The organism is Citrobacter sp. Cu096 (assembly GCF_030332285.1).
GTDB lineage: Bacteria > Pseudomonadota > Gammaproteobacteria > Enterobacterales > Enterobacteriaceae > Citrobacter > Citrobacter meridianamericanus.
Window position 1 is genome coordinate 1 of sequence record NZ_JAOWID010000019.1, and the last position, 115,343, is coordinate 115,343.

104 protein-coding genes and 2 pseudogenes (1 of these 106 running past the window's edge) are annotated in these 115,343 nt (G+C 52.9%); 38 read left to right on the top strand and 68 right to left on the bottom strand.

The window, feature by feature from the left end; genetic code table 11:
• The 9 genes from tuf to fkpA all read right to left on the bottom strand — a co-directional run.
• Positions 1–1,169 (bottom strand): elongation factor Tu (gene tuf, locus OGX99_RS04080; RefSeq protein ID WP_049014834.1); only part of this gene is annotated, 1,169 nt, incomplete at its 3' end.
• A 69-nt stretch (positions 1,170–1,238) separates the two neighbouring features.
• The gene (gene fusA / locus OGX99_RS04085) at positions 1,239–3,353 is read right to left on the bottom strand and encodes an elongation factor G (RefSeq protein WP_151224114.1); all 2,115 of its coding nucleotides are present in this window, start codon (positions 3,351–3,353) and stop codon (positions 1,239–1,241) included.
• A gap of 96 nt (positions 3,354–3,449) precedes the next feature.
• On the bottom strand, positions 3,450–3,920 hold the full coding sequence (gene rpsG, locus OGX99_RS04090) for a 30S ribosomal protein S7 (protein WP_016154763.1): 471 nt from the start codon (positions 3,918–3,920) through the stop codon (positions 3,450–3,452).
• A 95-nt stretch (positions 3,921–4,015) separates the two neighbouring features.
• Entirely contained in the window at positions 4,016–4,390 is a 375-nt protein-coding gene (gene rpsL / locus OGX99_RS04095) for a 30S ribosomal protein S12 (RefSeq protein WP_003023654.1), read from the bottom strand.
• Positions 4,391–4,515: 125 nt separating this feature from the next.
• Positions 4,516–4,803 carry a sulfurtransferase complex subunit TusB gene (gene tusB, locus OGX99_RS04100; RefSeq protein ID WP_151216816.1) on the bottom strand — a complete coding sequence of 96 codons (288 nt, stop codon included), beginning with the start codon at positions 4,801–4,803 and terminating at the stop codon, positions 4,516–4,518.
• A 7-nt stretch (positions 4,804–4,810) separates the two neighbouring features.
• Positions 4,811–5,170, bottom strand: coding sequence for a sulfurtransferase complex subunit TusC (gene tusC, locus OGX99_RS04105; RefSeq protein WP_043018545.1), 360 nt, complete (start codon positions 5,168–5,170; stop codon positions 4,811–4,813).
• A complete protein-coding gene (gene tusD, locus OGX99_RS04110) occupies positions 5,170–5,556 on the bottom strand; it encodes a sulfurtransferase complex subunit TusD (protein WP_151216818.1) in 387 nt (128 codons plus the stop codon). The genes tusC and tusD overlap by 1 nt, the downstream gene beginning before the upstream one ends.
• Positions 5,556–6,278 (bottom strand): helix-turn-helix transcriptional regulator, encoded by a 723-nt coding sequence (locus tag OGX99_RS04115; RefSeq protein WP_000091462.1) that lies wholly within the window; start codon positions 6,276–6,278, stop codon positions 5,556–5,558. The genes tusD and OGX99_RS04115 overlap by 1 nt, the downstream gene beginning before the upstream one ends.
• 167 nt (positions 6,279–6,445) lie before the next feature.
• Complete coding sequence (fkpA, locus tag OGX99_RS04120; protein ID WP_252838518.1) at positions 6,446–7,288, bottom strand: FKBP-type peptidyl-prolyl cis-trans isomerase; 843 nt, start codon at positions 7,286–7,288, stop codon at positions 6,446–6,448.
• 231 nt (positions 7,289–7,519) lie between these two features.
• On the opposite strand from fkpA, the gene OGX99_RS04125 reads away from it, so the two are divergent.
• Complete coding sequence (locus OGX99_RS04125) at positions 7,520–7,738, top strand: protein SlyX (RefSeq protein ID WP_038634770.1); 219 nt, start codon at positions 7,520–7,522, stop codon at positions 7,736–7,738.
• Between the two features lie 128 nt (positions 7,739–7,866).
• Here the strand turns inward: OGX99_RS04125 and slyD are convergent, their stop codons facing one another.
• The 4 genes from slyD to kefG all read right to left on the bottom strand — a co-directional run bounded on the left by slyD (position 7,867) and on the right by kefG (position 11,132).
• Positions 7,867–8,472 (bottom strand): peptidylprolyl isomerase, encoded by a 606-nt coding sequence (gene slyD / locus OGX99_RS04130; protein WP_003023634.1) that lies wholly within the window; start codon positions 8,470–8,472, stop codon positions 7,867–7,869.
• 94 nt (positions 8,473–8,566) lie between these two features.
• Positions 8,567–8,767, bottom strand: coding sequence for a YheV family putative zinc ribbon protein (locus OGX99_RS04135; RefSeq protein WP_005121675.1), 201 nt, complete (start codon positions 8,765–8,767; stop codon positions 8,567–8,569).
• 8 nt (positions 8,768–8,775) lie between these two features.
• A complete protein-coding gene (gene kefB, locus OGX99_RS04140) occupies positions 8,776–10,581 on the bottom strand; it encodes a glutathione-regulated potassium-efflux system protein KefB (protein WP_151216820.1) in 1,806 nt (601 codons plus the stop codon).
• Positions 10,581–11,132, bottom strand: coding sequence for a glutathione-regulated potassium-efflux system ancillary protein KefG (kefG, locus tag OGX99_RS04145; protein ID WP_003023629.1), 552 nt, complete (start codon positions 11,130–11,132; stop codon positions 10,581–10,583). Before kefG ends, kefB begins: the two co-directional genes overlap by 1 nt.
• A gap of 132 nt (positions 11,133–11,264) precedes the next feature.
• Here kefG and OGX99_RS04150 point away from each other — a divergent pair, with 132 nt between their 5' ends.
• The 4 genes and pseudogenes from OGX99_RS04150 to OGX99_RS04165 all read left to right on the top strand — a co-directional run bounded on the left by OGX99_RS04150 (position 11,265) and on the right by OGX99_RS04165 (position 15,407).
• Positions 11,265–13,166 (top strand): ABC transporter ATP-binding protein, encoded by a 1,902-nt coding sequence (locus tag OGX99_RS04150; protein ID WP_286542770.1) that lies wholly within the window; start codon positions 11,265–11,267, stop codon positions 13,164–13,166.
• A 44-nt stretch (positions 13,167–13,210) separates the two neighbouring features.
• A pseudogene (locus OGX99_RS04155) lies at positions 13,211–14,270 on the top strand (hydrolase).
• A complete protein-coding gene (locus OGX99_RS04160) occupies positions 14,267–14,485 on the top strand; it encodes a YheU family protein (RefSeq protein ID WP_187253777.1) in 219 nt (72 codons plus the stop codon). Before OGX99_RS04155 ends, OGX99_RS04160 begins: the two are co-directional and overlap by 4 nt.
• Positions 14,486–14,537: 52 nt before the next feature.
• On the top strand, positions 14,538–15,407 hold the full coding sequence (locus tag OGX99_RS04165) for a phosphoribulokinase (protein WP_003827751.1): 870 nt from the start codon (positions 14,538–14,540) through the stop codon (positions 15,405–15,407).
• A 93-nt stretch (positions 15,408–15,500) separates the two neighbouring features.
• Here OGX99_RS04165 and OGX99_RS04170 read toward each other — a convergent pair whose 3' ends face one another.
• A complete protein-coding gene (locus OGX99_RS04170; protein WP_151216828.1) occupies positions 15,501–15,908 on the bottom strand; it encodes an OsmC family protein in 408 nt (135 codons plus the stop codon).
• Positions 15,909–16,214: 306 nt separating this feature from the next.
• Between OGX99_RS04170 and crp the strand changes: the two genes are divergently transcribed.
• Both crp and OGX99_RS04180 read left to right on the top strand, forming a co-directional pair.
• A complete protein-coding gene (crp, locus tag OGX99_RS04175; RefSeq protein ID WP_000242758.1) occupies positions 16,215–16,847 on the top strand; it encodes a cAMP-activated global transcriptional regulator CRP in 633 nt (210 codons plus the stop codon).
• Positions 16,848–16,898: 51 nt separating this feature from the next.
• Entirely contained in the window at positions 16,899–18,986 is a 2,088-nt protein-coding gene (locus OGX99_RS04180; RefSeq protein WP_151217209.1) for a YccS/YhfK family putative transporter, read from the top strand.
• A 42-nt stretch (positions 18,987–19,028) separates the two neighbouring features.
• Here OGX99_RS04180 and argD read toward each other — a convergent pair whose 3' ends face one another.
• The 5 genes from argD to ppiA all read right to left on the bottom strand — a co-directional run bounded on the left by argD (position 19,029) and on the right by ppiA (position 22,365).
• Positions 19,029–20,246: a bifunctional acetylornithine/succinyldiaminopimelate transaminase gene (gene argD / locus OGX99_RS04185; RefSeq protein WP_187253778.1), complete on the bottom strand. Its 1,218-nt coding sequence runs from the start codon at positions 20,244–20,246 to the stop codon at positions 19,029–19,031.
• 85 nt (positions 20,247–20,331) lie between these two features.
• Positions 20,332–20,895: an aminodeoxychorismate synthase component 2 gene (gene pabA, locus OGX99_RS04190; RefSeq protein ID WP_151216830.1), complete on the bottom strand. Its 564-nt coding sequence runs from the start codon at positions 20,893–20,895 to the stop codon at positions 20,332–20,334.
• Between the two features lie 31 nt (positions 20,896–20,926).
• Positions 20,927–21,529: a putative adenosine monophosphate-protein transferase Fic gene (locus OGX99_RS04195; protein ID WP_286542775.1), complete on the bottom strand. Its 603-nt coding sequence runs from the start codon at positions 21,527–21,529 to the stop codon at positions 20,927–20,929.
• On the bottom strand, positions 21,519–21,686 hold the full coding sequence (gene ficA, locus OGX99_RS04200; protein ID WP_151216832.1) for a FicA/YhfG family antitoxin: 168 nt from the start codon (positions 21,684–21,686) through the stop codon (positions 21,519–21,521). Before ficA ends, OGX99_RS04195 begins: the two co-directional genes overlap by 11 nt.
• A 106-nt stretch (positions 21,687–21,792) precedes the next feature.
• On the bottom strand, positions 21,793–22,365 hold the full coding sequence (gene ppiA / locus OGX99_RS04205) for a peptidylprolyl isomerase A (RefSeq protein ID WP_003023595.1): 573 nt from the start codon (positions 22,363–22,365) through the stop codon (positions 21,793–21,795).
• A gap of 263 nt (positions 22,366–22,628) precedes the next feature.
• Between ppiA and tsgA the strand changes: the two genes are divergently transcribed.
• The 6 genes from tsgA to OGX99_RS04235 all read left to right on the top strand — a co-directional run bounded on the left by tsgA (position 22,629) and on the right by OGX99_RS04235 (position 29,785).
• Positions 22,629–23,810 carry an MFS transporter TsgA gene (gene tsgA / locus OGX99_RS04210; RefSeq protein ID WP_151216833.1) on the top strand — a complete coding sequence of 394 codons (1,182 nt, stop codon included), beginning with the start codon at positions 22,629–22,631 and terminating at the stop codon, positions 23,808–23,810.
• Between the two features lie 271 nt (positions 23,811–24,081).
• Positions 24,082–26,625 (top strand): NADPH-nitrite reductase large subunit, encoded by a 2,544-nt coding sequence (gene nirB, locus OGX99_RS04215; RefSeq protein ID WP_252838524.1) that lies wholly within the window; start codon positions 24,082–24,084, stop codon positions 26,623–26,625.
• Positions 26,622–26,948 (top strand): nitrite reductase small subunit NirD, encoded by a 327-nt coding sequence (nirD, locus tag OGX99_RS04220; protein WP_151216835.1) that lies wholly within the window; start codon positions 26,622–26,624, stop codon positions 26,946–26,948. The genes nirB and nirD overlap by 4 nt, the downstream gene beginning before the upstream one ends.
• Before the next feature lie 195 nt (positions 26,949–27,143).
• Positions 27,144–27,953 (top strand): nitrite transporter NirC, encoded by an 810-nt coding sequence (nirC, locus tag OGX99_RS04225; RefSeq protein ID WP_187253782.1) that lies wholly within the window; start codon positions 27,144–27,146, stop codon positions 27,951–27,953.
• Positions 27,954–27,968: 15 nt separating this feature from the next.
• Positions 27,969–29,342 carry a siroheme synthase CysG gene (cysG, locus tag OGX99_RS04230; RefSeq protein WP_151216837.1) on the top strand — a complete coding sequence of 458 codons (1,374 nt, stop codon included), beginning with the start codon at positions 27,969–27,971 and terminating at the stop codon, positions 29,340–29,342.
• Positions 29,343–29,614: 272 nt separating this feature from the next.
• On the top strand, positions 29,615–29,785 hold the full coding sequence (locus OGX99_RS04235) for a YhfL family protein (RefSeq protein WP_187253783.1): 171 nt from the start codon (positions 29,615–29,617) through the stop codon (positions 29,783–29,785).
• Positions 29,786–29,852: 67 nt separating this feature from the next.
• Here the strand turns inward: OGX99_RS04235 and OGX99_RS04240 are convergent, their stop codons facing one another.
• The 20 genes from OGX99_RS04240 to OGX99_RS04335 all read right to left on the bottom strand — a co-directional run bounded on the left by OGX99_RS04240 (position 29,853) and on the right by OGX99_RS04335 (position 47,603).
• A complete protein-coding gene (locus tag OGX99_RS04240; protein WP_151224121.1) occupies positions 29,853–30,947 on the bottom strand; it encodes an aminotransferase class I/II-fold pyridoxal phosphate-dependent enzyme in 1,095 nt (364 codons plus the stop codon).
• A 13-nt stretch (positions 30,948–30,960) separates the two neighbouring features.
• On the bottom strand, positions 30,961–32,265 hold the full coding sequence (locus tag OGX99_RS04245; RefSeq protein ID WP_151216839.1) for a YhfT family protein: 1,305 nt from the start codon (positions 32,263–32,265) through the stop codon (positions 30,961–30,963).
• A gap of 11 nt (positions 32,266–32,276) precedes the next feature.
• A complete protein-coding gene (locus OGX99_RS04250) occupies positions 32,277–32,630 on the bottom strand; it encodes a DUF2620 domain-containing protein (protein WP_187253785.1) in 354 nt (117 codons plus the stop codon).
• 10 nt (positions 32,631–32,640) lie between these two features.
• Positions 32,641–33,519, bottom strand: coding sequence for a phosphotriesterase-related protein (locus tag OGX99_RS04255; RefSeq protein WP_151224122.1), 879 nt, complete (start codon positions 33,517–33,519; stop codon positions 32,641–32,643).
• The gene (locus tag OGX99_RS04260) at positions 33,516–34,742 is read right to left on the bottom strand and encodes a phosphopentomutase (protein WP_151216841.1); all 1,227 of its coding nucleotides are present in this window, start codon (positions 34,740–34,742) and stop codon (positions 33,516–33,518) included. Before OGX99_RS04260 ends, OGX99_RS04255 begins: the two co-directional genes overlap by 4 nt.
• Complete coding sequence (locus tag OGX99_RS04265; RefSeq protein ID WP_151216842.1) at positions 34,742–35,905, bottom strand: YhfX family PLP-dependent enzyme; 1,164 nt, start codon at positions 35,903–35,905, stop codon at positions 34,742–34,744. Before OGX99_RS04265 ends, OGX99_RS04260 begins: the two co-directional genes overlap by 1 nt.
• Before the next feature lie 83 nt (positions 35,906–35,988).
• On the bottom strand, positions 35,989–36,351 hold the full coding sequence (locus OGX99_RS04270; protein ID WP_151216843.1) for a PRD domain-containing protein: 363 nt from the start codon (positions 36,349–36,351) through the stop codon (positions 35,989–35,991).
• A 15-nt stretch (positions 36,352–36,366) separates the two neighbouring features.
• Positions 36,367–37,272: a GntR family transcriptional regulator YhfZ gene (yhfZ, locus tag OGX99_RS04275; RefSeq protein WP_151216844.1), complete on the bottom strand. Its 906-nt coding sequence runs from the start codon at positions 37,270–37,272 to the stop codon at positions 36,367–36,369.
• 165 nt (positions 37,273–37,437) lie between these two features.
• Positions 37,438–38,442 (bottom strand): tryptophan--tRNA ligase, encoded by a 1,005-nt coding sequence (trpS, locus tag OGX99_RS04280; RefSeq protein WP_151216845.1) that lies wholly within the window; start codon positions 38,440–38,442, stop codon positions 37,438–37,440.
• On the bottom strand, positions 38,435–39,193 hold the full coding sequence (gene gph / locus OGX99_RS04285) for a phosphoglycolate phosphatase (protein WP_286542779.1): 759 nt from the start codon (positions 39,191–39,193) through the stop codon (positions 38,435–38,437). Before gph ends, trpS begins: the two co-directional genes overlap by 8 nt.
• The gene (rpe, locus tag OGX99_RS04290; RefSeq protein ID WP_003023561.1) at positions 39,186–39,863 is read right to left on the bottom strand and encodes a ribulose-phosphate 3-epimerase; all 678 of its coding nucleotides are present in this window, start codon (positions 39,861–39,863) and stop codon (positions 39,186–39,188) included. Before rpe ends, gph begins: the two co-directional genes overlap by 8 nt.
• A gap of 17 nt (positions 39,864–39,880) precedes the next feature.
• Positions 39,881–40,717: an adenine-specific DNA-methyltransferase gene (gene dam, locus OGX99_RS04295; protein WP_151216847.1), complete on the bottom strand. Its 837-nt coding sequence runs from the start codon at positions 40,715–40,717 to the stop codon at positions 39,881–39,883.
• 117 nt (positions 40,718–40,834) lie between these two features.
• A complete protein-coding gene (gene damX, locus OGX99_RS04300; RefSeq protein WP_151216848.1) occupies positions 40,835–42,124 on the bottom strand; it encodes a cell division protein DamX in 1,290 nt (429 codons plus the stop codon).
• A gap of 96 nt (positions 42,125–42,220) precedes the next feature.
• Positions 42,221–43,309: a 3-dehydroquinate synthase gene (aroB, locus tag OGX99_RS04305; RefSeq protein WP_286542781.1), complete on the bottom strand. Its 1,089-nt coding sequence runs from the start codon at positions 43,307–43,309 to the stop codon at positions 42,221–42,223.
• A gap of 57 nt (positions 43,310–43,366) precedes the next feature.
• The gene (gene aroK, locus OGX99_RS04310; protein ID WP_003023552.1) at positions 43,367–43,888 is read right to left on the bottom strand and encodes a shikimate kinase AroK; all 522 of its coding nucleotides are present in this window, start codon (positions 43,886–43,888) and stop codon (positions 43,367–43,369) included.
• Positions 43,889–44,292: 404 nt separating this feature from the next.
• Positions 44,293–45,540, bottom strand: coding sequence for a DNA uptake porin HofQ (gene hofQ, locus OGX99_RS04315; protein ID WP_286542783.1), 1,248 nt, complete (start codon positions 45,538–45,540; stop codon positions 44,293–44,295).
• The gene (locus OGX99_RS04320; RefSeq protein WP_187253790.1) at positions 45,443–45,856 is read right to left on the bottom strand and encodes a HofP DNA utilization family protein; all 414 of its coding nucleotides are present in this window, start codon (positions 45,854–45,856) and stop codon (positions 45,443–45,445) included. The genes hofQ and OGX99_RS04320 overlap by 98 nt, the downstream gene beginning before the upstream one ends.
• Positions 45,846–46,301, bottom strand: coding sequence for a HofO family protein (locus tag OGX99_RS04325; protein ID WP_151216852.1), 456 nt, complete (start codon positions 46,299–46,301; stop codon positions 45,846–45,848). The genes OGX99_RS04320 and OGX99_RS04325 overlap by 11 nt, the downstream gene beginning before the upstream one ends.
• Positions 46,285–46,824 carry a PilN domain-containing protein gene (locus OGX99_RS04330; RefSeq protein WP_151216853.1) on the bottom strand — a complete coding sequence of 180 codons (540 nt, stop codon included), beginning with the start codon at positions 46,822–46,824 and terminating at the stop codon, positions 46,285–46,287. Before OGX99_RS04330 ends, OGX99_RS04325 begins: the two co-directional genes overlap by 17 nt.
• Positions 46,824–47,603: a type IV pilus biogenesis protein PilM gene (locus OGX99_RS04335; protein WP_286542786.1), complete on the bottom strand. Its 780-nt coding sequence runs from the start codon at positions 47,601–47,603 to the stop codon at positions 46,824–46,826. Before OGX99_RS04335 ends, OGX99_RS04330 begins: the two co-directional genes overlap by 1 nt.
• Before the next feature lie 120 nt (positions 47,604–47,723).
• Between OGX99_RS04335 and mrcA the strand changes: the two genes are divergently transcribed.
• Positions 47,724–50,276, top strand: a complete 2,553-nt coding sequence (mrcA, locus tag OGX99_RS04340; RefSeq protein WP_187253794.1) for a peptidoglycan glycosyltransferase/peptidoglycan DD-transpeptidase MrcA — start codon at positions 47,724–47,726, stop codon at positions 50,274–50,276.
• Between the two features lie 87 nt (positions 50,277–50,363).
• Here mrcA and nudE read toward each other — a convergent pair whose 3' ends face one another.
• The gene (gene nudE / locus OGX99_RS04345; protein ID WP_016154795.1) at positions 50,364–50,924 is read right to left on the bottom strand and encodes an ADP compounds hydrolase NudE; all 561 of its coding nucleotides are present in this window, start codon (positions 50,922–50,924) and stop codon (positions 50,364–50,366) included.
• 322 nt (positions 50,925–51,246) lie between these two features.
• On the opposite strand from nudE, the gene igaA reads away from it, so the two are divergent.
• From igaA to hslO, 4 genes are all read left to right on the top strand, one after another.
• On the top strand, positions 51,247–53,382 hold the full coding sequence (gene igaA / locus OGX99_RS04350) for an intracellular growth attenuator family protein (RefSeq protein WP_210904198.1): 2,136 nt from the start codon (positions 51,247–51,249) through the stop codon (positions 53,380–53,382).
• Between the two features lie 62 nt (positions 53,383–53,444).
• Entirely contained in the window at positions 53,445–54,113 is a 669-nt protein-coding gene (gene yrfG, locus OGX99_RS04355; RefSeq protein WP_286542788.1) for a GMP/IMP nucleotidase, read from the top strand.
• A 10-nt stretch (positions 54,114–54,123) separates the two neighbouring features.
• A complete protein-coding gene (gene hslR / locus OGX99_RS04360) occupies positions 54,124–54,525 on the top strand; it encodes a ribosome-associated heat shock protein Hsp15 (RefSeq protein WP_151216857.1) in 402 nt (133 codons plus the stop codon).
• Between the two features lie 24 nt (positions 54,526–54,549).
• Entirely contained in the window at positions 54,550–55,428 is an 879-nt protein-coding gene (gene hslO, locus OGX99_RS04365) for an Hsp33 family molecular chaperone HslO (RefSeq protein WP_151216858.1), read from the top strand.
• A gap of 88 nt (positions 55,429–55,516) precedes the next feature.
• Here the strand turns inward: hslO and OGX99_RS04370 are convergent, their stop codons facing one another.
• Entirely contained in the window at positions 55,517–57,235 is a 1,719-nt protein-coding gene (locus tag OGX99_RS04370) for a DUF4153 domain-containing protein (protein ID WP_286542791.1), read from the bottom strand.
• A gap of 378 nt (positions 57,236–57,613) precedes the next feature.
• Between OGX99_RS04370 and pckA the strand changes: the two genes are divergently transcribed.
• Entirely contained in the window at positions 57,614–59,236 is a 1,623-nt protein-coding gene (gene pckA / locus OGX99_RS04375; protein ID WP_151216860.1) for a phosphoenolpyruvate carboxykinase (ATP), read from the top strand.
• A gap of 74 nt (positions 59,237–59,310) precedes the next feature.
• Here the strand turns inward: pckA and envZ are convergent, their stop codons facing one another.
• Positions 59,311–60,663 (bottom strand): two-component system sensor histidine kinase EnvZ, encoded by a 1,353-nt coding sequence (envZ, locus tag OGX99_RS04380; RefSeq protein ID WP_151216861.1) that lies wholly within the window; start codon positions 60,661–60,663, stop codon positions 59,311–59,313.
• Positions 60,660–61,379, bottom strand: a complete 720-nt coding sequence (gene ompR, locus OGX99_RS04385) for an osmolarity response regulator transcription factor OmpR (protein ID WP_001157751.1) — start codon at positions 61,377–61,379, stop codon at positions 60,660–60,662. The genes envZ and ompR overlap by 4 nt, the downstream gene beginning before the upstream one ends.
• 225 nt (positions 61,380–61,604) lie before the next feature.
• On the opposite strand from ompR, the gene greB reads away from it, so the two are divergent.
• From greB to feoC, 5 genes are all read left to right on the top strand, one after another.
• Positions 61,605–62,078, top strand: a complete 474-nt coding sequence (gene greB, locus OGX99_RS04390) for a transcription elongation factor GreB (RefSeq protein ID WP_003023524.1) — start codon at positions 61,605–61,607, stop codon at positions 62,076–62,078.
• Positions 62,079–62,176: 98 nt separating this feature from the next.
• Positions 62,177–64,510: a Tex family protein gene (locus OGX99_RS04395; RefSeq protein ID WP_252838528.1), complete on the top strand. Its 2,334-nt coding sequence runs from the start codon at positions 62,177–62,179 to the stop codon at positions 64,508–64,510.
• A 373-nt stretch (positions 64,511–64,883) separates the two neighbouring features.
• Positions 64,884–65,111 carry a ferrous iron transporter A gene (feoA, locus tag OGX99_RS04400; protein ID WP_003023519.1) on the top strand — a complete coding sequence of 76 codons (228 nt, stop codon included), beginning with the start codon at positions 64,884–64,886 and terminating at the stop codon, positions 65,109–65,111.
• An 18-nt stretch (positions 65,112–65,129) separates the two neighbouring features.
• Positions 65,130–67,448 (top strand): Fe(2+) transporter permease subunit FeoB, encoded by a 2,319-nt coding sequence (feoB, locus tag OGX99_RS04405; RefSeq protein ID WP_151216862.1) that lies wholly within the window; start codon positions 65,130–65,132, stop codon positions 67,446–67,448.
• Positions 67,449–67,459: 11 nt separating this feature from the next.
• Positions 67,460–67,696 (top strand): [Fe-S]-dependent transcriptional repressor FeoC, encoded by a 237-nt coding sequence (gene feoC / locus OGX99_RS04410; protein WP_003023516.1) that lies wholly within the window; start codon positions 67,460–67,462, stop codon positions 67,694–67,696.
• 96 nt (positions 67,697–67,792) lie between these two features.
• Here the strand turns inward: feoC and bioH are convergent, their stop codons facing one another.
• Positions 67,793–68,572: a pimeloyl-ACP methyl ester esterase BioH gene (bioH, locus tag OGX99_RS04415; protein WP_187253799.1), complete on the bottom strand. Its 780-nt coding sequence runs from the start codon at positions 68,570–68,572 to the stop codon at positions 67,793–67,795.
• 37 nt (positions 68,573–68,609) lie between these two features.
• Between bioH and gntX the strand changes: the two genes are divergently transcribed.
• From gntX to gntT, 3 genes are all read left to right on the top strand, one after another.
• Complete coding sequence (gene gntX / locus OGX99_RS04420) at positions 68,610–69,293, top strand: DNA utilization protein GntX (RefSeq protein ID WP_151216864.1); 684 nt, start codon at positions 68,610–68,612, stop codon at positions 69,291–69,293.
• Between the two features lie 58 nt (positions 69,294–69,351).
• Positions 69,352–69,927 (top strand): Fe-S biogenesis protein NfuA, encoded by a 576-nt coding sequence (gene nfuA / locus OGX99_RS04425; RefSeq protein WP_003023509.1) that lies wholly within the window; start codon positions 69,352–69,354, stop codon positions 69,925–69,927.
• A 315-nt stretch (positions 69,928–70,242) separates the two neighbouring features.
• Positions 70,243–71,559, top strand: a complete 1,317-nt coding sequence (gntT, locus tag OGX99_RS04430) for a gluconate transporter (protein ID WP_003023507.1) — start codon at positions 70,243–70,245, stop codon at positions 71,557–71,559.
• A 45-nt stretch (positions 71,560–71,604) separates the two neighbouring features.
• Here the strand turns inward: gntT and malQ are convergent, their stop codons facing one another.
• Positions 71,605–73,692, bottom strand: a complete 2,088-nt coding sequence (malQ, locus tag OGX99_RS04435; RefSeq protein WP_252838530.1) for a 4-alpha-glucanotransferase — start codon at positions 73,690–73,692, stop codon at positions 71,605–71,607.
• Positions 73,693–73,701: 9 nt separating this feature from the next.
• Positions 73,702–76,095 (bottom strand): maltodextrin phosphorylase, encoded by a 2,394-nt coding sequence (malP, locus tag OGX99_RS04440; RefSeq protein WP_187259968.1) that lies wholly within the window; start codon positions 76,093–76,095, stop codon positions 73,702–73,704.
• A 596-nt stretch (positions 76,096–76,691) separates the two neighbouring features.
• Here malP and malT point away from each other — a divergent pair.
• Positions 76,692–79,397: an HTH-type transcriptional regulator MalT gene (gene malT / locus OGX99_RS04445; protein WP_151216867.1), complete on the top strand. Its 2,706-nt coding sequence runs from the start codon at positions 76,692–76,694 to the stop codon at positions 79,395–79,397.
• A gap of 41 nt (positions 79,398–79,438) precedes the next feature.
• Here the strand turns inward: malT and OGX99_RS04450 are convergent, their stop codons facing one another.
• The 3 genes from OGX99_RS04450 to glpE form a co-directional block, all read right to left on the bottom strand.
• A complete protein-coding gene (locus OGX99_RS04450) occupies positions 79,439–80,197 on the bottom strand; it encodes a DeoR/GlpR family transcriptional regulator (RefSeq protein WP_151216868.1) in 759 nt (252 codons plus the stop codon).
• Positions 80,198–80,358: 161 nt separating this feature from the next.
• Positions 80,359–81,189, bottom strand: a complete 831-nt coding sequence (gene glpG / locus OGX99_RS04455) for a rhomboid family intramembrane serine protease GlpG (protein ID WP_210904188.1) — start codon at positions 81,187–81,189, stop codon at positions 80,359–80,361.
• Positions 81,190–81,264: 75 nt separating this feature from the next.
• Complete coding sequence (glpE, locus tag OGX99_RS04460) at positions 81,265–81,591, bottom strand: thiosulfate sulfurtransferase GlpE (RefSeq protein WP_151216870.1); 327 nt, start codon at positions 81,589–81,591, stop codon at positions 81,265–81,267.
• A 198-nt stretch (positions 81,592–81,789) separates the two neighbouring features.
• Between glpE and glpD the strand changes: the two genes are divergently transcribed.
• Positions 81,790–83,298 (top strand): glycerol-3-phosphate dehydrogenase, encoded by a 1,509-nt coding sequence (glpD, locus tag OGX99_RS04465; RefSeq protein ID WP_151216871.1) that lies wholly within the window; start codon positions 81,790–81,792, stop codon positions 83,296–83,298.
• Positions 83,299–83,488: 190 nt separating this feature from the next.
• Here glpD and OGX99_RS04470 read toward each other — a convergent pair whose 3' ends face one another.
• The 7 genes from OGX99_RS04470 to asd form a co-directional block, all read right to left on the bottom strand.
• The gene (locus OGX99_RS04470) at positions 83,489–84,259 is read right to left on the bottom strand and encodes a YidX family protein (RefSeq protein ID WP_151216872.1); all 771 of its coding nucleotides are present in this window, start codon (positions 84,257–84,259) and stop codon (positions 83,489–83,491) included.
• Between the two features lie 42 nt (positions 84,260–84,301).
• On the bottom strand, positions 84,302–86,749 hold the full coding sequence (gene glgP / locus OGX99_RS04475; protein WP_151216873.1) for a glycogen phosphorylase: 2,448 nt from the start codon (positions 86,747–86,749) through the stop codon (positions 84,302–84,304).
• Between the two features lie 19 nt (positions 86,750–86,768).
• The gene (gene glgA, locus OGX99_RS04480; protein ID WP_151216874.1) at positions 86,769–88,202 is read right to left on the bottom strand and encodes a glycogen synthase GlgA; all 1,434 of its coding nucleotides are present in this window, start codon (positions 88,200–88,202) and stop codon (positions 86,769–86,771) included.
• Positions 88,202–89,497, bottom strand: a complete 1,296-nt coding sequence (glgC, locus tag OGX99_RS04485) for a glucose-1-phosphate adenylyltransferase (protein WP_151216875.1) — start codon at positions 89,495–89,497, stop codon at positions 88,202–88,204. Before glgC ends, glgA begins: the two co-directional genes overlap by 1 nt.
• Before the next feature lie 13 nt (positions 89,498–89,510).
• Positions 89,511–91,487, bottom strand: a complete 1,977-nt coding sequence (gene glgX / locus OGX99_RS04490; protein ID WP_286542797.1) for a glycogen debranching protein GlgX — start codon at positions 91,485–91,487, stop codon at positions 89,511–89,513.
• On the bottom strand, positions 91,487–93,670 hold the full coding sequence (gene glgB, locus OGX99_RS04495; protein ID WP_187259963.1) for a 1,4-alpha-glucan branching enzyme: 2,184 nt from the start codon (positions 93,668–93,670) through the stop codon (positions 91,487–91,489). Before glgB ends, glgX begins: the two co-directional genes overlap by 1 nt.
• Positions 93,671–93,942: 272 nt before the next feature.
• Positions 93,943–95,049: an aspartate-semialdehyde dehydrogenase gene (gene asd / locus OGX99_RS04500; protein ID WP_151216877.1), complete on the bottom strand. Its 1,107-nt coding sequence runs from the start codon at positions 95,047–95,049 to the stop codon at positions 93,943–93,945.
• Between the two features lie 191 nt (positions 95,050–95,240).
• On the opposite strand from asd, the gene yhgN reads away from it, so the two are divergent.
• The gene (yhgN, locus tag OGX99_RS04505) at positions 95,241–95,834 is read left to right on the top strand and encodes an NAAT family transporter YhgN (protein ID WP_151224134.1); all 594 of its coding nucleotides are present in this window, start codon (positions 95,241–95,243) and stop codon (positions 95,832–95,834) included.
• A 179-nt stretch (positions 95,835–96,013) separates the two neighbouring features.
• Here yhgN and OGX99_RS04510 read toward each other — a convergent pair whose 3' ends face one another.
• Positions 96,014–96,424: a hypothetical protein gene (locus OGX99_RS04510; RefSeq protein WP_210904240.1), complete on the bottom strand. Its 411-nt coding sequence runs from the start codon at positions 96,422–96,424 to the stop codon at positions 96,014–96,016.
• A 268-nt stretch (positions 96,425–96,692) separates the two neighbouring features.
• Between OGX99_RS04510 and OGX99_RS04515 the strand changes: the two are divergent.
• Positions 96,693–97,017, top strand: a pseudogene (locus OGX99_RS04515) (hypothetical protein).
• A gap of 94 nt (positions 97,018–97,111) precedes the next feature.
• On the opposite strand, the gene gntU reads toward OGX99_RS04515, so the two are convergent.
• The 5 genes from gntU to OGX99_RS04540 all read right to left on the bottom strand — a co-directional run bounded on the left by gntU (position 97,112) and on the right by OGX99_RS04540 (position 102,105).
• A complete protein-coding gene (gene gntU, locus OGX99_RS04520) occupies positions 97,112–98,452 on the bottom strand; it encodes a gluconate transporter (RefSeq protein WP_003023477.1) in 1,341 nt (446 codons plus the stop codon).
• Positions 98,452–98,982 (bottom strand): gluconokinase, encoded by a 531-nt coding sequence (gene gntK / locus OGX99_RS04525; RefSeq protein WP_003023475.1) that lies wholly within the window; start codon positions 98,980–98,982, stop codon positions 98,452–98,454. Before gntK ends, gntU begins: the two co-directional genes overlap by 1 nt.
• A gap of 141 nt (positions 98,983–99,123) precedes the next feature.
• Entirely contained in the window at positions 99,124–100,119 is a 996-nt protein-coding gene (gntR, locus tag OGX99_RS04530; protein ID WP_106107687.1) for a gluconate operon transcriptional repressor GntR, read from the bottom strand.
• Positions 100,120–100,248: 129 nt separating this feature from the next.
• Positions 100,249–100,944 carry a quercetin 2,3-dioxygenase gene (gene yhhW, locus OGX99_RS04535; RefSeq protein WP_003023472.1) on the bottom strand — a complete coding sequence of 232 codons (696 nt, stop codon included), beginning with the start codon at positions 100,942–100,944 and terminating at the stop codon, positions 100,249–100,251.
• Positions 100,945–101,067: 123 nt separating this feature from the next.
• Positions 101,068–102,105: an oxidoreductase gene (locus OGX99_RS04540; RefSeq protein WP_187253808.1), complete on the bottom strand. Its 1,038-nt coding sequence runs from the start codon at positions 102,103–102,105 to the stop codon at positions 101,068–101,070.
• Positions 102,106–102,562: 457 nt separating this feature from the next.
• Here OGX99_RS04540 and yhhY point away from each other — a divergent pair, with 457 nt between their 5' ends.
• The 6 genes from yhhY (at position 102,563) to OGX99_RS04570 (ending at position 108,350) form a co-directional block, all read left to right on the top strand.
• A complete protein-coding gene (yhhY, locus tag OGX99_RS04545) occupies positions 102,563–103,051 on the top strand; it encodes an N-acetyltransferase (RefSeq protein ID WP_151216880.1) in 489 nt (162 codons plus the stop codon).
• A gap of 47 nt (positions 103,052–103,098) precedes the next feature.
• Positions 103,099–103,983, top strand: coding sequence for a hypothetical protein (locus tag OGX99_RS04550; protein ID WP_210904186.1), 885 nt, complete (start codon positions 103,099–103,101; stop codon positions 103,981–103,983).
• A gap of 319 nt (positions 103,984–104,302) precedes the next feature.
• Positions 104,303–105,517: a PfkB family carbohydrate kinase gene (locus OGX99_RS04555; protein WP_286542801.1), complete on the top strand. Its 1,215-nt coding sequence runs from the start codon at positions 104,303–104,305 to the stop codon at positions 105,515–105,517.
• A 15-nt stretch (positions 105,518–105,532) separates the two neighbouring features.
• Positions 105,533–106,294, top strand: a complete 762-nt coding sequence (locus tag OGX99_RS04560) for a glutamine amidotransferase (protein WP_187253811.1) — start codon at positions 105,533–105,535, stop codon at positions 106,292–106,294.
• A 53-nt stretch (positions 106,295–106,347) separates the two neighbouring features.
• Positions 106,348–107,316: a DMT family transporter gene (locus OGX99_RS04565; RefSeq protein WP_187253812.1), complete on the top strand. Its 969-nt coding sequence runs from the start codon at positions 106,348–106,350 to the stop codon at positions 107,314–107,316.
• On the top strand, positions 107,316–108,350 hold the full coding sequence (locus OGX99_RS04570; protein WP_187253949.1) for a phosphotriesterase family protein: 1,035 nt from the start codon (positions 107,316–107,318) through the stop codon (positions 108,348–108,350). The genes OGX99_RS04565 and OGX99_RS04570 overlap by 1 nt, the downstream gene beginning before the upstream one ends.
• 43 nt (positions 108,351–108,393) lie before the next feature.
• On the opposite strand, the gene ggt is transcribed toward OGX99_RS04570, so the two are convergent.
• Complete coding sequence (gene ggt, locus OGX99_RS04575) at positions 108,394–110,139, bottom strand: gamma-glutamyltransferase (protein WP_016151116.1); 1,746 nt, start codon at positions 110,137–110,139, stop codon at positions 108,394–108,396.
• Between the two features lie 118 nt (positions 110,140–110,257).
• Here ggt and OGX99_RS04580 point away from each other — a divergent pair, with 118 nt between their 5' ends.
• Positions 110,258–110,698: a DUF2756 family protein gene (locus tag OGX99_RS04580; protein WP_151216885.1), complete on the top strand. Its 441-nt coding sequence runs from the start codon at positions 110,258–110,260 to the stop codon at positions 110,696–110,698.
• Here the strand turns inward: OGX99_RS04580 and ugpQ are convergent.
• The 5 genes from ugpQ to ugpB form a co-directional block, all read right to left on the bottom strand.
• Positions 110,695–111,438, bottom strand: a complete 744-nt coding sequence (gene ugpQ, locus OGX99_RS04585) for a glycerophosphodiester phosphodiesterase (RefSeq protein WP_151216886.1) — start codon at positions 111,436–111,438, stop codon at positions 110,695–110,697. The genes OGX99_RS04580 and ugpQ overlap by 4 nt on opposite strands.
• Positions 111,435–112,505: a sn-glycerol-3-phosphate import ATP-binding protein UgpC gene (locus OGX99_RS04590; RefSeq protein WP_151216887.1), complete on the bottom strand. Its 1,071-nt coding sequence runs from the start codon at positions 112,503–112,505 to the stop codon at positions 111,435–111,437. The genes ugpQ and OGX99_RS04590 overlap by 4 nt, the downstream gene beginning before the upstream one ends.
• 2 nt (positions 112,506–112,507) lie before the next feature.
• A complete protein-coding gene (gene ugpE, locus OGX99_RS04595; protein ID WP_252838535.1) occupies positions 112,508–113,353 on the bottom strand; it encodes a sn-glycerol-3-phosphate ABC transporter permease UgpE in 846 nt (281 codons plus the stop codon).
• Positions 113,350–114,237: a sn-glycerol-3-phosphate ABC transporter permease UgpA gene (gene ugpA / locus OGX99_RS04600; protein ID WP_151216889.1), complete on the bottom strand. Its 888-nt coding sequence runs from the start codon at positions 114,235–114,237 to the stop codon at positions 113,350–113,352. The genes ugpE and ugpA overlap by 4 nt, the downstream gene beginning before the upstream one ends.
• A gap of 63 nt (positions 114,238–114,300) precedes the next feature.
• A protein-coding gene (ugpB, locus tag OGX99_RS04605) for a sn-glycerol-3-phosphate ABC transporter substrate-binding protein UgpB (protein WP_151216890.1) crosses the window boundary here: on the bottom strand, positions 114,301–115,343 show its 3' portion. It continues 274 nt past the right edge of the window; the window shows 1,043 of its 1,317 coding nt (coding positions 275–1,317); its start codon lies beyond the right edge, outside the window; the stop codon is at positions 114,301–114,303.

A 115,343-nucleotide genomic window follows, 5' to 3' on the forward strand; every position in this document is an offset into this window, starting at 1 on the left:
GCAACAACGCCCGCACCAACAGTACGGCCGCCTTCACGGATTGCGAAACGCAGACCGTCGTCCATCGCGATTGGGTGGATCAGGGTAACAACCATTTTGATGTTGTCGCCCGGCATTACCATCTCAACGCCTTCCGGCAGTTCGATGGTACCAGTCACGTCAGTAGTACGGAAGTAGAACTGCGGACGGTAGCCTTTGAAGAACGGAGTATGACGGCCGCCTTCGTCTTTGGACAGAATGTACACTTCAGATTCGAACTTGGTGTGCGGCTTGATAGAGCCCGGCTTAGCCAGTACCTGACCACGTTCGATTTCTTCACGTTTGATACCACGCAGCAGAACACCAACGTTCTCACCAGCACGGCCTTCGTCCAGCAGTTTGCGGAACATTTCAACGCCAGTACAGGTAGACTTGGCAGTCTCTTTGATACCAACGATTTCAACTTCTTCACCAACTTTGATGATACCGCGCTCTACACGACCGGTAACAACGGTACCACGACCGGAGATGGAGAATACGTCTTCGATTGGCAGCAGGAACGGCTTATCGATAGCACGTTCTGGTTCTGGGATGTAAGAATCCAGGAAGCCAGCCAGTTCGATGATTTTCGCTTCCCACTCTGCTTCGCCTTCCAGCGCTTTCAGAGCAGAACCACGAACGATCGGCGTGTCGTCGCCCGGGAAATCGTACTGAGACAGAAGTTCACGAACTTCCATTTCTACCAGTTCCAGCAGCTCTTCGTCATCAACCATGTCGCATTTGTTCAGGAACACGATGATGTACGGAACGCCTACCTGACGACCCAGCAGGATGTGCTCACGAGTCTGCGGCATCGGGCCGTCAGTCGCAGCAACAACCAGGATCGCGCCGTCCATCTGCGCAGCACCGGTGATCATGTTTTTAACATAGTCGGCGTGGCCCGGGCAGTCTACGTGTGCGTAGTGGCGAGTCGGGGTGTCATATTCAACGTGAGAAGTGTTGATGGTGATACCACGAGCTTTTTCTTCCGGCGCGTTATCGATCTGGTCGAATGCACGAGCAGCACCGCCGTAGGTTTTAGCCAGTACGGTAGTGATTGCAGCGGTCAGGGTAGTTTTACCGTGGTCAACGTGGCCGATGGTGCCGACGTTAACGTGCGGTTTTGTACGTTCAAATTTTTCTTTAGACACGGCTATATTCCTTACTATAGTGCTCTCCCCTATGGAGAGAGCACGGGACTTAGGTTTTAATCCTGTGGCTTATTTACCACGGGCTTCAATAACGGCCTGAGCAACGTTGTTCGGCGCATCGTCGTACTTCAGGAACTCCATGGAGTAAGAAGCACGGCCTTTGGTCAGAGAACGCAGCTGGGTTGCATATCCGAACATTTCAGACAGCGGAACTTCAGCATGGATAACAACGCCAGTGACGTTGGATTCCTGACCACGAAGCATACCACGACGGCGGCTCAAGTCACCGATTACGTCACCGGTGTTCTCTTCCGGAGTCTCTACTTCAACCTTCATGATAGGTTCAAGCAGAACTGGTTTCGCTTTCTTAAAGCCATCTTTGAAGGCGATAGAAGCGGCCAGTTTAAACGCCAGCTCAGAGGAGTCAACGTCATGGTAAGAACCGAAGTGCAGACGCACGCCCAGATCAACAACCGGGTAACCAGCCAGCGGGCCAGATTTCAGCTGTTCCTGGATGCCTTTATCAACGGCCGGGATGTATTCGCCAGGAATTACACCACCTTTGATGTCGTTGATGAACTCGTAGCCTTTCGGGTTTGAACCCGGCTCCAGCGGGTACATGTCGATAACAACATGACCGTACTGACCGCGACCACCAGACTGCTTAGCGTGTTTACCTTCGATATCGGTAACTTTCGCGCGAATCGCTTCACGGTAAGCAACCTGAGGTTTACCGACGTTCGCTTCAACGTTGAATTCACGCTTCATGCGGTCAACGATGATATCGAGGTGCAGCTCACCCATACCAGCGATAATGGTCTGGTTAGATTCTTCGTCAGTCCAAACGCGGAATGACGGGTCTTCTTTAGCCAGACGGCCCAGAGCCAGACCCATTTTTTCCTGGTCAGCTTTGGTTTTCGGTTCTACCGCGATGGAAATTACCGGCTCAGGGAATTCCATACGTTCCAGAATGATCGGGTGATCCGGGTCACACAGAGTGTCACCAGTGGTCACGTCTTTCAGACCGATAGCAGCAGCGATATCGCCCGCGCGAACTTCTTTGATCTCTTCACGTTTGTTAGCGTGCATCTGTACGATACGGCCAAAACGTTCGCGTGCAGTTTTCACTGAGTTCAGGATGGTGTCACCGGAGTTAACCACACCAGAGTACACGCGGAAGAAGGTCAGGTTACCCACGAACGGGTCAGTAGCGATTTTGAATGCCAGTGCAGCAAACGGTTCGTCATCGCTAGCATGACGCTCAGCCGGAGTATCTTTACCGTCGTCCAGAATACCGTTGATCGCAGGTACGTCGATTGGGGATGGCAGGTAATCAATTACCGCATCCAGCATCGCCTGAACACCTTTGTTCTTGAACGCAGAACCACAGGTTACCAGGATGATTTCGTTGTTCAGAACGCGCTGACGCAGAGCTTTTTTGATCTCTTCTTCAGTCAGTTCTTCGCCACCCAGGTATTTCTCCATCAGCTCTTCTGAAGCTTCTGCAGCGGACTCGATCAGGTTCTGGTGCCATTCTTCAGCCAGTTCCTGCATGTCAGCCGGGATATCTTCATAAGTGAAGGTTACGCCTGCGTCTTCTTCGTTCCAGTTGATGGCTTTCATTTTCACCAGGTCAACAACACCGGTGAACGCTTCTTCAGCGCCAATTGCCAGCTGCAGCGGAACAGGGTTCGCGCCCAGACGGGTTTTGATCTGACCAACAACTTTCAGGAAGTTCGCACCCATACGGTCCATTTTGTTAACGAACGCAATGCGTGGAACTTTATATTTGTTTGCCTGACGCCATACGGTTTCAGACTGAGGCTGAACACCACCAACTGCGCAGTAAACCATTACTGCACCATCAAGCACACGCATGGAACGTTCTACTTCGATAGTGAAGTCAACGTGCCCCGGGGTGTCGATGATGTTTACGCGATGCGGTTCATACTGCTTAGCCATACCAGACCAGAATGCAGTAGTCGCTGCGGAGGTGATAGTAATACCACGCTCCTGCTCCTGTTCCATCCAGTCCATGGTGGCTGCGCCGTCATGAACTTCACCGATTTTATGGTTTACACCGGTGTAGAACAGAATACGTTCGGTAGTAGTGGTTTTACCGGCGTCGATGTGCGCACTGATACCGATGTTACGGTAGCGCGCGATGGGTGTTGTACGAGCCATTTGATTCCTCGTTTATCTTTTAGGCGTTCAATTTAAGTAGCCCAAAGCGGGCTGCTTACTAGAAGCGCCCGCCTGGTGACTAAAACTCCGAAGGGATTACCAACGGTAGTGTGCGAACGCCTTGTTGGCTTCTGCCATACGGTGAACGTCTTCACGTTTCTTAACTGCAGTACCTTTGTTTTCTGCAGCATCAGAAAGTTCGTTCGCCAGGCGCAGAGCCATGGATTTATCACCGCGTTTACGAGCAGCTTCAACGATCCAACGCATTGCCAGGGCATTACGACGAACCGGACGGACTTCAACTGGAACCTGATAAGTAGAACCACCAACGCGGCGAGACTTAACTTCGACAGTCGGACGCACGTTTTCAAGGGCTACTTCAAAAGCTTCCAGGCCATCTTTACCAGAACGCTGAGCCAGGGTCTCCAGCGCGCTGTATACGATGGTTTCTGCAGTAGATTTTTTACCATCTACCATCAGGATATTTACAAATTTAGCCAGCAGCTCTGATCCGAACTTAGGATCCGGCAGAATTTTACGCTGACCAATGACGCGACGACGTGGCATGGGAATACTCCGTTGTTAATTCAGGATTGTCCAAAACTCTACGAGTTTAGTTTGACATTAATATAAAACGTTTGGCCTTACTTAACGGAGAACCATTAAGCCTTAGGACGTTTCACGCCATACTTGGAGCGTGATTGCTTACGGTCTTTAACGCCGGAGCAGTCAAGCGCACCGCGAACGGTGTGGTAACGAACACCCGGGAGGTCTTTTACACGACCGCCACGGATCAGGATCACGGAGTGTTCCTGCAGGTTGTGACCTTCACCACCGATGTAGGAAGTCACTTCAAAACCGTTGGTCAAACGCACACGGCATACTTTACGCAGTGCGGAGTTTGGTTTTTTAGGAGTGGTAGTATATACACGAGTACATACGCCACGTTTCTGCGGGCATGCTTCCAGTGCAGGCACGTTGCTCTTTGCAACTTTGCGTGCGCGTGGTTTGCGTACCAGCTGGTTAACTGTTGCCATTAAATAGCTCCTGGTTGTAGCTTTCGCTTCGTAAACACGTAATAAAACGACCTCATACAATATGAGGACGCAGAATTTTAGGTCGGTGTCGAAAAGGTGTCAAGAAATATACAACGATCCCACAATTACCAGGACATCTGGCTGGGATGCTTCACCGTAAGTCTGACGAAGTCAGTATAGCTAACCCTGACGACACTGTCTGAAATTTGACCATCTAAGCCGCGAGCCTTAATGTCTTCTTCCAATACATAGACCTTAATGGTGGCATTTTGCAGACTTTCAAGGAAACGACTTCCTTCTATTGCCGCAGTCACGCCATCCTGAAGCAATAAAAGTTCATCGTCTTTATCAATCAAACGAAGAAGAGAGGAGAAATCGGTAAGCCACGCGGAGCGATGTAATGTGTGCAGCATGAGTATCTCAAAACCTTAAAATGACGTCATAGTTGCCTAGTTCACGGCGCAAATCTTCCGGTTCTAACGCTGTCGCATCGACCACAAAATTAACCCCCTGCTGTAGGCCCCGCTCGCGTAATGAGGCGGCACAAAGCCAACATTGCTCGATATCGTACAACCCTAACAACTTGAAGGTTGCGATATAGTCACGTGCCAGCACAACGTCCGGCTGCTGACCCTGTAGGATTTGAAAAACGCCATCGCCGATGAAAAATACGCCGAGGTCTTCCGTTAAGGCCGATGTCGCCAGTAAGGCATCTAACCCTTCGCGACCAGAGGCACTGCCGTGTGGCACGGTAGAAAAGACAAAAGCAACACGTTTCATTAAAACTGCACCACGCGATCGCAGGTCAGGGATGCCTCAGCCAGCGAACCCAGCCCGCTGAGGTTAAAACCTGATTGTAAATTAGACCCTGCCAGTCCCAGCCGCTTCGCTTCGGTTTCATCAACAACGCCGCGACGCAATGCTGCCGCCACGCAGATATTCAGCGTTACACCATGCTGCTGGTTTAGCTGTTGCCATGCTCGCACCAGATCATATTCATCACTGGCGGGCGATGTCAGGAAGTTGGCGTTATACACACCTTCACGATAGAAAAAGACACTGCATAGCTCATGCCCTTCTTCGAGTAGCGCATGAGCAAATTGCAATGCACTGCTCGCCTGCTGCGTGCCATAAGCCGGCCCCGTCACCATGATGGTAAAGCGCATTACTTGTCTTGCCCCTGGAAATCGCCGCTTTTGAACTGACGAATATAGAGGTAGACCGTGTGCTTGGAGATGTTCAGCCGATCGGCAACCTGGTTGATGGCATCTTTAATATCGAAGATACCTTTCTCATATAGATTCAGGACGATTTGGCGATTCTTGGCATTGTTGGAAACATTGCGATCGGCATTCACTTCTTCGATTGTGAATTCCAGTGTTTGGGTAACCAGGTCTTCTACCGAAGAAGCGAAGTTGACGGCAGAACCTACTTCCGGCGTTTCCGGTGGGATAAAGGTATTCATTATCTGCGAGAATGGAACATCAAGGTTCATGTTGATGCACAGCAGACCAATCACGCGATGCTCACGGTTGCGAATGGCAATCGTCAGCGATTTCATCAAGACACCGCTTTTCGCACGAGTGAAGTAACACTTCGACACGCTGCTATCCGCACCCGTCATATCATGCAGCATGCGCAACGCAAGATCGGTAATTGGCGAGCCAATTTTGCGGCCCGTGTGTTCACCGTTAGCAATGCGGATGGCCGAGCATTTCAAATCCTGCAAAGAGTGCAATACGATTTCACAATGGGAACCAATGAGCATCGCCAACCCGTCCACTACCGCTTCGTAGGATTTAAGGATATCGAAGTCGGTTTGATCGAAAGGACGTTGATCCAGTAAATCTAGCTCACTGGTTTCGTTGGTTAAAAGCGACCTGGACATGAAAAAAAGCACTCCTTTTCAGGAGCCTGTCGTTATGTTGTCAGGGCAGGCTCATCACTATTATAGGGGCATCTAAAGTAATACAGCGCACAAGGCGCTTTCCAGTATTAATTATATCCTGTCGATAATAAAAAACCGCCGCCCTGTGGGCGGCGGTTTCTGTTCTCTTATTTTTTGCTGCTATCTGCAGCTTTATCAGCCGGTGCAGCTTCTGGCTGCGCATCGGCTTTCGGTGCCGGTTTGATGTCTAACAGTTCAACATCAAAGACCAGCGTAGAGTTGGCCGGAATCCCCGGAACACCGGTTTTACCGTAAGCCAGATCCGGTGGGATAACCAACTGGATTTTACCGCCTTTCTTGATGTTTTTCAGGCCTTCGGTCCAGCCCGGGATAACGCCGTCAAGACGGAAAGAGAGCGGCTCACCGCGGGTATAAGAGTTATCAAACTCTTTACCATCAATCAGCGTACCTTTGTAGTTTACGACTACAGTATCGCTGTCTTTCGGGGCAGCACCGGTACCTTCTTTCTCTACTTTGTAGACCAGGCCAGTAGCAGAGGTTTTAACACCTTTCTCTTTAGCAAATTTCTCGCGGTAAACTTTACCTTTGGCTTCGTTGTCAGCCGCGTCTTTTTCCATTTTCGCCTGAGCGGAACTCTTCACGCGCGCTTCAAACGTCTGCAGAGTTTGTTCGATTTCCTGGTCAGACAGTTTGCTCTTGTCTGCAAATGCATCCTGAACGCCAGCGATCAGCTGGTCTTTGTCCAGTTTAATGCCCAGTTTTTCCTGCTCTTTCAGAGAGTTTTCCATATAACGACCCAGGGACGCACCCAGCGCGTAAGCGGCTTTTTGATCGTCATTCTTGAATGCGGCTTTGCTGTCAGCAGTAGCGGCTGGCTTGGCTGCATCAGTAGCAGCTGGTTTTGCTGTATCGGCAGCGAAAGTAAGCGGGGCATGCAGAGCAACAGCCATTGTGGTCGCCAGCAGCGTGACTTTAAACAGTGATTTCATCCATCTCTCCAGGGCCGGGGCATCTCACCCCAGGGTTAACTAACATAAAAATGTACTATAAAGCGTTGCTGAACAAATCAACATACAGGCACGCCCTATTATCACCACTTTTCAGACTCTTTTTGTTTAAATTAGTTTCGTGACCGAAGATTGTGTGCTGTGCAAACAGGCAAAGTTAAGTAGAATTCGCCGCAGTCCGCGATCTGCCGGCAATAACAAAAGAGGTGAATCATGCAGGATACAACGCTGGAAACCCGCCTGGCTGAGCTAGAGAGTCGCCTGGCATTTCAGGAGATAACCATTGAAGAGCTCAACGTCACGGTGACCGCGCATGAACTGGAGATGGCCAAACTGCGCGATCATCTGCGTCTATTGACGGAGAAGCTCAAAGCAACGCAGCCGTCCCACATAGCGTCACAGTCTGAAGAGACCCCGCCGCCACATTATTGAGACGTAAAAAAAGCGGGATATTCCCGCTTTTTTTGTGCCCGATGGCGCTAACGCTTATCGAGCCTCATATATACCCAAAGGATTTCAAATCACAGCCAACGTCTCTGTGGGTTGAAAAACGCTGGATATTAGTGGCAACCGCAGCCGCCGCCGTTACCTTTACCGCCACCGCCGCAGCAGCCTTCGCCGCCGTGCTCGTGACCATGGTCGTGACCGTGACCACCGCAGCAACCGTCATGACCGTGGTCATGATCGTGGTCGTGGCCGTGCGCACCGTGAACGTGACCATGGGCCAGTTCTTCTTCGGTCGCTTCGCGGATCGCGACAACTTCGACGTTGAATTTCAGGTTCTGGCCAGCCAGCATGTGGTTACCGTCAACCACAACGTGGTCGTCTTCCACTTCGGTAATTTCTACCGGTACCGGGCCCTGGTCAGTTTCAGCCAGGAAACGCATGCCAACCTGCAGTTCGTCAACGCCCATAAAGACGTCTTTAGGAACGCGCTGCACCAGGTTTTCGTCGTACTGACCGTATGCGTCGTTTGCGCCAACAGCAACATCGAATTTGTCGCCAACTTCGTGACCATCCAGCGCTGTTTCCAGGCCAGAGATCAGGGAACCGTGACCATGCAGGTAGTCCAGCGGTGCACTCACCGGAGACTCATCAACCAACACACCGTCTTCTGTACGTACCTGATAGGCCAGGCTGACCACCAGGTCCTTTGCTACTTTCATGATATCTCCTGAGCATGGAAAGAATAGTGGCGCAGATTGTAGCGGAATTCTGCACCCGTGTACCCTCTAGCTTAAAAAAAGCTGCGCCATATCGCTAGTCCGGATGAAAAATCCCGATCACTTGCTCTTCTTTGCGAACGTGCTCGCGCGCCTCTTTATCGGCTTCCCGCATCTGATGACCACACTTAACACACTCAACAATATCGATATTATTTTCACGCCACATCGCCAGTGAATCTTGTGCCTGGCAGGACGGACATTTTGCGCCTGCAATAAAACGTTTACGAATTGCCATGGTTACCTCTACTCAAATTCATCCCAGCCATCCAGCTGACGTCGCTCTTGCTGCATCTCGCGTTGAAAAATCTCCTCCAGCTCGCGCCGGGCTTCCCTGGCCCGAGAGATTTGTACCGTATCCGTGTGCATGGGGATCAGTTCCCGCAGCATGCGCATATCCAGCCGCCGAAAATGCAACTGGGCGCGCTGAGCCTGATGCGGATGCATCCCCAGAGTAACCAGCGTTTTACGCCCCAACTCCAGCGCGCTGGAGAACGTTTCGCGGGAAAACTGCGTCACACCTGCCTGTAATAACTCATGCGCTTCGACACGTCCGCGCGCGCGCGCAAGAATATGCAAATGCGGAAAGTACTGTTGGCACAATTCCACCAACTTCATCGTATCTTCCGGTTCGTTACAGGTAATGACAATCGATTGGGCTGCTTCTGCACCAGCTGAGCGTAAAAGCTCCACCTGCGTGGCATCACCGTAATAGACCTTATAGCCATATTTGCGCATCAGATTTACAGCGCTAATATCCCGTTCCAGAACGGTAATACGCATCTTATTGGCCATCAACAGGCGTCCAATGACCTGACCAAAGCGCCCAAACCCCACCACAATCACCTGCGGTTTATCGTCTTCTACCCAAGGTTTTTCATCTTCTTCATCCGGGCCGTTAAACTGGCGGGAGAGCCATTTATCAATCAGCTTCATCACCAAAGGCGTCGTCATCATCGACAGTGTGACGGTCACCAGCAACAATGCCATTTGGTCGCTCTGAAACAGCCGTTGCGAGGATGCCGTTGAAAACAGGACGAAGGCGAACTCCCCGCCCTGACTTAACACTCCGGCAAATTGCATCCGTTCTGAGCTTCTCACGCCATTAAGGCGCGCCAGCACATACAGCACCAGCATTTTTACGACCACCAGCACGATCACGCTCGCCGCCACCCACAAAATATGGGTATAGAGCACGCCAAGGTTAAGCGACATGCCTACGGAGATGAAAAACAGGCCGAGCAACAGTCCCTTGAACGGATCGATTGCCGTTTCCAGTTCATGTCGGTATTCGCTTTCTGCCAGCAGCACGCCAGCAATAAACGTTCCCAGCGCCATCGACAGCCCCAGCGCATCCATAAATAAAGCAGAACCCAGCACCAACAGCAGCGTGGCAGCGGTGAACACTTCCCGCACGCCGGAATCCGCAATAAAGCGAAAAACCGGACGCAACAAATAGCGCCCGCCAATCAGCATGCCGGCAAAGGCCAGCACCTTCATTCCCACTTTGATCCAGTCAAAATGTTCGTCAGCAGACCCCGCCAGCAGCGGGACCAGTGCCAACGCGGGGATTACCGCCAGATCCTGAAACAGCAGCACCGAAAAACCCAACTGCCCAGACTCACTGCGGTTCATGCCTTTCTCACGCATCAACTGTAGCGCCATCGCGGTCGATGACATCGCCAGACCAATGCCGCCAACCACTGCCGCCTGCCAGGAGAATGTGGTGAGCATCAGTAACCCCGCCAGCACCACCGCGCTCAGCATCACCTGCGCGGCGCCGACGCCAAAAATAGAGCGCCGCAGTTGCCAAAGCTTCGCCGGGTTCAGTTCCAGCCCAATGATGAACATCAGAAAAACCACGCCCAGTTCGGAAAAGTGCAGGATTTCATCCACATCGCTGATGAACCCTAATCCCCACGGGCCGATAGCAATACCCGCCAGCAAGTACCCTAACACTGGCCCGATACCTAACCTGGACGCCAACGGTACTGCCGCCACCGCCGCGAAAAGAAACAACACACCCGCTGTCAATAAATCAGAACCTTCCATCAGCGGCCTCCCACAGGTATCGGATTCGCCAGCCAGTCACCGTACGCTTTCGCATGGCTGTCCAGCTCCTGTTTCGTTTGCCGTCTGGCCCAGTAGACAATAATAGGGCTCATCCAGTGCATGCGGCACATACCGGCTGTTAGCTCAAAAGGGCGCAGCACATCGCTCATTGGATAACGGTTTAACGCGTCATAGCGGTAGGCGCTTTCCGGTTCCCCGGTAGTGATAACGCTCCGCCAGTACTTTCCCGCCAGTTGATTCCCTCCGGGACCGCTGGCAAATCCGCGGCTCAGTACGCGATCAAGCCATTCTTTTAACAGCGCTGGACAGCTATAGGTGTAAAGCGGATGCTGAAAAACAATGACATCATGCTCACGCAGCAGCGCCTGCTCATGCGGAATGTCGATAAAAAAGTCAGGATAGTGCGCGTAAAGGTCGTGCACGGTAACATTGCTGAGCTGCATGGCCGGTTTAAGCAGAACCCGGTTCGCGACCGAGTCCTGAGATTCCGGATGGGCATACAGCAGCAAGACTTTCGCTGGCTGGAACATCATCCCCCTCCCGGTTTTGTCTTTTGTCTATTTTCGACGTTTTGGGCTACCATTGCGCCTCGGTGCGGCAAATGCCCCGCACATTACATTATCATAATGATAAATTAACATAGTCTGAACATACGGCGCCTTATGATTGTTTTCTCATCGTTACAAATTCGTCGCGGCGTGCGCGTCTTGCTGGACAATGCCACGGCCACCATTAATCCAGGGCAGAAAGTTGGCCTGGTCGGTAAAAATGGCTGCGGTAAATCTACCTTACTGGCATTGCTGAAAAATGAACTCAGCGCCGACGCCGGAGGATTTACCTATCCGGGAAACTGGCAGCTCGCGTGGGTGAATCAGGAAACGCCTGCGTTGCCACAGCCCGCGCTGGAGTACGTAATCGACGGCGACCGCGAATATCGTCAACTGGAAGCGCAGTTGAACGATGCCAACGAACGTAACGATGGACACGCCATTGCCACCGTCCATGGAAAACTGGATGCCATTGACGCCTGGACCGTGCGTTCACGCGCCGCCAGTCTGCTGCATGGCCTCGGCTTCTCCAACGAACAGCTTGAACATCCAGTCAGCGACTTCTCCGGTGGCTGGCGTATGCGTCTCAATCTGGCACAGGCGCTGATTTGCCGTTCGGACCTGCTGCTGCTCGATGAACCGACCAACCACCTCGATCTCGACGCGGTCATTTGGCTGGAAAGATGGCTGAAAAGCTATCAGGGTACGCTGATTTTGATCTCCCACGACCGCGACTTCCTCGATCCGGTGGTGGATAAAATTATCCATATCGAACAACAAACCATGTTCGAGTACACCGGCAACTACAGCGCGTTTGAAATCCAGCGTGCGACCCGCCTCGCGCAGCAACAGGCGATGTACGAAAGCCAGCAGGAGCGTGTAGCGCATCTGCAAAGCTATATCGATCGTTTCCGAGCTAAAGCCACCAAAGCAAAGCAGGCGCAGAGCCGTATCAAAATGCTGGAACGCATGGAGCTGATTGCCCCTGCGCACGTGGACAATCCGTTCCACTTTAGCTTCCGTGAGCCGGAAAGCCTGCCAAACCCGCTGTTGAAGATGGAAAAAGTCAGCGCTGGCTACGGCGAACGCGTCATTCTCGATTCGATCAAACTGAATCTGGTGCCGGGATCCCGCATCGGCCTGCTCGGTCGTAACGGTGCGGGTAAATCTACGCTGATTAAGCTGCTGGCCGGCGAACTGGCCCCAATCAGCGGCGAGATTGGCCTGGCGAAAGGCATCAAGCTGGGCTACTTCGCGCAGCACCAGCTGGAGTTTTTACGCGCCGATGAATCGCCTATCCAGCACCTGGCTCGCATGGCACCACAGGAGCTGGAGCAGAAACTTCGAGACTACCTCGGCGGATTCGGCTTCCAGGGCGATAAGGTCAGCGAAGAGACCCGTCGTTTCTCCGGTGGTGAAAAAGCACGCCTGGTACTGGCGTTGATCGTCTGGCAGCGCCCGAATCTGCTGCTGCTCGATGAACCGACCAACCACCTGGATTTGGATATGCGCCAGGCGCTGACCGAAGCGCTGATCGATTTCGAAGGCGCGCTGGTCGTGGTCTCGCACGACCGTCACCTGATTCGCTCTACCACCGACGACCTGTATCTGGTGCATGACAAGAAAGTCGAGCCGTTTGACGGTGATCTGGAGGATTATCAGCAGTGGCTGAGCGATGTGCAAAAACAGGAAAGCCAGGGCGACGAACCGGCGAAAGAGAGCGTTAACAGCGCCCAGGCGCGTAAAGACCAGAAGCGTCGCGAGGCTGAACTACGCACTCTGACGCAGCCGTTGCGTAAAGAGATTACCCGTCTGGAAAAAGAGATGGAGAAGCTGCACGCACAGCTGGCGCAGGCAGAAGAGAAACTCGGCGACAGCGAACTGTACGACCAAAGCCGCAAGGCTGAACTCACGGCATGCTTGCAGCAACAAGCCAGCGCGAAATCCGGGCTCGAAGAGTGCGAAATGGCCTGGCTGGACGCGCAGGAACAGCTTGAGCAGATGCTGGCAGAATAAGCGCAAAATCACATATTGGCTAACCCGCATGCGCTGCGCGCGGTATAGTTATTCTTTCCGAATATTAATTGCTCTGGTGTTATGGTTGAAATCACGTCCACAGAAATGACTCCACCTACCGAAGATTCGCGAGATTTCCGTCCAATGCGCGGTATCAGTAACCGCCATCTGCAGACGATGCTGCCGCGTTTAATTCGCCGCAAGGTGAAGTTCGATGCCCACTGGCAGCGTCTGGAATTGCCAGACGGTGATTTTGTCGATCTGGCGTGGAGTGAAGATCCGCAGCAGGCGAAACACAAACCGCGCCTGGTGGTTTTTCACGGCCTGGAAGGCAGCCTGAACAGCCCCTACGCACATGGCCTGATTGAAGCAGCACAAAAGCGCGGCTGGCTGGGTGTGGTGATGCATTTTCGCGGCTGCAGCGGCGAACCAAATCGTCTGAACCGCATTTATCACTCCGGTGAAACAGAAGACGGCACCTGGTTTTTACACTGGCTGGAGCGTGAGTTCGGTCGTGTGCCGACCGCAGCGGTAGGCTATTCGCTTGGTGGAAACATGCTGGCCTGCCTGCTGGCAAAAGAAGGCACCGAGATTCCAATTGATGCTGCGGTTATCGTCTCTGCCCCTTTCGTGCTGGAAGCCTGTAGTTACCACATGGACAAGGGATTCTCCCGGGTCTATCAGCGCTACCTGCTTAATCTGTTGAAAGCCAATGCCTCGCGTAAGCTTGAGGCTTATCCTGGCTCACTGCCGGTGAGTCTGGCCCAGTTGAAATCTCTACGTCGCATTCGCGATTTTGACGATCTGATCACCGCCAAAATTCACGGTTTCGCCGATGCGATAGACTATTACCGTCAGTGTAGCGCCATGCCATTGCTTAATCAGATCGCCAAACCGACGCTGATTATCCATGCCAAGGATGATCCGTTTATGGATCATCATGTGATCCCTGAACCGGAAAACCTGCCCTCGCAGGTGGAGTATCAGCTTACTGAACACGGCGGCCATGTCGGATTCATTGGCGGTACGATACGCCATCCGGAGATGTGGCTGGAATCCAGAATCCCGGACTGGCTGACAACGTATCTGGAGACTTCATCATGATTATTCCCTGGCAAGACATCTCCCCGGACGCGCTGGACAATCTGCTTGAAAGCTTTGTCTTGCGCGAAGGCACCGATTATGGTGAACATGAACGCTCGCTCGAACAAAAAGTCGCCGACGTCAAACGCCAACTACAATCAGGTGAAGCCGTGCTGGTGTGGTCCGAATTGCATGAAACGGTCAACATTATGCCGAGGAAGCAGATTCGCGAGTAATCCGTAGCCGCCGGCGACTTTACTATAATTACAACCATTTCATGGAGTTGTTATGTCTGCCAAACATCCGGTGATTGCGGTAACAGGATCCAGCGGCGCGGGGACCACCACCACCAGCCTCGCGTTTCGTAAAATATTCGCGCAGTTAAATCTGCGCGCCGCCGAGGTGGAAGGCGACAGTTTTCATCGCTATACCCGCCCGGAAATGGACATGGCGATTCGCAAAGCGCGCGATGCCGGGCGGCATATCAGCTATTTCGGCCCCGAAGCTAACGACTTCGGTCTGCTGGAGCAAACCTTCATTGAATACGGTCAGACGGGCAAAGGTCAGTCGCGTAAATATCTACACACCTACGATGAGGCCGTACCGTGGAATCAGGTTCCGGGGACATTTACGCCCTGGCAGCCGCTGCCTGAACCGACGGATGTCCTGTTCTATGAGGGACTTCACGGCGGCGTTGTCACCCCGCAGCAAAATGTGGCCCGGCATGTCGATCTGTTGGTTGGTGTGGTGCCGATCGTGAACCTGGAGTGGATCCAGAAGCTGACCCGCGATACCAGTGAGCGTGGACACTCGCGTGAAGCGGTGATGGACTCGGTGGTGCGTTCAATGGACGATTATATCAATTACATCACGCCACAGTTTTCTCGTACGCATATCAACTTTCAGCGCGTACCGACTGTAGATACCTCTAACCCCTTTGCCGCCAAGAGTATTCCGTCACTCGATGAAAGCTTTGTCGTGATTCATTTTCGTAATTTGGAAGGGATCGATTTCCCATGGCTACTGGCCATGCTGCAGGGCTCATTCATTTCTCATATCAATACATTGGTTGTTCCGGGCGGGAAAATGGGTCTGGCGATGGAATTGATTATGCTGCCGCTGGTCCAGCGACTGATGGAAGGTAAAAAGATAGAGTAAGGTGTTTTTTTGCCGGATGGCGGCTAATGCCTTATCCGGCCTACGCGTTTAAATCCTGTAGGCCTGATAAGTGTATCGCCATCAGGCATAACATCACGAAGCGGCAACCACTTCATAGGAGTGGGTAATGTTCACCGCCTTTTCCAGCATCAGCGCCACGGAGCAATATTTTTCCGCCGAAAGATCGACCGCGCGAGCGACGGACGCATCTTTCAGATCGTTACCCGTTACAACGAAATGCAGGTTGATGTGGGTAAACAGGCGTGGCGCTTCATCACGACGCTCGGAGGTCAGCTTCACTTCGCAGTTGGTCACATCCTGACGACCCTTTTGCAGGATCGACACCACATCAATTGCGCTGCAACCGCCCGCAGCCATTAAGACCATTTCCATCGGGCTCGGCGCTTTATCACCGGAGTTACCGTCCATCAAAATCTGGTGGCCAGAGGCGGACTCACCGAGGAAGGTTAACCCTTCAACCCACTTAACACGTGCTTGCATATTTTATTACTCCGATGCATCAATTTTCCTGACAGATTACGCGCACACAACAAATCTCGCAACGGAAGGCGACCTGCGTCATGCTGAAGCGAGACACCAGGAGACACACGGCGAAAGCTATGCTAAAACAGTCAGGATGCTACAGTAATACATTGACGTACTGCATGTATGCAGAGGACATCACATTACAGGCCGTCGCACGTATTGACAGCCCCCTTCCCAGGTAGCGGGAAGCACATTTTTGCAAACCCAGAGGCAGGTAGTATTTTGGCTCTGGAGACAGCTTATAACAGAGGATAACCGCGCATGGTGCTTGGCAAACCGCAAACAGACCCGACTCTCGAATGGTTCTTGTCTCATTGCCATATTCATAAGTACCCATCGAAGAGCACGCTGATTCACCAGGGTGAAAAAGCGGAAACGTTGTACTACATCGTTAAAGGCTCAGTGGCAGTGCTGATCAAAGATGAAGAAGGGAAAGAAATGATCCTTTCTTATCTGAATCAGGGCGATTTTATTGGTGAATTAGGCCTCTTCGAAGAAGGTCAGGAACGCAGCGCCTGGGTCCGTGCTAAAACTGCATGTGAAGTCGCTGAAATTTCGTACAAAAAATTTCGCCAATTAATCCAGGTCAATCCAGATATTCTGATGCGCCTGTCCTCTCAGATGGCTCGCCGTCTGCAGGTCACGTCTGAAAAAGTTGGCAACCTTGCCTTCCTCGACGTTACCGGTCGTATCGCGCAGACTCTGCTGAATCTGGCGAAACAGCCTGACGCGATGACCCACCCGGACGGCATGCAGATTAAAATCACCCGCCAGGAAATCGGCCAGATCGTTGGCTGTTCCCGTGAGACCGTTGGTCGTATTCTGAAGATGCTCGAAGATCAGAATCTGATCTCCGCACACGGTAAGACCATCGTCGTCTACGGCACACGTTAACCCCATCGAAGTGGCGCGTTACCCCGTAATGCGCCACTTTTGTTTGCACCGATGTGGCGAAGACTGATATATCACCCTGAGATCAACTACGCACTACGACAGACGCTGGTGCTATGTTTACCTGTGGCCGTCGGTCTGATCATCGGGCAGCTTCATCTGGGGCTCCTCTTCTCCCTCGTCCCTGCCTGCTGCAATATTGCCGGTCTTGATACCCCGCATAAGCGCTTTTTCAAACGCTTAGTGATTGGTGCGTCTTTGTTTGCCGGATGCAGTCTGATCATGCAGATACTGCTGGCACAGACTATACCGCTGCCGCTGATCCTCACTGGCCTGACGCTGATTCTTGGTGTAACCGCTGAATTAGGCCCTCTGCATGCACGACTACTACCTGCCTCGCTTATCGCGGCAATTTTCACGCTCAGCCTGGCCGGGAACATGCCCGTCTGGGAGCCACTGCTGATCTACGCGTTGGGTACATTGTGGTACGGCCTGTTCAACTGGTTCTGGTTCTGGATGTGGCGTGAGCAGCCGCTGCGTGAGTCGCTCAGCTTGTTGTATCGTGAATTAGCCGATTACTGTGAGGCCAAATACAGCCTCCTGACTCAGCATGCCGATCCGGAAAAAGCGCTACCCCCCCTGCTTGTGCGCCAACAAAAAGCGGTAGATTTGATTACCCAGTGCTATCAGCAAATGCATATGCTGTCGGCACATCGCAACAACGATTATAAGCGCCTGCTACGTGCCTTTCAGGAGGCGCTCGATTTACAGGAACATATTTCCGTCAGCCTCCACCAGCCGGAAGAGGTGCAAAAGCTGGTAGAACGTAGCCACGCCGAACAGGTGATCCGCTGGAACGCGCGCACCGTCGCCGAACGCCTTCGCGTTCTGGCCGATGACATTTTGTATCACCGCTTGCCAACACGTTTTTCAATGGATAAACAAATTGGCACGCTGGAGAAAATTGCCAACCAACATCCGGACAATCCGGTAGGACAATTTTGTTACTGGCACTTTAGCCGTATTGCCCGCGTGCTACGCACCCAGCGCCCACTGTATGCCCGGGATTTAATGGCTGACAAGCAGCGTCGGTTGCCGCTTATCCCCGCACTGAAAAGCTATATGTCGTTGAAATCCCCAGCGCTGCGTAATGCCGGACGCATCAGCGTCATGTTGAGCATTGCCAGCCTGATGGGCAGTGCTTTACATCTGCCAAAACCCTACTGGATTTTGATGACAATCCTGTTCGTCACGCAAAATGGCTACGGGGCGACCCGGGTACGTATTTTACACCGTTCAGTAGGGACGCTCGTTGGCCTGGTGATCGCTGGCGTCACACTGCACTTTCATATTCAGGAGAGTTACACGCTGGCAGGCATGCTGCTGATAACCCTGGTGAGTTATCTGACCATCCGTAAAAACTACGGCTGGGCTACCGTCGGCTTTACGGTCACCGCGGTATACACCCTGCAGTTGCTGACACTGAACGGGGAACAGTTTATCGTGCCGCGGTTTATCGATACGGTCACTGGTTGCCTAATCGCCTTTGGCGGGATGCTCTGGCTATGGCCGCAGTGGCAGAGCGGCCTGCTGCGTAAAAACGCCCACGATGCGTTAGAAGCCGATCAGGAAGCCATCCGCCTGATCCTTAGCAACGATCCGCAGGCCACACCGCTGGCGTATCAACGCATGCGGGTCAACCAGGCGCATAACACGTTGTTCAACTCACTTAACCAGGCGATGCAGGAGCCAGGATTCAACTCGCACTATCTGGCGGACATGAAACTGTGGGTTACGCATAGCCAGTTCATCGTCGAACACATCAACGCGATGACCACGCTGGCAAGGGAACATACGATGCTGACGCCGGATTTGGCGCAGCGGTATCTGGAGTCCTGTGAAATTGCGATCCAGCGCTGTCAGCAACGGCTGGAATATGACGGCCCTGGAAGCTCCGGCGATGTAAATATTCTCGAGGCGCCAGAGATGCTGTCCCACGGGCCTTTAAGTACCCTTGAGCAGCATCTACAGCGGATATTAGGGCATCTGAACACCATGCATACCATTTCGTCGGTAGCATGGCGTCAGCGACCGCATCACGGGATCTGGCTGAGCCGCCGGTTGCGAGATATGAAGGGTTAAGCTCTACTGCCAGATGCGCTACGCTTATCCGGCCTAAGATCGTCAAGCCACCACTTTCGCAACGGCCTGCGCGAAGCGCTGCATCCCTTCATCAATATCGGCCTGCTCCACCACCAGCGACGGCGCGAAACGCATCACGTCTGGTCCGGCGTTCAGTACCATCACGCCTTCATTCGCCGCGGCGTACAAGAAATCACGCGCCCGGCCTTTAAACTGCGGCTTCAGTTCGGCGCCGATCAGCAATCCCATCCCGCGAATGTCGCTAAAAATGTCGAACTGTTGGTCAATCTTCTGCAAATGTTGAACAAATGCCTGGCGTTTGGCCTGAATACCTTCCAGCACTTCCGGCGTGTTGATGATATCAAACGCAGCTCCCGCAACCGCACAGGCCAGCGGATTACCGCCATAAGTGGAACCATGCGAGCCCACGTGGAACGCCGAGGCAATCTCCTGGGTAGTCAGTACCGCACTCACCGGGAAGCCGCCGCCGAGCGCCTTGGCACTGGTCAGGATATCCGGCGTCACGCCGTAGTGCATATAGGCAAACAGTGACCCGGTACGCCCCATCCCGCTCTGTACTTCATCAAATACCAACAGCGCCTGATGCTGATCACAGAGTTCACGCAAGCCTTGCAGGAATGCCGGCGTTGCCGCAGTCACGCCCCCCTCACCCTGAATAGGCTCGATCACCACCGCGCAGGTGTGATCATCCATTACCGCTTTGACTGCATGGAGATCGTTAAACGGTACATGGATAATATCCGCCGGTTTGGGTCCAAAGCCGTCGGAATATTTCGGTTGCCCGCCGACGGATACGGTAAACAGCGAACGACCGTGAAACGCGTTGTGGAAGGCAATAATCTTGGTTTTGAACGGGCTATGGCGCACGCAGGCATAGTGGCGCGCCAGCTTAAAGGCGGTTTCGTTAGCTTCGGTACCGGAGTTCATGAACAGTACGCGCTCGGCGAAGGTCGCATCAATGAGTTTACGACCTAAGCGTAACGCCGGTTCGTTGGTGAAAACATTGCTGGTATGCCACAGGGTTTCGCCCTGGGTGGTTAACGCCTCAACCAGCGCCGGATGGCAATGCCCTAACGCGGTAACTGCAATACCGCCTGCGAAATCAACATACTCTTTACCCTGTTGATCCCACACTCGACTCCCTTTCCCTTTTACCGGGATAAACTCAGCCGGTGCATAAATCGGCAGAATCACTTCATCGAATGTCGCGCGTGTAATTGCAGTTTGTTCAGTTGCCATGTCATTACCACCCTGTTAAGCAGAAATGCTAGTGAGATTATAATCACAAAATATGAATAAAAAATCACTGAATAGCAACCACAAATCACCGATTGAGAAAATTAGCCAGCAGCTGATGCCCCTGTTCGCTGAGAATGCTCTCCGGGTGAAACTGCACCCCCTCCATATCCCACTCCCGGTGACGAATACCCATGATCTCCTGCGTTTCACTCCAGGCGGTCACCTCAAAGCAGTCAGGAAGGGTTTCGGGAGCGACCACCAGAGAATGGTAGCGCGTTACCGTTAATGGATTGGCGAGTCCCTGAAAAACCCCCTGCTCGTTATGCGAAATAGGCGACGTTTTACCGTGCATCACTTTAGCCGCCCGCACCACGGTCGCGCCAAAGGCCTGCGCCATCGCCTGGTGCCCCAGACAAACCCCCAGCAGAGGGATCTTCCCCGCGAAATAGCGAATAACATCCAGCGAAATACCGGCGTCATCCGGCGTGCAAGGTCCCGGGGAAATGACAATTTTTTGCGGATTCAGCACATCGATTTGCGACAGCGTCAGCTCGTCGTTGCGCCTGACAAGGACATCAGCCCCCAGTTCACAGAAGTATTGATACAGGTTCCAGGTAAATGAATCATAGTTATCGATAAGCAGAATCATGGCGGCTCCGGTACATAAGAACCGCGCTATTCTACTCAGTTTCCGGAACTACGCTTACCACTTTACGAAATATCACCCGCAGCGCAGACAGGTCGCCCATCGCCCCGTTCTGATTAGCCCGGTTCCATTCTTCAACCTGGATGCCATCCCAGCTCAACATATACCCGGCATGAATCGCTAACTGTTCGAAGAAAATACGCTGCGCCAGACCGCTGCCAATACGAAACGGATGCAGTACGTTGATTTCACAATAATAGTGCGCAAGTCGGTCGACAAATTTATCCTCCGATAACCCCACCAGCCAGGACTCGTCTTCCAGGTCCTGCATCAGCGCATTGCCCTCTTTCTCGATATAAGCGAAATGGCAAAAGCGGGTATCACCCTGGTAAATATCGACTTCTCGCAGATGTCCCGCCCAGTCAAAAATATCCTGATAGAGTTGGCGATGAATAGCGCACAGATGCGGCAAACCCCGTTTAAGCGGGCCCAATTCGATAGTGGCTGCGCGCAGCGCCGTCAACTCATAAGCGGCCTGCGCCAGACGCTGCGCCTGGTGAATACCCAGGCGGTTACGCATGACATTCAGGCCCGGATACAAGTAGGGGTCACGTCCATCACCGAATTTATCGCTCATAGTGCCTCCTCAACGCTTCAAGACGCGCCAGCGCGTCTTCAGCGCTCAGGGTAACCTGTGGAATATCCACGCCTTCCAGCCGCCGACTGGCCTGGAAATTGGCGTTTCGCCGTTGTTCCCAGACCCTGGACTTTTGTTTATCGGTGAGTTTTTTCACGTGACCTCCCTGAATGAGCCGACACTTGCCACAAGTATAAGCAGCAATTTCGGGTTACGCAGAGAAGCGAGAGAACGCGGGCAAGCATTGCCCGCGCAAAATACGATTACGGCAGGACTTTGGCAGACAGGATAACAATCGGTTTTGACGGAACATTCTGGTAAGGACCCACATCATGGGTCTGAACCTGAGAGATCTTATCCGCGACATCCATCCCTTTCACAACTTTACCGAAAACAGCGTAGCCAAAGTCGCGCTGGCCGTGATCGAGGAAAGCGTTGTCTGCAATGTTGATAAAGAACTGGCTGGTCGCGCTGTCTTTATCCGCAGTACGCGCCATGGCAATCGTGCCACGGGTGTTACGCAGTCCGTTATCGGCTTCATTCTTGATTGGCGGGTTAGGTTTCTTCTGCTGCATCTGCTCGGTAAAACCACCGCCCTGCACCATAAAACCAGGGATCACACGGTGGAACGTGGTGTTGTTATAGAAACCACTGTTGACATAATCGACAAAGTTTTGCACTGAAACCGGGGCTTTCTGACTGTTCAGCTCCAGCTCAATGTTACCGGCAGAAGTTGTCAGCAGGACATGCGGGTCCCCTTTTGCTGCCAGTGCTGCGGGAGAGAGAGCAGAAAGGGCGAGAACAGCTGCAACAGCCGCCAGAGTCGATTTGAGCATGAGAATTCCTTAACAAGAGCAGAAATGAAGCAAGTGAATTGATTCTAAAGAGCCTTCAAGGACAAGGCCATCCCTTTACCTAATTTTACGTACCTGAAACAAATGTAACCTTACTGCTGCATCACTCAATGTGATTTAGATCACATACAAAATGTAATAAATAAAGTCATTACCAATAAATATTTAAATACGTCACAAAAGCGCCTAAAATCTGCCCGCTCACGGCGCAGTCAATGCGCCTTACACTTCTATACAGGCCAGTCATGACTAACAGCAATCGCATCAAGCTCACATGGATTAGCTTTCTCTCCTACGCCCTGACAGGTGCGTTGGTAATTGTCACCGGGATGGTGATGGGAAACATCGCAGACTATTTCCATTTGCCCGTTTCCAGTATGAGTAATACCTTCACCTTCCTGAATGCAGGCATTCTGATCTCTATCTTTCTGAATGCATGGTTGATGGAAATTGTGCCACTGAAAACTCAGTTGCGCTTTGGTTTTATCCTGATGGTCCTGGCTGTCGCCGGACTGATGCTCAGCCATAGCCTGGCTTTGTTCTCTGCTGCCATGTTTGTACTGGGTGTGGTGAGTGGTATCACCATGTCGATTGGTACATTCCTGGTGACCCAGATGTACGAAGGTCGCCAGCGCGGTTCCCGCCTGCTGTTTACTGACTCATTCTTCAGCATGGCGGGGATGATTTTCCCGATGGTAGCAGCGTATCTGTTAGCACGCAGTATTGAATGGTATTGGGTCTATGCCTGCATCGGCCTGGTCTACGTCGCCATTTTCCTGCTGACCTTTGGCTGCGAATTCCCGGCGCTGGGTAAACACGCGCAACAACCGGACGCCCCGGTAGTGAAAGAAAAATGGGGTATTGGCGTGCTGTTCCTGGCGATCGCCGCGCTATGTTACATCCTCGGTCAGTTGGGCTTTATCTCCTGGGTACCGGAATACGCCAAAAGTCTGGGAATGAGCCTGAACGATGCGGGTAAACTGGTCAGCGATTTCTGGATGTCTTACATGGTTGGTATGTGGGCATTTAGCTTTATCCTGCGATTCTTCGATCTGCAGCGCATCCTGACTGTACTGGCAGGTCTGGCCACCGTTCTGATGTATCTGTTCATCACCGGTACGCCGGAACATATGCCGTGGTTCATCCTGACGCTGGGCTTCTTCTCCAGCGCGATTTATACCACCATTATTACCCTCGGCTCACAGCAGACGAAGGTCGCCTCACCAAAACTGGTTAACTTCGTTCTGACCTGTGGCACCATCGGTACAATGCTCACCTTCGTGGTCACCGGTCCTATTGTGGCGCACAGCGGCCCGCTGGCGGCATTGCAGACGGCTAACGGTTTGTATGCTGTTGTATTCGTGATGTGCTTTATTCTTGGGTTCGTCACGCGTCATCGCCAGCATAACGCGCCAGTCACGCATTAATCTCACCGCCGGATAGTATCTGCGCTGTCCGGCACATTCTCGCCCCCTCTTCCTTTCGCTGGTCATGTAGGCCAACTCTTACAAAAGCCCTTTAATTTGTATGCTTTTTATACAAACACGAAAAGCCAGTTAATTCCGTAACTTATAAAAATGCAGTTAAATCAGCCATATACCTCTTAAGGAGTATATAAAGGTGAATTTGATTTGCATCAATAAGCGGGGTTGCTGAATCGTTAAGGTAGGCGGTAATAGAAAAGAAATCGAGGCAAAAATGAGCAAAGTCAGACTCGCTATTATCGGTAATGGTATGGTCGGCCATCGCTTTATTGAGGATCTTCTTGATAAATCCGACGCTGCCAATTTTGATATTACCGTCTTCTGTGAAGAACCCCGCAAAGCGTACGACCGTGTACACCTGTCTTCCTACTTCTCCCACCACACCGCCGAAGAGCTTTCTCTGGTGCGTGAAGGATTCTACGAGAAGCACGGCGTTAAGGTGTTAGTGGGCGAGCGCGCAATTACTATCAACCGCCAGGAGAAGGTGATCCACTCCAGCGCAGGTCGTACGGTCTATTACGATAAACTGATCATGGCAACGGGCTCTTACCCGTGGATCCCACCGATTAAAGGTTCGGAAACCCAGGACTGTTTCGTTTACCGGACCATTGAAGACCTCAACGCTATTGAGTCTTGCGCGCGTCGTAGTAAGCGCGGCGCCGTCGTCGGTGGTGGCCTGCTGGGTCTGGAAGCCGCTGGCGCTCTGAAAAACCTCGGCGTTGAAACTCACGTCATTGAATTCGCACCGATGCTGATGGCTGAACAGCTGGATCATATGGGTGGCGAGCAGTTACGTCGCAAAATTGAAAGCATGGGCGTGCGTGTGCACACCAGCAAAAATACCAAAGAGATCGTTCAGGAAGGCACCGAAGCACGCAAAACCATGCGTTTTGCCGACGGTAGCGAACTGGAAGTTGATTTCATCGTCTTCTCCACCGGTATTCGCCCACGCGACAAACTGGCGACTCAGTGCGGCCTGGACGTCGCGCCGCGCGGCGGGATCGTGATTAACGATTCTTGCCAGACCTCTGACCCGGATATCTACGCCATCGGCGAATGCGCCAGCTGGAACAACCGCGTGTATGGTCTGGTGGCCCCAGGCTACAAAATGGCGCAGGTTGCCGTTGACCATATTCTCGAAACCGAAAACGCCTTTGAAGGCGCGGATCTGAGCGCCAAACTGAAGCTCCTCGGCGTAGATGTTGGCGGGATTGGCGATGCGCATGCGCGCACGCCGGGCGCCCGTAGCTACGTCTATCTCGACGAAAGCAAAGAAGTCTACAAACGCCTCATCGTTAGCGAAGATAACAAAACCCTGCTCGGCGCGGTTCTGGTGGGCGACACCAGCGATTACGGCAATTTGCTGCAACTGGTGCTGAACGCCATCGAACTGCCAGAAAATCCGGATTCACTGATTCTGCCAGCACACGCAGGCAGTGGTAAGCCGTCTATCGGCGTGGATAAACTGCCGGACAGCGCGCAGATTTGCTCCTGCTTTGATGTCACTAAAGGCATGCTGGTTGCCGCTATCAACAAAGGCTGCCACACCGTGGCGGCGCTTAAAGCAGAAACCAAAGCCGGTACCGGCTGCGGCGGGTGTATCCCGCTGGTAACGCAGGTTCTGAACGCCGAACTGGCGAAACAGGGGATCGAAGTTAACAACAATCTGTGTGAGCATTTCCCGTACTCACGTCAGGAACTGTTCCATCTGATCCGTGTAGAAGGTATTAAAACCTTCGAAGAACTGCTGGCAAAACACGGGAAAGGCTACGGCTGTGAAGTGTGCAAACCGACCGTAGGTTCCCTGCTGGCGTCCTGCTGGAATGAGTACATCCTCAAACCACAGCACACACCGCTGCAGGACACCAACGACAACTTCCTGGCAAACATCCAGAAAGACGGTACCTACTCCGTGATCCCGCGCTCTGCGGGCGGTGAAATTACGCCGGAAGGCCTGGTTGCCGTGGGTCGTATCGCGCGTAAATTTAACCTGTACACCAAAATCACCGGTTCTCAGCGTATCGGCCTGTTCGGCGCGCAGAAAGATGACCTGCCGGAAATCTGGCGCCAGCTGATTGAAGCGGGCTTTGAAACCGGCCATGCGTACGCCAAAGCACTGCGTATGGCGAAAACCTGCGTCGGTAGCACCTGGTGTCGTTATGGCGTCGGCGATAGCGTCGGCTTCGGCGTGGAACTGGAAAATCGCTACAAAGGTATTCGTACCCCGCACAAAATGAAATTCGGCGTCTCCGGCTGTACCCGCGAATGTGCGGAAGCTCAGGGCAAAGACGTGGGTATTATCGCCACTGAGAAAGGCTGGAATCTGTACGTTTGCGGTAACGGTGGGATGAAACCTCGCCATGCGGATCTGCTGGCAGCGGATATCGATCGCGAAACGCTGCTCAAGTACCTTGACCGTTTCATGATGTTCTATATCCGTACCGCCGATAAACTGACCCGTACCGCGCCATGGTTAGACAATCTGGAAGGCGGTATCGAGTATCTGAAATCAGTCATCATCGACGACAAACTGGGTCTGAACCAGCACCTGGAAGAAGAGATGGCCCGTCTGCGTGAGGCGGTGGTCTGCGAGTGGACGGAGACTGTTAACACCCCATCCGCACAGGTTCGCTTCAAACACTTTATCAACAGCGATCAACGCGATCCGAATGTCCAGGTTGTGCCTGAACGTGAACAACATCGTCCGGCCACGCCATACGAGCGTATCCCGGTCACTCTGGTGGAGGAAAACGCATGAGCCAGTGGAAAAACATCTGCAAAATCGATGACATTCTGCCTGCAACAGGCGTCTGCGCCCTGTTAGGTAGCGAGCAGGTTGCGATTTTCCGCCCATATCACAGCGACCAGGTGTATGCGATCAGCAACATTGACCCGTTTTTTGAGTCGAGCGTGTTGTCTCGTGGGCTGATTGCGGAGCATCAGGGCGAATTGTGGGTCGCCAGCCCGCTGAAAAAACAGCGCTTTCGTTTAAGCGACGGACTGTGCATGGAAGACGAACAGTTCTCCGTGAAACATTACGAAGCCCGCGTGAAAGACGGCACGGTACAACTGCGCGGTTAATTAATTTTTGGGAGGCGCAACGCCTCCCCTTTTTTGTATTTTTTTCATTGTAATTGTTATCACCAAATCATTTGTGCTGCATCGCGGCGGCAACTGAGCAATCCCCCAGGAGCATAGTTCACTATGTGACTGGGGTGAGCGAGGGCAGCCAACAAAGAGGCAGTGCAAAGGATGAAGTGAGAAAAGGATAATCAAATGTTTACTGACACTATCAATAAGTGTGCGGCCAATGCTGCGCGCATCGCACGCCTGTCGGCTAATAACCCACTCGGATTCTGGGTCAGCTCCGCCATGGCAGGAGCCTATGTTGGCCTTGGCATCATCCTTATTTTTACGCTCGGTAATCTGCTTGACCCGTCTGTGCGTCCGCTGGTGATGGGTGCAACCTTTGGTATTGCATTGACGTTGGTGATTATTGCCGGTTCCGAACTGTTCACAGGCCATACAATGTTCCTGACACTTGGCGTAAAAGCGGGCACCATCAGCCACGGTCAGATGTGGGCCATTTTGCCGCAAACCTGGCTGGGAAATCTGGTGGGTTCCGTGTTTGTCGCCCTGCTGTACAGTTGGGGTGGCGGTAGCCTGCTGCCGGTCGATACCAGCATTGTACATACGGTTGCACTGGCAAAAGCCACCGCGCCTGCAACGGTACTTTTCTTTAAAGGCGCACTGTGTAACTGGTTGGTTTGTCTGGCTATCTGGATGGCAATCCGTACCGAAGGTACAGCAAAGTTCCTCGCAATCTGGTGGTGTTTGCTGGCATTTATCGCTTCCGGCTATGAGCACTCGGTTGCCAACATGACACTGTTTGCCCTCTCCTGGTTCGGTCATCACAGCGAGGCGTATACCTTGTCAGGAATTGGTCATAACTTGCTGTGGGTGACACTCGGTAATACTTTGTCCGGTGTCGTATTCATGGGATTGGGTTATTGGTATGCTACGCCAAAATCGGAGCGTCCGGCTCCGGCAAAAATCAACCAGCCAGAGGCGGCTGCTAATAATTAATTAAGGGGTAATGTCGTGGACCATTTGCCTATATTTTGTCAACTACGTGACCGCGACTGCCTGATCGTCGGCGGTGGTGATGTCGCAGAACGCAAAGCGCGGTTACTGCTGGAAGCGGGCGCCCGTTTAACGGTTAATGCGCTGGCGTTTATTCCGCAGTTTACCGTATGGGCAGATGAAGGCATGCTGACGCTGGTTGAGGGACCGTTCGATGAGTCCCTGCTCGACACCTGCTGGCTGGCTATTGCCGCCACCGATGACGACGCCGTCAACCAAAGCGTCAGTACTGCTGCGGAGTCACGCCGCATCTTCTGTAACGTGGTCGATGCGCCAAAAGCAGCCAGTTTTATCATGCCCTCCATTATCGATCGCTCGCCGCTGATGGTGGCGGTTTCCTCCGGCGGTACATCGCCGGTGCTTGCCCGTCTGCTGCGTGAAAGACTCGAATCCTTACTGCCTCAACATCTGGGTCAGGTCGCGCAGTATGCAGGCAAGTTGCGTTCCCGGGTGAAAAAACAATTTGCCAGTATGGGTGAACGTCGCCGCTTCTGGGAAAAATTGTTCGTTAATGACCGACTGGCACAGTCGCTGGCGAACAGCGATCAGAAGGCCGTCGAGGAAACCACCGAGCAGTTGCTCAGCGAACCGCTGGACCATCGTGGTGAAGTGGTGCTGGTTGGCGCCGGTCCTGGCGATGCCGGGCTATTGACACTGAAAGGGTTACAGCAGATCCAGCAAGCGGATGTCGTGGTTTATGACCGTCTGGTTTCCGACGACATCATGAATCTCGTACGCCGCGATGCTGACCGGGTGTTTGTCGGTAAACGCGCGGGCTACCACTGCGTCCCGCAGGACGAGATTAACCAGATCCTGCTGCGTGAGGCGCAACAGGGCAAACGCGTCGTGCGACTGAAAGGTGGCGACCCGTTCATCTTTGGCCGCGGCGGTGAAGAGCTGGAAACCTTGTGCCACGCCGGTATTCCATTCTCCGTTGTGCCAGGGATTACCGCAGCATCCGGTTGTTCTGCCTATTCCGGCATTCCGCTGACCCATCGTGATTACGCCCAGAGTGTACGTCTGGTCACCGGACACCTGAAAACCGGCGGAGAGCTGGACTGGGAAAACCTTGCAGCCGAAAAACAGACGCTGGTGTTCTATATGGGACTGAACCAGGCCGCAACCATCCAGGAAAAATTGATCGAGTTTGGCATGCAGCCTGATATGACCGTCGCGCTGGTAGAAAACGGGACTTCCGTGAAGCAACGCGTCGTCAACGGGGTACTGACGCAGCTCGGTGAGCTGGCACAACAGGTTGAAAGTCCGGCGCTGATTATTGTCGGTCGCGTGGTTGGACTGCGTGATAAACTCAACTGGTTCTCAAACCATTAATTGAACGTTAAATAGATGCCCTTAATATCAGGGCATCTATTTATGATTCATAAGAATCAATATTTAATCTACACAATATATCATTCATAGCATTCATCATTTCATTAATTACAGATACATTTCATAGTATTTTAATCCATTAAAAATATATTCCACACAAACATTACTATGTCCTTATTCGGACTATTTAAAATTTTCCTTAGTTGATATCTTAATCGACGAGAAATGGATTTCATCCATTTAAAAAACAGATATCTTACAAGGATTTTATCATGTTTAAATTTGCAAAAATCACCATCGTGGCAGGTGTACTGGCTACGCTGACTGCATGTACTGGTCATATCGAAAACAAAAAAAATAACTGTAGCTACGATTACTTACTGCATCCGGCTATTTCAATTTCTAAAATTATTGGTGGTTGCGGCCCGGCTGCAGATCAGTAATAGAAGCGATTGCGCAGATACAAAAAAACCGGGAACTCCCCGGTTTTTCCATTTATAGATTAGATACTCATTCACACATCATCGCATTCACGCTCTCGCGCAAAATACGTAGTACGGTCTCTTCTCCACTGCGATTTGGATTAATGCGAATCGCATAATCACCCAACGACGGATTTGCTTCACGAAATGTCCCGGAAAGGCGATAGAACAGCGGCGGGATCTCATACTTCGACTCCGCTCCCACCGGGTACGGTAGCGCGCCTCTTTCTTGCGCCACCTTCAGCACGCGGGCGGCAATCGGCTGGTGAAACTCCACGATCAGTACCTTCGACTGGGCATTGGCAATAACAGCCTGTTTCACCTCGGGTAGCACTCCGCTATTGAGCATCGTTAGCAGCCGTTCAGTTACCCCAGCCTGTACCGCATGCATTACAGGGGCGAAAACCAGGCCACGCAGCACTTCCAGTGCTTGCCCCCCCTGGATCTGGCTGCCACCGGAATAGAGGCTGGTACGGATTTTAGCGATAACCTCCGCCTTGCCGACAACCGCCCCTACGCCTTCCGGACCGAAGAGCTTAAAGCAGGAAAAGGTGGACAGCGTCGCCCCTCGTTCACAACCAATTCCGTCTACTTTCATCACCGCGTAGTTATCATCGGTTAACGTCGGTACGCCGCATTGCGTTATTTCCGCCAACACATCCGCTAAAACGTAACGGTCCTGCGGTTGCTGCCGCGTATGCTGTACCAGCGCGGCGTCAGGGCGATACTGCGTAATAGCCCGCATGATTGCCGAGGGGCAGTTGAAATCAGCCCTGACCAGGGTGATGCCCATCTGCTCGATGATCACCTGTGTTGTCGGATACACAGGCGCGTCGTGAACCAGCAGTCGCTGCCCAGGTTTGAGGAGTGCAGCCAGCCCGGCGCGAATAGCCCCGGTGCCTGCGCCCTGGACCAGGGCAGCGGCCTCAGCATGAAAAGCCTCGGCCAACACCTTTTCCACACGCTGCGTGACCCGGGGCTGATTCAGCCCCGGAGCCAGTCCCAAATCTCCGCCGGACAGAAAATCAGCACCCGGAAAGTGACGGCAGATCACATCCACCAACGCAAACTGCTTCTGCTGTGCCTGCGCAATCGTCAGGCTTTGCAGAGGGAACGTCTTCATGTTTTACACCTCCTCAGGCCGGAACAAACAGACCAAACCAGTAGAGAATATTCAGCACAATACCGGTGATCATTACTGCCACGACCGGGGCTGCCATCTTCTGAACCGGACGCCCTATCGATTCGTTGAGGAAGTAGATCGCCACCGCAATCGAGAAACCGGTGTAGCCAGCCATCTTGATGGCGGCAAAAATCGAGCCTACCAACAGCGCCATTTCCATCAGCATATTCATCGCATTACGAATATTGTCCGACGCGTTACGCACTGATGGATAACGCCCCAGCCATTTGCCAATTGAGCGTAGCAGCAGCACTTCTGCGGAAATCACGATAGCGCCAAGGATTGCCGCTATCCACGGGTTCGGAGCCAGATAGCCAACGGAATAAACAAAGGTGAAGCCCGCTACCGCGTATACACCGGTTGCCAGCGCGGTGGTGGCAATCAACGGCACAAAACCCAACCCACGCATAAATTCTGCCAGCGCCGCCTGGTTAACCAGCGTCTGCGATTGCTCCGGCGTAATCCCCGCCGAATAGGCTTTTTCCAGCGTAAAAATTGAAACTTCGCTACCAGCGAAAATCTTCATACTGGCGACGGCGGCAATCAGTGCACCGACAATCGCGATGTACGGCAGGTTTTTAATAATCCGCGAGGTTCGTTCTTCAAAGACCGATAGCCCGCTGCCATCCATCTCTTCATCGCCACGGTGGCGAATATCATGCGTAATGGCAATCACCAGCAGCATCATCATCCCCACAAAAATCTCAATCGATTCCGGGTTCAGATGCGGGAAGTAACGCACCACCACGACGCGGGTCATCAGCACCACCACCGCCGCGATAATGCTGTGTTTCCAGCCAAACTGGTAGAAAATCGCGACCAGCGGGAAAAGTGCGAATGCGGAAACGACCGGAGAACTCAGCTCGCCAAGGCTACCCAGTACATCAACCGGCAACGCTGTGAGCAGATGGTTCACCGGCAGCAGGCAGGTCAGAATCAGTACGCCCCAGATAGCCCCCAGACCGAACGCCAACAGGCTGTTCATTGCCAGCACACCGAGAATATCCGTCGGCAGGAACAGCAGCCAGGCGTTAAGTAAGCCGGTTTTCAGAGTAAAGGAGATCCCAACCGACGCGACAAAGCCAATACTCAGACCAAACGCGATACTTCCCGCCTCGCGGCGATTCATGTACCCCTCGATCAGCTGCGGCAGAATCGGACGGATGCCGTCATGAAAGACAGCCGCCGAACGATGCGCCAGAAGTGACGTCATGCCGGTCAGGCAGGCCACCACCACAATCTGAATATACAGATCCATAGTCATGCCTTTTATTTCAGATGGTTAACCAGCATCGGAATCGCATGTTCAACATGTTCGACGGAGAGACCAAATGCCACTTTCCCTTCCGCGACCATTTTTGCGATCTGTTCGTCTTTCGCCTTAATACCTGGCTTGGCGATAGTGCAGCTTTTGTTGTAGCCAATCACCGCGATGGCAATCGACAGCGCAGCCCCCGCGCCGGTGTTACACGCACCGATGTAGTAATCCAACTGTCCGGATTTCACCTTCATTGCCGCCTCCATATCGTTATGAATGGAGACTTCAAAACAGCCCGGAGCGGCAGTTTCGATAGTTTTTTTAATCTGCTCACGCTGTAAGCCAGCAACGCCAATCTTTTTCATGATTCTGTCCTTATTGGAAAAATTTTGAAGGGTTATCATGTAACATCGTGTCCACATCGGCCTGACTGAATCCTGACTGGCGCAGCTGTGGGATAAAGGTGGTTAACAGGTAGTCGTAGCCATTACCGCCATTGGCTTTTAAATGCGAGCGGCGGGTAATGTCCATAGAGAGCATGACGTGGCTAAGCAGTCCGCGATCGCGTATCGCATGCAGCATGGCGATGCGTTTCTCATCCGGGTAATAGTTGTTTTTACCGATGGTATCGAACTGCACATACGCGCCGAGATCAATCATGCGATAGATGTTGTCGAGGTTATCTTTCAAATCACAATGACCCACGGTCACACGGGAAAGGTCAACGCCGTGCGCCTTCAGCAGAGCCAGCTGTTCCAACCCCATCGTGCTAAAAGAGGTATGGGTCGAGATAGGGCGTCCGGTTTCGCGATGTGCCCGCGCTGCAGCGATAAACACCTTCTCTTCAAGCGGCGTAATTACCCCTTCGCTGGAGCCGATTTCCGCGATAATTCCGGCTTTCAATTCAGTGCCATCAATACCGACGACAATCTCATCGACCATCTCCTGCGCGAGCTGCTCTACGCTGCAGGTTGCGACATGTTCAGGGAAAAACGCATCCTGGTAATAGCCTGTACAGGCCATAACGTTAATTCCGGTATCACGCATCAGTGAGAGCATGAATTGCGGATTACGTCCCATATAGCGGTTGGTCATCTCAATAATGTTGCTGACGCCTGACGTCCGGAGATCCTTCATCTCCTGACAGATGAGATCGTACTGATCTAACCGGCAGTCGAGGTTATTCTTGAACCCGGAGAGATCGATATGCAGATGCTCGTGGACCCAGGTGTAGCCCGTCGGATCAAAATTCATAAGGTGTCTCCTGAAAGCCGTAAAGCCGAAAGAAAAGAGCTGCCGTTTTGCGGTCGCTGCGCGCCAAAAAACTCGCACACCGTCGCGCCAACATCGGATAACGTCGCCCGGATGCCTAATTGCGCAGGCTCCAGGCCCTGTTGATACACCAGAACTGGCACAACTTCCCGGGTATGATGGCTGTGCCCAATGGTCGGATCGTTGCCGTGATCGGCCATGACCACCAGACAGTCATTGGGATCCATGGCAGCCAGAAGGCGCGAAAGATTAAGATCGACAAGCTGTAATCGTTCGGCATACCGCGCGACGTCTTCAGCGTGCCCGGCAAGATCGGTTTCCTGAATGTTGGTACAGATAAATACCGTCGACTCAGCGTTAAATTCGTTAAGGGTGATATCCATGATCTGCTGGCTATCCACCAAGTTTTGCCAGTTGCGCCCGTGCGGATTGCCAACGATATCCGCCACTTTACCGACCAGCACGGTAGGGATCCCGGCGTCATGCAGTTTTTGCGGTACCTGTACCTGCTCATCTACGCCAAAGCCCATATGCCTGACCTGAAAGCCGTTTTCATACGCGCCAGAACGTGGGGCATTAATGCCAACAAAGCGCCCTTCCATCGTTTCGGCGGCATCCAGAATGCGCTGGCTGTTCGCAAGCTGGCCGCCAAAGGTTATGACGCGCCCGACCTGAACCTGTTCACGCACTATGCGGCCAATCTTTAGCACCTCATCAAACGCAATGGCGGACAGGTTGGCAGTGACGTTGTAGACCTGACCTAAATCAGCCTCGAGGTTATCGCCCACCGCAACCGCATTGTTGACCCACAGAAACGCCAGCTCGCTACCACGGCGTTCCACCTGCCAGCCCGCCAATTTCAGCGCTTGCTCAACGCCATCGATGACGTCGTTAAATGGCATCCGCAGAGGCGCCTGAGGCCGTGTGCCTAAAATTTCCTGATGCCCCATAAAGGTATCGCCACCTTCATGCTGCAACTGTGCAACGCCCCAGACTGCCGATTCCGAAGGATTCATCACGCCTGGCGTATAACCCAACGCGTTAATCAATCCCAACTTTTCCAGCGTAGGTAGCCGTAACTGCGGGAATTCACTCAGGATATGTCCACAGGTATTCGCCCCGGCATCCTGAGGTCTAACCCGCGCAACGTCTTTCATTGCGCCGACGCCAAAACTGTCGATTACCAACACCACGAATCGGGCCATTAGTCCTCCAGAATATTGCCGAGACTGTCATAACGCGCGACGATTTCAGCCACGCCACGCTGGATACCCGACACCAACACCACGTCGCTGCGCGTCACGAAGATCTGGGTGCGAAAACAGAAGATCACTGCGCTGCTCACCGGAAACTCACCGGCTACGGGCAGGTAGTAATCGATACTGCTGTCGTCAACGGGTTTTAGCTTCGCGGCTATGGGGGCGTCATTTTCCGGCGTAAAGACCAGTGCGTTTTGCGCATGACCGCGACGGTAATAGCCCCCGCCGTAGCAATAACTGTCCCCGCGAAACGTGTGCGAGACCTCGCTCAGCCACAGCATCGCAATACGTTCAGGCTGGTCGCCCTTTTGATTGGCAGGGATGGTGCCTGTCAGCGCATGACCCGGCTCGGCGTGGGTGACGCCATATTCCGCCAGTAGGGGTAATGATGTGCAGCTACTGGCTGACGGCGCATTAAGCTGATCAATAGTAATTCCGGCTTGGGCCAACTGACGCCGGGCACTCACCAGCGTGTGCAGATTAGGCGTCGGCATCGTCTGCGCGGAGTTTTCATCCCATAACAGGCACGGGAAATGGGTGAGGCCGCTCAGGCGCAGGCCCGGCAGTCTGCGGATTTCATTGACCACATCCGTCAGATATATCAGCGGAAAGCCGCTTTCTTGCCCCGGATAGAGAAAATCATCCTTGTCATACACCTTCAGCATCACGTTTTGCTGGCAACCGGCCTTCACCGCCGCCGCCGAAACTTCGCGCGCTTTCTCCAGCGAAAACAACGTAATGACCTCGGTTCCTTGTGCGACAGCCTGATTGACCTGTCGCGAAGGGATCTGCACCAGATGTCCCTGATGCGCCACCGGCAACCCGGCACGGCGCATGACGCGACTCTCCTTGTAATCGACAACCACGATGCCTTCATAGCCAAGCTGCAATAGTTTCTCCGCCAGCCATGGATTGCGTCCAACCTGTTTGGTCATCAGGTACAGCGAGATGCCATACTGCCTGGCGACGTCCAGCAGGCGTTTGCCATTATCAATAACCTGGTCAACATCAATAACCCAACTGTCAGGCGCGATCTTTCCCTGCTGCCACAGCGCGACAGCGGCGGAGATTAGCGCGGGGTTCTGGCGTTTCAATGCGTCTATAAACATTTCTCTGCCTCGTTTCTAATCCTTCAGCTAAATATTCATTTTTTTGAATATTTAGGATGCAATACGCTATTTCCCCATTGATTTCAGACGTCTTCGTGTGCCGCCATCCACAATCCATACAAGTTCGCCAGCATGTAGCCTTCTTCATTCACATGTAGCGTCACCGTGAATTCTTTCAGCAATGCCTGATGGACCAGTAAAATAGTCGGCCAGAGATGAGATTGCGCCAGTTCCTCCAGCAGCTCACCATCCAGCGCTTCAATCACCTCGCCCTGGCGACTGCGCATGAGCGCACTCGCCATATGCGTCATCGCCATGGTTCCTTGCTCGCTGTGAATCGGCAAACGCCATTCTTCGTCCAGCCGCCTGACGACCTGCAGCATGCCGCTGCAAATATCCTTGTCGATAACACCTGCTTCACACAGCAGGTTCAACCTGTTTTCCATGTCGTTCGCCTTCACTTAATAACTGGGTTCCTGTTCACCGTTCGCCACACGTTGTTGGTGGGCGAGCAGTGCCTCTTTATTAACAACCGCCCGCAGTAACTGTTGCATCGGATAATCCTCTGCCCGGGTCAGCACCACCGCCTCCGTGGCCTGTAGAAATCGCGGATCGTTGGTGAGCGGCGTGGCTTCTAATCCCAGTACCGCCAATTCGGCCTCTGCTACCACGTTCCAGATCACCGCATCGACATCTCCTTTCGCGATGCGCTGCAAACTCTCGTGGTAAGGCATATCGATCAGTTCAACGTCACGATCGCCAAAACAGGCCTCGGTCATGATTTTCTGATCCGCCGAGCGATTATCGAGCCCGACCCGTTTTACCGCGGCACATTCGCCTTTGCGACAAATCAGTTGATGTTCGCCGACGTAGGTATGCGGCCCCAGCGCCAACGTGATGCGCAGCCCGTCCTGGGCAAGATAACTTTCCGCAGCCAGGCGAGAAACCACCGCCATGTCGTAAACGCCGTTTAGCAGGCATTCCACGCGAATATCGGCCCCACGCATGTGTGCGTAATAAAACGGGATCCCATCAAACTGTGCCTTAAGCCCACTCGCCAGCCCTTCATATAAACGGGTGTAGGGTAGCGGCATCGCACAGACCACAGTATTGATATCCACATGCGTCAACAGCGTGCGGTTATCCATCTCTACCAGGTAACTACCATTACGCCCACGACGCTCAATACGGATCGCGCCTGACGATTCCAGTGTTTTTAGCGCGGCCTGCGTTAATCCCACCGACGAGCGGCATTCGCTCGCCAGTTCATCAATGGTTTTCAAACGGTTACCACACTTTTCACCGAGCAGGTAACGGGCCAGGGTTGTCAGTACAACCCCTTCCTTCTTAATAAATGTCCGACTCATTATATATTTTCAGTAAATTGAATATTTATATCTTCATTAAAATGAAAATATAGCGCAACAAGGAAATATGCAAACGGCGAGGTGCTTCACAGTTTTTGCTATTCACAAACAAACAGGCGAAAAAAAACCGGGTATACCCCGGTTTCTTCAGAACTGCAGCGCGTATTACGGCTTGGCGACAAAACCAATGGCTTCATAAACGGCTTTCAGCGTAACAGACGCACGGGCGCTGGCTTTTTCAGCACCGTCTTTCATCACTTTCTGCAGGAAAGCTTCATCGTTACGGAAACGGTGATAACGCTCCTGAAGCTCAGTTAGCATGCCGGAAACAGCCTCAGCAACTTCGCCTTTCAGATGGCCATACATTTTGCCTTCGAAGTGTTTTTCCAGCTCCGGAATGCTCTGGCCAGTGACGGCAGAGAGGATATCCAGCAGGTTGGAAACGCCCGCTTTTTCTTTCACATCGTAACGAACAACTGGCGGCTCTTCCGAGTCGGTCATCGCACGTTTGATTTTTTTGACGACAGATTTCGGGTCTTCCAGCAGGCCGATAACGTTGTTGCGGTTGTCATCAGATTTTGACATCTTCTTCGTCGGCTCCAGCAGCGACATCACACGCGCGCCGGATTTAGGAATGAACGGCTCCGGCACTTTGAAGATGTCGCCATACAGGGCGTTGAAGCGCTGGGCGATGTCGCGGCTCAGCTCCAGATGCTGTTTCTGATCTTCGCCAACCGGGACCTGGTTGGTCTGATACAGCAGGATGTCTGCCGCCATCAGTACCGGATAATCAAACAGCCCGGCGTTAATGTTCTCCGCATAACGTGCGGATTTATCTTTGAACTGGGTCATACGGCTCAGCTCACCGAAATAGGTGTAGCAGTTCAGCGCCCAACCTAACTGTGCGTGTTCCGGCACATGAGACTGGACGAAAATAGTGCTTTTTTCAGGATCGATACCGCATGCCAGGTATAGCGCCAGCGTATCCAGCGTTGCTTTACGCAACTGCTGAGCGTCCTGACGAACGGTGATAGCATGTTGGTCAACGATGCAGTAGATGCAATGGTAGTCATCCTGCATGCTCACCCACTGACGCAGCGCACCCATATAGTTGCCAATGGTCAATTCACCTGAGGGCTGTGCGCCACTAAAAACGATGGGCTTAGTCATTTTTTGATTCCTGATTTTCGCTATGCGGAAGCCCGAGAGCGGGCAGTAGTTCATTAATACGGTCGTAAATAACGTCGGGCAGGCTCAGCGCGATCGACTCGCCGTAGTTGTAGCCATAGGTCAGGCCAACGGACGGACAACCAGCAGCTTTTGCCGCCTGAATATCATTGCGTGAATCCCCTACGAAGAGCATTTGCTCAGGCTTGATGCCAAGCTTACTTGCCACCAGCAGCAGCGGATCCGGATGGGGTTTTTTATTCTGCACGTCGTCGCCACCGATGACCACGCTAAAGTATTTGGCGATATCTAACGCCTCAAGCAATGGCGCGACAAACGGGGTCGGTTTGTTAGTCACCAGACCCAGCGGCAATCCTTTCGCATGCAGCGCGCCCAACGTATCGGCTACATCAGGGAACAGGAATGTCCCCTCTTCTGCGACATCGCCGTAGTATCTGTCGAACAGCTTGCGCAAAATCCGCACCTGTTCCTCGGCGGGAATATCATCATCAACGGGTGGTTTACCCATTGTTTTACGTAATGTCGCGCGCTCCTGACGAGACCACGCCAGCGCGCGCTCCATTAGTACATCTGCACCGTTACCAATCCAGGTGATAACGCGTTCTTCACCGGCCACCGGCAGTTCCAGCGCATACAGCGCCATATCCACCGCTGCGGCTAATCCCGGCGCGCTGTCGACCAGCGTGCCGTCGAGGTCAAATGCAGCGCCCCGAATATCCTGAAACTTATCCATGACTTACCTTCGCCAGTTCATTGCGCATTTCATCAATGACTTTTTTGTAGTCTGGTTGGTCGAAAATAGCAGAGCCTGCGACAAACATATCTGCACCCGCCGCCGCGATCTCACCGATGTTGTTCACCTTGACGCCGCCGTCCACTTCCAGACGGATATCGTAGCCAGACTCATCAATACGGCGACGTACTTCACGCAGCTTATCCAGCGTTTGTGGGATGAAAGACTGCCCGCCAAAACCTGGGTTAACGGACATCAGCAGGATCACGTCGAGCTTATCCATGACGTAGTCCAGATAGCTCAGCGGCGTTGCCGGGTTGAATACCAGGCCCGCTTTACAGCCATGTTCTTTGATCAGCTGTAAAGTGCGATCGACATGCTCGGAGGCTTCCGGGTGAAAAGTAATGATGCTGGCGCCGGCTGCGGCGAAGTCCGGGACAATACGATCGACCGGTTTCACCATCAGGTGAACATCAATCGGGGCGGTAATGCCATATTTACGCAACGATTTCAGCACCATCGGGCCGATGGTCAGGTTCGGTACGTAATGATTGTCCATGACATCGAAGTGCACGACGTCGGCTCCGGCAGTCAGCGCTCTCGCGGTGTCCTCACCCAGGCGGGCAAAATCAGCCGACAGAATTGAGGGGGCGATCAAATACTGTTTCATCCGCTTCTCCTTGAGAATTATTTCTTCGCAGGCGTTACAACTCCTGGTTTATACAGTGCCAGCAGTTCATTCACCTTTTTACGCGTGCCGCCATTGCTGCTAATGCTGCGCCGCACTTTGACCTGAAAATGTTTCGCCGCGCTGTACCATTCACGGGTATCGGGCGTGTCATGATTCGAAATTAACACCGGGATCTGCTTACTGACCAGCTTTTCTGCCATCTGGGCCAGATGCGCCTGCTCTTTCGGGCTAAAGCTATTGGTATGATACGCGGTGAAATTTGCCGTCGCCGAAAGTGGTGCATAAGGCGGGTCACAATAGACCACAGAGTTACTGTCTGCTCGATCCATACACTCTTCATAAGAGAGGCAATGGAACTCCGCATTCTGCGCTTTTTCAGCAAAATGGTACAACTCGGCTTCCGGGAAGTAAGGTTTTTTATAACGACCAAACGGTACGTTAAACTCGCCGCGCAGGTTGTAACGGCATAATCCGTTGTAACCAAAGCGGTTCAGATACAAGAACAGCACTGCACGGCGGAACGGATCCTGGCTGGCATTAAATTCTTCTCTGAACCGATAGTACACCTCAGCCTGATTGGTTTCAGGCATAAACAGCTCGCGTGAAGCCTGCACATACTCATCGGTACGCGTCTTCACGATGTTATAGAGACTGATGAGGTCGCTGTTGATATCGGCAAGAATATAACGAGAAAAGTCGGTGTTGAGAAACACCGACCCGGCACCCACGAAGGGTTCAATCAGGCACTCACCCTGAGGTAAATGCCGTTTGATATCATCAAGCAGGGGATATTTCCCCCCTGCCCATTTCAAAAAAGCGCGATTTTTTTTCATGCTGACTAACTAATTACACCTTCTCCGGCTGTGGAGAAAGCTCCGACAGCATCCTGCGCTTTAGTCTTTGTCCCGCAATTGGGCGAAACAGCAAACCATTGCAGAACATATCCTATCTTACTTCAAATCGGCCTGAACCTGGTGCAGCGGTTTTGCCCACGGGTTTTTCGCCTGAATATCGGCGGGTAACGTAGACACTGCACGTTTCGCATCTTCTTTAGAGGCATAAACGCCCGTCACCAGAACATACCACGGTTGACCGTTACGCGTCGTCTGGTACACCACGTAGTTCTTCAGGTTTTCTTTCTTCGCCCAACCGTTCAGGTTGTCGTAGTTAGAAGAACTGCTGAGCTGCAGCGTGTAATGGCTGGACGGCGCAGCTTTTAACGCGCCGACATTTCCAGCACTTTTCGCTCCGCCAGCAACAGGTGTTGACGTTGTTGCCGTCGCGGTTGGCGCAGGCGTTGCAGTCTGGGCTGGCGTCGTCGCCGCGGTTGCTTTCGGCGTAGCGGTTACCACTGGCGCTTTAGTTGTGGTCGTCGGTGCAGTTGCGGTTGGTTTTGCCTGAACAACAGGTTTCGGCTCTGCCGGCGTTGTTTTCACCGTGGTTTGCGGCTTGCTCTTCGGCTCAATAACAGCCTGTTTACGTTCCTGGCGCGTAGCAGCAGGACGTTCAGTCGTTTCCGTTTTCGCAGTCTGGCGCGCAGCATTACCATTACGAACGGGAGCTACGGTCGCAGGTTCGGTCGGCAGCGTAGAGTTAACTACAACATTATTAACCTGCTCCTGACCCTGCGGTTGCGTCAAAGCGTTGTTCAGATCGCCCTGCACTTCAACACGCTGTTGGCCTTCGGTTGCCGCAGGTGTCTGACCTTGAGTCGGCGTGGAGGAAATCGGTGGCAGGGAAACATCCTGCTGGGTATTGCCCGCAGTTTGCTCAGCGCCCGCTGCAGGCGTAGTCGTACTCGCCTGATCCGTTGCATTGCTGCCAGAAAGGTCGATGCTCTTCTCACCAGATGCTGCCTGCTCATTGGAAGAAGATGATGAGGGGGCTTTCAGCGCAGAACCGATACCGATAATCAGCAGCAGGAGCACCAGAACACCGACCCCCATCATCATATACTGACGTGAGGCAGGCTTACTGGCGGCTTTCTTACGCTTGCGCGGACGGCGTTCTACACGCTCTTCATCCACGTTATCGTCTTCAGATTCATACTCTTCTTCAATGTCCCGCTCTTCTTCACGCTCTTTACGTGCGCGCGCAGGACGGCGATCGTCAGCATCCAGATCAACATCATCAAAATTGATTTGCGGCTCATTATCGCGTTCAGACGATTGACGAGAACGACCAGTACGACGATCGCTGGGATCGGGTTTCAGCTCGTCTTCTGGTTTGAATTCATCCATTTAACACCCCACTCAAAGGTTAATGCTTACGACTTTGCACATAACCTGAAGCTAAAAGACCTACGTTTCGCAACGTAAGCCAGACCTTTCTTGTTGTTACGCCAGCTGGCAATCAGCAATAGCGTTAAGAACCACCTCGTGCGACACTCCGCCGCGCACTTCACTCTTCCCTATAGCCTGCGGAAGCACTAAACGAATCTCTCCCGCTAACACTTTTTTATCTCGTAGCATGTGCGGCAGATAAGCCTCAGTGGACATTTCACGCGGCCCATTCACCGGTAAGCCTGCTCGCTGTAACAGCGTAATGATGCGCTGCGTATCAGCGGAGGTGAACTGACCCAAACGTTCAGACGTACGGACAGCCATTACCATACCTGCTGCAACTGCTTCACCATGTAACCAATTGCCATAACCCATTTCAGCTTCGATCGCATGGCCAAACGTGTGCCCCAGATTCAGTAAAGCACGTAAGCCCATTTCGCGCTCGTCTGCTGCGACAACTTCTGCTTTCAGCTCACAACAACGACGAATACAGTACGCCATCGCCGGACCGTCCAGACGCAACAACGCATCCAGATTGTCTTCCAGCCAGCTGAAAAACTTACCGTCAAGAATTATGCCGTATTTGATCACTTCCGCCAGGCCCGATGCCAGCTCACGCGCAGGAAGCGTTTTCAGACAATCGAGATCCACCACCACGGAGGCCGGTTGGTAAAACGCGCCAATCATGTTTTTACCGAGGGGATGGTTTACGGCGGTTTTGCCGCCAACGGAAGAGTCGACCTGCGACAACAGGGTTGTTGGGACTTGAATAAAACGAACACCGCGCTGATAGCTGGCTGCCGCAAAACCGGTCAGATCGCCAATCACGCCGCCGCCAAGTGCGACTAACGTGGTATCACGACCATGTGGTTTTTGCAGTAACGCAGTGAAAACCGTATCCAGAACCGTCAGGCTTTTATACTGCTCGCCATCGGGGAGGATAACGCTATCAACGTTAACACCCGCCTGTTCAAGTACGCCGCGAACCTTATCGAGATAAAGGGGAGCCAGGGTTTCGTTGGTCACCAACATAACCTGATCGCCCGATTTCAGCGGTAAGAATGAAGCTGGCTCATTAAACAAACCAGCCGCGATGGTGATAGGGTAACTACGTTCCCCGAGAGTGACTGTGATCCTCTCCATTACGCGACATCCACCTTAGTTACTTGTACCCGCAGACGAGTGTGTATTCAGCCAGAATTAGTTGCTTTCCAACATATGAATAATCTGGTTTGCTACGACTTTTGCGCTCTGATCGTCGGTGCGAATGGTCACGTCAGCAATCTCTTCATACAAAGGATTACGTTCGTCAGCCAACGCTTCCAGAACTTCACGAGGCGGTGATTCTACCTGCAGCAGCGGGCGTTTCTTGTCACGTTGAGTACGCGCAAGTTGTTTTTCAATTGTCGTTTCAAGATAGACCACGACGCCACGCGCGGAGAGACGGTTACGTGTTTCACGTGATTTTACAGAGCCACCGCCAGTTGCCAGCACAATACCCTGTTTTTCCGTCAACTCGTTGATGACTTTTTCTTCGCGATCACGGAAGCCGTCTTCACCTTCTACATCGAAGACCCAGCCCACATCAGCTCCGGTTCGTTTCTCAATCTCTTGATCAGAATCGTAAAATTCCATATTGAGTTGTTGAGCTAACTGGCGCCCAATAGTGCTTTTTCCGGCACCCATAGGCCCAACCAGAAAGATATTGCGTTTCTCTGCCATTTTTTCGGTACTACTAAGACTATTCGTTAATGGTAAACCCGCTTCGCAGACACCCAGCGCAGCAGGACATGAACTGAAACCTCATAAGATATTGCGAGAGTCAGACTGAAAATTATCTCAATACTCAAGCGGGTTTGGCAACTGAATAAATCACCAAACCTTACGCATTTCTGGTCGTGGCATGCATGCTACCCTGCAAACATCAGACCTGGCGACGTATCGCGCAGCCAAATGACACGAAATAAGCCTATGACACACCACCGGAAAGGCAAAGCGTATTCATTGCCGCATAAGTAAAGAAAAGTACCGACGCTCAAATCGGTACTCCTTGTATGCTAAATACTCCCGCACGTCAAATCCCTGAAACGTGTTCAGTGCAAAAACAACGGCTTTTCATGCATAAGTTATTCCGTTAAAACCAGTCTGGGCGTAATAAACACCACTAATTCGCGCCGTTCGTCTTCTTTTCCATCATGGCGAAAGAGAGAGCCAAGCCAGGGAATATCGCCTAACAGCGGCACGCTGTCGGCAGCGGATTTATTTTTGTGTGAAAAAATCCCGCCCAGGGCAATCGTTTCGCCGCTTTTCACCTCGACCTGCGTTTCAATCTCCTGCTTATCAATAGCCAGAACTTCGCCATCCGCCTGTTGTAACACCTGCCCGGGAACATTCTGGCTGATATGCAGTTTCAGCCTGATTCGTCCTTTCTGCAACACGGTAGGCGTTACCTCCATCCCCAATACAGCTTCTTTAAACTCGACGGATGTCGCGCCGCTTTCACCGCTGGAGACCTGATATGGGATTTCGCTACCCTGCTTAATACTGGCAGGTTGCAGGTGAGAAGCCAGTAAACGTGGACTGGCGATGATATCCAACTGCTGTTTTTGCTCCAGCGCAGACAGCTCCAGTTCGAGTAAACGACCGTTAATGCGGCCAATGTTAAATCCTACACGGGTTGTAGCGGTGGCGACAGAAAGATCGCTGGCAAGCGTTGTAACATTACCCACCGTACCGGGTTGCTGTGCGTCAGCCAGCGACCACTTAACCCCCAGCTCACGCAAACTTTTTTCATTAATTGTGACGATATGCGCCGCCAGCTCAACCTGTGCAACCGGCAGATCCATTTGCGCCACCCACTTTTCCAGTGCGTTAAGCGCAACGCGATTATCACGCAGCAGTAAACGGTTGGTTCGTTTATCCACCGTCATGCTGCCTTTGGCGCTAAGCAGCTTTTCTCCGGCCTTGGCCAGCTCGGATGCATCGGCATAGTGCAAAATGATGCTGCGATGTTCCAGTGGTAAACTGGCCTGAGTCCGTGCCTGCTCATTTTCCTGGCGGGCCGCATTTTCACTCTGCCATTGAACAGAATGCACATGCAGAATATTGCCCTCCTGGCGTAATACCAGCCCGGCGCTTTTCACTACCGTTTGCAATGCCTGCTTCCAGGGCACATTCGTCAGATGCAGTGACAGCACACCGCTAACATCCGGTGAAACCACCAGGTTTTTCTGTTCTTGTTCAGCTAATGCCTGCAATACCTGCACAACCGGCACTTCATCGACCACCAGCGTCACGTTTTGTGATTTCCCCGCCAGCACGCTGGGAATCACGCCCATTACCATTATCACTATCCACGCCATCCTTCGCTTCATTTACCGCTCCTTGTCGTTGCCACTGCCACTGTGGTGGCTCGCAGTTTTTCCCTATGTCGAGGGTTATGCTCTGAGCTGTTATCTGTGCCACTTTCCAACCGTTTTTCAGGACCTCATTTCGCTCCACTCGCCGCCATTTGTGTTGGTTATCCTGCACGATGCCGATGGGTCGTGTGTCCTGGCTCACCATTCCCTGAAAACGCCATGCTGACAGTTCAGCAATTTGGCAGTGGTCTTCCGGCGGCAGGAAGGGATTACGCATACCGGTGAGCACCAGTACGCTTACGCATGCCAACAACCAGCGTTTAACCGTCATTCAGGCGCTCCAGTTGTAGCGTTAGCAGCAATTCAGCTCCTTCCTGGCTGAGAGAAAATTGGCTAACGTTCATTCCCTGCTCCGCCAGTTGGACAAACATCAGCGGGATGGCATCCCAGGCTGGCTTGAGCGTCATCTCTCCACCCTGAGCGGAGGGCTGCCAGTGGAGAAGACGTGTGTGCAGAGTCTGAAACAGCAGCGGAGAGAACGGAATCAGCGGCTCTTCAGGAGCTTCTGATGATGTCGCCAGCAAATATAGATTTCGCCATTGTGTCTGAATGGCCGCACGTTGCTGGTTGAGCGCCTCTTGATGCATCACCCGTTTCTGCGCGACGGGATGAAGACAGAGCAAGACGGCGATAAGCAGTCCCAGCAGCCAGCCACACCAGCAAATGAGCCGAAAGCGCGGCGACTGTGCTAACCAGCTATCACAGAGCGTTATCATGCGCACCGCTCCGCGTTAGTCGATAGTGGAATTGCCAGCGTCCCTGCGCATCCTGCTGCGTTTCCCCTGGGCTGTTCAACTGAAACCGCGACGGCTGGCGTAATTGCGCTTCCAGCGTCTTTAGCGCCGCAAAATTCAGCGTGTTTCCCGTCAGCTCCAGCGTCTCCTGCTGCCAGGTGATTTTTGTAAACCACGCCTGCTCTGGCAGTAATTCCGCTAGCCCTTGCAAAACCAGCTGCCAGCTTCGGGTCTGCTCACGCTGCCTGTTTCGTTCTTTTACCTGCAGCCATCGTTGCTGGCGATGCTTCATGCGCGGCTTTAGCGCCATTAAGGCCTCGCCTCGCGTCTTTTCGGCATCAGCCAGCAACAATTCAATCCGGGTTTCTATGTAAAAAACGCTGCAATAGCGCAACAACACGCCAATGCTAAGCACTAGCGAAGCGCTAAATAAAACGCCCCAGAAACGCAGGCAGGCGCGTCGTCGCGTCTGGCGCCAGGGGAGGAGGTTGATGGTCGCTATCATTAGCACACGCCTCCCATAGCGAGTCCCAAAGCAATGGCGAAACGATGGCTTTGCGTGGGAATGGGCGGCTGGCGCACGGACACCACGCTTAACGGATCGAAGCCGTCGGGGTCACATAGCGCAATGGCTGTCGTGGGAAGAGACAATGTCGTGGCAAGCTCGTCGATACTGCCAATATCACCCGTTGATTTACGTCCCCATGCCGAATGGGTAGCCCACAGCCACTGGGCGTCATCACGCCATACCAAACACTGTTGATGTTCTGGCAAATAGGGAATAAATCGCTGTAACGCACTGGCATCCGGGGTAATCGCCGTAACCTGCACTTTCAGCGTTTGAATAAGCGTCAGCAGTGTTGAAATCTCTTTGCTTTGCGCGGCAGTGACGTTAAACACCGGGCTCAATGCGTCTTCGCTATAATCGAAATGCAGCGCATCTGGTGCCATATCCAATTCACGCGCCATCGAACCGGATAACCATGCGGTTTGCTCCGGCTCGCGTAATGTCATATCCGGACGAGGGTACTTTTTTTGTAAAGTCCTGTTGGCGGGAAAGGAAAGATGAATATGGTGTCGGCGAGGAAGCTCACGGCTCCACGGCAGTAGCGCAGCGACAAGCTGTTCAGGCTCGCGAATGTGGCCATCGACGATAACCTGAGGCGTCAGCGGTATGCGCCACCAGCGTTGTAGAAACCAACCGGATGCGTCGCGAACAGCGGCGACTGCCAGCGCTTCATGTTGCTGAATATGCAGACCAATTTTCCAGATATTGAAAGCCATTGCTGATGATCTCCGTATCACCCGTTGCTTTAACGGGTATATCAATGCGTCTGGCTTGCCTTTATACTACCGCGCGTTTGTTTATAAACTGCCCAAATGCCACTAAATGGGAAATCTCCAGTGAAGTTCGTAAAGTATTTATTAATCCTTGCAGTATGTTGCATCCTGCTGGGAGCAGGCTCGATTTATGGCCTTTATCGCTATATTGAGCCGCAATTACCTGACGTCGCGACGCTCAAAGACGTGCGTTTACAGATCCCGATGCAGGTTTACAGCGCTGACGGCGAGCTGATCGCGCAATATGGCGAGAAACGTCGAATCCCGGTCACGCTGGATCAGATGCCGCCAGTAATGGTTAAAGCCTTTATCGCCACAGAAGACAGCCGTTTTTATGATCACCATGGGGTAGACCCGGTGGGGATCTTCCGTGCGGCCAGTGTCGCGTTGTTCTCTGGGCACGCGTCGCAAGGGGCGAGCACCATTACCCAACAGTTGGCGAGAAACTTCTTCCTCAGCCCAGAACGTACGCTGATGCGTAAGATCAAAGAGGTGTTCCTGGCGATCCGCATTGAACAACTGCTGAGTAAAGATGAGATCCTCGAGCTGTATCTGAACAAGATTTACCTGGGGTATCGCGCCTATGGCGTGGGTGCTGCCGCGCAGGTCTATTTCGGTAAGACCGTTGATCAGCTTAGCTTAAGTGAAATTGCAGTGATTGCCGGTCTGCCAAAAGCGCCGTCAACCTTCAACCCACTCTATTCGATGGACCGGGCAACCGCGCGACGTAACGTCGTGCTGTCGCGCATGTTGAGCGAAAACTACATCACGCAGGCCCAGTACGACCAGGCGCGTAATGAAGCGATTGACGCCAACTATCACGCGCCGGAAATCGCTTTCTCTGCACCGTATTTGTCTGAGATGGTGCGCCAGGAGATGTATAACCGTTATGGCGAGAAAGCCTATGAAGACGGGTATCGCATTACCACCACCATTACGCGTAAAGTACAGCAGGCAGCTCAGCAGGCAGTACGTAACAACGTGATGGATTATGACATGCGTCACGGCTACCGCGGCCCGTCGAACGTGCTGTGGAAAGTGGGCGAAAGCAGTTGGGACAGTAAAAAAATCACCGATACGCTGAAAGCGCTGCCGACTTATGGACCGCTATTACCGGCGGTTGTTACCAGCGCCAATCCGCAGGAAGCCATTGCCGCGCTAGCGGATGGTACGTCAGTGTCATTACGGATGGATGGCATGCGTTGGGCGCGTCCTTACCGCTCGGATACCCAGCAAGGCCCAACGCCGCGTAAAGTGACCGATGTGGTACAAACCGGGCAGCAAATCTGGGTACGCCAGGTTGGCAATGCCTGGTGGCTGGCGCAAGTGCCGGATGTCAACTCCGCACTGGTCTCCATCAATCCGCAAAACGGCGCGGTGCTGGCACTGGTTGGTGGTTTTGACTTCAACCAAAGCAAGTTTAACCGTGCCACCCAGGCGTTACGCCAGGTAGGTTCTAACATCAAACCTTTCCTGTATACCGCCGCGATGGATAAAGGTCTGACGCTGGCGAGCATGCTCAATGACGTGCCGATCTCCCGCTGGGATGCTGGTGCCGGTTCTGACTGGCAGCCGAAGAACTCACCGCCGCAGTATGCTGGTCCTATCCGCTTACGTCAGGGTCTGGGCCAGTCGAAAAACGTGGTGATGGTACGCGCCATGCGCGCAATGGGCGTGGATTACGCGGCAGAGTATCTGCAACGTTTCGGCTTCCCGGCGCAGAACATTGTGCACACTGAGTCGCTCGCGCTGGGTTCTGCCTCGTTCACGCCATTACAGGTGGCGCGCGGTTACGCGGTGATGTCTAACGGCGGCTTCCTGGTCGATCCGTATTTCATCAGCAAGATCGAAAGCGATATGGGCGGCGTGATCTTCGAGGCGAAGCCAAAAATTGCCTGCCCGGAATGTGATATTCCAGTGATTTATGGTGACACCCAGAAATCTAACGTTTTGGAAAACAATAACGTAGAAGATGTCGCCGTCTCGCAGGAACAGCAGAATGCCGCTGTACCAATGCCGCAGCTTGAGCAAGCTAACCAGGCGCTGGTTGCGCAAAGCGGAACGCAGGAGTACGCGCCTCACGTGATCAACACGCCGCTGGCCTTCCTGATTAAAAGCGCGCTGAACACCAATATCTTTGGTGAGCCAGGCTGGATGGGAACCGGTTGGCGTGCAGGTCGCGATCTACAGCGCCATGATATCGGCGGGAAAACCGGGACCACCAACAGCTCTAAAGATGCGTGGTTCTCCGGCTACGGGCCGGGGGTGGTGACATCGGTCTGGATCGGATTTGACGACCATCGCCGCAACCTTGGTCACACAACGGCCTCCGGGGCGATCAAAGACCAAATCTCCGGTTACGAAGGCGGCGCGAAGAGTGCGCAGCCTGCATGGGATGCCTACATGAAGTCCGTGCTGGAAGGTGTGCCTGAGCAGCCGCTGACGCCGCCTCCGGGCATCGTGACGGTCAATATCGATCGCAGCACCGGTCAACTGGCAAGCGGTGGTAACAGCCGCGCAGAGTATTTCATTGAAGGCACTCAGCCGACGCAGCAGGCAGTGCATGAGGTGGGGACGACCATTATCGATAATGGTGAGACGCACGAACTGTTCTGATCAAAAAAGGCGCTTAGGCGCCTTTTTTATTATTCACTTACTCGCTGTAGGCCGGAGCAGGCGTTAGCCGAGTTCCGGCAATCGCAATTAAAGCCGCCCCTGCCCTTTCAGCCATTCGCGCACGAGGAACAGCGCACTCACATTACGCGCTTCGTGAAAATCAGGATCTTCCAGCAGATCCATCAAATGCGCCAGCGGCCAGCGCACTTGCGGTAATGGCTCAGGCTCATCGCCCTCCAGTGATTCAGGATATAAGTCCTCTGCCACCACAATGTTCATCTTGCTGGAGAAATAGGACGGCGCCATGCTGAGTTTCTTCAAAAACGTCAGATCTTTTGCGCCAAACCCTACTTCTTCTTTTAGTTCCCGATTTGCCGCTTCATAGACGCTTTCGCCAGGGTCAATTAACCCCTTAGAAAAACCCAGTTCATAAGATTCGGTGCCAACCGCGTATTCACGGATGAGGATCAGGTGATCGTCCACAATCGGCACAATCATTACCGCTTCACGCGTGGAAGGGCGCATACGTTCATAAACGCGGCGGACGCCATTGCTGAACTCAAGGTCCACGCTTTCGACTTTAAACAGCCGGGATTGGGCGACGGTTTCCACTTTTAAAATCGTGGGTTTCTGTAATGATTTGCTCATTGTGAGGATCTTTGCTGTGAAATCTGGGGTTATTGTGCGACATGCCGCAAGGTTTCGGCAATGTGAATTGCCGTTTATTTACATTTATGTAACGTACTAAAAGTTAATCCTTATTTCAAATTAAAAGTCAATAGGTTGAAATAACTCCAGGAATTTGCTGATATTCCATTTTTAGTGATTTTGCTATGATTCGCATTTACTGGGCTGTACTTAAAGATGCTCAAGTTCGACTCCACACTTGCCGATAGCCAACCACAGAATCACGAATATTGAACAGGGTGCGACTGACCACGCCTGACAGACTAAGTAAGATGGGGAAAGCATGAGCACCATTCTGATTTTTTTAGCTGCTTTGCTGGCCTGCTCATTGCTTGCAGGATGGCTACTCAGAACAAAAACCAGGCGGAAAAATTTTCCTTTGAGCAACGTCTTCTCAGACGCCTCAGAACGTAAACTTACGCCAGAAGAGCGCAGTGCAGTCGAAAATTATCTCGAAAGCCTTAGTCAAATTCAGCAGGTACCCGGCCCAACGGGTGCCAGCTCCGCGCCAGTATCGCTAACGCTGAATGCCCAAAGTAATAGCGTCATCGTGCTTACGCACGCGATTACACGTTACGGCATTACCACCGACGATCCTAACAAATGGCGTTACTATCTTGATTCCGTTGAGGTACATCTTCCCCCCTTCTGGGAACAATACATCAATGACGAAAACAGCGTTGAGCTAATCCACACCAATACGATACCGCTGGTTATCTCTCTGAACGGCCATACGCTGCAGGAATATATGCAGGAAGCGCGTGGCTATGCGCTACAGCACACCGCCTCTACCCAAGCGTCCATTCGTGGTGAAGAAAGCGAGCAGATTGAACTGCTGAATATTCGCCAGGAAACTCATGAAGAATATGCGCTCAGTCGTCCGTCTGGACTGCGCGAAGCGTTGTTAATTGCCGCATCATTCCTGTTGTTCTTCTTCTGTTTGATAATCCCGGATACGTTTGTTCCGTGGACGGTCGGTGGCGCCGTGCTGCTGCTGGCTGCGGGTCTGTGGGGGCTTTTCGCCCCGCCGTCGAAAACCGCCCTGCGGGAAATTCATTGTCTGCGCGGGACTCCGCGTCGCTGGGGGCTGTTTGGCGAAAACGATCAGGAGCAAATTAATAATATCTCGTTGGGCATTATTGATCTGATTTATCCACGTCACTGGCAGCCTTACATTGCGCAGGATCTCGGCCAGCAAACAGATATCGATATTTATCTCGATCGCCACGTTGTCCGCCAGGGACGCTTTTTATCCCTGCATGACGAAGTCAAAAACTTCCCGTTACAGCACTGGTTACGCAATGCCGTCATCGCAGGCGGCTCGTTGCTGGTACTGCTGATGCTGCTTGTTTGGATCCCGCTGGATATGCCGATAAAGCTTACGCTTTCCTGGATGAAGGGGGCGCAAACTATCGAAGCCACCAGCGTTAAACAACTTGAAAACGCAGGCGTTCGTGTGGGTGACACGCTGCAACTGAGCGGGACGGGTATGTGTAACATTCATACCCAGGGGAGCTGGAATGCTCAGCCTTCCACACCGTTTATGCCTTTCGATTGCACGCAAATTATCTGGAATGACGCGCGCGCATTGCCGCTGCCCGAATCCGAGCTGGTGAATAAAGCCATCGCGCTGACACAGGCCGTGAACCGACAACTGCATCCCAAAGCGGATGATGACTCTCGTGTTAGCGCATCGTTACGCTCTGCAATCCAAAAATCCGGCATGGTGTTACTGGACGACTTTGGCGAGATAGTCCTGAAAACGGCCGATCTTTGCGCGGCCAAAGATGAATGTGTACGATTAAAAAATGCGCTGGTGAACCTGGGTAACAGTAAAGACTGGGCGGCGCTGGTGAAACGGGCGAACGCAGGTAAACTGGATGGCGTGAACGTGCTGCTGCGTCCGGTAAGCGCGGAGTCGTTGGATAATCTGGTGAATACCTCTACGGCACCGTTTATTTCTCGCGAGACAGCGCGAGCGGCCCAGGCGCTGAATAGCCCTGCGCCCGGCGGTTTCCTGATTATCAGCGACGAAGGCAGCGATCTGGTCGATCAACCGTGGCCGACGACTTCGCTATATGACTATCCCCCACAGGAACAGTGGAACGCCTTCCAGCGACTGGCGCAGATGCTGATGCAGACGCCGTTTCGTGCGGAGGGGATCGTCACCAATATTTCGACCGACGCCAATGGAACCCAGCACATTGGCCTTCACCGTATCCCGGACCGTTCAGGATTATGGCGCTACCTTGGCACAACGCTGCTGATGTTCTCGATGCTCGGATGCGCTATCTACAACAGCATACAGGCATTCAGACGCTACCAGCGTCATCGCACCCGCATCGCGGAAATTCAGAGCTACTACGAAAGCTGCCTGAATCCTACGCTGATTGACGACACGGAAAGCCTGATTCGATAACACGCTCGCGCGACAGGATATGCTACTCTGTCGCGCATCATGTTTTCTTCTGGGGAGTTTCCATGCAGATCAATATTGCCTGGCAGGATGTCGACACCGTGTTGTTAGATATGGACGGCACGTTGCTCGACCTGGCATTCGATAACTATTTCTGGCAAAAACTGGTGCCTGAAACCTATGGCGCGAAGCAGGGTATCTCTCCCCAGGAAGCCCAGGCCTATATTCGTCAGCAGTATCACGCCGTGCAGCATACGCTGAACTGGTATTGCCTGGATTACTGGAGCGAATGCCTGGATCTGGATATTTGCGCGATGACAACGGAACAGGGACCACGCGCCGTTTTACGTGAAGATACCGTACCGTTTCTTGATGCCTTAAAAGCCAGCGGCAAGCGTCGTATTTTGCTCACCAACGCGCATCCGCATAACCTGGCGGTGAAGCTGGAGCACACCAGTCTGGCCTCACACCTTGATTTATTACTTTCCACCCACACATTTGGTTATCCCAAAGAGGATCAGCGGTTATGGCACGCTGTGGCTGAAGAAACGGGAATGAGTGCAGAGAAGACGCTGTTTATTGACGACAGCGAACCCATTCTCGATGCCGCTGCTCTGTACGGTATTCGTTACTGCCTCGGCGTAACCAATCCCGATTCTGGCATTGCGGAAAAACAGTATGCACGCCACCCGTCACTGAATGACTACCGCCGACTGATCCCCTCACTGATGTGAAGGAGACGCCATGAAAGAAAAGCCCCCTGTTGAAGTCAGGCTGGATAAATGGCTGTGGGCTGCTCGCTTTTACAAAACGCGTGCGCTAGCCCGCGAAATGGTTGAAGGCGGTAAGGTGCATTACAACGGCCAACGCAGCAAGCCGAGCAAGATTGTCGAGCTGAACGCCACCCTCACCCTGCGCCAGGGAAATGACGAACGAACGGTCATTATCAAGGCTATTACCGAGCAGCGTCGCCCGGCCACGGAAGCCGTTACGCTGTATGAAGAAACCGCGGAAAGCGTGGAAAAACGCGAAAAAGTGGCACTGGCGCGTAAACTTAACGCGTTAACCATGCCGCACCCGGACAGGCGACCGGACAAGAAAGAGCGCCGCGACCTGTTACGATTTAAACATGGCGACAGCGAGTGACTGTCACCTGCAAGAGAGATGATTATGCCGCAACATGACCAATTACATCGTTATCTGTTTGAAAACTTTGCCGTGCGCGGCGAGCTGGTGACCGTTTCGGAAACCCTGCAACAGATCCTCGAAAACCATACTTATCCGCAGCCAGTCAAAAACGTGCTGGCCGAGCTGCTGGTCGCCACCAGCCTGCTTACCGCCACGCTGAAGTTTGCTGGTGATATCACTGTACAGCTGCAGGGCGACGGTCCGCTGAGCCTGGCCGTCATTAACGGCAACAACAACCAACAAATGCGCGGCGTGGCCCGCATGCAGGGCGATATCCCTGAAGACGCAGATCTGAAAACGCTGGTGGGTAATGGCTACCTGGTGATCACCATAACCCCGGAAGAAGGCGAGCGCTATCAGGGCGTGGTCGGTCTGGAAGGTGACACGCTGGCTGCCTGCCTGGAAGACTACTTCATGCGTTCTGAACAGCTGCCAACGCGTCTGTTTATCCGCACTGGCGACGTCGATGGCAAACCCGCGGCTGGCGGAATGCTGCTGCAGGTCATGCCGGCGCAAAACGCACAGACCGATGATTTCGATCACCTGACCGCCCTGACCGAAACCATCAAAACTGAAGAGCTGTTGACACTGCCGGCCAACGAAGTGCTGTGGCGCTTGTACCACGAAGAAGAGGTTACCCTCTACGATCCGCAGGACGTTGAGTTCAAATGCACCTGCTCACGCGAACGCTGCGCTGGCGCACTGAAAACGCTACCGGACGAAGAAGTAGACAGCATTCTGGCGGAAGAAGGCGAGATTGATATGCACTGCGATTACTGCGGTAGCCACTATCTGTTTAACGCCATGGACATTGCTGAGATCCGCAGCAACGCCTCCCCGGCAGACCCGCAGGTACATTAATCTTCTTATCCGGCCTACAGGTAAACGGTTGTAGGCCGGATAAGACGTACGCCTCGCCACCCGGCAAAAAAACCTATCCGCAACAAGCTCACTCGTTGTAATAATTCATCGGTAACCGGGTGCCATCAATAGTGATATCCCGCCAGACTCTGGGAGCTGAATCCAGTTGATGATTCGCCACCGCCTTGAGCAATTTATCTTTATTGAACCCTTCTGGTAGCTGAGCGGACGCGATGAGAACCCATTTATCCTCCTTCCTGCCGAAGACCAGTGTTTCGCCATCGCCAAAGGCATACAGCACCTGCTCAGGTTGACCATCCGCATTGAGGTCCTGATCGACCAGCACGCATGCGTCCTGTTCAACGCAGGAAGTAATACGATAGCGTTGTCCTTTGATAAACGTCCAGAAGGTATCATCGGGTTTCTTGCTCCCCGGTGCGATCATGACTTTCGGCGCTAACTGAGTGGTAGTCAGGTTCTGAATAGGATCGCGATCCTCCTGAAGAATGGCGTTTAAGTCACGTTTACGCTTGCTATCCTTATTGAATGCCTCATCTTTTTGTAACGCTTCCAGCGCCGCACGCCCCGGCTTCCCGCTGCGATTCAACATATACAGGCTAACCTGATCTGCTTTGATTTTCCCGCTGTAGTAGCGCTCCATATGGCTGTTGACGCTAATGCGCCAGGCATCAATCACTGGCGACGTGAGCAGAACCAGTAACCCTAATGCCAGTAACGAAACGCCGAGAATGACCTTTCCCTGAATCTCAAGTGGGTTGCGTCCCCGGCGTAAAATGCTCACCAGATAGCCAAACGACCAGACCAACAGTACGCAGACCACCAATACGCCATGCAGACGCTCAGGGGTCCAACCGTACTGCTGAATTCGCACCCACAGTGACCAGCCGGCAATCAGCGTATAGATAGGTGCGACAGCCAGAGCACATTTGATGAGATAGCGTAACGCGCCAGGATAAGGTAGAGCTTCCTTTTGTGGCTCGCGCACCATGGCCATGAGCAGCAGCAGGCTAAACGTCAGCGTTGACATCAGCCCCGCCGCTGAAACCCGCTGCGAAATAGCCTCCAGCCCGGTGAAAGGCAAAGTCAGCATAAACATCAGCGCGAGTAGCGCTATCAGAGGTAGCAAACCCGTGGCGATTAACGTCAGCAGCTTTTGTACCGCCGCAACCAGACGCGACTGCGTACGCGCCAGTACGACCGCCAACGCGGTAATCAGGCCTAATACGATGTAGGCAAACCAGTCGGTATCAAAAAAAAGCGTTTCAAAAAAGGTAATGCCGACGAGTTTAAACATCTCGCTCCACAGCAGGAGCACCATCCAGAACAACCCGTTGGAAATGAACACAATCAGCAGCGTCAACGCGTTAAGCCACAATTGCGTATAAAATTGCGCATAGCGCGTCTGCTGGCGGGACGCGCGAAGCGAGTACTGAATCCACGGCAACGCCAGCATTGCCATCAACAACAAGCGCCAGCCGTAGAGAAAAAAGGTTTCCTGCTGCCGCCACTTATCTCCACCCTCAACTTGCCACTTCAGCCAGACGCTCATCGCCAGCACCGCCACAAAAATCAACGCCATCCAGTACCACAGCGCACGTTGTTTGAACGAGACAACGGTGAGTAAAAGCGCCGAGGAGAAAGCAATCGTCGCGGGCATGCCACAAAACAACCAGCCGTCGTTATGCGGCGCCAGATAGGTTATCAGCAGGTAGCACAACATTCCCTGTAACAGGCCAATTGATATCATGCCCCAGCGAGTGGTACGTGAAAGTTCAACACTATCCATGTCGTCATCCAGAATGAAGAGAAAAGGTAATTATCGCATCAACTTCACAATTTTGAGCATTGGCAGGCTAATTTCAGACTAAAACGACGGGAAGTGAATCGATATTGTTTATGTATGAGTTACGTTATTTTCTTACGTGAATGCGATTACACTCACAAGATTCCCGCCAAAAACACTCTTCATTAACGTTTTAAGAACATTTTCCACAACAAAAAAGGGTTTCCTGCCATAATATCCGCCTCTTTGTGACAGGAGTCGCAGCGTATTCGGTTACCCGTGATTTTCCCGGATGCGTAAATCTATGAGCCTTGTCGCGGTTAGCAATCCCTAAAAAACCTTACTATTCCAGGTAATACATATTGGCTAAGGAGCAGTGAAATGCGTGTGAACAACAGTTTAACCCCGCAAGATCTCAAGGCTTATGGTATCAATGACGTTCAGGATATCGTTTACAATCCAGACTACGACACGCTTTTCCAGGAGGAACTCGATCCTTCCCTGCAAGGTTATGAGCGTGGCGTGTTAACGAACCTGGGCGCCGTTGCCGTTGATACCGGTATCTTTACCGGACGTTCGCCAAAGGATAAGTACATTGTCCGTGACGACACTACGCGCGACACGCTCTGGTGGTCCGACAAAGGTAAAGGTAAGAACGACAACAAACCGCTCTCCCCGGAAACCTGGCAGCATCTGAAAGGATTAGTCACCCAGCAACTTTCCGGCAAGCGCCTGTTTATCATTGATGCATTCTGCGGCGCTAACGCCGATACCCGTCTTTCCGTACGCTTCATTACCGAAGTGGCCTGGCAGGCGCATTTTGTCAAAAACATGTTCATCCGCCCAAGCGACGAAGAGCTGGTTGATTTCAAACCGGATTTCATCGTGATGAACGGCGCTAAGTGCACCAACCCACAATGGAAAGAGCAGGGTCTGAACTCTGAAAACTTCGTGGCTTTCAACCTGACTGAGCGTATTCAGCTGATTGGCGGCACCTGGTACGGCGGCGAAATGAAGAAAGGGATGTTCTCCGTAATGAACTACCTGCTGCCGCTGCAAGGCATTGCCTCCATGCACTGCTCGGCAAACGTCGGGGAAAAAGGTGATGTGGCGGTCTTCTTTGGCCTGTCCGGCACCGGTAAAACCACACTGTCCACCGACCCGAAACGCCGCCTGATTGGCGATGACGAACACGGCTGGGATGACGACGGCGTGTTTAACTTTGAAGGCGGTTGCTACGCGAAGACCATCAAGCTGTCTAAAGACGCCGAGCCGGAAATTTACAACGCGATCCGTCGTGACGCACTACTGGAAAACGTCACCGTGCGAGAAGATGGTTCCATCGACTTCGACGACGGTTCCAAGACCGAAAACACCCGTGTGTCCTACCCGATTTATCACATCGATAATATCGTTAAGCCGGTCTCAAAAGCGGGTCATGCCACTAAAGTAATCTTTCTGACCGCCGATGCGTTTGGCGTACTGCCACCGGTTTCTCGCCTGACGGCGGACCAAACCCAGTACCACTTCCTGTCTGGCTTCACCGCCAAACTGGCCGGTACCGAACGTGGCGTCACCGAACCCACCCCAACCTTCTCCGCCTGCTTTGGCGCAGCTTTCCTGTCGCTGCACCCAACACAGTACGCAGAAGTACTGGTAAAACGCATGCAAGCGGCAGGTGCGCAGGCATATCTGGTTAACACTGGCTGGAACGGTACTGGTAAGCGTATCTCTATCAAAGATACTCGCGCGATTATCGATGCCATTCTGAACGGCTCGCTGGATGATGCGGAAACGTTCCGTCTGCCGATGTTTGACCTCGCTATCCCGACCGAGCTGCCTGGCGTGGATACGCGCATTCTCGATCCGCGTAATACCTACGCGTCTCCGGAACAATGGCAAGAAAAAGCCAACGCGCTGGCGAAACTTTTTATCGAAAACTTCGAGAAATACACCGACACCCCTGCGGGTGAAGCACTGGTTAGCGCCGGACCGAAGCTGTAACAAAAAGTGCCGGATGGCGGTTGCCACATATCCGGCCTACCGCAACAAAAAGGGAGGCATTTCGCCTCCCTTTCTTATACGTCTTTCGAGATACCCTGCGCGCGAGTGAAAGGAACCGGAAGCCAGGCGCGAATTGACAACCCGCCCCGTTCACTGGTGCCAATCTCCAGCATGCCATTATGGTTATCGACAATACGTTGCACAATCGCCAGACCCAGCCCCGTGCCGCTGGTACTACGCGCACTGTCACCACGGACAAATGGCTGGAACAGATGTTTACGCTGCTCCGGCTTGATGCCCGGGCCATCATCTTCCACCTGGAACCAGGCGCGATGCGTCTCCGTACCGCTACTGACCTTAATCCAGCCGTTGCCGTAGCGGGCGGCGTTAACCACCATATTGGCAACCGCACGCTTGATCGACAGCGGGTGCATTTTCACCTGAATGCTGCCCGGCTGCAGCGCCGTTTCGATTTCACGTTCATAACCGCTTTCCGCCGCGACCACTTCGCCTAACACCGAGTTCAGATCCGCCATCTCCATCGGCATCTCCTGACCGGTGCGCAGGTAATCGATAAACTGCTCGATAATGGCGTTACACTCTTCAATGTCCTTATTGATGGACTCCGCGAGATAACCGTCCTCTTCGCCCATCATCTCCGTCGCCAGACGAATACGCGTCAGCGGAGTACGTAAATCGTGGCTCACACCCGCCATTAACAGCGTACGGTCATCGGCCAGTTGCTTCACACCTGCGGCCATATGGTTAAAGGCTCGGGTTACGGAGCGCACCTCTGAGGCGCCATACTCGCGCAACGGCGGTGGAATGATACCTTTTCCCACCTGCAGCGCAGCATGTTCAAGATCCACCAACGGTCGGTTCTGAATACGAATGAACAGCCACGCCCCGCCAATAGCCAGCAGCATAATCGCCAGCGTATAGCGGAATAGTGGTGAGAAATCACCCTGATGGATTTCCGTAAGCGGTACGCGAACCCAGATATTGGGCGACAGCCAGGTTTTCAGCCACACGACAGGCGAGCTTTTGTTTACTTCAACGCGCACTTCCGTCGGGCCACCCAATTGCTGCGCCATCTGATGGCTTAAGAATTCATAGTGTTGCGCCCAACGCAGCCCGGCTTCTTCAGCGGCCTCGTTGGAATAGAGGGAAATACCCAGCTCACGATAAATTTCCCGGCGGAATGCGGGCGGCACCACCAGTTGCGTACCGTCCTCCAGCTGTAGTTTATCGGTCATCAGCATACGAACTTCGTAGGCCAGGACCTTATTAAACTGCTGAAGGCTCGGCAGAATCGCGAAGTTCAGCACTACCAGGTAGGTCGTCACCAGGCTGGCAAACAGCAAGGTGACGATAAGCAATAACGTGCGGGCAAATGAACTTCGTGGCGAGAAGCGCATTCGCCTCATGCTTTAGAACCGTCCGGAACAAAGACGTAGCCCAGACCCCATACGGTCTGAATATAGCGCGGATGCGCCGGATCTTCTTCCACCATTCGACGCAGACGAGAAATCTGGACGTCGATGGAACGCTCCATCGCCGAGTATTCACGACCTCGGGCCAGGTTCATTAACTTGTCGCGGGACAGCGGCTCACGCGGATGGCTGACCAGTGCTTTCAGCACCGCAAACTCACCGCTGGTGAGCGGCATAGGCTCATCTTCACGGAACATTTCACGCGTACCGAGGTTCAGTTTGAACTTACCAAACGCAATAACCGCTTCTTCCTGGGAAGGCGCTCCCGGCAGTTCGTTCGCCTGACGACGCAGTACAGCGCGAATACGCGCCAGCAGTTCACGCGGGTTAAACGGTTTCGGAATGTAATCGTCAGCGCCGATTTCCAGTCCTACAATACGGTCCACTTCTTCGCCCTTCGCCGTAACCATAATGATCGGCATCGGGTTGCTTTGGCTGCGCAGGCGACGGCAAATAGACAGGCCATCTTCTCCCGGCAGCATTAAATCCAGCACCATCAGGTGGAAAGACTCACGGGTCAGCAGACGATCCATCTGCTCAGCGTTTGCGACGCTTCGAACCTGGAAGCCCTGCTCGGTCAGATAACGCTCCAGAAGCGCACGTAAGCGCATGTCGTCATCGACCACCAGAATCTTATAGTTCTCTTGCATTGTTATTACTCCCAAAGGTTCGCAACAATTAAGTGTATATTCTTAAGAAAGCTCACGTGAGTCACCAGCGAATTCTGGTATTAATTCCAGGCTAAATTGTTACAAAGCATATTAAACAGCAGCTTAAGTATACAATGTTTCTCGCAATACATTATTTATTCTGTTGATATGCTCACGTAATACTAATTGTGCGCATCATCACAGAGTCGAAGGTAAAACAATAAGATGAAAACGCCCCTGATAACCCGTGAAGGGTATGAAAAACTCAAACAAGAGCTGAATTATCTCTGGCGTGAAGAGCGCCCGGAAGTCACCAAAAAGGTTACCTGGGCTGCAAGTCTGGGTGACCGCAGCGAAAATGCCGACTACCAGTATAATAAAAAGCGCCTGCGTGAGATCGATCGCCGCGTCCGATATTTGACGAAGTGCATGGAGAATCTGAAAATCGTCGATTACTCCCCACAGCAGGAGGGTAAAGTCTTCTTTGGCGCATGGGTTGAGATTGAAAATGACGATGGCGACATCCGCAAATTCCGCATTGTCGGTTACGACGAGATCTTCGGCCGGAAAGATTACATCTCTATCGACTCGCCAATGGCGCGGGCGCTGCTGAAAAAAGAGGTCGGCGATCTTGCTGTGGTAAACACTCCAGGCGGAGAAGCCAGCTGGTACGTGAACGAGATTGAATACGTTAAGTGAGACCGGAACAATCCGAAGCCCCGGTAGATGACTGGCATTTTTGCCAGTCAATCCGTATAACTATCCCCTGATTTTTTATCCTATAGACGAAGCTATCCATGATGAATGATTCTTTCTGCCGCATTATCGCAGGTGAAATTCAGGCTCGTGCTGAACAGGTAGAAGCTGCCGTTCGCCTGCTTGACGAAGGGAACACCGTGCCGTTTATCGCACGTTATCGTAAGGAAATCACCGGCGGTCTGGATGATACGCAACTGCGTAATCTGGAAACCCGTCTGGGATATCTGCGTGAACTGGAAGACCGCCGTCAGGCAATCCTGAAATCTATCGGCGAGCAAGGCAAACTGACCGACGATCTGGCGAAAGCGATCAACGGCACGTTAAGTAAGACCGAACTCGAAGATCTCTATCTGCCGTACAAACCTAAGCGTCGCACCCGTGGGCAAATCGCCATTGAAGCAGGCCTTGAGCCGCTGGCTGACCTGCTGTGGAACGAACCGTCCCACGACCCGGAAACCGAAGCCGCAAAGTATCTCAACGCCGAAAACGGCGTGGCGGATACCAAAGCCGCCCTCGACGGCGCACGCTATATTCTGATGGAACGCTTCGCTGAAGACGCTGCACTGCTGGCGAAAGTACGTGATTACTTGTGGAAAAACGCCCATCTGGTCTCCACTGTGGTAAGCGGCAAAGAAGAGGAAGGCGCGAAGTTCCGCGACTACTTCGATCATCACGAACCGATCTCTACCGTGCCATCCCACCGTGCGCTGGCCATGTTCCGTGGCCGTAACGAAGGTGTGCTACAGCTTTCGCTGAATGCCGATCCGCAATTCGATGAGCCGCCAAAAGAAAGCCACGGCGAACAGATTATCCAGGACCACCTGGGATTACGCCTGAACAACGCACCTGCCGACAGCTGGCGTAAAGGCGTGGTCAGTTGGACCTGGCGTATTAAGGTGCTGATGCACCTCGAAACCGAGCTGATGGGCACCGTGCGTGAGCGCGCCGAAGACGAAGCTATTAACGTCTTCGCCCGTAACCTGCACGATCTGCTGATGGCCGCGCCTGCGGGTCTGCGTGCCACCATGGGACTCGATCCCGGCCTGCGTACCGGCGTGAAGGTGGCAGTTGTTGACGGCACCGGCAAGCTGGTCGCGACCGACACCATTTATCCACACACCGGTCAGGCCGCCAAAGCTGCCGTTGCGGTGGCGACGCTGTGCGAAAAATACCACGTTGAGCTGGTAGCGATTGGTAACGGCACGGCGTCACGCGAAACCGAGCGTTTCTTCCTCGACGTGCAGAAACAGTTCCCGAAAGTCACCGCGCAGAAAGTGATCGTCAGCGAAGCCGGGGCATCGGTTTACTCAGCTTCCGAGCTGGCGGCGCAGGAGTTCCCGGATCTCGACGTTTCATTGCGTGGCGCGGTGTCCATCGCCCGTCGTCTGCAGGATCCACTTGCAGAGTTGGTGAAAATCGATCCTAAATCGATCGGCGTGGGCCAATATCAGCACGACGTTAGCCAGACGCAGCTGGCACGTAAGCTGGATGCGGTGGTGGAAGACTGCGTGAACGCCGTCGGCGTCGATCTCAATACCGCCTCCGTACCGTTGTTAACCCGCGTTGCCGGTCTGACGCGCATGATGGCGCAAAACATCGTCGCCTGGCGCGATGAGAACGGTCAGTTCCAGAACCGTCAGCAGTTGCTGAAAGTCAGCCGTCTGGGGCCTAAAGCCTTTGAACAATGCGCGGGCTTCCTGCGTATCAATCATGGCGATAACCCACTGGATGCCTCCACCGTTCACCCGGAAGCCTACCCGATTGTGGAACGAATTCTGGCCGCCACCGAGCAATCGTTGCGTGACCTGATGGGCAATAGCAACGAACTGCGCAATCTGAAAGCTGCCGATTTTACCGATGAACGTTTCGGGGTGCCGACCGTCACCGACATCATTAAAGAGTTGGAAAAACCGGGCCGCGACCCGCGTCCTGAATTTAAAACCGCACAGTTTGCTGATGGCGTAGAAACCATGAATGACCTGCTGCCGGGGATGATTCTGGAAGGGGCAGTCACCAACGTCACCAACTTCGGCGCGTTTGTTGATATTGGTGTTCATCAGGACGGTCTGGTGCATATCTCTTCATTGTCGAATAAGTTCGTCGACGATCCGCACACCGTGGTGAAAGCGGGCGATATTGTGAAGGTGAAAGTGCTGGAAGTTGACCTGCAACGCAAGCGTATCGCGCTGACCATGCGTTTGGACGAGCAACCGGGTGAAACCAATGCGCGTCGCGGCGGTGGGAACAACGATCGCGCTCAGGCTAATCGCTCGGCCCCCAAAGCCGCGAAACCTCGCGGTCGTGACGCACAGCCTGCGGGCAACAGCGCCATGATGGATGCGCTGGCGGCGGCAATGGGTAAAAAACGCTAAGTTTGGATCGTGTGCCGGATGGCGGTGTAAACCTCTGTCCGGCATATTTAATATATTATTTTCTCTTCCCTCCTTATATTTATCATTTCGTTAACAAATAAAACCTTAATTACACATTAAGAAAGTCAATAATGACACTGCAGAAACATTCATTCCAAAGCGGAATAAATGTTGAGAAATATCAAAATTGGCTCAAATTATTGTTCAATTCTACATTCCGTCACATTTATTCTATTGATGATAGAAACCATTCTCATTATCATTGTTCTGTTGATTATTTACTCTTTCCTTACGTTGGCTAATCATCTGGTCTCATGCCGCCCTGTCGCCCCATGAGGTAATCATCCAGTTAGCGAGATATAAGTAGGTCCCTATGCAATTCACTCCTGACAGTGCGTGGAAAATTACCGGTTTTGCCCGTGAAATCAGCCCGGCTTATCGTCAGAAACTGTTGTCACTTGGCATGCTGCCCGGCTCCTCCTTCAACGTGGTACGCGTCGCCCCGCTCGGCGATCCTATCCATATCGAAACGCGTCGTGTAAGTCTGGTATTGCGTAAGAAAGATCTGGCGTTATTAGAAGTGGAAGCGGTTTCCTGTTAATACAGTGAGTCTATAAAAATGAAAAAACTAACCATTGGTTTAATTGGTAATCCTAATTCCGGCAAGACAACCTTATTCAACCAGCTCACCGGCGCGCGCCAGCGTGTAGGTAACTGGGCTGGCGTTACCGTTGAGCGTAAAGAAGGTCATTTCGCCACAACGGACCATCAGGTCACGCTGGTGGATTTACCCGGCACCTATTCTCTGACGACAATCTCATCTCAGACTTCTCTCGATGAGCAGATTGCCTGTCACTATATTTTGAGCGGCGACGCAGATCTGTTGATCAACGTGGTCGATGCGTCAAACCTTGAACGCAATCTCTACCTGACGTTGCAACTGCTTGAGCTGGGCATCCCCTGCATCGTCGCGTTGAATATGCTGGATATCGCTGAAAAGCAGCAAATCCGTATCGATATAGACGCCCTCTCAGCGCGTCTTGGCTGCCCGGTGGTTCCGCTGGTTTCCACCCGCGCCCGCGGCATAGAAGCGCTGAAGCTGGCGATCGACCGCTACAAAGAAAACGACACCGTCGAGCTGGTCCATTATGCCCAGCCGCTGCTGCAGGAAGCGGACTCTCTCGCCGACGCGATGGCCAAAGATATGCCGCTACAACAGCGCCGCTGGCTGGGCCTGCAGATGCTGGAAGGCGATATCTACAGCCGCGCCTACGCGGGTGATGCCGCGCAAAATCTCGATGCCTCCATCGCACGCCTGAGCGAAACAATGGACGATCCGGCGCTGCATATCGCCGATGCGCGCTATCAGTGCATTGCCGCTATCTGCGATACCGTCAGCAATACCTTGACGGCAGAGCCAAGCCGATTCACCACCGCGGTAGATAAAATCGTTCTCAACCGCTTCCTCGGGCTGCCGATTTTCCTGTTCGTGATGTACCTGATGTTCCTGCTCGCCATTAACATTGGCGGCGCGCTGCAACCGTTGTTTGACGTCGGCTCCGTAGCGCTCTTTATCCATGGTATTCAGTGGATTGGCTACACGCTGCACTTCCCGGACTGGCTCACTATCTTCCTGGCCCAGGGGCTTGGCGGCGGGATTAACACCGTGCTGCCGCTGGTACCGCAAATCGGCATGATGTACCTGTTCCTCTCCTTCCTTGAAGACTCCGGTTACATGGCGCGCGCCGCGTTTGTGATGGACCGTCTGATGCAGGCGCTGGGACTGCCGGGCAAGTCGTTCGTCCCGCTGATCGTCGGCTTTGGCTGTAACGTACCGTCAGTGATGGGCGCACGTACGCTGGACGCCCCGCGTGAGCGTCTGATGACCATCATGATGGCGCCGTTTATGTCCTGCGGCGCACGTCTGGCGATTTTCGCCGTCTTTGCCGCGGCGTTCTTTGGTCAGAACGGCGCACTGGCGGTCTTCTCGCTGTACGTACTGGGTATCGTGATGGCGGTGTTGACGGGCCTGATGCTCAAACACACTATTATGCGTGGTGAAGCAACGCCGTTCGTGATGGAGCTGCCGGTATACCACGTGCCGCACATCAAGAGTCTGATCATTCAGACATGGCAACGCCTGAAAGGCTTTGTTCTGCGTGCGGGTAAAGTCATCATCATCGTCAGCATTTTCCTCAGCGCGTTTAACAGTTTCTCACTGAGCGGGAAAATCGTCGATAACATCAACGACTCTGCTCTGGCCTCCGTTAGCCGTGTTATTACTCCCGTGTTTAAACCGATTGGCGTTCACGAAGATAACTGGCAGGCAACCGTAGGTTTGTTCACCGGCGCGATGGCAAAAGAAGTGGTCGTTGGTACGCTGAACACGCTCTATACCGCAGAAAACATTCAGGAAGAAGAGTTCAATCCGGCAGATTTCCACCTCGGTGACGAGCTGCTCGGCGCAGTGGATGAAACCTGGCAAAGCCTGAAAGACACCTTCAGCCTGAGCGTACTGGCTAACCCTATCGAAGCCAGCAAGGGCGACGGTGAAATGGCTACCGGCGCAATGGGCGTGATGGGCGAGAAATTTGGCAGCGCCGCCGCCGCGTACAGCTACCTGATCTTTGTTTTGCTGTATGTGCCGTGCATTTCAGTGATGGGCGCTATCGCACGTGAATCCAGCCGTGGCTGGATGGGCTTCTCGATTCTGTGGGGCCTGAATATCGCCTACTCTCTGTCGACGCTGTTTTATCAGACGGTCAGCTACAAAGAGCACCCAACCTACAGTCTGGTGTGCATTTTAGCGGTCATCCTGTTTAACATCGTGTTACTGGGCCTGCTGCGTCGAGCTCGTAGCCGCGTGGACCTCGCCCTGCTGGCAACCAACAGAACGGCGAGTTCCTGCTGTTCCAGCACAACTGGCGATTGCCACTAAGGTTATCGACAATGGCATCACTAATTCAGGTTCGTGATTTATTGGCTTTGCGGGGGCGCATGGAGGCAACACAAATTAGCCACACGCTACATACCCCACAGCCTATGATTGACGCCATGCTGAATCAGTTAGAAAAAATGGGCAAAGCGGTGCGGATTCAGGAGGATGCCGACGGGTGTCTTTCCGGAAGCTGCAAAAGTTGCCCGGAAGGTAAAGCCTGCCTGCGCGAATGGTGGGCCTTGCGTTAATTTGCCGCTCCTGCCGGATGGCGCTACGCTAATCCGGCCTACAAAAAACTGCAAATGTTCAGGCCGGATAACTCGTTTATGCAGATATCCGTTACTTTAGAAACAATTCAGTTTCTGTTTTAGCGCCACCAGCGCTGCGCAAAACTCGGCAGGATGCGAGATAAACGGCGCATGCGCCGCTTTGGCAAACACCAACGACTCGCTCTGTGGCCACAGGGCATCGAGCATCGGGACGACTTTGCGCGGAACCAGTCCATCGAGATAGCCGTACAACCGCAGGAAAGGCATTTCCACCGAGCACAATGGCTCACGCAAATCGACCGTTTTCAGGATCTCCAGCCCGCCATTAAGTACCTCAACATCCGGCATGGGTAAAGCCAGTACCGTTTTCTTCAGCGCTCGCGCATCCTGACGGGCGGTTTCCGTGCCCATCGTTTGCAACGCCAAAAAACGCTCCACCGTACGCTGGAAATCTTCACTCAGTTGCTGCTGGAAACCGGCCAGCACTTCTGGCTTGATGCCCGGCCACTCCTCACGCGCGCTAAAGCAAGGGGATGACGCCACGGTCACCAACGCCTGAACACGCTCAGAATGAGTTAACGCCACCTGGCTTGCAACCAACCCCCCCAGACTCCAGCCGAGCCAGATAGCGTTCTCCGGCGCCTGTTTTAATACCCGCCCAGCCATCTCTTCCAGCGACATCGCGCCGAAACCCTGGCTGCGGCCAAATCCCGGTAAGTCGACAAGATGCAGCGTGAAATGCGAGCTCAGTTCCTCGCTTATGCAATGCCACACTTGCGCATTCAGTCCCCATCCGTGCAGCAGCACAAGATGGCAATTTCCCGAACCCTGGGTCTGCCACCAGATGTCATTCATCAGTTATTGTTCTCTTTTAGCCTAACAGGATGTTTCTATGCTAACAGTACCGGGATTGTGCTGGCTATGCCGAATGCCCCTGACGTTAGGGCATTGGGGGATCTGTTCAGTCTGCGCACGGGCAACGCGTCAGCACGTCAGCCTTTGCCCTCAATGCGGACTCCCTGCCGCCCACGCCGTCGTTCCCTGCGGACGTTGCTTGCAAAAACCCCCACCGTGGCAGCGCCTGGTCACCATCAGCGACTATCTTCCGCCGTTGAGTGGACTTATCCACCAGTTCAAGTTTTCGCGACGCAGTGAAATGGCCTCCGCCCTTTCACGTTTGCTGTTGCTGGAGGTATTACAGGCCCGGCGCGTCAGCGGTCTTCCCCTGCCAGACAGGCTCGTCAGCGTCCCGCTCTGGCAACGACGGCACTGGCGCAGGGGGTTTAATCAGAGCGAATTGCTGTGTCGCCCACTGGCGCACTGGCTGGGTTGCGACTGGGACAGCCGGACCATCTCGCGGGTTCGGGCAACCGCCACGCAGCACCATCTCAGCGCCCGATTGCGTAAACGTAACCTGAAAAACGCCTTTCGCCTTGAATTGCCGGTGCAGGGGCTCCATATGGTTATTGTGGATGATGTCGTCACTACCGGAAGTACCGTCGCGGAAATCGCGCAGCTGCTTTTACGCAACGGCGCCGCGACTGTCCAGGTATGGTGCCTGTGTCGAACCTTGTAGAGCCTCGATGATGGGCGTATTATAACCAAGTAAAATAGTCAACTATTAGGCCATTACTATGATCCATATTTCCGATGCTGCACAAGCGCACTTTGCCAAACTGCTGGCAAATCAGGAAGAAGGGACACAAATCCGCGTATTTGTGATTAATCCCGGCACGCCTAACGCTGAATGCGGCGTTTCTTATTGTCCGCCGGACGCCGTGGAAGCAACCGACACCGCGATTAAATTTGACCTGCTGACCGCATATGTTGATGAACTGAGCGCACCGTATCTGGAAGATGCAGAAATCGATTTCGTTACCGACCAGTTAGGCTCCCAGCTGACGCTGAAGGCACCAAACGCCAAAATGCGTAAAGTGGCCGATGATGCACCGCTGATGGAACGCGTGGAGTACATGCTGCAATCACAGATCAATCCACAGCTGGCAGGCCATGGCGGTCGCGTCTCACTGATGGAAATCACCGATGAAGGCTACGCCATTCTGCAGTTTGGCGGCGGCTGTAACGGCTGTTCAATGGTCGATGTGACGCTGAAAGAAGGTATAGAGAAGCAGCTGCTGGCTGAATTCCCTGAACTGAAAGGCGTTCGCGATTTAACCGAACACCAGCGTGGCGAACACTCTTACTACTAAGCCCGTCTGTATTTGCCCGGTAGCCTAATCCCTGCCGGGTCGAAAATTCTTCGCATATCTCCTGCAACAATCTCCCTCATAATTTGACCAGCCTCTCATAATTTAAATTTTGCCTGCCCAGGTGATTTTCAAGCGCCATATGTTACCCGTATCATTCGTATCAGCACCTAACACACACATAATAGTCCGCTAAACTGATTAGTTTTGCAGGCAACCAGCATTGGTGCTGAGAATACTCTGTTCCCGGTCGGGACAATCGGAATTTGTCATCTAAACACTGACGTTACCCATAACAAAGTTAAGGCCAGGTAAATCATGCCATTAGTCATCGTTGCTATCGGTGTAATCTTGTTACTCCTCCTGATGATCCGTTTCAAAATGAACGGTTTCATCGCTCTCGTCCTGGTGGCGCTTGCTGTCGGATTGATGCAAGGGATGCCACTGGATAAAGTCATCGGTTCGATTAAAGCCGGCGTCGGCGGAACCCTTGGCAGCCTCGCCCTGATTATGGGTTTTGGCGCCATGCTGGGCAAAATGCTGGCGGACTGCGGCGGCGCACAGCGCATCGCAACCACCCTGATTGCTAAATTCGGCAAAAAACATATTCAGTGGGCGGTGGTATTAACCGGCTTCACCGTTGGTTTTGCCTTGTTCTACGAAGTTGGTTTCGTACTGATGCTGCCGCTGGTGTTCACCATTGCCGCAGCTGCCAACATCCCGCTGTTGTACGTTGGCGTGCCGATGGCTGCGGCGCTGTCCGTAACGCACGGCTTCCTGCCACCGCACCCGGGTCCGACTGCTATCGCCACTATTTTCCATGCAGATATGGGCAAAACCCTGCTGTTTGGTACGATTCTGGCAATCCCGACCGTTATTCTCGCCGGTCCGGTATACGCACGTTTCCTGAAAGGTATCGACAAGCCGATCCCGGAAGGTCTGTACAGCGCAAAAACCTTCACTGAAGAAGAGATGCCTGGCTTTGGCGTCAGCGTCTGGACCTCTCTGGTACCGGTGATCCTGATGGCGATGCGTGCCGTGGCGGAGATGATTCTGCCGAAAGGTCATGCTTTCCTGACGGTTGCAGAATTCCTCGGTGACCCGGTTATGGCAACGCTTATCGCGGTGCTGATTGCGATGTTCACGTTTGGTCTGAACCGTGGACGTTCGATGGATCAGATTAACGACACGCTGGTGTCCTCAATCAAAATCATTGCGATGATGCTGTTGATCATCGGCGGCGGCGGTGCCTTCAAACAGGTCCTGGTTGATAGCGGCGTGGACAAATACATTGCATCAATGATGCACGGCTCTAACGTGTCTCCACTGCTGATGGCATGGTCTATCGCGGCGGTCCTGCGTATCGCACTGGGTTCTGCAACTGTTGCAGCAATCACCGCAGGTGGGATTGTGGCACCACTGATTGCAACGACCGGCGTAAGCCCTGAGCTAATGGTTATTGCGGTGGGTTCCGGTTCGGTCATCTTCTCCCACGTGAACGATCCAGGCTTCTGGCTGTTCAAGGAGTACTTCAACCTGACTATCGGTGAAACCATCAAGTCATGGTCAATGCTGGAAACCATTATCTCCGTCTGCGGCCTGGTAGGGTGTCTGCTGCTGGGTATGGTAGTTTAACAACACACGTTTCAGACAAAAAAAGCCGGGGAATCCCCGGCTTTTTTACTTCTTCTTCGCGGCCGCTTTTCGCCGCTTATCCAAATCCTTAATCAGCTTGTTCACTCTCTCATCGGCAAACATCTGCTCCAGCGTGGCGGTGAGCTTACGCCGCCAGTTTTTGTACTGGTCGCTGGTCCCCGGAATGTTGACCGGTTCAGCCATATCCAACCAGTCTTCCGGTTGTAGGCCCAGCAGCGCACTGTTGCTGTCAGCGATGTAGCGTTGCATGCCGCGATTAAGAATCGGCGTCATCGACATCAGTGACGCCTTGTGACCAGCACGTTTTGGCAAACAGCCGTACTTGTGCAACGCGTCCAGCAGCCCCTGCTTCGCCAGTTCTCGGTCCTGATACAACCCACGCAGCACAACCTCATCCGGGTACAGGCCCAGCGCCTTACCCAGCGTCAGATCGCCGCTATCCCAATAACCTTTAAGCGTAGGAAGGTCATGCGTCGCCGCGACTGCCATTGATTGTTCCGGGTACGCTTTCGGCGCACGGAAGTTTTTCTCATGGTCATTCTCAAAATAAAGCACTTTATAGGAGTACACGCCGCTGTCGCGCAGCTTGCTGACGATTTCTACCGGCACGGTACCCAGATCCTCACCAATTACCATGCAATGATGACGTTTACTTTCCAGCGCCAGAATTGAAAGCAGGTCATCGACCGGATAGTGCACGTAAGCGCCGTGATCGGCAGTTTCACCGTAGGGGATCCACCACAGACGCAGCATCGACATAACATGGTCGATACGCAGCGCGCCGCAGTTCTGCATATTGGCGCGCAGCAGTTCGATAAACGGTTCGTAGGCGCGTGCCGTGATGATGTGCGGATCCATCGGCGGCAGCCCCCAGTTTTGCCCGAGCGGACCGAGAATATCCGGCGGAGCGCCAACCGAGGCTTTCAGGCAATACAGCTCGCGGTCGCACCAGGTTTCCGCCCCGCCTTCGGCCACACCAACCGCCAGATCGCGATACAGTCCAATCGGCATCGCAAAACTTTGGCTGGTTTTCCAGCAGTCAGCAAACTGGGTATACGCCAACCACTGTAACCACAGATAGAAATCCACATCGTCACGATGTGCTTCGCAGAAGCGTTTTACTTCCGGTGAGTCCACCGACTGGAGTGCCTGCGGCCACACCGGCCAGCCCCAGCGCAATGCATCCTCTTGCACCTGATGCGCATGCAGCGCGTCAAAGGCTGCCTGCCAGTACAGGCTATCTCCCTCCCGAGTGACAAACTGGCGAAATGCCGCCATCTGCTCATCGTCACGTGCAGAGAAATTTTTCCATGCCATACGTAACGCGGTCATCTTCAGGACGGTAACGGTAGAGTAATCAACCCATTCACTATCGCGCGCGCGTTGCAGCGCTTGCTGAGTCGCGGGTTTCTGCCACCAGGCCTGCGCCTCTTTACTCAGGCGGAAATCATCTACTGCGTTAACATCAATATAAATAACGTTCAGCCAGCGACGTGACGACGGGCTGTACGGGCTGGCGCTCTCCGGGTTCGCCGGGTACAGCGCATGAATCGGATTGAGCCCGATAAACGCGCCGCCGCGTTGCGCCACATCCACCAGCATGGCGCGCAAATCGCCAAAGTCGCCAATCCCCCAGTTTTTTTCTGAACGCAAGGTGTAGAGCTGAACGCATGCGCCCCACAGCTTCTGCCCGGCTAACAGCGCCTGCGGTTCATAACAGCGTTTTGGCGCCACGATGACGCGACAATGGCTACGCAGCTCACCCTGGGTCAAGGTCAGCGTGTGATATCCCTCCGGCAGCCTGGCCGGAAGGTTGAAAGATTTACCACCGACGGCATGCCCTTTGTGCTGCACGCCCTCTTCGGTAGTCAGCAGCCAGGTAAACTCTCCGCTTCCCTCAACCGCCAGCGGCATTTTCTTACCGGCGGTATAAACCATGACATTCGGCACTGGGGTCACCGCCACCGGAGTGGCGGCGGTGGTGCGATGCATGGCGTCAAGCAAACGCCGCTTGGTTTCGGTACCAATAGACTGCGGTTTACCGTGGGCATTAATGTAATTGGGGCTGATCCCCGCCGCCAGCGCGGCATTATCCAGACGTTTGCTTTCCATCGCGATTCCTTAACGTTTCGCCTGCCAGATACGCGCCTGATAATCGCGGATGGAGCGATCTGAACTGAACATGCCGCAACGGGCAGTATTCAGAATCGCCGCCCGGGTCCAGGCTTCCTGGTCACGATACAACACGTCAACCTGCTTCTGCGCTTCAACGTAAGCCGCGAAGTCTGCCATCACCAGATACGGGTCGCCGCCCTGCTTGCCGATACTGTGCAGCATCTGGTCAAAAGCATGTTTGTCGCCGTCGCTGTATTTCCCGCTTTCCAGCTCTTTCAGGACCGCATCCAGTACTTTGTCTTTCTTACGCCATTTCACCGGATCGTAACCTTTGGCCTTGAGCGCCTTCACCTCTTCCACAGTATGACCAAAGATAAAGATATTCTCGTCGCCCACTTTTTCGGCGATTTCGACGTTTGCACCATCCAGCGTACCGACGGTTAAGGCACCGTTCAGCGCCAGCTTCATGTTGCCGGTGCCGGAAGCCTCTTTCCCTGCTGTTGAGATCTGCTCGGAGATATCCGCCGCCGGGATCAGCATTTCCGCCGCCGAGACACAATAATCCGGCAGGAACACGACTTTCAGCTTGTCACCCACTTGCGGGTCGTTATTGATGGTTTCCGCCACCTTATTGATGGCGAAGATGATATTTTTCGCCAGGTAGTAACCCGGCGCGGCTTTCGCGCCAAACAGGAATACGCGCGGCACGCGATCGGCCTGCGGGTTCTCACGAATTTCTTTGTACAACGCCAGAATATGCAGCAGGTTCAGGTGCTGACGCTTGTACTCATGCAGGCGTTTGATCTGAATATCAAAAATCGCGTTAGTCGTTATTTCAATACCGGTACGCGCTTTAATAAACTTCACCAGACGCGCTTTGTTCGCCAGCTTGATGTCACGATACTGCTGACGGAACTTCGCGTCGTCGGCGTATTTTTCCAGATTAATCAGCTGGTCGAGATCGTTGGCCCACTCTTTTTTCAGCGATTTATCCAACAGCGCGGCAAGCGCCGGGTTGCACTGCTTAATCCAGCGACGTGGGGTAATCCCATTAGTGACGTTGTGGAATTTGTTCGGCCACAGTTGGTGATATTCCGGGAACAGATCTTTCACCACCAGATCGGAGTGCAGTGCCGCCACACCGTTAACCGCAAAGCCGCTGACCACACACATGTTGGCCATGCGCACCTGTTTGTTATGTACCACCGCCAGCTTCGCCCAGACTTCAGCATCACCCGGCCAGGTTTTATCGACCAACATCTTAAAGCGGTCGTTAATCTCTTTGATGATTTGCATATGGCGCGGCAGTAGCGCTTTCACCAGCTTCTCGTCCCAGCACTCCAGCGCCTCTGGCATCAGAGTATGGTTGGTATAAGCAAAGGTTTTGCTGGTGATGGCCCACGCATCGTCCCAGCTCATCTGGTGCTCATCAATCAGTACACGCAACAGCTCGGGAATAGCGATGGTCGGGTGAGTATCGTTGAGCTGGATAACTTCAAAATCAGCCAGCTCATGAAGTTTACGCCCAGCCAGATGATGGCGGCGCAGAATATCGGCTACGGAGCAGGCGCACTGGAAGTACTGCTGCATCAGGCGCAGCTTTTTACCTGCCGTGTGGTTGTCGTTAGGATACAGCACTTTGGTCAGTTTTTCGGCGTCGATACCCTGCTGCTCTGCGCGCAGGAAATCACCGTCGTTGAATTTTGTCAGGTTAAACGGATGCGCGTGGCTGGCCTGCCACAAACGCAGCGGCTGCGCCACGCCATTACGGTAGCCGAGAACCGGTAGATCCCAGGCCTGACCGGTGATGATGAATCCCGGCTCCCAGTGGCCTTGTTTGCTGACCTTGCCGCCAATCCCTACCTGCACATCCAGCGCTTCGTTGTGACGGAACCACGGATAGCTGCCGCGATGCCAGTCGTCCGGGGCTTCCATCTGCTGCCCATCGGCAAAGGACTGACGGAACAGGCCGTATTGATAGTTGAGGCCATAACCCGTCGCCGACTGGCCGACAGTCGCCATCGAATCGAGGAAGCAGGCTGCCAGACGCCCCAACCCACCGTTACCCAACGCCGGATCGATCTCTTCTTCAAGCAGATCGGTCAGGTTGACGTCATGCGCTTTAAGCTCATCGCTCACCCCCTGATACCAGCCGAGGTTGAGTAAGTTGTTGCCGGTCAGACGGCCAATCAAAAACTCCATCGAGATGTAGTTAACATGACGCTGGTTTTTTGCCGGCTTAGCCGCAGGCTGGGCGCTGAGTAACTCAGCCAACGCCCCACTCACTGCCTGCCACCACTGGCGTGACGTCATTTCTTGAGCCGACAGTAAACCGAAGCGCTGCCACTGACGCGTCAGGGCAGCCTGAAATTGATCTTTATTGAAAGTAGGCTGTGACATAGGGGTTCCAGATCCTTAGGTAATAAAACAACGTTATCGCTAGTTTGCCTGGCTCGTTGTTGACATTCCTCATCCTGGCACGGATTAGGCAGGGAGGAGGAGCGGGGATGAGCATAAAAGTGTGATCGACACCGCTTAAAGGGAAGCGTAATCACCCATGGGCCACGGCGTCCCCCTTATTACCGGGCAATTAATCGACAATATCAAATAGAGGGGTGACGATGGGAAACAATGTGTAAACAGAGAAATAGTTTCTAACCTGAAACACCTGTGATGAATAAGATGATTCACATAAAAACTTTAAATCGGCCACAAAATTCGGACATTTTTATTAACCCGCCGAATAACCTTGCAAAGAGATGGGGTTTTTTACGCATCGTAAAAATCGCGACGGATCCAGTCACCACGCCTGTTGCGACTCTTTAAAGTAATTATTGCAATAGATGTATAGATTTGTGACATAGTGCAAAATCAGACACACAAAAAGGCCGCTTAGCTTGCATAAAACATTAATCTGGCCGACCTTATACCCATTAATTACGAAGCGCAAAAAAAATCATTCTTCCCCCATGTTCACACAGTGAAGTGACAAACATATGTTGATTCCGTCTAAATTAAGTCGTCCGGTTCGACTCGACCATACGGTGGTCCGCGAGCGCCTGTTGGCTAAACTTTCCGGCGTGAATAATTTCAGGCTTGCCCTGATAACAAGTCCCGCTGGCTATGGAAAAACGACGCTGGTCTCACAATGGGCAGCGGGGAAGAACGACTTAGGCTGGTACTCACTGGATGAAGGCGATAATCAACAAGAGCGTTTTGCCAGCTATCTGATCGCCGCTATTCAGCAGGCAACCGGTGGACACTGCACAACCAGCGAAGCGATGGTGCAAAAGCGCCAATACGCCAGTCTGACGTCACTGTTTGCACAGCTATTTATTGAACTGGCCGAGTGGCATCGCCCACTCTACCTGGTGGTGGACGATTATCATCTGATCTCCAACCCAGCTATCCACGAAGCGATGCGTTTCTTCCTGCGTCACCAGCCTGAAAATCTCACGCTGGTCGTGTTGTCGCGCAATCTCCCACAGTTGGGCATTGCCAACCTGCGAGTACGCGATCAGTTGCTGGAGATAGGCAGCCAGCAACTGGCGTTTAACCACCAGGAAGCCAAACAATTTTTCGATCGCCGTTTGTCTTCTCCTATCGAAGCAGCGGAAAGCAGTCGAATGTGCGACGACGTTGCGGGCTGGGCCACGGCGTTACAGCTGATTGCCCTCTCCGCCCGCCAGAACAACCATTCTGCACACCAGTCCGCACGCCGCCTCGCGGGGATAAACGCCAGCCATTTGTCCGATTATCTGGTTGATGAAGTGCTGGACAGCGTTGACCTCGGCACCCGTCACTTCCTGCTGAAAAGCGCCATTCTGCGCTCCATGAACGACGCGCTGATCGTCCGGGTTACCGGCGAAGAAAATGGCCAGATGCGGCTGGAGGAGATCGAGCGCCAGGGATTATTTCTGCAGCGGATGGATGACGTCGGTGAATGGTTCAGCTATCACCCGCTGTTTGGCAGCTTTTTACGTCAACGCTGTCAATGGGAACTGGCGAGCGAACTGCCCGAAATACACCGCGCGGCTGCTGAAAGCTGGATGGCGCAAGGTTTTCCCAGCGAAGCTATCCACCATGCGCTGGCGGCAGGCGATGCCCATATGCTACGCGATATCCTGCTTAACCATGCGTGGGGACTGTTTAACCACAGTGAGCTGACGCTACTGGAAGAATCCCTGAAAGCGCTGCCATGGGAAAGCCTGCTGGAAAATCCGCGTCTGGTTCTGCTGCAAGCGTGGCTGATGCAAAGCCAGCACCGCTACAGCGAGGTGAATACCCTGCTGGCACGCGCTGAGCAGGAAATGAAAGGCGACATGGAGCCGACGCTGCATGCCGAATTTAACGCCCTGCGAGCGCAGGTCGCGATTAACGACGGAAATCCTGATGAAGCCGAGCGTCTGGCGAAACTGGCACTGGATGAGCTACCCATCGCCTGGTTCTACAGCCGAATCGTCGCCACCTCGGTGCACGGCGAAGTTCTGCACTGTAAGGGCGACCTCACGCGTTCTCTGGCGTTGATGCAGCAAACCGAACAAATGGCGCGCCATCATGACGTCTGGCATTACGCCCTGTGGAGTCTTATTCAGCAAAGTGAAATCTTGTTTGCCCAGGGCTTTTTGCAGGCCGCCTGGGAAATCCAGGAAAAAGCGTTCCAGTTGATCAAAGAGCAGCATCTCGAACAGCTACCGATGCACGAGTTCCTGGTGCGCATTCGTGCGCAGCTCCTGTGGGCATGGGCGCGCCTGGACGAAGCGGAAGCGTCTGCCCGCTCGGGTATTGAACTGCTTTCCACTTTCCAGCCGCAGCAGCAGCTACAGTGCCTGGCACTGCTGGTTCAGTGTTCGCTGGCGCGGGGCGATCTGGACAACGCGCGTAGCCTGCTCAACCGTCTGGAAAACCTGCTGGGTAATGGCCACTATCACAGCGACTGGATCTCGAACGCTGATAAAGTCCGGGTGATTTACTGGCAAATGGTCGGCGACAAAAATTCAGCCGCCAACTGGCTGCGCCACACGCCGAAACCGGAATTCGCCAATAACCACTTCCTGCAAGGCCAATGGCGCAACATCGCCCGCGCGCAGATCCTGCTGGGCGAATTTGAACCGGCTGAGATTGTGCTGGAAGAGTTGAATGAAAATGCGCGCAATCTGCGCCTGATGAGCGATCTGAACCGCAACCTGCTACTGCTTAATCAGTTGTACTGGCAGGCAGGGCGCAAAAATGACGCACAGCGCGTGTTACTCGACGCGTTACAGCTGGCGAACCGCACCGGGTTTATCAGTCACTTTGTTATCGAAGGTGAGGCTATGGCGCAGCAACTGCGTCAGCTGATTCAGCTCAATACGCTGCCGGAACTCGATCAGCATCGCGCCCAACGCATTTTGCGTGAGATTAACCAGCACCATCGCCATAAATTCGCCCACTTCGATGAAGGGTTCGTTGAGCGTCTGCTTACGCACCCGGAAGTACCGGAGCTTATCCGCACCAGCCCGCTGACCCAGCGCGAATGGCAGGTTTTGGGACTGATTTATTCGGGCTACAGCAACGAGCAGATCGCCGGAGAGCTGGCCGTCGCGGCAACGACTATCAAGACGCACATCCGCAATTTGTACCAAAAACTCGGCGTCGCACATCGCCAGGATGCAGTGCAACATGCGCAGAAGCTGCTGAAGATGATGGGATATGGGGTGTAGTGAGAGCCTGACGAGCGATGCTAATCAGGCCTGTAATTAACTTAGCACAGCTCTAACTGAATATGATGGTCAGCGATCACCTGCATCACGCCTGCGGGCGGTAGCGTGTCAGTATACACCGCATCCACCATGCTGATACTGCCCATATTCACCATCGCGTTACGACCAAACTTCGAGTGATCCACCACCAGCATCACATGGCGTGAATTCTCAATAATCGCGCGTTTGGTGCGGACTTCGTGATAATCAAATTCCAGCAGGGAACCATCGCTGTCGATGCCGCTGATGCCTAAAATGCCGAAATCCAGACGGAACTGAGAAATAAAGTCGAGGGTCGCTTCGCCCATAATACCGCCGTCACGGCTACGCAGTTCGCCACCCGCCAGAATAATACGGAAATCCTCTTTCGCCATCAGGGTATTCGCCACATTGAGGTTGTTGGTCACAATGCGTAAATTGCTGTGACTGAGCAGCGCGTGGGCCACCGCTTCCGGGGTAGTGCCGATATCAATAAATAGCGTCGAGCCGTTCGGGATCTGCGTGGCGACTTTGCGGGCAATGCGCTCTTTTTCAGCCGTCTGCGTCGCTTTACGGTCATGCCACGGGGTATTGACCGAGCTGGATGGCAGCGCCGCGCCGCCGTGATGTCGCAAAATCATATTCTGATCGGCCAGATCGTTGAGATCGCGGCGAATCGTCTGTGGGCTGACGGAAAAATGCTCCACCAGCTCCTCGGTGCTGACGTATCCTTGTTTCTTTACCAGTTCGATGATCGCGTCATGTCGTTGTGTTTGTTTCATTATAGTTCCCTGAAAATATAGAATTCGTCTATCAGGCGTTATCGTTGCAGGCCGTCTGGGCATGGCCAGCGCGCAGAAACCGCAGCGTACTTACGGTACGTGAGGATTTTGAGCACTGCCCTGGCTCATACAGGCAAATAAGATTACCTACAGGCGAATTTCTACGTTCGTTTTCGCACATGAATAGTATCAGCAAACGCCATTGCCAGACCCACGGCCAGCCCGGCGATATGTGCGCCATTCGCCATCGACATACCGAACACATCAAACCAGCCGGCAACAATCCAGATCAAAGCAAAGATAATCAAACCACGCTGCAGGAAAATACCGCTTTGCGGATCGCGCTCGCCGCGCAACCACACGTAGCCCATCAGCGCATATACCACGCCAGACAACCCACCAAACCACGGGCCGCTAAACTTCTGCTGAACATACCCGCTCAGCAGGGCGCTAATCACGGTAATGACTATCAGTTTTCCGCTACCCAGACGTTTTTCCACCGCGCCGCCGAGATACCACCACCACAGCAGGTTGAACAGAATATGCATCAGCGAGAAGTGCATAAAAGCGTGGGTGAAATAACGCCAGAATTCAAATTTCAGCGAAGGATCAAACGGCCATGCCAGCCAGAGCATCACCGCCTGGTCGCCCAGCGCGCTCATCGCGATAAACACCAGCACGCATGCGGCCATCACTATCCAGGTTACCGGGCCTGCACGTTCGCGCAATGTGGCAAGGAAAGGATAACGCTGATAGCGTAAACCGCTGTCGGTCTGACCCGACTGCCAGCTTGCCGCGAGGTAACGCGGGTCGCCCGGGTTCTCCAGAAATTGCGCCAGTTCGGCGCGTACGCGCTCGGCCTGGGACTCATCCGCCAGCCAGACATCCGTTTGCTGATGTTGTTGAATTGTCAGGATAACGCCCTGTGTCGCCATATAATCAACAAATGCCTGCGCCACGCGGGGGTTAGCAAAAGAGGTAATCATCAACATGGTTGCTGTCGCTTATTCCACACAAAAGAGGACAGTATATAGACCCTGCCTGTTTCAGGCTGCATCTTTGTTAGCTTACGAACCGTATGCCACTTCTGCCGGAAAATGTCGATGCCAGGCGTCGAAGCCGCCGTCAACGCTGTAAACCGCGTCATAGCCTTGCTGAAGAAGATATTGCGCCGCGCCTTTACTGCTGTTGCCGTGATAACACATTACTAACACAGTGGTGTCAAAATCATGCTCACGCATAAATAACCCAAGCGTGTCGTTCGTCAGATGAAACGCCTGCGGGGCGTGCCCCATCGCATAGCTTTGCGGGTCGCGGATATCCACTAGCACCGCAGCGCCCTGATTCAGCTTCTGATGCGCTTCTTCGACATTAATACATTCAAACTGATCCATTGCTCTCTCTTCTTAATATTGCAGGTGACGCTTTTCAGACATGTTACTTCTTAGTGTACGTCCCGACGGCAGTTAAACGCCATAATGTTATATGTATCACTGTAAATTGTTTATCCGATGTTACCAATAGCGCAATTCTTTGCTATTATGCTCGATAACGAACATTAATGAGCTATAACGAAAGTGCGAGAGGCCAGCATGGAAACCAAAGATCTGATTGTGATAGGTGGAGGCATCAACGGTGCCGGTATCGCGGCAGATGCCGCTGGACGCGGTTTATCCGTGCTGATGCTGGAAGCGCAGGATTTAGCCTGTGCCACCTCTTCCGCCAGCTCCAAACTCATCCACGGTGGCCTGCGCTACCTGGAACACTATGAATTTCGACTGGTGAGTGAAGCGCTGGCCGAGCGTGAAGTGCTGTTGAAAATGGCACCGCATATCGCCTTCCCGATGCGCTTTCGACTGCCCCATCGCCCGCACCTGCGTCCGGCGTGGATGATTCGTATTGGTCTGTTTATGTACGATCATCTGGGCAAACGCACCAGTTTACCAGGTTCTACCGGTTTGCGTTTTGGCGCGGATTCTGTAATGAAACCTGAGATTGTGCGCGGTTTCGAATATTCTGACTGCTGGGTAGACGATGCACGACTGGTTTTGGCAAACGCCCAAATGGTCGTACGTAAAGGCGGAGAGGTGTTAACCCGCACGCGTGCCACTTCCGCGCGCCGTGAAAACGGTTTGTGGATTGTGGAAGCTGAAGATATTGATACCGGCAAAAAGCACACCTGGCAGGCGCGTGGTCTGGTCAACGCCACCGGCCCGTGGGTGAAAGAGTTCTTCGACGACGGCATGCATCTGCCATCACCGTACGGTATTCGCCTGATTAAAGGCAGCCACATCGTGGTGCCACGCGTCCATACCCAGAAGCAAGCTTATATTCTGCAAAACGAAGATAAACGTATTGTGTTTGTCATCCCATGGATGGACGAATTCTCAATCATCGGGACGACTGACGTCGAATACAAAGGCGACCCGAAAGCGGTGAAAATTGATGAGAGTGAAATCAATTACCTGCTTAAGGTCTACAACGCACACTTTAAGAAACAACTGGGCCGTGATGATATCGTCTGGACTTACTCGGGCGTGCGTCCGTTGTGCGACGATGAGTCCGACTCACCGCAGGCAATCACCCGTGATTACACGCTGGATATCCACGACGAAAACGGCAAAGCGCCGCTGCTGTCGGTCTTTGGCGGTAAGCTGACGACCTATCGTAAGCTGGCTGAGCACGCGATGGAAAAACTGGCGTCGTACTATCAGGGCATCGGTCCGGCGTGGACCAAAGAGTGCGTTCTCCCAGGCGGAGACATCGGCGGCGATCGCGAAGATTACGCGGCCAAACTGCGCCGTCGCTACCCGTTCCTGACCGAGTCGCTGGCGCGCCATTATTCACGCACCTACGGCAGCAATACCGAATGGATTATCGGCGAAGCCACCTCGCTTGCCGAGTTAGGTGAAGACTTCGGCCACGAGTTCTATGAGGCCGAACTGAAGTATCTGGTTGACCACGAATGGGTTCGTCGTGCAGACGATGCGCTGTGGCGTCGTACGAAAGAAGGGATGTGGCTGAACGCCGAGCAGCAGTCGCGCATGACCCAGTGGCTGGCTGAATACATTGAGAAGCGCCAACTGTCGCTGGCGTCCTGATAAAAATGCCGGGTGGCGGCTGACGCCTTATCCGGCCTACAAAAGTGCATAACTACAAAAGTGCATAACTACAAAAGTGCATAAACGTAGGCCGGGCAAGCGAAGCACCCCCGGGCATTTTGCCGGATGGTGGGTAGCGAAAGGTTTCAACAGCAAAATAACGTTGCAGATATGTCACTATCACGTAAGGTTATTTGCCACCAATTCTTCCCAAATTAGGAGCAATAATACTGAATGCCAGTAACTGTAGTGGCGCAGTGACAACATCCAGAGCAACTGTAAAAGGGGCCAGAATCCATTTTCCTTGATTTGAAGAGTATTGATATTTTACAAACTCAACGGTAAAAGGATGATAAAACTTCATTATTTTTCTAGGGTCTTGCTCAACATTCTTTTTATGGATCGTACCTTCAAGCCCATTATACGTACGCTGACAATCATTTTTTATACATGAGAATCCTTTCTCAAGGATTTGTTTTTTATCATCCTCATTCTGAGCCTGATAATTAATTTTTAACAAACCAGTGAAATTTTTCTTACTTGTATCAATAGCAAAATTAGCATGTTCATCTACTGATAATTGCTCACGATGAATATTCTTATTATTCAGCAGATTTATAATTTCATCCCCTCCCTTATACAGCAAGTAATCAAAGCTTCTGCCAATAAAGACCCATCCCTTCTCACCATTTGTATTCTCAGCAAGAGATAACCCTCTGATCTCATCAGAGCGCCATTTTTTTGAAGTGGATGATATTCCCTGAGTACTGTCATCAAGCATCATCGTCATACATCCAGATAATAGACCGGTACTAACAATAGCCAACAATACGCCTCTAGCTGCCTGTCTAATCGAGTGTTTTTTCCCTTTGCTCATACTTTCAATCCATCTAAATAAGATTTGCAATATCAAAACTGTTATTGCTAGCACATTAGTAAAAAATAAAGGCAGTAACGACATTCGCTACTGCCTGAACAGATTATATTAGCAGCCGTGTAATAGTTACAACCGCACCGAATCAATATGCCAGATGTTTTCGGCGTACTCTTTGATCGTCCTGTCAGATGAGAAGTAGCCCATGTTGGCGATATTAATCATCGACCTGGTAGTCCACTCTTCCGGGTGACGATACAGTTCATCAACCTTATCCTGACAATCAACGTAACTGCGATAATCCGCCAGCACCTGATAGTGGTCGCCAAAGTTGATCAATGAGTCCACCAGGTCGCGATAGCGTCCCGGCTCCTCTGGGCTGAATACGCCACTGCCGATCTGCGTCAGCACCTGGTGCAGCTCTTCGTCTTTCTCGTAATATTCACGCGGCTTGTAGCCCTGACTACGTAAGGCTTCAACCTCTTCCGCCGTATTACCAAAGATAAAGATATTTTCTGCGCCCACATGTTCCAGCATCTCGACATTGGCACCATCCAGCGTACCGATGGTCAACGCGCCGTTCAGCGCAAATTTCATGTTACTGGTCCCGGAGGCTTCGGTCCCAGCTAGTGAAATCTGCTCAGACAGGTCGGCAGCAGGAATTATCACCTGTGCCAGGCTGACACTGTAGTTCGGGATAAACACCACTTTCAGTTTGTCGCCAATTTGCGGATCGTTATTGATCACTTTCGCGACATCGTTGATCAGATGAATGATGTGCTTCGCCATGTAATAGGCCGAAGCCGCTTTACCGGCGAAGATATTCACGCGCGGCACCCACTCAGCGTCAGGATCGGCCTTCATGCGATTGTAGCGGGTGATCACATGCAGCACGTTCATCAGCTGGCGTTTGTATTCATGAATACGTTTGATCTGCACATCAAACAGCGATTTCGGATTCACCACCACGTTAAGCTGCTGGGCAATAAGCGTGGCCAGACGCTTTTTGTTCTCCAGCTTCGCTCGGCGTACCGCCTGGTTCACCAACGGGAAATCACAGTGCTGTTCAAGCTCGCTTAGCTGACTGAGATCGGTACGCCAGGTGCGGCCAATATTCTCATCCAGCACCTCGGAGAGCGGCGGGTTAGCCAGTGCCAGCCAACGACGCGGCGTCACGCCGTTGGTAACGTTACAGAATCGGGTCGGGAAGATCTTCGCAAAGTCAGCGAACAGCGACTGCACCATCAGGTTGGAGTGCAGCTCGGAAACACCGTTAACCTTGTGGCTTACCACTACCGCCAGCCATGCCATACGCACCCGGCGGCCGTTGGATTCATCGATGATCGACGTCCGCCCCAGTAGAGCGGTGTCGTTCGGATACTGTTCCTGAAGCGTCTTCAGGAAGTAGTCATTGATCTCAAAGATGATTTGCAGATGACGCGGCAGGATTTTGCCCAGCATATCAACAGGCCATGTCTCCAGCGCTTCGCTCATCAAGGTGTGGTTGGTATACGAGAAGACCTGGCAACAGACCTCAAACGCGTCGTCCCAGCTGAATTTGTGCTCATCGATTAGCAAGCGCATCAGCTCAGGGATCGACAGCACCGGATGGGTGTCGTTGAGGTGAATAGCTATTTTATCCGCCAGGTTATCGTAAGTTTTGTGCAGTTGATAATGACGATTCAGAATGTCCTGCACTGTGGAGGAGACCAGGAAATACTCCTGGCGCAAGCGCAGTTCGCGTCCTGAATAGGTAGAGTCATCCGGGTAAAGCACACGGGAGACGTTCTCGGAGTGGTTTTTATCTTCCACCGCCGCAAAATAGTCACCCTGGTTGAATTTCCCAAGGTTGATCTCGCTACTGGCCTGGGCACTCCACAGGCGCAGCGTGTTGGTGGCGTCGGTGTCGTAACCGGGGATAATCTGGTCGTAGGCAACCGCGAGGATCTCTTCGGTTTCTATCCAGCGCGTTTTCTTGCCTTCCTGCTGTATACGCCCGCCAAAGCGTACTTTGTAGCGCGTATTGTGGCGTTTGAACTCCCATGGGTTGCCGTATTCCAGCCAGTAGTCCGGCGACTCTTTCTGTCGGCCATCGACAATGTTCTGCTTGAACATGCCGTAATCATAACGAATACCGTAGCCGCGTCCCGGCAGCCCAAGCGTTGCCAGCGAGTCCAGGAAACAGGCCGCCAGACGCCCGAGACCGCCGTTGCCAAGACCCGGGTCGTTTTCTTCATCGATCAGATCTTCAAGATCCAACCCCATACCTTCCAGCGCATTTTTAACATCGTCATAAATGCCCAATGATAACAGTGCATTGGAAAGCGTGCGGCCAATCAGAAACTCCATTGACAGGTAATAGACCTGACGAGTTTCCTGGGATAATTGCGCACGGTTAGAACGCAGCCAGCGCTCCACGAGACGATCGCGCACCGCGAACAACGTGGCGTTCAGCCACTCATGTTTATTGGCAATGACCGGGTCTTTACCAATCGTGAACATCAGCTTGTAGGCAATAGAATGCTTAAGTGCCTCTACGCTGAGTGTGGGCGATGCATAAGTAAATGGAGCATTCATATAGGTGATTCCTGGATATCTATTTCAAGCGATAGTAAAGCTCACGGTATGACTTCGCCGCGACTTGCCAGCTAAAATCCATGGTCATGGCCTGACGTTGTACAAACCGCCACAGCGAAGGCCGGGACCACAATACGAAAGCACGCCGGATCGCGCGTAACAGCGACCAGGCATTACTATCTTCAAATACAAACCCACTGGCGATACCGTCCGCCAGGTTTTCCAGCGAACTGTCAGAGACCGTATCAGCCAGCCCGCCGGTGCGCCGCACCAGCGGCAGCGTGCCGTACTTCAGTCCATACAATTGCGTTAAGCCACACGGCTCAAAACGGCTGGGAACCAAAATGACGTCGGCCCCACCCATGATGCGATGCGAGAAGGCTTCGTGATAACCAATCTGTACGCCCACCTGCCCCGGATGTTCCGCCGCTGCGGCGAGGAAACCTTCCTGCAACACCGGATCGCCCGCGCCAAGTAACGCCAGTTGTCCCCCCTGCTCTAACAACCCCGGCAGCGCTTCCAGCACCAGATCCAACCCTTTCTGGCTGGTCAGGCGGCTGACTACGGCAAACAGCGGCACTTTGTCGTTAACCTTAAGTCCCATCGCGATCTGTAGCTGACGTTTGTTCTCCGCCTTCTCTTCCAGCGTGTCACGCGTATAGCGCGACGCCAACAGCAGATCGGTTTCCGGGCTCCAGATTTTTTCATCAACGCCGTTCAGAACGCCGGAAAGACGCCCTTCGCGATGGCGCTGCTGCAACAAACCTTCCATGCCGTAGGCGAACTGCGGTTCGGTAATTTCCCGCGCGTAGGTCGGACTGACCGCCGTAATGTGGTCGGCGTAGTACAACCCGGCTTTCAGGAACGAAATCTGCCCGTTAAACTCCAGTCCGTGCACGTTAAAGAACGACCATGGCAATTGGATGTCATCCATATGCTTTGCATAAAACATGCCTTGATACGCAAGGTTGTGTACGGTAAACACCGATTTCGCCGGATGGCCGCGCGCCGCCAGATAAGCCGGAGCCAGGCCGGCATGCCAGTCGTGCGCGTGCACCACATCCGGGCGCCAGAATGGGTCAAAGCCGCAGGCCATTTCACAGCCAACCCAGCCCAACAGCGCAAAACGCAGCACGTTATCGGTATACGCAAACAGGTTAGTGTCGTGATACGGGCTACCGGGACGGTCATAAAGATGCGGCGCGTCAATCAGGTAAATACCGACACCGTTGTAGTGACCGAATAAAAGCGTGACCCGCCCAGCGAAGGTATCCCGGCGCGTCACGACCTGCGCATCGGGAATGCCGCGACGGATATCAGGAAATGCCGGGAGCAGTACGCGGGCATCTACACCGTCCGCTATTTGCGCTGCGGGTAGCGCCCCAAGAACATCCGCCAGTCCCCCAGTTTTTAACAGGGGGAACATCTCTGAACATACGTGTAAAACCTGCATTATCGCTCCTGTTTGATCTGCAGTTTGCGCAGCATTTCACGCGTGACCAGCACAATACCTTCCTCTGAACGGTAGAAGCGACGTGCATCTTCTTCCGCGTTTTCACCAATTACCATGCCTTCAGGAATAACGCAGGCGCGGTCGATGATGCAGCGACGTAAGCGGCATGAGCGTCCCACCCACACTTCAGGTAACAACACTGCCGAATCAATGTTACAGAATGAATTCACCCGCACGCGCGGGAACAGAACGGACTGCACCACCACAGAACCCGAAATAATACAGCCGCCGGAAACCAGCGAGTTCAACGTCATTCCGTGGCTACCCGAACGGTCCTGAACAAATTTCGCTGGTGGCAGCGATTCCATATGCGTACGGATTGGCCAGTCCTGGTCGTACATATCCAGTTCAGGCGTCACTGAAGCCAGATCAAGGTTCGCTTTCCAGTAGGCTTCCAGTGTTCCCACATCGCGCCAGTACGGCTCGGATTCCGGGTCAGACTGCACGCAGGACAATGGGAATGGATGTGCGTACGCCATGCCAGCTTCGGTGATTTTTGGGATGATGTCTTTGCCAAAATCGTGACTGGATTTTTCATCGAGATCATCTTCCGCCAGCAGTTCATACAGATAATCGGCGTTGAAGACGTAGATCCCCATACTGGCAAGCGATTTGGTCGGATCGCCAGGCATCGCCGGCGGGTTGGCTGGTTTTTCAACAAACTCGATAATTTTATCGGTGTCGTCCACATCCATCACGCCAAACGCGCTGGCTTCTTCGATCGGCACCGGCATACAGGCCACGGTGCAGCGCGCGCCTTTCTCGACGTGGTCGATCAGCATGCGTGAGTAGTCCTGCTTATAAATATGATCGCCCGCGAGGATCACCACGTATTCCGCTTTATAGCGTCGAATGATGTCCAGGTTTTGGGTCACTGCGTCCGCCGTGCCACGATACCAATTTTCACCCTGCATTCTCTGCTGGGCAGGCAGCAGATCGACGAACTCGTTCATCTCTTCGCTGAAGAACGACCAGCCGCGCTGAATATGCTGCACCAGCGTGTGGGACTGGTACTGAGTGATCACGCCGATACGGCGGATCCCGGAGTTAATGCAGTTGGATAAAGCAAAATCGATAATGCGGAACTTACCGCCAAAGTGCACGGCAGGCTTGGCACGTTTGTTGGTTAAATCTTTCAGACGGGTTCCGCGGCCACCGGCCAGGATCAGGGCAACAGATTTTAATGGCAGCTGGCGCGCCAACATTACACGATCGTTCTTCTCTAAACTCACCATGACTAACTCCTTTTTATCTTCTCTGGAACACACACAGTCCGTGCGCAGGTCCCTGCCAGACAGCCGTAAGCACCGGATTATCCTCTCCGGCAAATGGAGGAATAGCGTGCCATTCCCCTTCAGGTAAAACGATATCTGTCACCTCACGCGTGGCGTTTATTGCAATCAGGAAACGGTCTGAAAGCTGGATTTGCATCTGCCTCGGGCCGTTTTGCCACTCATCCGCACTTAAGGGTTGTGCGTACTTATTCAGCCAACGAACATTGCCATCGCCCTCTTCCCACCAGCAATCCCCCGTTAATGCGGGTATTTGCCGGCGCAGATGAATCAGCGCGGCAGTAAATGTGGTTAACCCACTGTTTGCCTGCTGCCAGTCCAGCCACGTTAAGGCGTTATCCTGACAGTAAGCGTTATTGTTGCCGTGCTGGCTATGACCATGCTCATCGCCCGCCAGCAACATCGGCGTCCCCTGGGAAAGCAACAGCGTGGTTAACAGCGCATGAATGCTGTCACGCCGCCGCTCAATCAGGTCCAGCGTGCCGCCTAATCCTTCTTTACCATGATTGTCGCTGTAGTTATTGCTAGTACCGTCGCGATTTTCCTCACCATTCGCTTCATTGTGCTTATTTGTGAAGCAAACACAGTCGCGTAGCGTAAAACCGTCGTGCGCGGTCACCAGATTCACCGTGGCACTGGGTTTGCGGCCCTGGCGTTTAAACACATCGCTGGATGCGGCAAAACGCCCGGCAAACTCGCCCAACGAGAGATTACGCTGGAGCCAAAAGCGTCGCGTCGCATCGCGGAAATGGTCATTCCACTCGGCAAACGGCGGGGGAAAATTCCCCACCTGATACCCGCCTTCACCAATATCCCACGGTTCCGCAATCAGCTTAACGCGTGAGAGCAGCGGACAGTTTTGGATCGCGGTAAACAGCGGCGCATCCTGACGAAACGCAGGCGTACGCCCCATGACGGAAGCCAAATCAAAGCGAAAGCCATCCACATGGCAGCTTTCAACCCAGTAGCGCAGGCATTCACATGCGTATTCCACAACGCCAGGATGGCTCAGATTGAGGGTGTTACCACAACCGGTCCAGTTGTAGTAATCGCCATCATCCCTGATCCAATAATAGCTACGGTTATCAATTCCGCGCAGTGAGAAGACGGGGCCGTCGAGATCCAGCTCGGCACTGTGGTTCAAAACGATGTCGAGAATGACCTCAATTCCCGCTTTGTGCAGCGCTTTTACCGCATCGCGAAACTCATCGAGTGCGCTCTCCGGCGAACAGGCATAGGCCGGATGTAACGCGAACATTGCCACCGGGTTGTATCCCCAGTAGTTCGACAGACCCAGCCGTTGAAGCCGCGGCTCGCTGGCGAAATGCGCCACCGGTAACAGCTCCAGCGCGGTAATGCCTAGGCGCTTGAAATAGGCGAGCATCACCGGATGACCCAACGCTTTGTAAGTCCCGCGAATCTCTTCCGGCAAGTCAGGATGCAAATACGTCAGCCCTTTGACGTGGGCTTCGTAAATCACGGTATTGCCCCACGGGGTGCGCGGTGGGGCATCATCCTCCCAGTCATAATGGTCGGACACCACCACGCCCTTCAGCGCGATGGCTGCGTTATCATGGTGATCCGGTTCATTTAGCCCGCCGTGTAGCAGCGGGTTATCTTTTAACTCGCCCTCTACCCGACGCGCGCAAGGGTCGAGCAGCAGTTTCGCCGGATTAAACCGGTGGCCCTGCTGTGGTTGCCACGGACCATGTACACGATAGCCATAGCGCAGACCGGGACGGGCGTTGGCCAGATAGCCGTGCCAGACATCGCCGCTACGCCCCGGCAGGTCGTAGCGGAGTTCGCAACCGTCCTCGTCAAATACGCATAATTCAACGCGTTCAGCGTGGGCTGAGAAGAGAGTAAAATTGACGCCATGGCCGTCATACGTTGCGCCATGGGGAGTGGCGTTGCCGGTTGCCAGTTGCGTCATTACCCCTCCCGAACCAGCCAGACCGTTGCCAGCGGCGGCAACGTAAGGCTCAGTGAGTGCTGCCGACCATGACTGGCGATCTCATCGCTGTGCACCGTGCCGCCATTTCCAGTATTGCTGCCGTGGTAGTGCATCGAGTCGGTATTGAGAATTTCACGCCATTTGCCCGGCTGGTTAATACCGAAGCGATAGCCGTGGCGCGGCACTGGCGTAAAGTTGCTGATAACGATGATTTCATTACCCACCTTGTCACGACGTACGAAAGCCAGCACCGAACGTTCTTTATCATCCACCACCAGCCATTCGAAGCCATAGCCATCAAAGTCGAGCTCATGCAGCGCTTTGTGATGACGATAGGTGAGGTTCAGATCGCGCACCAGACGCTGTACGCCGTGGTGCCAGTTGTCGCCGCCTTCCAGCAGGTGCCAGTCGAGGCTGACGTCATGGTTCCATTCGCGTCCCTGAGCAAACTCATTGCCCATAAACAGCAATTTCTTGCCGGGGAAGGCCCACATCCAGCCATAGTAGGCACGCAGGTTGGCAAATTTCTGCCACGCATCGCCCGGCATGCGATCGAGGATCGATTTCTTGCCGTGCACCACTTCATCGTGCGACAACGGCAGGACAAAGTTCTCGGTGTAGTTGTACAGCATACCGAAGGTCAGCTTGTCGTGATGGTACTGACGATGAACCGGATCCAGTTTCATGTAATCCAGCGTGTCGTGCATCCAGCCGAGGTTCCACTTATACCAGAACCCTAAACCGCCCATGTCCTGCGGTCTTGAAACACCAGCAAAATCAGTGGACTCTTCCGCCATACTCACCGCACCTGGCACCTGTTCGCCAAGAATACGGTTGGTATTGCGTAAAAACTCAATAGCCTCGAGGTTTTCACGACCGCCAAATTCGTTCGGAACCCATTCCCCTTCTTTACGGCTGTAGTCGCGATAAATCATCGAAGCCACGGCATCCACGCGCAGCGCGTCAATACCAAAGCGTTCAATCCAGTACAGGGCGTTGCCGACCAGGTAGTTGCTGACTTCACGGCGACCATAGTTGTAGATCAGGGTGTTCCAATCCTGGTGATATCCTTCGCGTGGGTCGCTGTGCTCATACAGCCTGGTGCCATCAAACTCTGCCAGACCAAAGTCGTCCGACGGGAAATGGCCCGGCACCCAGTCGAGAATGACGTTCAGCCCCGCCTGATGCGCGGCATTCACAAAATAGCGGAAATCATCACGCGTGCCGAAACGGCGGGTCGGCGCATACATACCGGTCGGCTGGTAGCCCCAGCTACCGTCAAACGGGTGTTCATTAATTGGCAGCAGCTCAAGATGGGTAAAGCCCATCCACTTCACGTAGGGGATCAGTTGATCCGCCAGTTCGCGATAACTCAGCCAGAAGTTATTGTCGGTATGACGACGCCACGAGCCCAGGTGCACTTCATAGATGGAGATTGGCGCATCAAACTGGTTGGCTTTTTTGCGCTCTTCGGTTTGCACCACTTTTTCCGGCAGACCGCAGATAAGCGACGCGGTTTCCGGGCGCATTTGCGCTTCGAAGGCGTAAGGATCCGCTTTAATGCGCAGCTTACCGTTCGCATCGATCATCTCGTATTTATACAGCTGACCATTATGCGCACCGGGGATAAACAGCTCCCAGATACCACTTTCTTTGCGCAGGCGCATCGGGTGGCGACGTCCATCCCAGTAGTTGAACTGCCCTACTACTGACACACGTTGCGCGTTAGGCGCCCATACGGAGAAGCGCGTACCGGTTACGCCATCCATGGTATCCGCATGCGCGCCCAGCGTTTCGTAAGGTCGCAGGTGCGTACCTTCAGATAGCAACCAGGCATCCATATCCTGGATTAGCGGGCCAAAACGATAAGGGTCATCAATCAGATTCTGCTGTCCATGCCAGACAACGGCCAACTGATAGCGAAAGAAATTTTTACGGCGGGGAAGTACAGCACAGAAAAAACCGCGAGAGTCGAGGCAGTCCAGCTTGCCGACTTTGCGTCCGGTTTTGGGTTCGATCACCCACACTTCGGTGGCGTCAGGTAATAGGGCGCGGACTTCAAGTCCAGCGTCAGTTTGGTGCATACCGAGTACGGAAAAAGGATCCGCAAAATGGCCTGCAATTAGCGCATTAATCACGTCTCTATCGATACGAACGGACATGGTTGTCATCCTGTTTTATGGTGTCACCCCTTCCAACTGATCTTCGACATCAGGTAGCGACACTTTTTTTGACCTGAACGGCGCAGCACAATTGTGCATCCTCTCTGCGTCGTCCCACCTTCAGGCAACAACTTAATACCTCCGGTACTAAGTCACCCTTAAAGAATAGCCAATGCTTTATCTTACTCCTGGTAAAAAATGAAACATCTGCGCTTACTCCTGTATTACGCAAAAAAAGGGTGACTTAGCACCCTTTGATCATTAACAAACCATTACGCCAGTTGACGTAACATGCGGCGCAATGGCTCCGCAGCGCCCCAAAGCAGCTGGTCACCTACGGTAAAGGCTGACAGGAACTCCGGTCCCATATTCAGTTTACGCAGACGACCTACTGGCGTGGTCAACGTGCCGGTAACGGCCGCTGGGGTTAACTCACGCATGGTGATTTCACGATCGTTTGGTACTACTTTCGCCCACGGGTTGTGCGCCGCCAGCAGTTCTTCCACGGTCGGAATAGACACATCTTTTTTCAGTTTGATGGTGAACGCCTGGCTGTGGCAGCGCAGCGCGCCGACGCGCACGCACAGACCATCAACCGGGATCACGGAAGACGTGTTAAGAATTTTATTGGTCTCCGCCTGTCCCTTCCATTCTTCTCGGCTCTGACCGTTATCGAGCTGTTTATCGATCCACGGAATCAGGCTACCGGCCAGCGGTACGCCGAAGTTATCAACCGGCAGTTCACCGCTGCGGGACAGCGTCGTCACTTTACGTTCGATATCGAGAATAGCAGAGGACGGCGTCGCCAGTTCATCGGCCACATGACCATACAAATGGCCCATCTGAGACAACAGCTCGCGCATATGACGTGCGCCGCCGCCAGAAGCAGCCTGATAGGTCGCTACAGATACCCAGTCGACCAGGTCGTTGGCAAACAGGCCACCGAGGGACATTAGCATCAGGCTAACGGTGCAGTTACCGCCGACAAAAGTTTTAATCCCTTTATTCAGGCCATCAGTGATGACATCCTGGTTAACCGGATCGAGGATAATGATGGCATCGTCTTTCATGCGAAGCGAAGAGGCCGCGTCAATCCAGTAACCCTGCCAACCGCTTTCACGAAGCTTTGGATAGATTTCGTTGGTATAATCGCCGCCCTGACAGGTCACGATGATATCGAGCGCCTTCAGCGCGTCCAGATCATAAGCGTCCTGAAGCGTGCCGGTCGCGGTTCCACCGAACGTCGGTGCCGCCTGCCCGAGCTGGGAAGTAGAAAAGAAAACAGGGCGAATGGCGTCGAAGTCACGCTCCTCAACCATGCGTTGCATGAGAACAGAGCCGACCATACCGCGCCAGCCGATAAAACCAACATTTTTCATAGCGTTTTTTTCCTGCAGAGATGTGTGCTGTGTATGTATGCCAGTGTCCTGGTGGCATATCCTTCACCATACAAAATGCAGCCAAAGTCGCAAGTGAAATTAATCAATGATAGCGAAGCCATCAGTAATGCGACTTATCCCGCTGCGCAAGCAAGCAGAAAGTCCGCGGTAATTATCAGGGAATTTGACTTATGAGTGAAATCATTTCTGCAGCAGTTTTATTGATTCTGATTATGGATCCGCTTGGAAACCTGCCCATTTTCATGTCCGTATTGAAACATACCGAACCAAAACGCCGCCGCGCGATTATGATTCGCGAGCTGTTCATTGCGCTGTTGGTGATGCTGATATTCCTGTTTGCGGGCGAGAAAATTCTGGCATTTCTGAATCTGCGCGCGGAAACCGTGTCGATTTCCGGGGGCATCATTTTGTTCCTGATTGCCATTAAGATGATTTTCCCCAGCGCCACCGGGAATAGCGCCGGACTTCCGGCGGGTGAAGAGCCGTTTATCGTTCCGCTGGCGATCCCGCTGGTAGCGGGTCCAACAATCCTGGCTTCATTAATGCTGTTGTCGCATCAGTATCCTAATCAGATGGGGCATCTGGTAATCGCCCTGCTGATCGCATGGGGCGGTACGTTTGTGATTCTGTTGCAGTCGTCGCTGTTTCTGCGTCTGCTCGGGGAGAAAGGGGTGAACGCGCTGGAGCGCCTGATGGGGCTGATTCTGGTGATGATGGCAACCCAGATGTTCCTCGATGGCGTACGGATGTGGATGAAGGGGTAACCGTTTTGAAGCTGGAGAACATGGCATTTAGAGAACGATTCCGTTCACGTTATGTTCATTGCTTCTCTGAGATCTCGTCACCAGTGAACGTGTTAAGGGGGCTACGCAGCCCCCTTAACAATCCCGGCTCCCGGCAGGAAAATTACCACTTCGTGGTTCCCTCCACTTATTCCTCCAGTCTACCGGGCCGGGCGCGAGGCAGCGTCCATGCAAAACGCGCCCTGAACCCGCATCCCTGCGGGTTCTCCCGGCCTTACGGAAACGCGTCGGCAATTTTCAGCCGGACCAGCCCACACCTGACCACCTGAGCGTTTACTTGAATACCTCTGAACAGCAAAACGGATATAGCTGAAAGCCAGAGCGCTGAAGCGACACCCTGGTCCGGCTGAAAATCGATGAGGTGTTGACGGCTGACCGGGTCTGCCCGCAGGGATGCGGGCAGAGGGGACGGCCTGCATGGATGCAGGCTCGGCCCCGACCCGACAGGCAGACGGAATAAGACGAATAACTCGCGCAGCGACGATTTTCCCGCCGGGAGCCTGGGTTGCAAGGGAGGCGGCGGTGAGCCTCCCTTGCACGTTCACGGGCATCAGCGCTTCAGAGAAATGACACCACTGAGGTGAACGGAACCCTGAGCAATAATCACATGTTCACCCTACATGCTCAACTGAACGGCATTGCACTGTAATACCAGGTATTCCTTATGCTTTTAAACCGCTGAGAAAACGTATTTTCATTTCTGCGAAGCGCCTTCCGGAATACCCTCTTGCCAGCATCGCGGATAAGCATTATCTTCTCGCTGCACCTGCAAAATCAGGTGCCAGAATTAGCCTTCTGAACGCCTTCAGAGACTGCCCTATGGCGACGCCCCCTCTCTTTTCACACTCTTTATTTACCCTGCCCTTTAGCCATGCCACGGACTTCACCGAACTGGCGGATAACTGCGAGCGTGTTGTTGAAGGGCTGGTTGAATGTCATGACCCGTTTTCCCCTTTTCGAGCCTGAAACAGACCAGATGGGGCGTTACTGCCAGCTTTTGACGCATTTACTGATGAGCAAAACGCTTTCTGATGATATGGAGCGAGTAGCGGGTGATTTGCTGCAGGATTTGGTGGGCTATTTCGCCGACACGCTGAAAGCGCCGCGCTGGTTGAAAACCGAGGATGGTATGATGGTGCTGTAAAAAGCCGGGTGGCGCTTGCGCTTACCCGGCCTACGATGCGGATGTGTGCTCGTTTCCAGGCCCGGTAAGCGCAAGCGCCACCGGGCAACAAGACTCAGCTCAACAGCTGGAAAGCAATCATACCGACAATTGCGCCGACCGTGCCGAGGATGGTTTCCATCATCGTCCAGGTCTTCAGCGTTTGTGCTTCCGTTGCGCCGGTAAATTTACCGAACAACCAGAAACCGGCGTCGTTAACGTGGCTGACCACGATCGAGCCGCCTGCGATACAAATAGACAGTGCTGCCATCTGCGCACCGGAGAAGTTTAGCTGTTCAATCACCGGCATCACCAGACCGACCGCCGTTAAGCAGGCCACGGTCGCGGAACCCTGAATGATACGCACCGCTGCCGCCAGCACGAAGCAGGTAATGGCAATCGGCAGACCCATTCCGGTTAATGCTTCGCCCAGCGCTGGACCGACGCCAGAATCAACCAACACCTGTTTAAACACGCCACCTGCACCAATCACCAGCAGGATAATCCCCGCCGGTTGCAGCGCGTGGCCGCAGATCTCCATCACTTTGTCTTTTGGCATACCCTGGCGAATCGCCAGACCGTAAATCGCCACCAGACACGCTACCAGAATCGCAGTAAACGGGTGACCGATAAACTCAAACCATTCATAAGTTGAAGAACCAACCGGCACAAAACGCGCGGCGATGGTTTTCAAACCAACCAATACCAGCGGCAGCAGGATCAGCGACAAGCTAAAGCCGAAGGACGGCATTTTACCTTCGCCCAGATGCGGCTCGGTAATGTCATCAGGAATGTTCAGCTCAACGTAACGGCTGATGAAATTCCCCCACAGCGGTCCGGCGATAATCATGCCCGGAATCGCGGCACACAGGCCAATCAGGATCATCCAGCCAAAGTCAGCGTGCATCTGCGAAGCCAGCAACATCGGCGCTGGCCCTGGCAGTAAAAACGCCGCAGCTGCCGCTACGCCTGCAAACAGCGGAATGACTAATTTAACCAGGTTGGTACCGGTGTGACGCGCCATCGAGAACGCTACGCTAATCAGCAGCACAATTGCCACCTCAAAGAACAGCGGCAATGCACAGATAAGCCCGGCCAGGCCAATCGCGTAATGTGCGCGACTGTGACCGAAGGATTTCAGCATTTTGACGGCAATTTGATCGACTGCGCCGGTCTCATGCAAAATCTTGCCGAACATCGCCCCCAGTGCCACAACAATCGCCAGGAAGCCAAGCGTGCCGCCCATCCCCTTTTCCATGGTTGCCGCGATTTTATCGAGCGGCATACCGGAAAAGAGACCTGCACCAATAGACACCACCATCAAAGCAAGGAAGGCGTGCATACGCGCCTTCATCACTAAAAACAGCAGTAATAAAACGGACCCTACTGCTGTTAAAACAAGCGTTAATGTACTCACTACTTACTGCCCTGGTTAATAACCTCAATGGTGCTGGCGACCACACCGTCCAGTGGCTGATCGATATCGACCACCAGTACATCGTTTTCATTCGCACCCGGTTCTTCCAGCGCTTCAAACTGAGTTACCAGCATCTGCGTTTTGAAGAAGTGGCCTTTACGTGCTTTCAGGCGGCTTTCGATAACGTCAAAATCCCCTTTCAGATAGATGAAAGAGAGGTTCGGGTTACCGTCGCGCAGCTGGTCGCGATAGACTTTTTTCAGGGCGGAACAGACGATCAGCGAAACCTTGTTGGTACGCTGCATCGCAAAGGCGGCGTCATTCAGCGCCTGTAACCACGGTTTACGGTCGTCATCGTTGAGTGGCTCACCAGAAGCCATTTTCATGATGTTGCTGCGCGGATGGAGAAAATCGCCATCAAGAAACGCGGCCTGCAGTTGATGCGCCACTTCACTGGCTACAGCAGATTTACCGCTGCCCGATACGCCCATCAGAACGTAAACGTGGTGATCATGATTAGTCGTGCTCAAAGCGTTGCCCCCACTGGTACAAGAATCTGGAAATTGTTACGGGTAACTGTTATCGGTAACATTGTCCAGCCGGATAAATAGAGAAGCAATATCCATTCGTGCTCGAAGTGTATAAGTGTGAGCTACTTCAAACTTGTTGGCTTAAATAGATCCGCCCGGTGACAAGGTGAAACCTAAATCTAACATTTTAGGTGTGACTGCTTCACCACGGATGCGCGCCAGCAGACGTTCAGCGCCAATGCTGCCCATGCGTTCACGCGGCGTGAGCACGCTCGCCAGACGCGGCTCCATCACCTGTCCGATGTCGTGACCGTGGAAACCGGCAATCGCCATATCGTCAGGAATTCTCAGCCCTAAACGCTGGCATTCAAAGGCCGCCCCTACCGCCAGGTCATCGTTGGTACAGAAGACGCCATCAAGCTGCGGGTATTCACGTCGCGCCTGACGGATGAGTTCAATACCGGACGAATAGGAGGAAGATTGTTCCACCATCACGCTATATGGCACCAGACCGGCATCATGCATGGCCTGCTCGTAGCCTCTCTGTTTGATGATAGTACGTTCATCAAGACGTGCGCCAAGATAGGCAACATGACGATGCCCGCGGGCAATGATCGCCGCAGTCATTTGGCGCGCAGCTTCGAAGTTGTCAAAGCCGACGGCAATATCCAGACACGGAGACTGGCTGTCCATCAGCTCAACCACCGGGATACCGGCGACCTCAATCATTTTCAGGGTACGAGGCGTGTGGCTACGCTCGGTGAGGATCAGACCGTCGATATTCCACGACAGCATCGACTCCAGACGCTCCTGCTCCATTTCGGGTTTATAACCGTAGTGCGCCAGCATGGTCTGATACCCATGGGCGTCGGTAACGGCCTCAATGCCGCGTAATACTTCAGCAAAAACCTGGTTGGTGAGAGAGGGCAACAGAACGCCGATAGCGCGGCTGGTGGCGTTGGAAAGGATATCAGGAGCGCGATTGGGAATATAACCCAGCTCATCAAGTGCAGCGGCAATTTTGCCCCGCAGCGCCACGGAGACCTGCTCCGGATTACGCAAAAAGCGGCTGACCGTCATTTTGGTCACGCCCACGCGGTCGGCTACATCCTGAAGTACGGGTCTTTTCTTTTTCATCGTCCTGAAGCGTTAAAAAGGGATAGATTTCCCCAGTTTACCACGGACGCATGGAATTAATGACAAACGATGAAAAGCCGGATGTCGACGTTTTCGCGTCTTATCCGGCCTACAAAGGGTTACAGCACGTTAGACTGGCGGCAGATCAAACAGTAACACTTCGCTGTCGCTGTCGGCATGAATAGAAATTGCCTGTTCATCCCAGATTGCCAGGCCATCGCTGGTAGTCGCTTTAGTTCCGTTAATGGTGACGTTGCCTTTAACGACCTGGATCCAGACGCGACGTTCAGCGGCAATCTGATGTACCGACTGCTCATCTTTGACCAACGCCCAACGGTACAGCTCCATATCCTGGTACACTTTCAGCGAGCCATCACGAGCATCCGGCGACAGCACCAGTTGTTTACCCTGAGCGGCATCGAAACGACGCTGTTCATAGCGCGGCGTAATACCGTTCTCTTGCGGCATGATCCAGATTTGATACAGATGCAGCTTCTCAGTATTGCTCGGGTTGTACTCCGAGTGACGGATCCCCGTCCCGGCGCTCATAATCTGGAACTCACCGGCAGGAACCTGCTCTTTGTTACCCATGCTGTCCTGATGTTCTACCGCACCTTCCAGCACGTAGGTCAGGATTTCCATATCTTTATGGGGGTGAGTGCCAAAGCCCTGGCCTGCGTCAATCACGTCATCGTTAATCACGCGCAGTGCCGAGAACCCCATAAAATTCGGGTCATAATAGTTGGCAAAAGAGAAGGTATGCCAGGAATCGAGCCAGCCATGATTCGCATGACCACGGTCATTAGCTTTGCGTAAATAGATCATTGTGTTCACCCCCAGATGTTTTCGATGGAGTAAGTGTGGACTCAATCCGCCTGGGATCATAGAGGGTGAAAATTGACTCCTCTGTTCAAAAAATATGAACAAGCCCAGAGGAGTCTGTGCAAGCTATTTGGCGAGGGTTATCGTCGCCGGAGATGCCTGTTCAAAGGCGCGTTCGAGAAGTTCCAGGTTGGTAAGAACTTCAGATTCCTTGACGTAATTAGGCGTACCGGCGGTCAGCGTCTGGTATAGCGCATCATAGACGCGACCATAGTCCCCTACTTCCGGCTTCATCTCTTCTTTTATCGTCAGGCCGTCATCGTTAACGTACTCCAGTACCCCGATGGAATCGTCAGCAGCGAAACCTGGATCACCCGGCATGATATTGGCCTTCAGGCTGGTTTCCTGCTGGTCGATGCCGTACTTCACAAACGAGCCTTTGGTGCCGTGAATGATAAACTTCGGATAGTCGATTTTCACCAGATGGCTGGTTTTAACAATGGCTTTCAGGTCACCGTAGAACAGTTGCGCTTCAAAGGTGTCGTCCGGGTTCGCTTTATTACGCAGGCTGCGAATGTCATAGGCCACGTGTTCAGGGCGACCGAACAGCGAGATAATCTGGTCCATAGTGTGTACGCCCAGGCCATAAAATGCGCCGTCCTGCGGCAGTCCCGGCTTAATTTCCGCCTCGGGACGGTAGTAATCAAAATGGCTTTCAACCTCAACAATTTCGCCGAGTTTACCGCTCTCAATCGCCTTTTTAGCGGTTAGGAAGCAGGAGTCAAAACGACGATTCTGATACGGCGTAACGGTCAGCCCTTTGCTTTGCGCCAGTTCGAACAGCACTTTTGCTTCTGCCAGCGTCGGCGTGAACGGCTTCTCAACCAGCACGTTTTTACCCGCCTCCAGCGCACGTTTGGCGTAGTCAAAATGGCTGTCAGCATGGGTACAGACGATCACTAACCTCACCTGCGGATCGTTTAAGATCTCGTCGAGGTCGCTGGTGAAGTGAATATGCGAATACTGCGGCGCCTGCTCTTCCGGCCTGGCGTTACGGCGGAAAATGTGCGCGACATGCCAGCTATTTTTGCGGTTGAGGACGTACGGCAAATGGTAGCGAGTGGTACTTTTACCAAAACCAATAAATGCGCAGTGTAAGGTCATGAGACAGTCCTTTTGAAGATGATTGTCTACACCATAGCGCAAAGCGTGAGGAGACTGAATGTTGGATTCTTTGCCGGATAGCGCTTGAACGGCACCACTGGTGCGACAGGATCGGCCGCCGGCGTCGCGGTCAGTTTGTTCACGGCAAGCGCGCAGGGCCCGGAGCGTACTAAATGTACGTGAGGAGCACGAGCACTTCCCGGGGACAAAATGACAAGTAAGCCAGGCTGAAACAAAACCCCAAAAAAAAAGCCAGCAAAAGCTGGCTAAAGTAATACTGGAAGCAATGTGAGCAATGTCGTGCTTTCAGGTTCTCCATAGGGGTTCCCCTGAATGCAGAGCAATAATAATCATTCTCATTCGCACTTGTCTACTTCTTTTTGCAAAAAAATGCAGTTGACGGAATTTTCTTTCTCAGCGAGGGTAAAGACTCAATTAACCCTGAAGGAGATAAGGAATGAGTGAGATAGTGATTCGCCACGCTGAACCTAAAGATTACGACGCAATTCGTCAGATCCATGCCCAGCCGGAGGTGTATCACAACACGCTACAGGTTCCTCATCCTTCCATGGAGATGTGGCAAGAGCGACTAACCGAACGGGTCGGAATCAAACAACTGGTCGCGTGCATTGATGATATCGTCGTCGGACATCTCTGCATCGACGTTGCTCAGCGCCCCCGCCGCAGCCATGTCGCCGATTTTGGTATCTGCGTTGATGCCCGCTGGCAGAATCGCGGCGTTGCCAGCGCGCTTCTCCGTACGATGATCGACATGTGCGACAACTGGCTGCGCGTCGACCGTATCGAGTTAACGGTGTTTGTTGATAACGAACCTGCAATTGCGGTCTATAAAAAGCATGGCTTTGAGATCGAAGGGACAGGTAAGAAATACGGACTGCGCAACGGCGAGTACGTGGATGCGTATTTTATGGCGCGTGTGAAATAATGTTGAAGGGCGAGTCATCTCGCCCTGCTTATTGAAAGGACGCAATAGTGAAAAAGTTTGTTCCCCTGGTTTTACTGGCCTCGCTCTCTCCAGCTTTCGCCACGACCGTACAAAATCTCGATGCTGTCCCCGGCGCTATTCAACATCCTGAAGGTAAACAGATTTTTGCTGAGCAAATGGCAGGGGCAACACCTGCGAAAGGATTTGGTGAACTTCCGCAGGGATTATCAGAGAACCAGTGGATTGGCTGGGTTGCGCCAAACGAAAATCCTAATAATCTGATCCTCACCGGCGCCAAAGCCTGGGGCAAAGACGGAAAATACATTGGCGTCGCCTGTTTCGCAGACAATCAGGCCGATGCCGGGCAGGCAAAAAAGTACGCGGATAACACCTGTCCGGAAAACTACAGCAACGGACGCGCCAATAAATTATATCTCGGCGTTTTTTCCTGGCAGAACCAACAGCTAGTGCCTATTGCCCGCTCAGAAAAACCGTTAAACCAGATCTCGGCGTGGAATAAAGCCACCGATAAAGAGAGCGATGATGAGTCCGTCAGAGCGCTGGCTTATTATACAAAATTGGATCTGGCACCGTACCGGATCTCTCCCGATACTCTGGCGTTCGGGGTGCGCGGTGGCTACTCTGAGGCGTATTCAGGCGGCGGCGCATTTTATGAAGTGCTGGAGTTGTACACGATCAAAGACAACAAGATAATCAACGTGTTTTCCGACCTTGTTTATCAATATCAGGACATCGCCGGAGACTGGAACCAGGACGGAACGCGACAGCACGACATCAGCGAGAGTAAGTACATCCTGAAATTGCGGTCAGCAAAGACGCAGGGATTTTATGATTTGGAGGTCGTTAACCTGCAGGATAAAAGCAGTCACATATTTCGCTGGTCCGAATCACTGCAACAGTATGTTCCTTAACGAACTAATAAGGCCTACAACTTTCAGAGCGTTGTAGGTCATTATCCTTTATTTCCCCGCCGTTAAATCCAGAAACGGAATTGCCATCCAATCCTGACATAAAGTTGTTGATTACGGCTCATCCCCCAGCGTCACCTTGAGGCTAACAACCATCTGAATCATAGGACTATTCTACTTATTATCTTCATCGATATTTTTCGTGACTTTAATAAAATTAATATTTCATTTTTGTTTTTTTTTGGTTTCTGCCATCACTTTATGGTGACAATCACAACAATATACTTCACCTGGGATTAACTTAACCACGGTGAGGTAAAAAATGAAATTTGAACGCCATCATAGAATATTGAAAGAACTCAGTATTTCGGGAGTTGTAAAAGTTTCCAATCTGGCGAAAAGTCTCAAGGTAACAAAAGAAACTATTCGCTCAGATCTCAATGAACTTGCCGGACAGGGATATCTCACTCGCTGTCATGGTGGTGCATTTATTACCCTTGACTCTCTTGATAACGTTGCAAAAAACGAAATTGCTTATGTGCTGGAAAAATATGAATCAGCACAAAAAATAAAAAAAGGTCTCTCTGCCATGAAAAATAATGTATGTGTTATTGGCTCCTTCAATGTTGATATTATAAGTTACCTACCGAGGCTACCCTCGACAGGCGAATCATTACTTGCCGATAATTTTATTTTTTCGCCAGGCGGTAAAGGATGTAATCAGGCATTAGCGGCAAGCTATGCCGATTCTGATGTACATTTTATTACTAAAGTAGGGTCAGACCATTTTAGCGATTACGCCATTAATTTTATTAACTCATCAAAGATCCATAAAAGTGTTATCTATCAAACCAAAGAAACACAAACTGGCACAGCCACCATCATGGTGAATGGGGATACCGGAGATAACATCATCGCTATCTATCCCGGTGCGAACATGACAATTTCCCCTGATGAAATCACCATACAAAGAGAAGCCATTATTCATTCAGATATTGTTCTTGTACAGCTGGAGACAAATTACGAGGCGCTTCACCAAACAATTCGAATCGCGCAGAAAAATGATATCCCTGTCATTATCAATCCAGCACCATACAATGAAATGGTCAATACCATTATTGATAATATTGATTATATTACGCCAAATGAAACCGAAGCTGGTCTGCTGGCAAATATGTCCGTCAATGATATTGAGTCGGCAAAAAGTGCGGCAAAGATTATTCATCAGAAAGGCGTCAAAAATACCATTATCACCCTAGGGAGCAAAGGCTCCCTCGCTTATGACGGAACACAATTCATCTATTCCCCGGCGTTCCCGGCAGTTGTAAAAAATACCGCTGGAGCGGGCGACGCCTTTAATGGCGCTCTCGCATCAGGCCTTGCTAAAGGAAAATCACTGGCATCCGCATTGTGCTATGCCAGCGCATTCGCCTCACTTGCTGTTGAAACACCCAATGCCTCTGACATGCCAGAGAACGATTCTGTTCTTCATCGCATTCAGGGTTCAAATTATAAACAAACTATCTCGACTCACTAAATCAAGGAGCAGACTATGAATAATACGCAGAAAAAATTAAAGGTGCTCTTTATTGGAGAATCCTGGCATATTCACATGATTCATTCAAAAGGCTATGACAGTTTTACCTCCAGTAAATACGAAGAAGGTGCCACATGGTTACTGGAATGCCTAAAGAAAGGCGGAGTGGAAGTTGATTATATGCCTGCTCACACCGTACAAATCGCTTTTCCAGAAAGCGTTGATGAGCTAAACCGTTACGATGCCATTGTCATTAGCGATATCGGCAGCAATACGTTCCTGTTGCAAAACGAGACGTTCTATCAGCTAAAAATAAAGCCGAATGCTCTGGAATCAATTAAAGAGTACGTCAAAAATGGTGGTGGACTGCTCATGATTGGCGGCTATCTGTCATTTATGGGTATTGAGGCCAAGGCCAATTACAAGAACACCATTCTTGCCGAAGTCCTGCCAGTTATTATGCTAAACGGCGATGACCGGGTGGAAAAACCAGAGGGTATTTACGCTGAGGTAGTCTCTCCTGAACATCCTGTTGTTAACGGATTCTCAGACTACCCGGTATTTCTTGGATATAACCAGGTTGTAGCCAAAGAAGATACCGATGTCGTATTAACCATTAATAATGATCCATTGTTGGTGTTCGGTGAATACCAACGGGGCAAAACCGCCTGTTTTATGAGTGACTGCTCACCACACTGGGGAACGCAGCAATTCATGTCCTGGCCGTTTTATACCGACCTGTGGGTTAACACGCTTCAATTCATTGCCAGAAAATAAAAAACAATGGAGTAACGAAAGTTACTCCTTTTATAAAATATAAGGATTGATGTATGAACAAGAATAAGTACTCAACCCCCTTACTGATGCTTGCAACTATCTTAGCAGGTATGCTTTCCCCCATGCAGTCTGCCGTTAATGGACAATTGGGACACTGGTTGCAAGATGGTAATGCTTGCGCAGTAATCTCGTTCGCCAGTGGTCTGGTCGTCATGTTTTTTATTATTATTGCACGCAAAGAAACACGCCAGCAATTCGCGTCGATCCCTGCTCTGATTAAAACGCGGAAAATCCCGTTGTGGAATTGGTTTGCCGGATTATGCGGGGCGATGGTCGTATTTTCTGAAGGCGCATCAGCCAGTGCGTTGGGCGTTGCTACTTTTCAAACCGCATTGATTTCCGCTCTGCTCCTTTCCGGCCTACTGTGCGACCGTTTTGGTATCGGTGTGGATGAGAAGAAATATTTCACGCCATGGCGCATTACTGGCGCATTATTCGCTGTTATTGCCACCATTTTTGTCGTATCGCCACAGTGGCACTCAACATCCTTTATTCTGCTCGCTATCCTTCCATTTTTGGCAGGGTTACTTGCTGGCTGGCAGCCAGCAGGAAATGCCAAAGTCGCCGAGGCAACGGGCTCCATGCTGGTTTCCATTACCTGGAACTTCATCGTCGGCTTTTGTGTGCTGGGCGCTGCGCTGGCGATACGTGTCGCATTAGGTCATGTCACCGTCCAGTTACCCGATACGTGGTGGATGTATCTCGGTGGCCCGCTGGGTCTGCTGTCCATCGGGCTGATGGCGATTCTGGTCAGAGGCTTAGGTCTGTTGATGCTCGGAGTTGCTTCTACCGCAGGTCAGTTGCTTGGCTCAGTGTTGATTGATGAACTTATCCCATCACTAGGCAATACGGTCTACCTGGTCACGATCATTGGGACGCTGTTTGCGCTAGTAGGCGCAATTGTTACCACCATCCCCGAATACAGAGCATCCAAAATGGCGCAAAAAATGGAGGTGTCATGATGAAAGGTTTCCTGCAAACCGTAACAGGCCCCATTGCGCACACTGATATGGGTCTGACGCTACCGCATGAGCACCTGTTTAACGATTTATCATCAGTTGTTGACGAACCGCAATATGAATTTTCACAGCAACTCGTGGGGAAAAAAGTCAGCGCTGCTCTGCAGTGGGGATTGAAACACGATCCCTACTGCTGCGCCGATAACATGGACAGAAAGGAGATTGATGATGTCATCTTTGAAATCAACAACTTTATGTCATTGGGAGGCCGAACTATTGTCGACGCGACAGGTTCTGAATCGATCGGCCGGGACGTCTTATCTTTACGAGAAGTAGCATTAAAAACCGGTTTGAACATCGTGGCTTCATCAGGACCTTATCTGGAGAAGTTCGAAAGCGCCAGGATCCATAAACCTGTCGAGTTGTTAGCCTCACTTATTGATAAGGAACTGAATCAGGGGATAGGCGAGACGGATATTCGCGCCGGCATGATCGGTGAAATTGGTGTATCACCCGCTTTTACGCAGGCGGAACGCAACAGTCTGCGGGCGGCTTCTCTGGCACAACGTAATAACCCCCACACGGCGATGAATATCCATATGCCAGGGTGGCTGCGGCTGGGCGACGAGGTACTGGATATTGTCCTTGAAGAGATGAACGTCTCTCCGGCAAAAGTCTCGCTGGCGCATTCAGATCCTTCAGGAAAGGATGTTGCTTATCAATGTAAAATGCTCGACCGCGGCGTATGGCTAGAATTTGACATGATTGGTCTAGACATCACCTTCCCAAAAGAAGGGATAGCCCCGGGCGTTCAGGAAACCGCAGATGCGGTAGCACATCTGATTGAACTGGGATACGCCGACCAGATCGTCTTAAGCCATGATGTCTTTCTCAAACAAATGTGGGCAAAAAATGGGGGAAACGGCTGGGGATTTGTCCCGAATGTTTTCCTCGCCTATCTGGCTGCCCGTGGAGTAGACAACGATATTCTTCGTAAACTCTGTATTGATAATCCAGCACGGTTACTCACGGCGTAACCAATAAAGAGCCCGGTGCCAGGCACCGGGCTATGAAAAAAAATCAGTATCCCGCCGTTAAATCATCCACGGAACGCGGATCGGACGCGCCATACAGTGCGCCATCCGGTCCTACCATAATGCTCTGCGTGCTGCCCATCGCTTCCTTCAGTGCGACTTTCTGCCCTTTCTGTTCCAGCAGCTTAATGGTGTCCGGGCTAAACCCTTTCTCAACGCGCAGTTCATCGGGCAACCACTGATGATGGAAGCGCGGCGCGTTGGTCGCTTCGGCGACATTCATTCCAAAATCAATGCTGTTGACTACCATTTGCAGCACAGTAGTGATAATTCGGCTTCCGCCAGGACTGCCAGTAACCAGCCAGGTTTTCCCGTCTTTAACCACGATAGTCGGCGACATTGATGACAGCGGACGCTTCTTCGGCCCAACCGCGTTGGCATCGCCACCCACCAACCCGTAAACGTTCGGCACGCCCGGTTTGGCGGAGAAATCGTCCATTTCGTTATTAAGCAGAATGCCGGTGTTTCCCGCCACAATCCCGGTGCCAAAGGTGGTGTTCAGCGTATACGTCACCGCCACAGCATTGCCGTCTTTATCCACCACCGAGAAATGGGTGGTCTGATTGCTTTCATACGGCGCGAGCTTGCCAGGTTTGATCTGGCTGGAAGGCTTAGCCTTGTTGATATCAATCTGATCGGCAAGCGATTTGGCATAGGCTTTATTGGTCAGCGCCTGCCACGGCACTTTCACAAAATCCGGGTCGCCCAGATACTCCGAACGGTCGGCGTAGGCATATTTCTCCGCTTCAGCCATTACCTGCATGGCATCAGCGCTGCCAAACCCGTACTTCTTCATATCGAAGTTTTCGAGAATATTGAGGATCTGCACGATATGAATTCCGCCAGAGGACGGCGGCGGCATCGAGAAGACCTGATATCCGCGATAGTCGCCGCTAATCGGCGTACGCTCCACGGCTTTATAGGCGGCTAAATCCTCTTTGGTCATCAGCCCGCCGTTCTTCTGCATTTCCTCAGCAATCTGATCGGCAATCGCCCCTTTATAAAACGCATCCGGGCCATTTTCGGCAATCATCTCCAGGCTTTTCGCCAGGTTCGTTTGCACCAGCTTGTCGCCCTTTTTCAGCGGCTCGCCGTCTTTCCAGAAAATGGCTTTGCTGTTTTCGTGATTAGGGAGCACTTCGCTGCCATAGGTTTTCAGATCGTCAGCCAGCGCGTCGTTAACAACAAAGCCTTCTTCCGCCAGCTTCATTGCCGGGCGCACGACTTTGTTCAGCGGCATCGTGCCATATTTCTCCAGCGCCAGCGAGAACCCCGCCACGGTACCCGGCGTACCGGATGCCAGATGTGAGGTTAGCGATTTTTTCGCATCGGCGTTGCCCTGCTCATCGAGGAACATGTCGCGGGTCGCGCCAGCAGGGGCCATTTCACGAAAATCAATCGCTGTGGTGTTACCGTCTTTGGTGCGCAGCAGCATAAACCCACCGCCGCCCAGATTGCCCGCCTGCGGATGCGTCACCGCCAGCGCGTAACCCACGGCAACGGCGGCATCAACGGCATTCCCGCCCTGTTTAAGAATATCCACCCCAACCTGGGTGGCTAACGCATCCACGGAAGCCACCATCCCCTGTTGCGCACGCACGGGATGGAACACATCTTCCTCAACACCGTAAGACACCGGCGGTGGTGCAGCCGGCGCAGCAGCCACGCTAAAACAACTTCCTGAGAGCAGAGCAGCAATGGCTACCCGGCGTAAAAACGTCGGTTTTATCATCGTTATTCTCCAGATGTATGGGGGTCGGCCCCCACTAAGCCTGGTGCATAACTCTGAAATAATCATCGTCACGGCGAGAAAGGAGTAAACTTAAACGATCCCCGAGAGGAGAAAAGCGATGAAACGACTCTTACTTTTAGCCATGCTCTTGCCCTTTGCAGGCTTTGCACAGCCCATCAACACCATGAATAACCCGAATCAGCCCGGTTATCAGATCCCGAGCCAGCAGCGTATGCAAACCCAAATGCAATCACAGCAGATTCAGCAGAAAGGGATGCTCAACCAGCAGTTGCAAACGCAGACGCGCATGCAGCAACAGCATATGGAAAACCAAATCAACACGAACACCCAGCGCGTGCTACAGTCGCAGCCGGGCGAGTTGAATTCTGGACGGCAGCAAATGCTGCCTAACAGCAACGGTGGGATGTTGAGTGGACCCCGTAATCCGGACAGCTCGCTGAATAAGCAACATATGCTGTCGGAGAAAAAGAACGGCGACATGCTGAAGCCCTCCAGCACGCCGCAACCTAACGTTCCGTTAAAAACGATTGGGCCTTAACTGGGCTGGAAATCCGGACCAATGGTATCAATGGCATCGGTACAGATGCTGTCTACGCCCCAGCGCAGCAGTTCTGCCGCGCGCTGGGGTCGGTTTACGGTATAAACCAGTATACGTAGCCCCGCGTCGTGCAGCGCATCCACGCGCGTTTCATCCAACAGCTTGTGATTAAGGTGAATAGAAACGCAGCCAAGCCGGGTGGTCAGCTCACGCCAGTCCTCGCGCCACTCATCAAGCAGCAAGCCTCTCGGCAGTTCAGGCACCGCCTGTTGCGCCGCTTCAAGAGCATCAATCTCAAAGGATGACAACAGCGGTGGCGTCATTCCCGCCCACAGTTCACGCGCGGCCAGCGCCACGACCTTCCCGGTGAGCGCCCCCGTCCCGGTGGTGGGTTTGATCTCAATATTTGCCATCATGCCGTGTTGGCGGCAGCGCTCAGCAACTTGCGAGAGCAGCGGCAGCGGTTCGCCTTTAAACTCACCGCTAAACCAGCCCCCGGCGTCCACGCGCAATAAATCCTGCCAGTTCAATTCGCCTGCCACGCCCCAGCCGTTGCTGGTGCGTTCCAGGTTGTCGTCATGCAGCAAGAAGATCTCACCGTCTTTCGACAATTTAGCGTCAAACTCAATCATGGTATGCCCGTATCGCGCCCCCACGTCGATCGCCGCCAGGGTATTTTCCGGTGCCAGCTTACCGCCGCCACGATGGGCGACAATATGGGGGTAAGGCCAGTTACTCATACACGTTGTCCTGTTTCGCCATCAAAAAGATGCAGATGATTTTCTGGCAGATGCAGCCACAGCGTGCTGCCTGCAGTCGGGCGATGCTGATGCGCCAACCGCACCACCAGTTTTTGCTCACCCCAACGTCCATGTGCCAGATTATCCGCACCTAGCATTTCCAGCGTGTCGACGACCAACGGCACGCCACCTTCGGCCTGCGAGCTTAGCGCAATATGCTCCGGGCGGATACCCAGCGTCATGTTACGCCCAACACACTCCCCGGCGCTTCTACCGATAGGTAACGACATACCATCGCCCAGCTCAAAATGCGTACCTGAGGCGCTGATGCGACCGTCCAGCAGATTCATTGCGGGGCTGCCGATAAAGCTCGCCACAAAGCGGCTGGCAGGTTTCTCATACACCTCAACCGGGGTACCGATTTGCTCGGCAATGCCTTTATTCATCACCATTACCCGTTGGGCGAGGGTCATCGCTTCAACCTGATCGTGTGTCACGTACAGCGAGGTGGTTTTCAGCCGACGATGCAGATGTTGTAATTCCAGACGCATCTGTACGCGCAGCTTGGCATCGAGGTTAGAAAGCGGCTCATCGAACAGGAATACCGCCGGGTCGCGGACAATCGCCCGCCCCATGGCCACGCGCTGGCGCTGGCCGCCGGAAAGCTCACGTGGACGACGTTTAAGCAGGCCATCCAGTTCGAGAATACGCGCTGCCTCTTTCACCCGCTCAGCAATATGCTCCTTGCCCATCCCGCGAATTTTCAGCCCCCAGGCCATATTTTCTTCCACGCTCATATGCGGGTACAACGCATAGTTCTGGAAGACCATCGCAATACCACGATCCTTTGGCTCCATTTCGGTGACGCGTTTATTATCAATCCAGATATCGCCGCCGCTCACCCGTTCAAGCCCAGCCACCATCCGCAATAGCGTAGATTTACCGCAGCCGGATGGCCCAACCATCACAATAAATTCCCCGTCCGCGACGTCCAGCGTCAGCGGTTTAATTACCTGGGTTTTGCCGTCCCAGCTTTTGGTTACTGCCTGTAGTTTTAAACCAGCCATTTTTATTTCTCACTATCGACCAGGCCACATACGAAGGCACGCTGCATGGCTAACACGATGATTACCGGAGGGATGAGCGTCAGCAGCATGGCTGCCATTACCTGGTTCCACTGTGTGGTGCCTTCACCAGTGGCAATCATGCCTTTGATGCCCGCCACCGCAGTGCCCAAATTGACGTCGGTAATAATTAACAACGGCCACAGATACTGGTTCCAGCCGTAGATAAAGGTGATCACGAATAGCGCAGCCAGATTGGTTTTTGACAGCGGTAGTACGATATCGCGGAAAAAACGCATCGGTGACGCGCCGTCAATACGCGCCGCCTCAACCAGTTCATCCGGCAGGGTCATAAAGAACTGACGGAACAGGAAAGTCGCTGTCGCTGACGCCATCAACGGCAGCGTCAGGCCTGCATAGCTGTCGAGCATTTTCAGGTTGGCAATCACTTCTACCGTCGGGAAAATACGCACCTCAACCGGTAGCATCAGGGTGATAAAAATCATCCAGAAAAACAGGTTGCGCAGCGGAAAGCGGAACCAGACGATGGCGAATGCGGAGAGCATAGAGACAGTAATTTTCCCTACCGTAATGCTGAATGCCATGATGAAACTGTTGAGCATCATCAGCCAGAACGGCGCGCTGTTGACGCCCACGCCGTTGACCCAGATGTATTTCATGTTTTCCAGCAACTGTGTGCCGGGAACCAGCGTCATCGGCGTCTCAAACACCGCTTTATTGTCCAGCGTCGCCGCGACAAACGCGACGTACAGCGGAAACAGGATCACCATGATCCCTATAATCAACATGGTATGGCTGAATATTGTCAGCCCAGGACGGTTCTCAATCATTGGTAACGCACCTTACTTTCCACATAGCGGAACTGCACCACCGTCAAAATAATGACCAGGAACATCAGCACCACCGATTGTGCAGCGGAAGACGCCAGATCCAGCCCGACAAACCCTTCGCGATAGATCTTATAAATCAACGTAGTGGTCGCCTGTACCGGTCCACCTGCCGTGGCGGCATCGATCACCGGGAAGGTATCAAAGAAGGCATAAACCAGATTCACCACCAGCAGAAAGAAGCTGACCGGCGCAATCAGCGGCAGCGCCAGTTTAAAGAAGCGGCGAACCGGTCCTGCGCCGTCGATCGCGGCGGCTTCGATCAGCGACCGCGGAATAGACTGCAGTGCGGCAAAGAAGAACAGGAAGTTGTAACTAATCTGCTTCCAGACCGACGCGAACACCACCAGAAACATCGCCTGACCGCTGTTTTGCGCATGGTTCCAGTCATAGCCAAACTCACCGAGAAAATGGGTAATTAGCCCGCGTCCTGGGTTAAACAGGAAGATCCACAATACGGCAGCGACGGCCGGCGCAACGGCGTAAGGCAATAGCATCAGTGTCTGGTAAAAACGGCTGCCGCGTACCACGTAATTCACCAGCGCCGCAAAAAATAACGACACCAGTAAGCCGCTCACCGTGACTAACGTACTGAACTTAATGGTGGTCCAGAATGAATCAAGGTAGTACGGGTCATGGAACAGCGCGACAAAATTCTCCAGTCCGACAAACTGGCTGGAAAGACCAAACGGATCAACGGATAGTAGCGAGTACCACAGCGCTTCACCGGCGGGCCAGATAAAGAAAATAACAGTGATAACCAGCTGCGGGGCCACCAGCAAATAAGGAAGCCAGCGCGAGCGGAACACCGGACGAGATGAGGACATGTAGATTCTTTTCCTGGAAGGTGCCGGATGGCGGTGCAAGCACCTTATCCGGCACTTATACACTTAAGACTTGGTCGATTGCTCAAAGCGGCGCAGTAACTGATTACCACGCTCAACGGCGGCATCCAACGCCTGCTGTGGGGTTTTCTTCCCGGTCCATACCCCTTCCAGTTCTTCGTCCACAATAGTGCGGATCTGCGGCATGTTGCCCAGACGCAGCCCTTTGGTAAACGGCAACGGCGGTTTGTTCAGCATCTGGCGGGTGGCAATATCGGCCCCAGGATTCTTATCATAATAACCCTGCTCACGTGTCAGGTCGTATGCGGCAGTCGTGATCGGCAGGTAACCGGTTTTCTGATGCCATTCAGCCGCAATTTCTGGCTGTGCCAGGAAGTTGAGGAACTTTGCCACGCCTTCGTAGGTTGCTTTATCTTTGCCCTGCATCACCCACAGGCTGGCCCCGCCAATAATTGCGTTCTGCGGTGCGCCCTTCACATCAGCATCGTACGGCATCATGCCGACGCCGTAATTGAATTTGGCGTACTGGCGGATATTCGCTAATGAGCCGGAGGAAGCTGTAGTAATAGCACATTCACCGTTATAGAATTTTTCTGTGGATTCATCTTTACGCCCGAAGTAACTGAAATCCCCTTTTTTGTTCAGCTCTTGCAGCAAGGCAATGTGTTTTACCTGCTCGGGTTTATTGAATTCAAGTACCGCGTCAGCACCGTCAAAGCCATTGTTTTTGGTGGCGACCGGCAGACCGTTCCAGGCGCTGAAGTTTTCAATCTGAATCCAACCCTGCCAGCCACTGGCGTAACCGCACTTCATACCTGCGGCTTTCAGCTTCGCAGTGTATTCCGCCAGGTCCTGCCAGGTTTTCGGCGGTTGCTCAGGGTCTAAACCTGCTTTTTTGAAGGCATCTTTGTTGTAGTACAGCACTGGGGTGGAACTGTTAAAAGGCTGGGAGAGTAAATGTCCGCTTTTAGAGTCGGTGTAATAGCCGGAAACCGTCGGTACAAACTGAGACTCATCGAAGTTAATGCCAGCCTCTTTGAATACTTCATACACCGGTTTAATGGCTTTCGAAGCCATCATCGTTGCCG

What these genes read in the sequence shown, in the direction of transcription:
- OGX99_RS04235 (WP_187253783.1), top strand. Translation starts at nt 29,615, where the DNA reads ATGTTTAAATTTGCAAAAATCACCATCGTGGCAGGTGTACTGGCTACG.
- OGX99_RS04330 (WP_151216853.1), bottom strand. Translation starts at nt 46,824, where the DNA reads ATGATAGCGACCATCAACCTCCTCCCCTGGCGCCAGACGCGACGACGC.
- glpE (WP_151216870.1), bottom strand. Translation starts at nt 81,591, where the DNA reads ATGGATCAGTTTGAATGTATTAATGTCGAAGAAGCGCATCAGAAGCTG.
- OGX99_RS04255 (WP_151224122.1), bottom strand. Translation starts at nt 33,519, where the DNA reads ATGAATTTTGATCCGACGGGCTACACCTGGGTCCACGAGCATCTGCAT.
- gph (WP_286542779.1), bottom strand. Translation starts at nt 39,193, where the DNA reads ATGGATAAGTTTCAGGATATTCGGGGCGCTGCATTTGACCTCGACGGC.
- malQ (WP_252838530.1), bottom strand. Translation starts at nt 73,692, where the DNA reads ATGGAAAGCAAACGTCTGGATAATGCCGCGCTGGCGGCGGGGATCAGC.
- yhgN (WP_151224134.1), top strand. Translation starts at nt 95,241, where the DNA reads ATGAGTGAAATCATTTCTGCAGCAGTTTTATTGATTCTGATTATGGAT.
- ugpE (WP_252838535.1), bottom strand. Translation starts at nt 113,353, where the DNA reads ATGATTGAGAACCGTCCTGGGCTGACAATATTCAGCCATACCATGTTG.
- OGX99_RS04240 (WP_151224121.1), bottom strand. Translation starts at nt 30,947, where the DNA reads ATGAAGACGTTCCCTCTGCAAAGCCTGACGATTGCGCAGGCACAGCAG.
- OGX99_RS04160 (WP_187253777.1), top strand. Translation starts at nt 14,267, where the DNA reads ATGATTATTCCCTGGCAAGACATCTCCCCGGACGCGCTGGACAATCTG.
- OGX99_RS04165 (WP_003827751.1), top strand. Translation starts at nt 14,538, where the DNA reads ATGTCTGCCAAACATCCGGTGATTGCGGTAACAGGATCCAGCGGCGCG.
- feoB (WP_151216862.1), top strand. Translation starts at nt 65,130, where the DNA reads ATGAAAAAACTAACCATTGGTTTAATTGGTAATCCTAATTCCGGCAAG.
- OGX99_RS04590 (WP_151216887.1), bottom strand. Translation starts at nt 112,505, where the DNA reads ATGGCTGGTTTAAAACTACAGGCAGTAACCAAAAGCTGGGACGGCAAA.
- nirD (WP_151216835.1), top strand. Translation starts at nt 26,622, where the DNA reads ATGAGCCAGTGGAAAAACATCTGCAAAATCGATGACATTCTGCCTGCA.
- greB (WP_003023524.1), top strand. Translation starts at nt 61,605, where the DNA reads ATGAAAACGCCCCTGATAACCCGTGAAGGGTATGAAAAACTCAAACAA.
- yrfG (WP_286542788.1), top strand. Translation starts at nt 53,445, where the DNA reads ATGCAGATCAATATTGCCTGGCAGGATGTCGACACCGTGTTGTTAGAT.
- feoA (WP_003023519.1), top strand. Translation starts at nt 64,884, where the DNA reads ATGCAATTCACTCCTGACAGTGCGTGGAAAATTACCGGTTTTGCCCGT.
- glgX (WP_286542797.1), bottom strand. Translation starts at nt 91,487, where the DNA reads ATGACGCAACTGGCAACCGGCAACGCCACTCCCCATGGCGCAACGTAT.
- OGX99_RS04170 (WP_151216828.1), bottom strand. Translation starts at nt 15,908, where the DNA reads ATGCAAGCACGTGTTAAGTGGGTTGAAGGGTTAACCTTCCTCGGTGAG.
- dam (WP_151216847.1), bottom strand. Translation starts at nt 40,717, where the DNA reads ATGAAAAAAAATCGCGCTTTTTTGAAATGGGCAGGGGGGAAATATCCC.
- kefB (WP_151216820.1), bottom strand. Translation starts at nt 10,581, where the DNA reads ATGGAAGGTTCTGATTTATTGACAGCGGGTGTGTTGTTTCTTTTCGCG.
- rpsL (WP_003023654.1), bottom strand. Translation starts at nt 4,390, where the DNA reads ATGGCAACAGTTAACCAGCTGGTACGCAAACCACGCGCACGCAAAGTT.
- OGX99_RS04395 (WP_252838528.1), top strand. Translation starts at nt 62,177, where the DNA reads ATGATGAATGATTCTTTCTGCCGCATTATCGCAGGTGAAATTCAGGCT.
- aroB (WP_286542781.1), bottom strand. Translation starts at nt 43,309, where the DNA reads ATGGAGAGGATCACAGTCACTCTCGGGGAACGTAGTTACCCTATCACC.
- OGX99_RS04325 (WP_151216852.1), bottom strand. Translation starts at nt 46,301, where the DNA reads ATGATAACGCTCTGTGATAGCTGGTTAGCACAGTCGCCGCGCTTTCGG.
- glpG (WP_210904188.1), bottom strand. Translation starts at nt 81,189, where the DNA reads ATGTTGATGATTACCTCTTTTGCTAACCCCCGCGTGGCGCAGGCATTT.
- aroK (WP_003023552.1), bottom strand. Translation starts at nt 43,888, where the DNA reads ATGGCAGAGAAACGCAATATCTTTCTGGTTGGGCCTATGGGTGCCGGA.
- pckA (WP_151216860.1), top strand. Translation starts at nt 57,614, where the DNA reads ATGCGTGTGAACAACAGTTTAACCCCGCAAGATCTCAAGGCTTATGGT.
- slyD (WP_003023634.1), bottom strand. Translation starts at nt 8,472, where the DNA reads ATGAAAGTAGCAAAGGACCTGGTGGTCAGCCTGGCCTATCAGGTACGT.
- crp (WP_000242758.1), top strand. Translation starts at nt 16,215, where the DNA reads ATGGTGCTTGGCAAACCGCAAACAGACCCGACTCTCGAATGGTTCTTG.
- glgP (WP_151216873.1), bottom strand. Translation starts at nt 86,749, where the DNA reads ATGAATGCTCCATTTACTTATGCATCGCCCACACTCAGCGTAGAGGCA.
- ugpQ (WP_151216886.1), bottom strand. Translation starts at nt 111,438, where the DNA reads ATGAGTAACTGGCCTTACCCCCATATTGTCGCCCATCGTGGCGGCGGT.
- feoC (WP_003023516.1), top strand. Translation starts at nt 67,460, where the DNA reads ATGGCATCACTAATTCAGGTTCGTGATTTATTGGCTTTGCGGGGGCGC.
- OGX99_RS04180 (WP_151217209.1), top strand. Translation starts at nt 16,899, where the DNA reads ATGTGGCGAAGACTGATATATCACCCTGAGATCAACTACGCACTACGA.
- pabA (WP_151216830.1), bottom strand. Translation starts at nt 20,895, where the DNA reads ATGATTCTGCTTATCGATAACTATGATTCATTTACCTGGAACCTGTAT.
- malT (WP_151216867.1), top strand. Translation starts at nt 76,692, where the DNA reads ATGTTGATTCCGTCTAAATTAAGTCGTCCGGTTCGACTCGACCATACG.
- tsgA (WP_151216833.1), top strand. Translation starts at nt 22,629, where the DNA reads ATGACTAACAGCAATCGCATCAAGCTCACATGGATTAGCTTTCTCTCC.
- OGX99_RS04510 (WP_210904240.1), bottom strand. Translation starts at nt 96,424, where the DNA reads ATGCCCGTGAACGTGCAAGGGAGGCTCACCGCCGCCTCCCTTGCAACC.
- ugpA (WP_151216889.1), bottom strand. Translation starts at nt 114,237, where the DNA reads ATGTCCTCATCTCGTCCGGTGTTCCGCTCGCGCTGGCTTCCTTATTTG.
- ompR (WP_001157751.1), bottom strand. Translation starts at nt 61,379, where the DNA reads ATGCAAGAGAACTATAAGATTCTGGTGGTCGATGACGACATGCGCTTA.
- envZ (WP_151216861.1), bottom strand. Translation starts at nt 60,663, where the DNA reads ATGAGGCGAATGCGCTTCTCGCCACGAAGTTCATTTGCCCGCACGTTA.
- OGX99_RS04470 (WP_151216872.1), bottom strand. Translation starts at nt 84,259, where the DNA reads ATGTCGTTACTGCCTTTATTTTTTACTAATGTGCTAGCAATAACAGTT.
- fkpA (WP_252838518.1), bottom strand. Translation starts at nt 7,288, where the DNA reads ATGAAATCACTGTTTAAAGTCACGCTGCTGGCGACCACAATGGCTGTT.
- glgC (WP_151216875.1), bottom strand. Translation starts at nt 89,497, where the DNA reads ATGGTGAGTTTAGAGAAGAACGATCGTGTAATGTTGGCGCGCCAGCTG.
- hofQ (WP_286542783.1), bottom strand. Translation starts at nt 45,540, where the DNA reads ATGAAGCGAAGGATGGCGTGGATAGTGATAATGGTAATGGGCGTGATT.
- OGX99_RS04555 (WP_286542801.1), top strand. Translation starts at nt 104,303, where the DNA reads ATGAAATTTGAACGCCATCATAGAATATTGAAAGAACTCAGTATTTCG.
- nirB (WP_252838524.1), top strand. Translation starts at nt 24,082, where the DNA reads ATGAGCAAAGTCAGACTCGCTATTATCGGTAATGGTATGGTCGGCCAT.
- gntX (WP_151216864.1), top strand. Translation starts at nt 68,610, where the DNA reads ATGCTAACAGTACCGGGATTGTGCTGGCTATGCCGAATGCCCCTGACG.
- OGX99_RS04260 (WP_151216841.1), bottom strand. Translation starts at nt 34,742, where the DNA reads ATGGCCCGATTCGTGGTGTTGGTAATCGACAGTTTTGGCGTCGGCGCA.
- trpS (WP_151216845.1), bottom strand. Translation starts at nt 38,442, where the DNA reads ATGACTAAGCCCATCGTTTTTAGTGGCGCACAGCCCTCAGGTGAATTG.
- rpe (WP_003023561.1), bottom strand. Translation starts at nt 39,863, where the DNA reads ATGAAACAGTATTTGATCGCCCCCTCAATTCTGTCGGCTGATTTTGCC.
- rpsG (WP_016154763.1), bottom strand. Translation starts at nt 3,920, where the DNA reads ATGCCACGTCGTCGCGTCATTGGTCAGCGTAAAATTCTGCCGGATCCT.
- tusD (WP_151216818.1), bottom strand. Translation starts at nt 5,556, where the DNA reads ATGCGCTTTACCATCATGGTGACGGGGCCGGCTTATGGCACGCAGCAG.
- OGX99_RS04150 (WP_286542770.1), top strand. Translation starts at nt 11,265, where the DNA reads ATGATTGTTTTCTCATCGTTACAAATTCGTCGCGGCGTGCGCGTCTTG.
- OGX99_RS04560 (WP_187253811.1), top strand. Translation starts at nt 105,533, where the DNA reads ATGAATAATACGCAGAAAAAATTAAAGGTGCTCTTTATTGGAGAATCC.
- yhhW (WP_003023472.1), bottom strand. Translation starts at nt 100,944, where the DNA reads ATGATCTATTTACGCAAAGCTAATGACCGTGGTCATGCGAATCATGGC.
- glgB (WP_187259963.1), bottom strand. Translation starts at nt 93,670, where the DNA reads ATGTCCGTTCGTATCGATAGAGACGTGATTAATGCGCTAATTGCAGGC.
- nirC (WP_187253782.1), top strand. Translation starts at nt 27,144, where the DNA reads ATGTTTACTGACACTATCAATAAGTGTGCGGCCAATGCTGCGCGCATC.
- nudE (WP_016154795.1), bottom strand. Translation starts at nt 50,924, where the DNA reads ATGAGCAAATCATTACAGAAACCCACGATTTTAAAAGTGGAAACCGTC.
- OGX99_RS04245 (WP_151216839.1), bottom strand. Translation starts at nt 32,265, where the DNA reads ATGGATCTGTATATTCAGATTGTGGTGGTGGCCTGCCTGACCGGCATG.
- malP (WP_187259968.1), bottom strand. Translation starts at nt 76,095, where the DNA reads ATGTCACAGCCTACTTTCAATAAAGATCAATTTCAGGCTGCCCTGACG.
- damX (WP_151216848.1), bottom strand. Translation starts at nt 42,124, where the DNA reads ATGGATGAATTCAAACCAGAAGACGAGCTGAAACCCGATCCCAGCGAT.
- glgA (WP_151216874.1), bottom strand. Translation starts at nt 88,202, where the DNA reads ATGCAGGTTTTACACGTATGTTCAGAGATGTTCCCCCTGTTAAAAACT.
- kefG (WP_003023629.1), bottom strand. Translation starts at nt 11,132, where the DNA reads ATGTTCCAGCCAGCGAAAGTCTTGCTGCTGTATGCCCATCCGGAATCT.
- tusB (WP_151216816.1), bottom strand. Translation starts at nt 4,803, where the DNA reads ATGCTGCACACATTACATCGCTCCGCGTGGCTTACCGATTTCTCCTCT.
- hslO (WP_151216858.1), top strand. Translation starts at nt 54,550, where the DNA reads ATGCCGCAACATGACCAATTACATCGTTATCTGTTTGAAAACTTTGCC.
- hslR (WP_151216857.1), top strand. Translation starts at nt 54,124, where the DNA reads ATGAAAGAAAAGCCCCCTGTTGAAGTCAGGCTGGATAAATGGCTGTGG.
- asd (WP_151216877.1), bottom strand. Translation starts at nt 95,049, where the DNA reads ATGAAAAATGTTGGTTTTATCGGCTGGCGCGGTATGGTCGGCTCTGTT.
- OGX99_RS04335 (WP_286542786.1), bottom strand. Translation starts at nt 47,603, where the DNA reads ATGGCTTTCAATATCTGGAAAATTGGTCTGCATATTCAGCAACATGAA.
- OGX99_RS04580 (WP_151216885.1), top strand. Translation starts at nt 110,258, where the DNA reads ATGAAACGACTCTTACTTTTAGCCATGCTCTTGCCCTTTGCAGGCTTT.
- OGX99_RS04135 (WP_005121675.1), bottom strand. Translation starts at nt 8,767, where the DNA reads ATGGCAATTCGTAAACGTTTTATTGCAGGCGCAAAATGTCCGTCCTGC.
- OGX99_RS04320 (WP_187253790.1), bottom strand. Translation starts at nt 45,856, where the DNA reads ATGACGGTTAAACGCTGGTTGTTGGCATGCGTAAGCGTACTGGTGCTC.
- gntR (WP_106107687.1), bottom strand. Translation starts at nt 100,119, where the DNA reads ATGAAAAAGAAAAGACCCGTACTTCAGGATGTAGCCGACCGCGTGGGC.
- gntT (WP_003023507.1), top strand. Translation starts at nt 70,243, where the DNA reads ATGCCATTAGTCATCGTTGCTATCGGTGTAATCTTGTTACTCCTCCTG.
- OGX99_RS04570 (WP_187253949.1), top strand. Translation starts at nt 107,316, where the DNA reads ATGAAAGGTTTCCTGCAAACCGTAACAGGCCCCATTGCGCACACTGAT.
- argD (WP_187253778.1), bottom strand. Translation starts at nt 20,246, where the DNA reads ATGGCAACTGAACAAACTGCAATTACACGCGCGACATTCGATGAAGTG.
- OGX99_RS04125 (WP_038634770.1), top strand. Translation starts at nt 7,520, where the DNA reads ATGCAGGATACAACGCTGGAAACCCGCCTGGCTGAGCTAGAGAGTCGC.
- glpD (WP_151216871.1), top strand. Translation starts at nt 81,790, where the DNA reads ATGGAAACCAAAGATCTGATTGTGATAGGTGGAGGCATCAACGGTGCC.
- ppiA (WP_003023595.1), bottom strand. Translation starts at nt 22,365, where the DNA reads ATGCTCAAATCGACTCTGGCGGCTGTTGCAGCTGTTCTCGCCCTTTCT.
- OGX99_RS04370 (WP_286542791.1), bottom strand. Translation starts at nt 57,235, where the DNA reads ATGGATAGTGTTGAACTTTCACGTACCACTCGCTGGGGCATGATATCA.
- nfuA (WP_003023509.1), top strand. Translation starts at nt 69,352, where the DNA reads ATGATCCATATTTCCGATGCTGCACAAGCGCACTTTGCCAAACTGCTG.
- fusA (WP_151224114.1), bottom strand. Translation starts at nt 3,353, where the DNA reads ATGGCTCGTACAACACCCATCGCGCGCTACCGTAACATCGGTATCAGT.
- yhfZ (WP_151216844.1), bottom strand. Translation starts at nt 37,272, where the DNA reads ATGAGTCGGACATTTATTAAGAAGGAAGGGGTTGTACTGACAACCCTG.
- bioH (WP_187253799.1), bottom strand. Translation starts at nt 68,572, where the DNA reads ATGAATGACATCTGGTGGCAGACCCAGGGTTCGGGAAATTGCCATCTT.
- ggt (WP_016151116.1), bottom strand. Translation starts at nt 110,139, where the DNA reads ATGATAAAACCGACGTTTTTACGCCGGGTAGCCATTGCTGCTCTGCTC.
- OGX99_RS04270 (WP_151216843.1), bottom strand. Translation starts at nt 36,351, where the DNA reads ATGGAAAACAGGTTGAACCTGCTGTGTGAAGCAGGTGTTATCGACAAG.
- OGX99_RS04250 (WP_187253785.1), bottom strand. Translation starts at nt 32,630, where the DNA reads ATGAAAAAGATTGGCGTTGCTGGCTTACAGCGTGAGCAGATTAAAAAA.
- OGX99_RS04195 (WP_286542775.1), bottom strand. Translation starts at nt 21,529, where the DNA reads ATGAGCGATAAATTCGGTGATGGACGTGACCCCTACTTGTATCCGGGC.
- OGX99_RS04265 (WP_151216842.1), bottom strand. Translation starts at nt 35,905, where the DNA reads ATGTTTATAGACGCATTGAAACGCCAGAACCCCGCGCTAATCTCCGCC.
- OGX99_RS04450 (WP_151216868.1), bottom strand. Translation starts at nt 80,197, where the DNA reads ATGAAACAAACACAACGACATGACGCGATCATCGAACTGGTAAAGAAA.
- OGX99_RS04540 (WP_187253808.1), bottom strand. Translation starts at nt 102,105, where the DNA reads ATGACCTTACACTGCGCATTTATTGGTTTTGGTAAAAGTACCACTCGC.
- yhhY (WP_151216880.1), top strand. Translation starts at nt 102,563, where the DNA reads ATGAGTGAGATAGTGATTCGCCACGCTGAACCTAAAGATTACGACGCA.
- igaA (WP_210904198.1), top strand. Translation starts at nt 51,247, where the DNA reads ATGAGCACCATTCTGATTTTTTTAGCTGCTTTGCTGGCCTGCTCATTG.
- OGX99_RS04565 (WP_187253812.1), top strand. Translation starts at nt 106,348, where the DNA reads ATGAACAAGAATAAGTACTCAACCCCCTTACTGATGCTTGCAACTATC.
- tusC (WP_043018545.1), bottom strand. Translation starts at nt 5,170, where the DNA reads ATGAAACGTGTTGCTTTTGTCTTTTCTACCGTGCCACACGGCAGTGCC.
- OGX99_RS04115 (WP_000091462.1), bottom strand. Translation starts at nt 6,278, where the DNA reads ATGTCCAGGTCGCTTTTAACCAACGAAACCAGTGAGCTAGATTTACTG.